The organism is Herbaspirillum hiltneri N3, from assembly GCF_001267925.1.
Lineage (GTDB): Bacteria > Pseudomonadota > Gammaproteobacteria > Burkholderiales > Burkholderiaceae_D > Herbaspirillum > Herbaspirillum hiltneri.
In genome coordinates this window covers 2235888-2349841 of record NZ_CP011409.1, presented here as the reverse complement: position 1 = coordinate 2349841, position 113954 = coordinate 2235888, and the positions used below count along the sequence as shown (strand labels likewise).

The following is a 113954-nucleotide window of genomic DNA, read 5'->3' as shown; positions in this document are numbered from 1 at the left end:
AGGGCAATCCGGCAATGCAGGGTGCAAGACCTTGCTGATTTCCGGCCGCTGCTTGAGCCACGCGGCCACTTTGCGCGCGGCCGCGTCGTGCGCATCGAAACGCAGCCGCATCGACGGCAGGCTGCGCAACACCATATAGACATCGTCCATGCCCACGCCAAAACCCAAGCGCATGTGCGCCAGCTCCATCTTATGATTGAGCTCATCATCGCGCGTGATGACGGCGCCCATGAGGACGTCCGAACCACCGGATTGATATTTGGTCAGCGCCTGCATGACGATGTCGACACCATGATCGAAGGCACGGAACGCCAGTCCGGCCGACCAGGTATTGTCCATCGCCACCGGCACGCCGCGAGCACGCGCCGCACTGCAAATGGCCGGCACATCGGACACTTCCATCGACACCGATCCCGGTGCCTCGGTCCAGATCAGGCGGGTGTTGTCCTGAATAAGATCGGCGATGCCGGCGCCGATCAGGGGATCGTAAAAACGTGCGGTAATACCGAAGTCGCGCTCCAGCCAGACGGCCTGGTCACGATTCGGGCCGTAGACGTTGTCGGGCAACAGCACGTCGTCGCCGGTCTTGAGCAATGCCAGGTTGACGAGCGCAATTGCCGCCAGACCGCTTGGCACGATGCGGCAATGGCGCCCGCCTTCGATTTCGGCCAAACGCGCTTCCAGGGTGAATGTGGTCGGCGTGCCGTGCAGCCCGTAGGTGTAGCCGCTCTTTTCTTTCCAGTTGCGCGCCCGCATGGCCGCCACATTCGGAAACAACACCGTCGACGCGTGATGGATGGCAACCGGTAATGCACCGAAATTGTCAGGAGCGACGTACTCGCTGTGAATCAGGCTGGTCTGAGGAGTGTATTTTTCTGCCACGAATAACCTCGAATGAATTCTTGTTGGAGAAACGCCGCACCGCCAGGAAGCATCCTGCTTGCGCCACAGGTTCTCAGGGCGCGCCCACCTTCAGGGAAAACGGTTTGGTGACGGAGCCGTCGAGCGTAGACCAGGTCCCGCTGAGCAGACCGTTTTTGAAGCTGCCTTCCCACTGGCCGGACACGTCCTTGCCGTTATGGGATTCTTCCATCATCAGGTCGTTCTGATCGACTTCGCCGGCCAGCAATATCTGTGCGCTTTGGCCGAAAACAAAATAATTGCCTTCCAGGCCGTCTTCATCCGCCTTGGGCTTCAGGCTGAGCTGGATCCTGGCGTCGCCAAGCGTGCCGCGCAACACCGTCGGCTTGCTCAACACATCTTGCAGACTGCCTGGCAGCGCCGCAGGGGGCGCCGTTGCCGCCGTTGCAGCTGCGCCTGCGACGGCTTGCTGTGCATGGGTGAACATGGTGAAAACGGACAGAACAAACGCCAGCAATAGCCTTGCAACCCCTGCCGTCATTGCGCCGCCGCCCACAAATCGTGCGCGTCGGCAGCAGTGACGACGACATCGACGAACTCGCCGACCACGAGTTTTTTATGCGGTTCGAACGGCGGCTTGACGTAGACCACGCCGTCGATTTCAGGCGCATCGGCGGAGGAGCGTCCGATGCCGCCGCTACGATCCACCTCGTCGATCAGTACACGCAAGGTTTTCCCGACTTTGGCTTGCAGGCGCTTCTTGGAAATCTCTTCCTGCAGTTGCATGACGCGTCCCCGGCGCTCTTCGCGGAGCTCTTCCGGCACCGGGTTGTCGAGCAGATTTGCGGTCGCGCCTTCCACGGGGGAATAGGCAAAGCAGCCCAGGCGATCGATTTCGGCTTCCTTGAGGAAGTCGAGCAGGTATTCGAACTCGGCTTCGGTTTCGCCTGGGAAACCGGCGATGAAAGTCGAGCGGATGGTCAGGTCGGGGCACATCTTGCGCCAGGCCTGGATGCGTTCAATGTTCTTCTCGCCGCTGGCCGGACGTTTCATGCGCTTGAGCACGTCGGGATGGGCATGCTGCAGCGGCACGTCGAGGTACGGCAGCACATGGCCCTGCGCCATGAACGGGATGATCTGGTCCACGTGCGGATACGGGTAGACGTAATGCAGGCGCACCCAGGCGCCATAACGGCTGGCCAGTTCGCCGAGCGCCTCAACCAGTTGCGTCATGTGTGTCTTGACCGGCTTGCCATTCCAGAATCCCATGCGGAATTTGACGTCAACGCCATAGGCGCTGGTGTCTTGCGAAATGACCAGCAATTCCTTGACTCCGGCCTTGAACAGGTTTTCGGCTTCCAGCATGACGTCCGCAATCGGGCGCGACACCAGGTCGCCACGCATGGAAGGGATGATGCAGAAGCTGCAGCGATGGTTGCAGCCTTCGGAAATCTTGAGATAAGCAAAATGCTTGGGTGTCAGCTTCACGCCTTGCGCCGGCACCAGATCGAGGAACGGCGCATGCGGCTTGGGCAAATGCTTGTGCACCGCCAGCATGACTTCGCCGACCGCGTGCGGGCCGGTGACCTCAAGCACCTTGGGATGGATTTTCTGGATCAGGTCGTCGCCGTCGCCGTCCTTCTTGGCGCCAAGGCAACCGGTGACGATGACTTTGCCGTTTTCGCTCAGCGCCTCGCCGATCGCATCCAGCGACTCTTGCACGGCGGCATCAATGAAGCCGCAGGTATTGACGATGACCAGATCGGCGCCATCATAGGACTTGGCGGTATCGTAACCTTCGGCGCGCAATTGCGTGAGGATTTGTTCGGAGTCCACCAGCGCCTTGGGGCAGCCGAGTGAAACGAAGCCGACCTTGGGGGCTACCTGGGGAACGACGGGAGAAGCATTGGACATGACGGATGGGCTAAAAAGCGTGGTTCAGAAGGAAGCCGCTATTGTACCCTTTGGCTGGCGGGGCAGCCGTAAGAACCTGTTCACGCTCTTACGGCCCCTCGCCTTGTCGGAATGACTATTTTTTTGTCGGATCGGTAGGAACGAACGGGAAAGTCCCGAACATGTTCTTGGTCTGGCTCTGCATTTGCTCCTGCATCTGGACGAACAGGCTCTTGCTCTGTTCGATATAGTTGCTCATCATGCCTTGCATCATCGGGCCCTGGACGTTCATGAACTGCGCCCACATTTCCGGACTGAACGGCTTGCCTTCATAGAACCCCTTGGAGTTTTCCGTCAGCTTGTTCTGGATGTCGATAAACGCCTGGATGTTCTTTTCCAGGTAAGAGCCCATCATGCCCTGCATGGCATGACCGTAGTAGCGAATGATCTGCGACAACGCCGCGCTGGAGAACATCGGCGCACCGTGCGACTCTTCTTCCAGGATGATTTGCAGCAGAATACTGCGCGTCAGATCGTCGCCGTTCTTGGCGTCGACGACAGCAAACTCCTCGTTGTCGAGGACCAGTTGCTTGACGTCGGTCAAGGTAATGTAAGAACTTGTTTGTGTATCGTACAGGCGGCGATTGGGATATTTTTTGATTAAACGCTCGCCTGAGTTTTTTGCACTTGTCATCTGAAATTCCAGTCTGTTTTCAGCTATATAAGCGGACCCATATTTTTAGGTTGAAGTCGGTCCGCTGGCGTAACGCATTATAGGCGGGAAACCACGCATACATACAAGTATGAAGTTTCCGTTAAAACAAGTCGGAAAACCGGAAATGCATCCCGATTTCCCGACCGATGCTTACCCCATATGCAAGCCGCCGTTCAGCGAAAAGTCGGAACCGGTGGCATAACCACCTTCGTTCGAAGCAATCCAGGCGATGATCGAGGCAATTTCTTCCGGCTCAGCCAAGCGCTTGACCGGGATGCCGGCGACGATTTTCTCCAGCACTTCAGGACGAATTGCGCGCACCATGTCGGTGCCGACGTAGCCCGGCGACACGGTATTGACCGTCACGCCCTTGGTGGCGACTTCCTGCGCCAGCGCCATGGTGAAACCGTGAATGCCGGCTTTGGCGGTCGAATAGTTGGTCTGGCCGAACTGTCCCTTTTGACCGTTGACGGACGAAATATTGATGATGCGTCCCCAGTTGCGGTCCACCATGCCCTCGATGACCTGTTTGGTCACGTTGAACAGCGAATTCAGGTTGGTGTCGATGACGGCGTCCCAGTCGGATTTGCTCATCTTGCGGAACTGCCCGTCACGGGTGATGCCGGCATTGTTGACCAGCACGTCGACCTCGCCGATCTCCGCCCTCACCTTGTCAAACGCCGCCTTGGTCGAGTCCCAGTCGGCGACGTTGCCTTCCGACGCGTGGACGTCGAAACCCTGCTCGCGCATGGAAGCCAGCCATTTGTCCTTGCGGGTGGAGTTGGGGCCGCAACCGGCGACGACCGTGAAGCCGTCTTTGGCCAGACGTGCGCAAATCGGGGTACCGATGCCCCCCATGCCGCCGGTCACATATGCGATACGTTTTACCATGGTCCTGCCTCCTATTTGTGTCGGGTGGATAAGTTCCGGGGATGACGATGACTGCTATCTCACATCGCTGTGTACGCCGGCATCTTTATGAAACCGCATCCCGTTCTTGCTGCTTGCTGCTTTACTGCCTGGTTGATCTTCGCAGACCTTGTTGGTCGTATAGACCTTATTCGGCCCTGACTTTGACGTACCTTCCCGGCGCCGGCTCAATCGCTTTATATTTGGCGCTGCCGGCCTTCTTCGGCGCGGCAACCTGCTTGCCGGCATGCCTGGAAAGAAAATCCGACCATTCCGTCCACCAGCTGCCGGGATGTTCCACCGCGCCGGCAAACCATGCTTCGGGATCGGCCCCGATCTTGTCGTTGGTCCAGTAACTGCGCTTCTTTTTCGCAGGCGGGTTGATCACCCCGGCGATGTGTCCGGAAGCACCCAGCACGAAGCGGTTGTTGCCCGGCTTCCTGGCATTGAGGATCGATGTCGACGCATACGCCGAGGCCCATGGCACGATGTGATCTTCCCGCGAAGCGTAGATGAACGCAGGCATGTTGAGCTTGTAGAGATCGATCTTCTCGCCCGCGATGGTCAGCTTGCCCGGTTCCTTGAGCGCGTTCTCCAGATACATGTGACGCAGGTAATAGCAGAACATCGGGCCCGGCAAATTGGTGCTGTCGGCATTCCAGTAAAGCAGATCGAATGCTTGCGGCGTCTCGCCTTTGAGATAGTTCGACTCCACGTAATTCCAGAGCAGGTCGTTCGGCCGCAGGCTCGAAAACGCCGAGGCGAAATCGCGCCCCGCCATCAGCCCGCTTTTGCCGATCATCTGCTCGCGCATGCCGATCTGGACATCGTCGATATAGACATCGATGGCGCCGGTGTCGAGGAAATTCAGGAACGCCGTCAGCAGTGTCAGGCTGGCTACCGGGTCTTCGCCACGTGCAGCCAGAACCGCCAGCGCGCAGGAAAGAATGGTGCCGCCGACGCAGAAGCCGAGCGCGTTGATCTTGTCTTGTCCGGAAATTTCCTGCACCACATGGATCGCCCTGACTACGGCGTCGTCGACGTATTGATCCCAGGTCGCGGTCTCCATCGAGGCATCGGCGTTGCGCCAGGAAACCAGAAAAACCGTATTGCCCTGCTCTACCGTATAACGCACCAGCGAGTTCTGCGGCTGCAGGTCAAGGATGTAAAACTTGTTGATGCAAGGCGGCACGATCAGCAGCGGACGCGCATGCACCGTCTTGGTCAGCGGTGCATATTGGATCAATTGGAACAGTTCGTTTTCGAACACCACCGAACCCGCAGTCGTGGCGACGTCCTTGCCGACTTCAAAGGCGGTTTCGTCGGTTTGCGAGACGCGGCCCTTTTGCAAGTCCGCGAACAATTGCGCGATGCCGCGGGTGAGGCTTTCACCGTGCGTCTCGATAATCTTTTGCTGCGCTTCGGGATTGGTCGCCAGGAAGTTCGCCGGGGACAGCGCGTCGATCATTTGCTGCACTGCAAAACGAAGTTTCTGCTTGACCTTGTCGGTCGATTGGACCGCGTCAACCATCGACGTCAGAAAGCGTGCGTTGAGCTGGTAAGCCGCCGCATGAAAGGCAAAAAACGGATTGGATTGCCATGCCGGTGCAGACATGCGGCGATCGGTGACAGCGGGAATCTGCGAGCTGATTGCTGTCTGCCACAGGCTCGCGAATTGATCCGCATAATCCCGCTGCAATCGGGCCACGTCGGCAGGATCAAGCTTGGCGCCGAGGTCGCCCAGCTGCTTCTGGATCGACTGCACGTCTAGCTGGCCGGCAGCGGGCATTTGCAATGTCTGCCACGTCTGCCACGTCTTGGGATCAGATAACTGGTTTAGCCATGCTGAAACAACGGGAGGAACGCTGTGCGGGTTCTGCGTATTCATGCTCGCTTCTACAATTTTCGCGTATTGTTACGGTTTGTCGCTCAGTCTGTAAACCAGAAATCACAATGTACATCGTCGCAATCGCATGGTTATATGTCGTCTTCATGATGTCGATTACCGAACAGTCGGTCACTGCAGGAATCATGACGTTTTTCCTGTACGGCGTATTTCCCTTGACAATTGTTTTATACCTGATGGGTACACCGCAACGCAAGCGGAATCGTCAAATCAGGGAAAAATCGAAAGCGGCGCATGAGGCAGGACAACGCCCGGCAAACGAGGCGGCGCCCGAGCAAAAAAACGAGCCCTGACACCCAACGAGAAGTGCGCCGCCATGTCTGCTTGAGGCGCGAGAATTACACGGCGGCTCCAAACCGCCAATAGAAGAAATACGAAAATTGCAGATCGTGCTCAGACATCCTTGACCGGCACACGGCTGCATGGCGCATTCACCGCATGCAGCGCAAGGCGTTCCCGCAGCGCCTCTTCAATGCCGTTGCAGCGCCAGCGCGGGGCGACGTAAATGACGACGATATTCATCCTGCCGTTCTCGCGCGCATCTCCATTTTCCACATCGAGCGCACCGACGATTTCATGCCCCGCTCTGGCGTAAATGCGCATGCCGTCCGCGCGCATTTCGACGTCGAACTGCATGCCCGTCATCGCCACAGATGCGAACTCAGGTGCAAGCCCAGCAGCAGCAAGCCGATGAAGAAGCAGCGGCGAAACAACGTCGCCGAAATCTTCCCGCGCATCCACTGCCCGATGAACATTCCACCGAGCGCCGGCAACAGGGCCATTACCGAAATCGCCGCGCCTTCCATTTGCAGCGCACCGCCTTGCGCGAGTCCGATTGCCATCGCGATGGTCGACACCGTGAACGACAGACCCAGCGCCTGGATGAGTTCATCCTTTTCCAGGTTGAGCGCCTGCAAATACGGCACCGCAGGAATCACGAATACCGCCGTCGCAGCAGTGACCAATCCTGTGATCAGACCGATCAGCGGCGACCATGTTTTCTCCCGGCCGGCACTGACGGAAAACCTGATCGCTGCCAGTCCCAACACGGCATACGCGACCAGCGCCACGCCCAGAAAAACAGTCGCGCGCCCACTCGCATCTGGAGCCATAAAATTGGCGCCCAGCAAAGTGCCGGCAACGATGCCCAACAACATCAGCCAGAGCCGGCGCAACAACCACAGGAAGCGCCCACCGGCCAGCAACTGCCAGACGTTGGTCACCAGCGACGGCACAATCAACAACGCAGCCGCCTGCAATGGCGGCATGAACAAACCTAACAGCCCCACCGCCACGGTGGGCAGGCCGAGCCCGACCACGCCCTTGACGAAACCCGCCAACAGAAAGATTGCGGCGACGGCCGACAATAGCGTGATATGGCTGGCACTAAGAGACAAACTGGTCGGCATGGCGGCTCCCGGGATTCGTTCAACAATGCACCGAGTCTGCCAGCTATCGTCATGCGAGAAAATCTGGAATACACTGAGCCAGCCTTCGGCGCCAGCGAAGGCTGCCCGTCAACTCCATCTGCAACCATGACCACACGTCTTGACCTGAGCGACCTGCGGCTCTTCCTGCATGTCGCGGAAACCGGCAGCATCACCGCCGGCGCCGGCCGTTCGCATCTCGCGCTGGCCTCTGCCAGTGCGCGCATCCGCAGCATGGAGGACGCCCTCGGTGTCGCCTTGCTGCTGCGCGAGCGACGCGGAGTCCAGCTGACCGAAGCCGGACGCGCCCTGTTGCACCATGCCCGCACCGTGCACCAGCAAATGGACCGGATGCGCGACGAACTCAGCGAGTACGCGCACGGCCTTAAGGGCCACATCCGCCTGCTCGGCAATACCGCCGCCATCAGCGAATTCCTGCCCGATGCGCTGGGTGCCTTCCTGGCGAAAAATCCCTATATCGACATCGACCTGGAAGAACGGCTCAGCCACGAAATCGTGCAGGCCATCGTCGACGGCGTCGCCGACATCGGCATCGTCGCCGACTCGGTACCGACCGGTTCGCTGGAGACCATCTCCTTCCGTCAGGACCGGCTGGTCGCGGTGCTGCCGCGCAAGCACGCGCTGGCGCGCCGCAAGGCGCTGCAATTTGCGGAACTCATGGACAAGAACTTTATTGGACTGAGCAATGGCAGCGCACTGCAGGAGCACCTGGCCGGCCACGCGCTGCGCGCCGGAAAACGCCTGCAATACCGCGTCAGGCTGCGTAGCTTCGACGGCATCTGCCGGATGGTGGAGCGCGACGTCGGCATCGCCGTGATTCCCGAAACAGCCGCCCTGCGCTGCAAGAAAAACATGGAGATCAATTGCATCCCGCTCAGCGACCCGTGGGCGAAGCGGCAACTGCTGATATGCGTGAGAAGCCGCGAGGAATTGCCGGGACACACCCGGCAGCTATTGGAGCAATTGACCGAATTGAAATAGCAGGACGGCGCCGCCTACCTGAGCCAGATCAGGGAAGCCATGCGGCCGGTCTGCTTGTCGCGCCGATAGGAATAGAACCGTGAGTCGCTCACGGTGCACAATCCGCCGCCGGCAACACGCGACACGCCGGCTTGCGCCAGCCGCCGGCGCGCCAGCTGGTAGATATCCGCCAGGTACTTGCCTTCGCGTCCGGCGATGGCAGCGAACGCGGAACGACTTGCGACGTCGTGTGCGGCGAATGCTTCCAGCACGTCCTGACCGACTTCAAATTGCTGCGGCCCGATCGCCGGTCCCAGCCAGGCGATGATCTCGCCGGCGCCGCGACCGCGCATAGCGGCCACTGTCTTTTCCAGCACGCCGCCGGCCAGTCCGCGCCAACCCGCATGCGCCGCGCCGACGACGCTGCCGGAAGCGTCGCATAACAATACCGGCAGGCAATCCGCTGTCATCATGACGCAGACGGCACCGGCTTCGGTGGCGATGCAGGCGTCGGCATCGGGCGCGCCCCGCACCTGCGCAGCATCGGCGACATTGACGCCATGCACCTGCGTCAGCCAGGCAGGTTCGGCCGGCAAAATACTGCGCAGCAAAGCGCGATTGCGCTGCACGTGCGTGAGATCGTCCTGTACGTGCACGCCCAGATTCAGGCCGCCGCCGCCATGCCCGTCGTCATACGCGCCGCGGCTGACGCCGCCGCTGCGCAATGTCGACAACGCGCCGACGTTGGCGGGGATATCGGTCCAGTCGGGAATCAGCAGTTCCATGCAGGCGCAGTCCTTCAGTCTTCGAGTGCGGTCAGCACTTTCACGTCGATGCCGGCGCGTTCCAGCAACTCGGTGAAATCCGCGGGCAAGCCCACCTCCCATTCGACTTGCTTGCCGGTGGTCGGATGAATCAGGCCGAGTTTCCAGGCCTGCAACGCCTGGCGCGGGAAGAAGGTCATCAGATGCGACTTGCCGTACAAGGCATCGCCGACCAGCGCAAAACCGAGCGACTGCATATGGACGCGGATCTGATGGGTACGCCCCGTTTCCAGCTGGCAACGCATCAGGCTCACGGCGCGCCCGTCGAGCGCTCCGACGGCGGCGCGACGATAGTGCGTGACGGCCGGCTTGGCCGTTATGCTTTCGGATACCGCCATCTTGATGCGGTCGCGCGGATGGCGCGCCATCGGCGCATCAACCGTGCCGGACAGCTGCGGCATGCCCCAGACCAGCGCCAGATATTGGCGTTTGACCGTGCGCGCCTGCAACTGGCGCACCAGGTCGGTCTGCGCCGCCAGCGTCTTGGCTACGACCATGAGGCCGCTGGTGTCCTTGTCCAGGCGATGGACAATGCCTGCGCGCGGTACACCGGCCAGGGCCGGACAATGATGTAACAGACCGTTGAGAAGCGTACCCGACCAGTTGCCGGCGGCCGGGTGGACCACCAGTCCCGCCGGCTTGTCGATCACCATGATGGCCTTGTCTTCATGGATGATGCGCAAGTCCATCGGCTCCGGCTGGAAGGCGTTGTCTTCCGGCGCGGCCTGCGGCGTGATGACGACGAGTTCGTCGCCCAGCACCGTCATTTTGGTGCGGGCGGGGTTGCCGTCGACGGTCACGTGGCCGCCTTCTATCCATTGCTGGATGCGGCTGCGCGAGTATTGCGGCACCAGTCCCGACAAGACTTTGTCGAGCCGGACGCCACAGGCGTCGTCGGTCAGTTTCAGAGTTATGGGTTCTGCACCATCGGTAAATTCCTCGACGACTTCATCGAGCGAATCATCTCCCTCGGGTATTTCAACGGGTTCGGTTGCAAATGCTTTAACAACCTTAGGGGGAGTGGTACGTGACATCAGCTATAATCAGTGGATTGAAATTTCTTGTTTCTTTGCACCCGCTCAAACTGCTCATACGTCATGCAAAAAATCTTATTGAAGTTGCTTACCGTCGCATTCATCCTTTCATTGTCAGCATGCGGCTTGTTGCCGGAACAAAAAGACGAGACGATAGGCTGGTCTGCGTCCAAATTATACTCGGAAGCCAAGGATGAGCTGACTGCCGGCGGTTATGAGAAGTCCATCAAGTATTTCGAAAAGCTTGAATCGCGCTATCCATTCGGCACCTACGCGCAACAGGCGCAGATGGATATCGCCTACGCGTACTACCGCCTGAACGACCAGCCGCAAGGCTTGGCTGCGGTAGACCGCTTCATCAAGCTGCACCCGAATCATCCCAACGTCGACTACATGTATTACCTGCGCGGCCTGATCAATTTCAATGACCGCACCAGCATCTTCGACACCTTCACCGACCAGGACAACACCGAGCGCGATCCCAAGGCAGTGCGCGATGCCTTCGATTCGTTCAAGCTGCTGGCCGAGCGCTTCCCGGACAGCACCTACACGCCGGATGCCCTGCTGCGGATGAAATACCTGGTCAATTCGATGGCCCAATACGATGTCCACGTGGCCAATTACTACTACCGCCGTGGCGCCTATGTATCGGCAGTCAACCGCGCCCAGGCTGCGGTGAAGGAATATCCTGACGCGCCGGCCGTCGAAGAAGCCTTGTTCATCATGATGCGCGCGTACGAGGCGATGGGCCAGAAACAGCTGCGCGACGACACCGAACGCGTCATCCAGGCCACCTACCCGAACAGCCCTTACTATCATGGCGGCCCCAAGTCCAAGGACAAGCCCTGGTGGAAAATCTGGTAAGCGCAGCGTCACCGTACTCATGAAAAAGCCCCGCAATGCGGGGCTTTTTCATTGTGTGGACAGTCCTCCGGGCGCCTATTCAGCCACGCGCCTACGGAACACCCACGAGGTGTCACTAGATACCGATTCGTCAAAGGCGTAGCCGTCGAGATCGAAGTTCTTCAGCTTTTCCGGCTGGTTCACTCCCTTCAGCGCGGCGTAGCGCGCCATCAGCCCTCGCGCGCGCTTGGCGTAGAAAGAGATGATCTTGTACTTGCCGCCCTTCCAGTCTTCGAACACGGGCGAAATCACCTTGGCCTCAAGCACCTTGGTCTTGACCACTTTGAAATACTCTTCCGACGCCAGGTTCACCAGCACCTTGGCCTTGTGCCCCGCCAGCTCGGCATTGAGCGCCTTGGTGACGTCTTCGCCCCAGAACGCATACAAGTCCTTGCCACGCGGATTCGGCAGCCGTGTCCCCATTTCCAGGCGGTAAGGCTGCATCAGATCCAAGGGACGCAAGGCGCCGTACAGGCCCGAGAGGATGCGCACATGCGACTGCACGTAATCCAGTTGCTTGACGGAAAGTGAAGCCGCATCCAGGCCCTCATAGACGTCGCCGTTGAAAGCCAGCACGGCCTGCTTGCTGTTCTTGCTGGTGAACTTGCGCGACCACGCAGCAAACCGGTCGGCGTTGAGTGTCGCCAGTTGGTCGGAAATTCCCATCAGTGTCGCGATCTGCGCCGGCGACTTCTGCTTCAGGACGTCGATCAGCTCTGCGGAGCGGGCAATGAAATCGGGCTTGGTGTGGATGTCGGTTGTTGCGGGAGTGTCGTAGTCGAGGGATTTGGCGGGCGATAAAACAATCAGCATAGAGGGTCCTGTTAACTTTTTCGACATCATACCGAAAGCGTCGAAACCCGTCTGCCGGAACCCCTTCGTTGACGCCAAGGCAAGTAGCCGTTACCCATCCAATCCGGTGTTGCTAATCCGCCAAAGCCAAAACTATTTTTCCCGCGCCCTAAACTTCTTCATAGAATGGCCGTTCATGTCATACCTGGTATGCGGCACCGAACGATAACAATCCAAGCCCTCGCAGATCCTGAATTTGCACCAAAAAGTAGTGAACATTGCATTGCCACGGCCCGGCACGCTCGGCCCGAGCCGTCACATCCACTGACAGGGAGGCTGTATGAAATGGTTCTATGATTTGCGAATTTCCAGGAAACTGCTGATTTCCTTCATCCTGGTGCTGGCGCTGACCAGCGCGCTCGGCGCCTTCGCCATCGTCCAGCTCGGCAAGGTCAACCAGGCCTCGACCGACATCGCCGGCAACTGGCTGCCCAGCGTCAGAACCTCGCTGGAGCTGAAGGTCATCCTGGTGCGCATCCGCTCCGTCCAGCTGCAGCACGTGCTCTCTTCCACCGAAGAAGATTTTGTCGCCAACGAAAAGCTGCTCGACGAGATGGTGCCGGCCATGAAGAAGAAACTCGCCGACTATGAAAAACTGATCGACACCGACATTGAAAAAGCCGTCTACCCCCAGCTTGTAAAAAACTTCGATGCCTTCCTGGGGCTGCAAAAAAAGATCCTCGACCTCTCGCGCCAGAACAAGAATGAGGAAGCGCGCGCCGTCATCATGAAGGAAGCCACGCCGATCTACCTGGCGATGTTCGCCAACACCGACAAACTCGTCGCCGCCAACCAGGAAGGCGCGGATCTCGCCGACAAGTCAGCCGAAGCCACCTACGCCTCTTCGCGCATCATGATCGTCGCCATGCTGTCGGCCTGCATCGTGCTCGGCATGCTCATGGCGATGTGGGTCGCGCGCATCGTCTCCAACCCGCTGCGCCTTGCGGTGGACGTGGCGCAGCGCGTCGCCGACGGCGACCTGACCGCCGACATCCGGCCGTCCAGCAAGGACGAGACCGGGCAACTGATGACCTCGCTCAAGGCCATGAACGACAGCTTGTTCAAGATCGTCAGCCAGGTGCGCCAGGGCACCGACACCATCGCCACCGCCTCCAACGAAATCGCCGTCGGCAACCTCGATTTGTCCAGCCGCACCGAGCAGCAGGCCAGCTCGCTGGAAGAAACCGCCTCGTCCATGGAAGAGCTCACCTCCACCGTCAAGCAAAACGCCGACAACGCCCGCCAGGCAAACCAGCTGGCGGTATCCGCGTCGGAAGTCGCGATTCAAGGCGGCACCGTCGTGGAACAAGTGGTCGACACCATGGGTTCGATCAACGATTCGTCGAAGAAAATCGTCGACATCATCAGCGTGATCGACGGCATTGCTTTCCAGACCAATATCCTGGCGCTGAACGCCGCCGTGGAAGCGGCCCGCGCCGGCGAGCAGGGCCGCGGCTTCGCGGTCGTCGCCAGCGAAGTGCGCAGCCTGGCGCAGCGCTCGGCCTCCGCCGCCAAAGAAATCAAGGCGCTCATCGACGACTCGGTTGAAAAAGTCGACACCGGCAGCAAGCTCGTCGCGCAAGCCGGCGCGACCATGACGGAAGTGGTCAGCAGCGTCAAACGCGTCACCGACATCGTCGGCGAAATCACCGCCGCCAGCCAGGAGCAAAGCGCCGGCATCGAAGAGGTCAACCAGGCCATCACGCAGATGGACGAAGTCACCCAGCAGAACGCCGCCCTGGTCGAAGAAGCCGCCGCCGCTGCGCAGTCTCTGCAGGACCAGGCCGCGAAACTGGCGGAAGTGGTCAGCGTCTTCAAGCTCGATAGTGCGCAGGCGAGGACCGTGCCTGCTGCCGCAGTTGCTGTCCCTGCACGCCGTGCTCCGCCGGTGGTCGCAAAGCCGGCCGTACCAGCCCTGCCGCCGCAGCAAAAATCGTCCGCCCCGGCGCCCCGCCAGATCAAGCAGGCCACCGCCGACGACGGCAACGAATGGGAGCAGTTCTGAACCTTGCCGTCGCGCGGGAACAACTGCCGGCAGGCAAAGCCGCGTCATGAGGACGCGGCTTTTTTATGCGGGAGAGCTGCTTGCAAGCCACACAACAACCCGGCAAAAAAATGGGCAGCGCTTCCTTTCCATGCGAGCAGATACCGCCCACATGGATTAGTATCTGGGATATGGAACACCGCAGGATAACGACATCGTCCACGCCCCGGCAGAAGCAACAGCGAGCGGTCGGCGGCAAGCAGGACGGGAGCGCCGCCTGCACGATTCAACACCACCAGGAGGACATATGAAACGCGACAAAGCTCTGATGGCTGACATCCTCAAAACACTGTCTACTTTCGGCACCAGCTACGGCGACATCGAGAAGATCCAGACCAATCTGACCATCCAGGACAACACCCCGCCCGAGCTGATCCAGCATCATCTGCGGCTGCTGCATGATCGCGGCCTCGTCGCCGTCGACATCCACCAGTTCTGGCGCCTTACCGACCAGGGCTACGACGTCGTCGAAAGCGGCAACAACCTGGCTGATACCACGCTCCCGGACGCTCCCCAGAAAGCACGCGGTTTTGACAATTAGCACCATCACTTCCCCCGGCGGCGCATCGCCTGCCGCCGCGCCGCGCCGACTCGTTCTCGACACCAACGTCTGCCTTGACCTGTTCGTCTTTCGCGATCCGCGCTGGGCGCTGTTGCTGCGCGCCATGCGCGAGCGCCGCGTCGAGGCCGTCACGCGCGAAGACTGCCGCATGGAATGGCTGGTCGTGCTCAATTATCCGCACCTGCCGCTCAAGGAAGAAGACAAGCCGGCCATCCGCGCCGAATTCGACAGCCTGATCACCTGCCTGCCCAAGGCCGCCGTCAACACGTTCGGCCTGCCGGTCTGCACCGATCCGGACGACCAGAAATTCCTCGAACTGGCGCTGCAATCGGAAGCCGGCGTGCTGATCACCAAGGACAAGGCCCTGCTCAAGCTGGCCAGGAAGACCGCGCGCAAGAACATGTTCGCCATCATGACGCCGCAAGGCTGGCACGCCTCCGTGGCGGAAGAAATCATGGCATAACGCCATGCCAACCGCCGCGCCGGTGCATCATCGCCGCCGATTTGCACCAAGCGAGTGCCGACGCCGGAAATCCGGCTAAAATGCTTTCTTTCCGCTTTCTTCCAGATTCATTTCCATGAGCCAGCCAGCCAACATCGTCTCCAAACTGCCCCGGGTCGGCACCACCATCTTCACCGTCATGTCCGCGCTCGCGAGCGAAAAAGGTGCGGTCAATCTGGGCCAGGGATTTCCCGATTTCGATTGCGATCCGGCCTTGGTCGACGCAGTAACGCACGCCATGAAAACCGGCCTGAATCAATACCCGCCGATGGCCGGCGTGCCGCTGTTGCGCGAAGCGATTGCACAAAAGATCAGGACGCTGCACGGCCACGCCTACGACGCGCTCAGCGAAATCACCGTCACCGCCGGCGCCACGCAAGGCATCCTGACCTCGATCCTGTGCGCAGTGCATGCCGGCGACGAAGTGATCGTGATCGAACCGGCCTACGACTGCTATGTACCCGCCATCGAACTGGCCGGCGGCATTCCGGTATTCGTCCAGATGACCGTCAGCAGTGACGGCTACAGCGTGCCGTGGGACAAAGTCAGCGCCGCCGTCACGAGCAAGACGCGCCTGATCATGGTCAACACGCCGCACAACCCGACCGGCTCCATCCTCAAGAAAGCCGACGTCAATGCGCTGGCCGACATCGTGCGCGGCACCGACATCCTGATCCTGTCCGACGAAGTCTACGAACACATGGTCTACGACGGCCAGGCACATGAATCGCTGTGCCGCCATCCAGAACTGGCGCCGCGCACCTTCATCAACTCCAGCTTCGGCAAGACCTACCACGTCACCGGCTGGAAAATCGGCTTCGTCGCTGCGCCTGCCGCGCTCACCGCAGAATTCCGCAAGGTGCATCAGTTCAACGTCTTCACCGTCAACACGCCGGTGCAATACGGCATCGCCGAGTACATGAAGAATCCGGCGCCCTACGTCGAACTGCCCGCCTTCTACCAGCGCAAGCGTGATCTGTTCCGCGACGGCCTGAAGAACACCCGCTTCAAATTGCTGCCGTCCGACGGCACCTACTTCCAGTGCGTTGAATACGGTGCGATCTCGGATTTGTCCGAAGCGGAATTCTCCAAATGGCTGACGACGGAAATCGGCGTCGCCGCGATCCCCGTCTCGGCGTTTTACAACACGCCCAAGGAGTCGGGGATCGTGCGCTTCTGCTTCGCCAAGAAGGACGAAACGCTGCGCCTGGCGCTGGATCGCCTGGCCAGTCTGTAAGAACCTGTTCACGATCCGTAGCGAGAAACCATCATCTGGTGGTGGTGCGCGTCAACCACAACAACATCCATCCATGACAGCCGAACTCAAAGCAAGCCGCAACGACGCCACTCTGATCCTCACCTTCGCCAATCCCGGCCGGCGCAATGCCGTCGACAGCAATGTCCTGGCGGCGGCGATCGAGACGTTGTCAAAGGCGGAGCGCGACGATTCCGTGCGTGCACTGGTGCTGACCGGCGCCGAACGTGATTTTTGTGGTGGCATTGAAGCAGGCAAGGATCTCTCGACGCAGATCGCCGCACTGGAAACTCTGCAAAATCTGATCGAGACGCTGCGCAGCTTTCCCAAGCCGGTGATCGCCGCCATCGAAGGCATCGCGCTTGATGCCGGCTTTTCGCTGGCGCTGGGTTGCGACCTGATCGTGGCGGGACAGAATGCCGCGTTCGGTATTTCCCCTTCACAGGTCGGTACCTGGGCCGTCGGCGGCGCCGGCTGGTTCCTGCCCAAATCGCTGCCTCCGCAATGGGTCGCCGAAATCCTGCTGGACGCCGCTCCGTTGCCGGCAGCGCGGCTGCATGGCGCCGGCATCGTCAACCGCCTGACGCCGGACGGCACCGCGCTGGACAAGGCATTGGCGTGGGGCGAGCAATTGGCGGCGACTCCGCCTGCCGCCTTTGAACAGTTCAAAACATTGCTCGCCAGCGCGTCCGCCAGTACATTGACGGAATATTTTTCGCTGGAAAGACACGCACTGCTGACCAGGCGTCCCGGCGCAATCTGATCCGGCGGCGGCAACGCGCCGCTGCCGGCAACGCGTCTCGCTTTTTCGCCATGGCTGCATTGTCTTCATCACATCAGGAGAACATGCAAGGCAATCAAACGGACACTCGCGGCAATGACGGCGCTACGGCGGCGCTGACGCTCGCGACCATTCACAGCGACGCCGAGCTGATGGCGCTGACGCCCGAATGGGAGGCCTTGTGTGCCGCCCTGCCGCTGCAGCATCCGTTTGCCGGACCCGACTGGAATCTCCATTGGTGGCGCCATCTCCGCGCCCGCCGCCTGCTGATCCATGACCGCCTGCATACTTTCGTGCTGCGCGACGCCTGCGGCAAGCTCGTGGCGGTGGCGCCGATGATGATCAGCGTACGTCCCGGCCTCGGCGCCTTCGGCGTCAAGGTGCTGCAATTCTTCGGCGCCGATCCCAACATTACCGAGGTACGCGGCCTGATCTGCCATCCCGACCATAGCGACGCTGCGCTCGCCGCGCTGCAAACCTATCTGCTCGCGCACCGGCATTTGTGGGACTGGATCGAGTGGCAAGGACTGTCGCCGGATCAAGCCCGGCAACTGTCTTCCCCCGGCATTGCGCAGCCGACGGCGCGCGTGATGTGCTACCGGCCTTTGCCGTCCGATTGGGATACGCTCAAAGGCAGCTTGTCGCGCAACATGAAGGAAGCGATCCGCAAATGTTTCAATTCCCTGCGCCGTGACGGCTTGCAGCACACCTTCGAAGTGGTCGGGCGCCCTGTCGATGTCGCCGCAGCGCTGTCCGACTTTTATCGCCTGCACGCCTTGCGCGCAGGCCGTGACGAGGGCGTACCGCATGCCGACACCTTTCGCTCCCGCAAGAGCCGCGTGTTCTTTTCGGAACACGCCATGATGCTGGCGCGCGAAGACCGGCTGCGCATATTCCGCTTGCGCATCGGCGGCAAGGTTGCCGCCACGCGCATCGGCTTCGTCCTGGACGATCAGCTGTATCTTTATTACTCGGGCTACGATCCGCGCTGGAGCGCCTACAGCATCATGACCACGCTGGTCATTGAAACCATGCGCTGGGCCATCGCGCAAGGTTTTCGCAGCGTCAATTTATCCACCGGGCGCGACCGCTCCAAGCTGCGCTGGCAACCGCAGGAAAAGGTCCTGCACAACGCCATCCAGATCTCGCCCCGCACCCGTTCCGCCCTGCTGTTCAACGCCTACACACGGCTGCGCAGTTATCCGCTCATGCATCATTTCTCGCGCAAAAAATAGGTCCCCGGGACGAGCCGGAAAATGCCTCGTCCTCTGCGCGTTTGCAAGGCTTGGGCTACACTAGCCCGGCACTTCTCCTGACGACTCCAGAGGAGATCCGCTCTCCCCTTACGATTATTTTTCATCACCATTTCGCCCCATAAGGAAGATCATGATTGACGTATACAGCTGGGCCACGCCGAACGGCCACAAGGTCCACATCATGCTAGAAGAACTTGGCCTGGACTATCGCACGCACGCAATTGATATCGGCGCCGGCGACCAGTTCACCGATGAGTTTCTGAAGATTTCGCCGAACAACAAAATCCCCGCGATTGTCGATTCGGACGGTCCGGACGGCCAACCAATGTCGCTGTTCGAATCAGGCGCGATCCTGATTTACCTGGCCGGTAAAACCGGCAAGCTGCTCGGCGCCACCGACCGCGAAAAATACAACGTGCTGCAATGGGTGATGTTCCAGATGGGCGGCCTCGGCCCCATGCTCGGGCAGGCTCACCATTTCCGCATCTATGCGCCGGAAAAGATCGAGTACGCCGTCAATCGCTACTCCAATGAAGCCAAGCGCCTGTACGGCGTGCTCGACAAGCAATTGTCCAGGACCGCTTATCTGGCCGGCGACGCCTACACCATTGCCGACATCGCCAGCTTCCCCTGGACGCGCTCGTGGAAGAATCAAGGCATCGAATTGAGCGAGTATCCCAACGTGCAGCGCTGGTTCGACGCCATCAGCGAACGTCCTGCCGTGCAACGCGGCGTCACCGTGCTGGCCGACAAGCGCAAGGCGCTGACCGATGACAAGGCGCGCGATATCCTGTTCGGCAATTCGCAATACAAGAAGCGCTGACCCATCTGTCGCATCCTTCGCCGGGCGGCCACTCGCGCTGCCCGGCAATCCCCTTTCCATCTTCGATTTCATCATTTCCAGGCCTGATCTTGACCTGGTCTTGGCCTGGTCTTGGCCTAGTTCTTTCAGACGTTTTTGGCTCTTTTTACCGGCCGCTTGCGCTCCTACACTTGTGACATCAACCACAAGGAAAGATGATGAGCGAAACGATATTTCTGGCCGGTGCAACCGGCGCCGTCGGCACCGTGCTGATTCCGTTGCTGCGCGATGCCGGTTACACGGTCTACGGCGGCACGCGCCACCAGGCTCGCGCCAGCGCCTTGCGCGAGCTGGGTGCAATTCCGGTACTGGCCGACGTGTTCGACGCCGACACTCTCAAGTCGGAACTGGTGCGCATAGCGCCGTCCGTCATCATTCATCAATTGACCGACCTGCCTCGCGTACCTGATCCGCAGGCGCTGACGCAAGCGGCCGCCGGCAATGCGCGTGTGCGCAGTGAAGGCACGCGCAACCTGGTCGCCGCCCCGCCGGCGCCACGCGCCTGATCGCCCAAAGCATCGCCTGGGCTTATGCGCCCGGCGACAAACCTTATCTGGAAGAGCACCCGCTGGACATCGATGCTGAAGGCCTGCGCCGCGTCAGCGTCGGCGGTGTGATCGCGCTGGAAACCCAGGTGTTGCAAACGTCCGGATTGCAAGGAACCGTGCTGCGCTACGGCCAGCTGTACGGTCCCGGCACCTGGTCGGCCGAGCCGCAAGGGTCCAGCCCGGTCCATGTCGCTGCTGCCGCACACGCCGCCTTGCTGGCCCTGCAAAGCAATGCCACGGGCGTGTTCAATATCACGGAAGACAACACCGAAGCGAGCAATCAGAAAGCCCGGCGCGTGCTCGGCTGGAGTCCGGCCTTCCGTTCCCCGCATGGTGTCCAATCGTGAATGTGCCGCTGCCTGCTCTGCCAACGCGCCGCCATGGCTATCGTCTCTTCCTGCTCGCTGCCGTCGGCACCCTGCTGCTGACACAATCGCCGGTACCCAGGGCGGCCGGCCGCTGGATCGCAGATATCTGCGTCGGCGCCGGCGCTGATGTCCTGCCATTCACCAGCGCAGCGTTGGCGGTGGGTGCCGGAGGCACGGCGAATCCGGCGGCAGCAGCTCCCGCAACCAGCGTCAAAGTGATTTCCTGCGAACCGCTACCCAACGCGCCTGGCAAGTCGATCACGACGATGATGGTGGATTTCCCGCCGCTGGCTTTTTCCGCGCCGCATCGGCATCCGGGATCGGTAACGGCGATCGTGATGGAGGGAACGGTGCGTTCGCAGATGGAAGGCGGCCCCGTCGTCAACTACCAGAAAGGCCAGACCTGGATGGAGGCGCCGTACGAATTGCATGCACTGGCAGGCAATCCCGATCCGGTCAAACCGGCACAATTGCTGGCGATCTTCGTGACCGACAGCAACTGCGGGCCGCTGGTGATTCCCGAACCGCCGCTGCAGAACTGAGGCGTTGCGCGATCAGTAGCGGCGCACGATGAACTCGGCGACGCATACCGGTTTGTCGGCGTCCTCGCGTTCCATGGTGATTTCCCATACCACTTGCGCACCGCCCGGAATCTCTTCCACCGACTGCAGCACGATGCGTCCGCGCACCCTGCTGCCGACCGGCAGCGGCGCCGGGAAACGCACCCTGTTGAGGCCGTAGTTGAGCAGCATCTTGACGTTGCCCATGGAGATGCTCTGGCCCATGATTTTCGGCAGCAGACCCAGCGTCAGGAACCCATGCGCGACAGTGCCGCCGAACGGCAATTCGCGCTTGCTGCGCTCGACGTCGACGTGGATCCACTGATGATCGCCGGTGGCGTCGGCGAACAGGTTGACCTGCTCCTGCGTGACTTCGATCCAGTCGCTGACCGCCACTTCCTGGCCGGCCAATTCGTGCAGTGCTTCAATGCTTGCTATTTCGCGCATACCTGTCCTTGATGATTTCCGTTCGGAAGGATCGTAAAAAAGCGCCGGATGATCGCTCAGCCGGCGCCGTGTCTGCTGCATTTTTCCTTATACCGCGCTGACGTCCAGCACCGCTTCGGTAGCGGCGATCACGTCTTCCTTGGTCACGCCGCTGGCCAGCTCGATCAGCTTCAGGCCGCTCGGCGTCACATCGATCACGCCCAGATCGGTGATGATGCGATTGACCACGCCCACGCCCGTCAGCGGCAGGTTGCATTGCTTCAGGATCTTTTGCGAGATGCTGCCGTCCTTGCCCTTGGCGACATGTTCCATCAGCACCACCACGCGGCCGACGCCGGCAACCAGGTCCATCGCGCCGCCCATGCCCTTGACCATCTTGCCCGGAATCATCCAGTTGGCCAGATCGCCCTGCTGCGAGACCTGCATCGCACCCAGAATCGCGATGTTGATCTTGCCGCCGCGGATCATGCCGAAGGAGTCCGCCGACGAGAAGAAGGACGAGCCGGGGATGGTCGTCACCGTTTGCTTGCCGGCGTTGATCAGGTCGGCGTCGACCTTGTCTTCGGCCGGGAACGGGCCGATGCCGAGCAGGCCGTTTTCCGATTGCAGCCAGACTTCAATGTCCTTGGGGACGTGATTGGCAACCAGCGTCGGCAAGCCGATGCCGAGGTTGACGTAAAAACCGTCCTGCAATTCCTTGGCTGCGCGCGCAGCCATTTCGTCTCTGGTCCATGCCATGATTATTTCTCCTTATTTCGACACGGTGCGTTGTTCGATCCGCTTTTCCGGCGTGGCGTTGACCACGATGCGGTGCACGAAGATGCCGGCGGTATGGATCTGGTCCGGGTCGAGCTCGCCGATGTCCACCAGTTCCTCGACTTCGACGATGGTGATCTTGCCGGCCATGGCGACGTTGGGGTTGAAGTTGCGCGCGGTCTTGTTGAAAATCAGGTTGCCGGCACGGTCGGCCTTCTGCGCCTTGACCAGCGAGATGTCGGCTACCAGCGAGCGTTCCATGACGTACCGGGCGCCGTCGAACTCGCGGATTTCCTTGCCTTCGGCCACCAGCGTGCCCACGCCGGTCTTGGTGAAGAACGCCGGGATGCCGGCGCCGCCGGCGCGCAGCTTCTCGGCCAGCGTACCTTGCGGGGTGAATTCGAGCTCCAGTTCGCCGGCCAGGTATTGGCGTTCGAATTCCTTGTTTTCACCAACGTAGGAGGCGATCATTTTCTTGATCTGGCGGGTGTTGAGCAGCTGGCCCAGGCCGAAACCGTCGACGCCGGCGTTGTTGGAAATCGCCGTGAGGTTCTGTACGCCGGAGTCGCGCAGCGCGGCAATCAGTGCCTCAGGAATGCCGCACAGGCCGAAGCCACCGACGGCGATCGTCTGGCCGTCCTTGACGATGCCGGATAACGCGCTGGACGCGTCGGGATAGACTTTATTCATGCTGTCGCCTCTCTTTTCTGTTGTCTTCAGTTGCCTTCTGTTGCTTTCTGTTGCCGATGCCGCCAAAACTTGCCGGCTCATTCTAATCCATCCCCATGACAGCAGCTTGACGCCGCCGCCGGGCAGAACTTTTAAACAGGCATGGCTTTATTGTCGTTGAGATCAAGCCAACCCTTGATGATGCGGAAAGCTTTCCAGATCCACGCCAGCGACCAGATCAGCACCGCCAGCGGAATACCAACCAAGGTCATCCAGATCACACCGCCGGCAAACATCCAGAACAGATACCACCAGAACGAACGAATCTGCCAACGATGGTGGCTGTAGACGAAGGTGTCGGCAGCGTCGCCGCGCTTGATGTAGTTCACGATCAGCGGCAGCCACGACAGCATGCCCAGCGACAGCACCAGGCTAAGCCCGTGGAAGATGTACAGCCACCACGCCAGGTCCTTGGCCGATTGCAGCCTGGCATCGAACACCAGTTCCTGATTTCCCTGAGTTGTCGTATCCATGCTTTTCTCCTGTTGCTGACGATTAAGCCACTATATTCAAGATGCCGTCGAGCCCGACAAAGTTCAATGCCACGCTCGCCTGCGCGCGCACAACGGGTTTTGCGCGGAACGCCACCGAGAGGCCGCTCACGCCCATCATCTTCAGATCGTTGGCACCGTCGCCCATGACGATGGCTTGCGACGTCGGCACTCCCAGTTCGGCGCAGACGCGTTCTACGGTCAGTCGCTTTTCCTCGGCGTTGACGATGCCGCCAAGCACTTTCCCGGTCAGCTTGCCGTCGACGATCTCCAGTTCATTGGAATGTGTGTAGTCAAGACCGAGGCGGGTCTTCATGCGATCGGTAAAGAAGGTAAAGCCACCCGACACCAGCAGCGTCTTAATGCCCACAGCCTGAATCGCCTGCAGCATCTTTTCTGCGCCCAGGGACAATTCCAGGCGCTCATCGTAGACGCGCTGCAAAGCACCGGCATCAAGCCCTTTGAGCAAGGCGACGCGGCGCGTCAGGCTTTCGTTGAATTCGATCTCGCCGCGCATGGCGGCTTCCGTGATTTCCGACACTTGAGGCTTCAGTCCCTGCATGTCGGCGATCTCGTCGATGCATTCAATCGTGATCAGCGTCGAATCCATGTCCATCGCCACCAGCTTGAAATCCTTGAGCGTGCGGCCTGCTTCGATGAAAGCGTAGTCAACTTGCCGCGCCAGGCAGACGGCGTCGATTTGCGTCTTGAGTGCCGCGCTGGGGATAACGCCCTCGCAACGCCAGGCATGCGCGTTGATATCCACCACGCGCTGCGGCTGCGCCAGCGCGATGATGGCATCGACGTCGTCGCGATTGGTATTAAGTCCTTGCAAGATCAGATTCATGTTGCGTCTTCTTCGTATTTTAAAAATGGGTCAGCCGACCAGCGAGCGCATGGTCGCCTTGATTTGCATCACGCGCGCGTTGAGGTCGGGCATGTTGGCGGTGATGCGCAACTTGTCCTGGCCGTTCAGTTTGATGTGGCGATTCTTCTGGATCAGTTCAATGATGCGCATGGCGTCGACCGGTGGATTCGGCACGAATTGCAGCAACGCCGATTCGGCGTGCGCGTCGATCTTGATGATGCCGAGCGGCTTGGCGGCAATGCGCAGGCGATGCGTTTCGACCAGCGCCTTGGCGACTTCCGGCAACTTGCCGAAGCGGTCGATCAACTCCTCCTGCAAGGCATCGATGGTGTCTTGCGAGGTGCAGTTGGCGAAGCGCTTGTACAGCGACAAGCGTTCGTGCACGTCGCCGCAATAGTCGTTGGGCAGCAAAGCCGGCACGTGCAGATTGATCTCCGTGGTGCTGGCCAGCGGCGCCGCCAGGTCCGGCTCGCGGCCGTCCTTGAGCGCGCGTACCGCTTCGCTGAGCATGTCGGAATACATCTGAAAACCGATCTCGTGCATCTCGCCGGACTGGCTGTCGCCGAGCACTTCGCCGGCGCCGCGGATTTCGAGGTCGTGCATGGCAAGGTAGAAGCCGCTGCCGAGTTCCTCCATCTGCTGGATCGCCTCCAGGCGGCGCTGCGCCTGTTTGGTCAGGCCCTTGACGTCATTGACCAGCAAATAGGCGTAGGCCTGGTGATGCGAACGGCCGACGCGGCCGCGCAACTGATGCAACTGCGCCAGGCCGAACTTGTCGGCGCGATGCATGATGATGGTGTTGGCAGTCGGCACGTCGATACCGGTCTCGATGATGGTCGTGCACAGCAGGATGTTGGAACGCTGCGCGACGAAATCGCGCATGACCTTTTCCAGGTCGCGCTCATGCATCTGGCCGTGTGCGATGACCACGCGCGCTTCCGGTAACAGCGCTTCGAGCATGGCCTTGCGGTTCTCGATGGTATCGACTTCATTGTGCAGGAAGTAGACCTGGCCGCCGCGCTTGAGCTCGCGCAGACAGGCTTCGCGGATGGTGGACTCGCCTTCGGCGCGCACAAAGGTCTTGATCGCCAGGCGCTTTTGCGGCGCGGTGGCGATGATCGAGAAATCGCGCAAGCCTTCCAGCGCCATGCCCAGCGTGCGCGGGATCGGCGTGGCGGTCAGCGTGAGCACGTCGACCTCGGCACGCAGCGACTTGAGCGCTTCCTTCTGGCGCACGCCGAAGCGATGTTCTTCGTCGATGATGACCAGCCCCAGGCGCGAGAACTTGACGTCGTCGGACAGCAATTTGTGGGTGCCGATGATGATGTCGAGCGTACCGTCCGCCATACCCTTGATGGCTTGCGTGACTTCCTTGCCGGTGCGGAAACGCGACAGCTCGGCGATGCGCACCGGCCAGTTGGCGAAGCGGTCAGCGAAGGTCTGCGCATGCTGCTCGGCGAGCAAAGTGGTCGGCGCCAGGATGGCGACCTGCTTGCCGCCCATGACGGCGACGAAGGCGGCGCGCAGGGCCACTTCGGTCTTGCCGAAACCGACGTCGCCGCAGATCAGTCGATCCATCGGCTTGCCGCTGGTCATGTCGCCGATGACGGCATTGATGGCGGCGGCCTGGTCGGGCGTTTCTTCAAAGCCGAAACTCTCGGCGAAGGTCTCGTAGTCGCGGGCGGAGTACTGGAAGGCGTGGCCTTGGCGCAGCGCCCGGCGCGCATACAGATTGAGCAGTTCGGCGGCGGTATCGCGGATTTGCTGCGCGGCCTTGCGCTTGGCTTTTTCCCACTGGCCGGAACCGAGCGAATGCAGCGGTGCATCTTCCGGAGAGGCGCCCGAATAGCGCGCGATCACATGCAGTTGTGAGACCGGCACGTAGAGCTTGGTTTCCTTCGCGTATTCCAGATGCAGGAATTCTGTCTCGCCCTCGCCCAGATCCATGCTGAGCAAACCCATGTAACGGCCGATGCCATGGTTGGCATGCACCACCGGATCGCCGATCTTGAGCTCGGACAGATCGCGCACCATGTGCTCGACTTGGGTGACGTTTTCCTGTTTCTTGCGGCCGACGCGGCGCCCGGAACCGGCGTACAGCTCGGTCTCGGTAATGAAGGCGACCTGCTCCTGCTCCAGCTCGAAGCCGGCATGCAGCGGCGCAACGCCCAGCATCAGCGGTTCGGTGTTACCGAGGAAGCTGTCGTAGCCGTCGCACAGCGCGGGATGCAGGTCGTATTCGGCAAAGTATTGCTGCAATGTCTCGCGGCGGCCGTTGGACTCGGCGCACAGCATGACGCGCTTGCCGGTCTTGAGCAGGTAGCCGCGCAGGTTGGTCAGCGGATCGTCGATACGGCGGTTCACGGCGACATTGGGAATCGCTGCCGACAAGGCGGATGGCGCGTCGTCGGTTTGCAATACCCAGCGGCCGTAGGGCTTGACCAGCGTGAAGAAATCTTCGTCGGTGAGGAACACCTGTTCCGGCGCCAGCACGGGACGTTCGCGGTCGGCCTTGAGGAAATTGTGGCGCGACCGCGTGTCGCTCCAGAAGCGCTTGATGGCCTGGTCGATATCGCCGACCGTGGCGAACATGCCGTCCTCCGGCAGGTAGCGGAACAGCGTGGCAGTCTCTTCAAAAAACAGCGGCAAGTAATATTCGATGCCGGCCGAGGCGATGCCGTTGCCGATGTCCTTGTAGATCGCCGACCGTGAGGGATCGCCTTCGAACACTTCGCGCCAGCGGCTGCGGAAGGAGGTGCGCGAAGCTTCATCCATCGGGAATTCCCGGCCCGGCAGCAACCGCACTTCGCGCACCGGATAAAGCGAGCGCTGGGTATCGGCGTCGAAGGTGCGGATGGTTTCGATGGTGTCGCCGAACAGGTCAAGGCGATACGGCAGCGCCGAGCCCATCGGGAAAATGTCGATCAGGCCGCCGCGCACTGAATACTCGCCGGGCGACATGACTTGCGTGACGTGGGTGTAGCCGGCCAGCGTCAGCTGCGACTTCAGGCGCGCCTCATCGAGTTTCTCGCCCTGCTTGAAGAAGAAAGTGTAAGCCGCGAGGAAACCCGGCGGGGCCATGCGCAGCAAGGCGGTGGTCGCCGGCACGATCAGCACGTCGCACTGGCCGTTCTGCACTTCATACAAGGTGGCCAGGCGTTCCGAGACAAGATCCTGGTGCGGCGAGAAGGCGTCGTAAGGCAGCGTTTCCCAATCGGGCAGCAGGTGGCAGCGCAGCGCACTTTCACCTTCGCCGCCTTCGACCCGGCGCTGGAACCACGGGATTTCCGCCAGCAGGCGCTGGGCGTCGGTGGCGTTGGCCACGACCACGGTCAGCATGCGCTTGTCGGCTTTCAGGGCAATCGCGGCTTGCGCCAGCAAATAGGCGTCGGCGGAGCCATGCGGCGCCGGAGGAACGAAGCGCGCACCAGGCTTGGGAAGGGATTTTTTCAGGTCAAAAGACATTGGCTGGATCGGGAGGCGCTCGGGAGCGCGCAAAATACTGCGAAAGAAGCCAAATTTGGCTTTAGAATTCAGCCTCACATTATAAACGAAGCCCTCTGCTGGCAAGGCTGCGCCCCAAGGCGCCGCACGCAGGCATTTCCTGCGCTCTTGCCGTCATGGCGCCCCGGTATGACCGCTTCCGCATCGTCACCTCAGGCCCGACATTTTGCACTGATTCCCGCAGCCGGCGTCGGCGCGCGCGTGGGCGGCGCCATCCCCAAGCAATACCTGCCGCTGGCCGGCAAGCCGATGCTGCAATATGCGCTCGACACCTTCGCCGCCAGCACCGCCATCGCTCACACTTTCCTCGTGGTCAGCGCCGGCGACGGCTACATCGATGATTTCCTGGCGACGCAGCCGCAGCTGGCGGGCAAGCTGACGGTGCTGCGCAACGGCGGCGCCACGCGCCAGGACAGCGTGCTCAATGGCTTGCAGGCGATCGGCGCGCAGCTCGGGGGCGACGACTGGGTACTGGTGCATGATGCGGCGCGCCCGGGACTGACTGCGCAGCTGCTGGATCGCCTCATCGCCGCGTTGCATGACGATGAAGTCGGCGGCCTGCTGGCGCTGCCGGTGGTGGACACGCTCAAGCGCAGCGGCGGCGCGCCGGCGCAACGCGCGGAGGCGACCGTCCCGCGCGATGCGCTGTGGGCGGCGCAGACGCCGCAGATGTTCCGCTACGGTTTGCTGAAGCGGGCGCTGGAACAGGCGCATGCGCAAAACCGCGTCGGCGACATTACCGACGATGCCAGCGCCGTCGAGATGCTGGGACTGCAGCCGAAGCTGGTTGAAGGCAGCCCGCGCAATTTCAAGGTGACGCTGGCGCACGATGTCGCGCTGGCCGAACTCTTCCTGAAGACGTAAGGATATAAAGGATATATAGCATGGCGTTTCACCCTCCTCCATTCCGCATCGGCCAGGGCTACGATTGCCACGCGCTGGTGACCGGCCGCAAGCTGATCATCGGCGGCGTCGACATTCCGCACAAGACCGGCCTGCTCGGACATTCTGACGCGGATGTGTTGCTGCACGCCATCACCGATGCGATTTTCGGTTCGGCCGGACTGGGCGACATCGGGCGACATTTCCCCGACACCGATCTGCAGTTCAAGGGCGCCGACTCACGCGTGCTGCTGCGCGAAGCGGTCAAGCGCCTGGCCGCCTCCGGTTATGCGATTGGCAACGTCGACGCCACCATCATCGCGCAGGCGCCCAAGATGGCGCCGCATATTCCGGCCATGGTGGCGCATGTGGCGGCCGACCTTGGCATTACTCCTGAGCAAGTAAATATCAAGGCCAAGACCAACGAGAAACTGGGCTACCTGGGGCGAGAAGAAGGCATTGCCGCCGAGGCGGTGGTTTTGGTATACAAACCGACTGCAAATTAAATCATTCTCATAGAGTGAAAAACGCTTGCATTGGCGATTTAATCGGTATAATTAAAGGGTCGTTAAGATTCGAGTTGGTAGTGCGGTATCAGTCTGTCATTCCTCTCTAGGTTTAAACGATAATAACGGGCAAAGCCCACACTAACTTATTTAGGAATTAACATGGCAACTGGTATCGTAAAGTGGTTCAATGACTCGAAGGGCTTCGGCTTCATCACTCCTGACGAAGGCGGCGAAGATCTGTTCGCGCACTTCTCGGCTATCCAATCGAACGGCTTCAAGTCCCTGAAAGAAAACCAACGCGTTTCTTTCGAAGTGACTACTGGTCCTAAGGGCAAGCAAGCTTCGAACATCGTCCCGCAATAATTGCGCAGATAAGCGAATCGATTCGTCGGTTCGCTTCGATGATGAAAAATCCCCGACATGTCGGGGATTTTTTTCGTCTGCAGGGTTGATGAAGGCTCGACATTGGCCCTCCCAAAGCCATGCCTTGCGCCCTGTCCCAATAAAAAACGCCCGGCAATGACCGGGCGTTTTTACGTATGCAGCGGCTACTGCGAAACGACGATCTCAGTGCAGATCGCCGCCTCGCCGGCGCCTCAGATTTCTTCGATCAGATTTCTTCGATCAGATTTCTTCGATCAGATTTCTTCGTACAGCGGCAATGTCAGGAATTCGGCAAACGTCTCCGACGTCGACATGTCTTCGAAGATCTTCGCAGCGCGGTCGTAGGTCGGACCGTTGCCGGCCACTTCCTTGACCTTGGCCAGTTCTTCCGGAATCATCGCGCGCACCATGTCGGCGGTGACCTTGCGGCCATCTTCCAGATTGCCCTTGCTGCTGCGGATCCATTGCCAGACTTGCGCACGGCTGATTTCCGCGGTGGCGGCATCTTCCATCAGGTTGTGGATCGGCACACAGCCATTGCCGGCCAGCCAGGCGCCCAGGTAGTGGATGCCGACGTTGATGTTGTAACGCAGGCCGGCTTCGGTGATTGGCGTTTCCGGCTGGAAGTTGAGCAGGTCCGCTGCCTTGACGTCGACGTCCGGACGTTGCTTCTCGAACTGGTTCGGCTTGTCGCCCAGCACCGCCACGAACTCCTTCATCGAAGGCTCGACCAGGCCCGGGTGAGCAACCCAGCCGCCATCGTAGCCGTCGGTCGCATCGCGACGCTTGTCGTTGATGATGCCCTGCATGGCGATGGCGTTCTTTTCCGGATCGTTCTTGATCGGGATCAGTGCGCTCATGCCGCCGATGGCCGGCGCGCCGCGCTTGTGACAGGTCTTCAGCAGCAGCAATGCATACGAACGCATGAACGGCGCGGTCATCGTGACCTTGGCGCGGTCGGCCAGGCAGAAGTCCTTGTCGTTCTTGAATTTCTTGATGCAGGAGAAGATGTAATCCCAGCGGCCGGCATTCAGACCGGAGCTGTGTTCGCGCAGTTCGTACAGGATTTCTTCCATTTCAAAAGCGGCGGTGATCGTTTCGATCAGCACGGTGGCCTTGATGGTGCCTTGCGGCAGGCCGATTTCGTTTTGCGCCATCACGAAGATGTCGTTCCACAGGCGTGCTTCCAGGTGCGACTCCATCTTCGGCAGATAGAAGTAAGGACCGGCGCCGCGCGCCAGTTGCTCCTTGGCGTTATGGAACAGGAACAGCGCGAAGTCGAAGATGCCGCCGGAGATGCGCTTGCCGTCGATGGTGACGTGCTTCTCGTCCAGATGCCAGCCGCGCGGGCGCACCACCAGCGTGGCGATCTTCTCGTTGAGCTTGTAGCTCTTGCCGTTCGATTCCAGCGAAATGGTACGGCGGATGGCGTCGAACAGGTTGATCTGGCCGCTGATCTGATTGTCCCAGACCGGCGAATTCGAATCTTCGAAGTCGGTCATGTAGCTGTCGGCGCCCGAGTTGAAGGCGTTGATGACCATCTTGCGCTCCACCGGGCCGGTGATTTCGACGCGGCGGCATTTCAGTGCTTCAGGAATCGGTGCAATCTTCCAGTCGCCGCTGCGGATGTTCGCAGTCTCCGGCAGGAAGTCGGGACGCTCGCCGGCGTCGAGGCGCTTGACGCGTTCCACGCGCGCGGCCAGCAATTCCTGGCGGCGCGACTCGAAGGCGCGGCTCAATTTGGCTACCAGCGCGAGCGCGTCAGGCGTCAGGATCTGTTCATAACCGGGCTTGATTTCACCAGAAATCTGCATCCCGGCCGGCAGTGTCAATTGCGTCATGCTGTGCTCCTAAGTAGATAAAAAATCGGATGACAATGTCTTGTCGGATTATATTTTTGTGTACTTAGTATATTTAAACTAAATCCACATGAGTGAAACGTTTTATCACTTTATCTTTGCGTTTTAGTCACAAGTGACGAGATAATGGCTGCGCCGCTTCCAGCCTTCGAGAGTACCGCCATGGACCAGTTCAAGCAAATCTCCACCTTCGTCGATGTCGCCGCCAAAGGCAGCCTGTCGGCCGCCGCCCGCGCCGAGGGCATCGCTCCCGCCATGATCGGCCGCCGGCTGGATGCGCTGGAGGAACGCTTGGGCGTCAAGCTGCTGCAGCGGACCACGCGCAAGATCGTGCTGACCAACGAAGGCGCAGCCTTCCTGGAGGACTGCCAGCGCATCCTGACCGACCTCGAAGACGCCGAATCCTCGGTCTCGGAGCGCAGCGCGCGCGCCAGCGGCAACCTGCTGATCTCGGCCCCGGCCGGCTTCGGCCGCCAGCACGTAGCGCCGCTGGTGCCCTCCTTCCTGACCGAACACCGCGACGTCACGCTCACGCTCAACCTCAACGATCGCATCGTCGACCTGATCGGCGAAGGCGTCGACGTCGCCATCCGCATCGCTGCGCTGACCGATTCCAACCTGATCAGCGTCAAACTGGCCGAGAACCACCGCGTAGTGGTCGCGGCGCCCTCCTATCTGCGCCGCCATGGCATTCCCGAGACGCCTGACGACCTGGCGCGCCACAACTGCCTGGCCATCAGCAGCGAAGGCAGCCAACGCGGCTGGACGCTCAGGCAGCACGGCAAGGTCAGCGTCTACAAGGTCGGCGGGAATATGGTCTGCAACGACGGCGAGGTGCTGCACAACTGGGCGCTCAGCGGCAAGGGCCTGGCCTGGCGCTCCATGTGGGAAGTCGGCGCCGCGCTCGAGTCAGGCGAACTGGTGACGGTGCTGGACAAGTTCGACGCACCGGCGCCGGCGATTTATGCCGTCTTTGCCCAGCGCCGCCATTTGCCGCTGCGGATACGCGCGTTCGTGGATTTTTTGCGGCATACCTATGCCCAGCCGGATTACTGGCGGCATCCGGCCTGAACGGATTCGGCCGTCACCACTTGCCGTAAGTCGCCACGATCCCGCGCAACAAGGCGTCGCGCTCTGCGCCGAGATGGGCGCCGCTGGCATCGCCGGATGCGTCCTTGCCTACCGCCGTATGCACCACCACCAGCCTGAGTGCGGGATCGACGAAGATCGCCTGGCCATACACGCCCAGCAGCGCAAAGCGACGCCGGCTGCCCGGCAGGATCCAGGTCTGCAAACCGTAGCCTGAATATTTGCTGCCGTGATACGACATGCTCCCCGGCCGGAACGCCGCAGGCTGGCGCGCCGGATCGGTCATGTCAAGCAGGTGTTCGCGCTGCACGACGGCGTTGCCGCGCACTTCGCCGTCGGCGGCCATCATCATCCCGAGGCGGGCATAGTCGTACACCGTGGCGTTGAAGCCGCCTTGCGCCACTTCGATGCCGTCGGCAGGATTGAGCATCCATGTGGCCCTGGACCCGGCGCCGACAGGCTGCCAGATTTTCTCGCCGATGTAGTCGCACAGGCTGCGTCCCGTGGCAGCGCGCAAGACCAGCGCCAGCACGCTGGTCTGGGCACCGGCATAGTTGAAACGCTCGCCTTCCGGATCGCTGCGCTCGGTGACGCTGCGTACGGCTTCAAGCATGCCTGCCTTGCGCATGATGCCGTTGAAGCGGGCGCGGTCATCGTGCGCCGAATAGTCTTCGACATATCTGGCGCCGGAAGCCATGCGCAGCAGATTGACGATACGCGTCTCGCCGTAGAGAGAGCCGGCCAGTGCGGGCAGATAGGTTTTCGCGGGGTCGTCGAGGGAGCGAATTTTGCCCTCCTCCAGCGCCTTCATGACACCCAGCGCGACGATGGTCTTGGCCATGGAATTGGACAGCATGCGCATGTCGGGCGTGCGCGCGTAGTTGTAGCGTTCGGCCACGATGCGGCCATCCTTGACCACCACCACGGCCGTGGCGCGCTGGCGCATCATGTAGTCGTCGAGCGTGAAGGTGTCGCCGCGAAAGCGATAGGTGAAGGTGGTGTCGACGGCGTTCTTTTCCAACGCTACGGGATCGGGCGAAGGCGCGAGGACGCAGGAGGGATTGAAGCTGTCCATCGCGCTGAAGGAGCCGACCAGATAACGCTGCTGATAGACTTGGAGAAGATTGCCGGCGACCGGATAACCTGCGGATTTTCCCAGCGCATCCTCATCCGGAGCGGCTGCGGCAATGCCGGTCGCCAGCAGCGACGCAACCAGCAATCCGGTGGTCGCGGCCTTGTTCACGGGCAGTTGGTTACAGACCGGTATGCTTCGCCACAAAGGCTTTGACCTTGGCGGCATCGGCAGACATGACCTCGAAACGCTGTGGCAGCGCTTCGATGTTTTCGAAGCCGGACGGACGGTCCGCATCCCGACCCAGCGCTTCGCGGATGGTCTCGTTGAACTTGGCCGGCAAGGCGGTTTCCAGCACGATCATGGTGACCCCTTCAGCGAGGTTCTCACGCGCCACCTTGATGCCGTCGGCGGTATGCGTGTCGACCGTGATGCCGTAGCTCTTTTCAGCGAAACGGATGATTTCCAGACGGTCGGCGTGCGTCGACTTGCCCGAGGCGAAACCGTAGCGGATGACGCTGGCGAATTCATCGCCGTCGCTGCCGGGCTTGCCGGACAGGTCGAAGCCCCCTGCGGTCTCGACCTTGTGGAACAGCGCCTTGACGCGTGTACTGTCGCGACCGAGCAAATCGTAGATGAAGCGCTCGAAGTTGGACGCCTTGCTGATGTCCATGCTCGGGCTGCTGGTGTGGTAAGTCTCGGCCGACTTGCGCACGCGATACACGCCGGTGCGGAAGAATTCGTCGAGTACGTCGTTCTCGTTGGTGGCGACCACCAGCTTGTCGATCGGCAGGCCCATCATGCGTGCAATGTGGCCGGCGCAGATGTTGCCAAAGTTGCCCGACGGAACCGTGAACGACACCTTCTGCACATTGCTGGTCGTCGCTGCCAGGTAGCCGCGGAAGTAATACACCACCTGTGCCACGACACGCGCCCAATTGATCGAATTGACGGTGCCGATTTTTTGCGCCGCCTTGTAGTCGAGGTCGTTGGAGATTGCCTTGACGATGTCCTGGCAGTCGTCGAACACGCCTTCCACCGCGAGGTTGAAGATGTTCGGATCCTGAAGGCTGAACATTTGTGCGGTCTGGAACGCGCTCATCTTCTTGTGCGGCGACAGCATGAAAACGCGGATGCCCTGCTTGCCGCGCATGGCGTATTCGGCAGCGCTGCCGGTATCGCCCGAGGTGGCGCCGACGATGTTGAGCTCGGCGCCTTTCCTGGCCAGCGCATATTCGAACAGGTTACCCAGCAACTGCATGGCCATGTCCTTGAACGCCAGCGTCGGGCCGTTCGACAGGCCCTGCAGCACCAACTTCTTGCCGTCCTTCTCTTCCAGCGTGCGCAGCGGCGTGATTTGCGCGGCGTCTTCACCGGTGCGCGTGTTGCGATACACGTCGGCGGTATACGTCTTGTCCGCCAGCGCCTTGAGGTCGGCGTCGGGAATGTCGCCGGCAAATTTCTTCAGCACATGATAGGCCAGGTCCGCATAGGACAGCGTGCGCCATTGATCCAGCTCGGCGCCGGTGACCTGCGGATAATTCGCCGGCAGGTACAGGCCGCCGTCCGGCGCCAGGCCGCCCAGCAGGATTTCGGAAAAGGAAGGTGAGGCAGAGTGGCCGCGAGTGGAGACGTATTGCATGGCGTAAAGTAGGAGTGGTCTTGCAGGTTGCACGGAGACCGCCATTATAGCTGGCTCGCGCGCGCAATCCGTGTTTTTGCCTTGCTACAGCATCACATGCGGCTGCGACGCCAGCAAGGTGCGGATCAACTCCGCCTGCCGCTTGGCGCCGGTCTTGGCGAACAAGCTGGCCAGATGGGTGCGCACGGTGTTGCGGCTGATATCGTTCTTCAGCGCATAGGATTCGATGGTTTCATTTTCGAGCAGCGCTTCCGCCAGACGCGTTTCGGCAGGCGTCAGGCGATAGATGGCCTGCAGTTGCGCCGACCGGGAAACGCGCTGGCACGTCATGTCCTGCAGGATCAGCAAGGCAAACGGCCCACCGCACAGGGGATCGAGTGCGGCAGGGATCGTCGCCGGGATCACCGACACCAGCAGCGGCGTCGACTGCTTGCGACGCGCGATGGCGAACCATTGTCCCTGGCGCGGCTCCATCGTGGTCGCCATGCGCAACGCATGCTGGAGCCTTTCGGCGCCGGCCGGTTCGGACACGACCAGCTTGTCGTTGCGCACGGACAGGCCGTCAGCGGCTGCCAGGATGACGTTCGCCTGCGGGTTCAGCGAGACGATGCGTCCCGCAGCGTTGATCCATAGCGTGCCGTAGGGAAGATGCGCGACCACCGATTCGCTGGCCGACTGCTGGCGCTCCAGCGTCTGCATGCGCGCACGCAGCGTGGCCGAGCGGATCAGGTGCGGCGACAGGCTGCGCAGGAAAGCGTATTCGGTCTCTGCGTATTCCTGCGCGCCCAGCGGACGCAGGAAGGCGATTGCCTCAGACTGCGTGGTGCGCTCGCCGATGCGCCCGACCACCATGTGGCGGCCGCCGTATTTGAACAGGAAGTCGTTGTAGATTTCGCTCTTGCGCACGAAGCGTTCGTCGAAACGCTGATGGTCGGCGCGCCACTCGCCGACTTCGCCTGTGGCCAGCCAGCCCAGGCGGTCGTCGACCTGGCTGTAGTAATCCTTGTACTCCAGGTCGCCGGCCTGGTAGTCGCTGTTGCTGACGCAGGAAGCGATCACTTCGCGGCTCTTCATGTCCATGTGGACGTAGTGGCCGGCGATGGCGCCCACCTCGCGGCAGATCATTTCCATGGCGGGAGCGATCCGGCTCAGATCCTGGACCGAGTCGTAAATCAACTCCACCAGCTGGCCGAAGCGCTGTCCTGCATTCCCCGTTGACATAAGCAAACCCCTGAATCGCGTTGTTTTGACGTTCTTTGCCGCGACTTCTATCCCTGCAACCGAGCATAGAACATTTCGCTATCTCATTCAAACGAATGAGGCTTTTTTCGCCGGTGATCTTTAGAATAAATGCAACAAAAAAATGCCTGCCGGCATCTTTCGGCAGCAACTCATATCCTGGGGAGGATAAAAATGGAACAACAAAACAAATCCGTCGCACGAACCATCAAGCGGCTCGGAAAAAACATCGGCGGCAGCGTCTGCCTGATTTCTCTGGTGGCCGGTTGCGCCACGCAAGGCTACGATCGCAAGGCCACCTCGACCGTCGACGCGATGAAGTCCGGCAACGCCGAACTGGCGCTGCAGGCGCTGGAACAGCAGAACCCCGACAAGGACAAGGACCTGCTCTACTTCATGGAAAAGGGCGAACTGCTGCGCATGAAGGGTTCCTACGAAGCCAGCAAGGAAACCTGGCTGGCCGCCGATGAAAAGGTGCGCGGCTGGGAAGACCAGGTCAAGACCGACCCGGCCAAGCTGATGGGCGATATCGGTTCCTTCGTACTCAATGACACCACGCGCCGCTACGACGGTCGCGACTACGAAAAGGTCTTCATCAATCTGCGCCTGGCGCTGGACCATCTGGCCATCGGCGACTGGGATTCGGCGCGCACCGAAATCAAGAAGATGCACGAGCGCGAAGCCATCATCGCCAGCTTCCGCAGCAAGGAACTCGACGCCGCCAAGAGCAGCGCCGAATCGAAGGGCCTGAAGACCACCTCCTTCAAGGAACTCAACGGCTATCCGGTGGAAACGCTGGAAGACCCGGCCGTGCGCGCGCTCAAGAATTCCTACGAATCCGCATTCGCCAACTATCTCGCGGGCTTCGTCTACGAAGGCCTGGGCGAACCGTCGCTGGCGGCCGCAGGCTATCGCAAGGCGATCGAAATGCGTCCCGGCCAGGCTACCCTGGAAGAAGGCCTGAAAGGCCTCGACGGCCGCGTACGCAGCCGTTCGCCGAAGCTGGTCGATACGCTCATCGTGATCGAATCGGGCAGCGCGCCGGCGATCAGTTCCATGACGCTACCGATCATCCTGCCGATTCCGGGTCGCAGCGGCCTGAGCCTGATCGCAACGCCGATCTCGTGGCCGGTGATCCGCGCCGCCGACAATTCGGTGGTGCCGGCCAGCATCACGGTCGACGACAAGCCGGTGCAAGTCACGCTGCTGACCAGCGTCGACCAGATGGCGCGCCGCGCATTGTCGGATGAAATGCCGGGCATCATTGCACGCTCGTCCATCCGCGCCATCACCAAGGGCGTGGCGCAGAAAGCCATTGACGACAACGCCGGCTCGATGGGTGCGTTCGGTTCGCTGCTGAGCATCGCGGCAAAGGCCGGCACGATGCTGGGTGAAGTCGCCGACGAACGCACCTGGCGCACGCTGCCGGGTTTCTTCTCGGTAGCGCGCGTGAAGCTGGCGCCGGGCATGCACAAGATCCTGCTGCCGACCGCCACCGGCCCGCAATTGCGTGAAGTCGGCGTCTCCGGCGCCTATGCCATGGTGTCGCTGCGCACCTCGGGGCCCTCGCTTTATCTGGCGCAGACCCCCTATAATGCCGAGCAGGCGGCTTTGGCGCTGGCAGCGCCGGAAAAACCGATCCCTGCGGCCAGGAATGCCAAGGGTAAAACCACCACAAAGAAGGTGGCGGCGAACAATAGCAAGAATACCGGCGGCGATGCAACAGCAACGGTCAGCGCAGCACCGGCCGAGAAAACCGCAACAGTCGCCGGCAACACGAAGAAAAAAGCCATTGTGCCGGTCTCGGCCAGTGTCACCGCACCGTGAACACACGGGCGCCGAAAACAGGATTAAACAGGGAGTCGATCACATGAACATCAAACACGCATTGCGCGCGGGGGCGCTGGCGTCCGCGCTCGCGCTCGGCATGCAAGCCATGCCGGCTCAGGCCCAAACCATCGCCTCCAAAATCGAGTTGCTTGGCGCTCCGGCGTCGCTGGAATTCACCGGCTTGCGCATGCGCGAGCAAAACGGCCTGCTCAACGTCCAGGCTGAACTCACCAACCGCGACAACCGCCAGCACACGGCTTACTACCGCGTCAAATGGATGGATGAAACCGGTTTCCAGGTGTGGGACGACGAACCGTGGAAACCGCTGCTGGTCAACGGCGAACAAAAGCTGACGCTGCAGATGGTCTCGCCGACCACCAAGGCGCGCGACTTCACGATCCAGTTCAGCGCCACCATCAACAAATCGCTGTCGACCAGCGACGCTCCTTTGATGGGACATTGACACCGCACCGGTCTCCGTCCCCGCTCCGTTTCGCTCATTTACTGATTCACCATTACCGCTTACCACAAGGAATTGCCATGATGCACACCACCGCCCGCTACGCCGGCCTCACTTTGATTTCCGCCCTGCTGTTCGGCTGCGCCCAGACCGGTACGCCGACTGTCGGCAACAATGTCCAGTACGGCGACGCCAAGGCGGTCGAACAGGTGACCAATGAATTTGGTTCGACCGACCTGCAGACCATCGCCGAATCGATGGCGCGTTCGCTGGGCCAATCGGCGGCAGGCTACAAGAGCAAGCCGCTGGTGACCATCGCCGACGTCAAGAACAAGACCAGCGAATATATCGATACCCGCTCGATCACCGACTCGATCCGTGTGCAGTTGCTCAAGGGCGGCACCATGCGCTTCGCCACCGACATCGTCGGCATGCAGAACCAGACCGACGAACTGACCCGCCAGAACAACACCGGCCTGTACAAGAAGTCCGCCACCGCCAAGGTTGGCAAGATGGAAGGCGCGCAATTCCGCATCGAAGGCAACATCACGTCCATCGTCAAGCGCAGCAGCAACACCACGGACGTGTACTACAAGTTCAGCCTGATCATGACCAACATCGAGTCCGGCACCATCGAATGGGCTGACGAGAAGGAAATCCGCAAGACATCCAAGCGTTGATGCGTTGATGCACTGATGCCTGTCCATCAAAAATTGAGAGAGGATTTACCCATGCCGACATCGCCATCCCGGATGTTCAACGCGCTGCTGGCTTCGCTGGCGTTCGCGTTGACACTGACGGCGCCGACGCTTGCGCAGGCGCAGAATCTGCCCAAGATCGCCGTCACCGACTTGTCGTACGAAGAGAAGGTGAAGGAGTATTTCCAATACTTCGAGGCGCGCGAGAAGCACAACAACAGCTATTCCGCCAACGCGCGCGCCAGCGACTCCAACCTGGCGTCTTCGGCCTCGATGTCGGAACGCGCCTCGAGCCGCGGCGAGAGCTCGGTGATCGCCGCCTCCGGCACCATCACCACGATCAGCCGCGGCGAACTGCGCAAGTTCACCGCCGACATCAAGGGCGAACTGCTGAAGTCGGGCTCCTACCGGCTGGTGCAGGGCAAACCCTGGACGCAGCAAAACACCGAGAAGCTGTTCGACATCATCGATCGCATCAAGAAGGGTTACTACCCCGGCGCGGACTACGTGTTGTTCGGCACCATCAACAACATCGACTTCCGCCAGGAAAGCAATCCGGTGCAAGGTTCCAATGCAGTGTCGTTCTCGCTGGCGCTGGAACTGGTGGGCGAATTTTCGCTGATCAATACCCGCACCTATGAGATCAAGGCCGCGTTCTCTGCGATGGGCGAAGGCTCCGACGTGCGTCTGGCCAATGCCGCCGGCACGGTGATTTCGCTCAACAAGAGCAAGGTCATGCAGGAAGTATCGCGCTCCCTGGGCGACGCCGTCGCCGCCGAGATGGAAGCGCAGTTTAATCCTGCCGGCTCCAGCCGCAGCTCGCGCCGCATCGAACGCCAGTCGGAAACGCAGCAAGAACAGAAAACCGTCATCTTCAAATGACCGGTATCCCGGCTGCAACGGGAACAGTTCTGAAACGGCGCGCACGCAATTGCGCGCCGTTTTTTCTTCCGCGGCAGGTTCTCGCCGCTTTCCCCGCCCCACCCTATCGCCCTATCGTTCATCGGCGAAGTGAAATAAAACGTTACCGGGGTTGTAAGCGACTGCCCGGCACGCTATCCTGACAGCCCTGAAGCGTCTGCAGATGCATGCCCCTGCATGATTACCGCCTGTCAACGCATAACATCGCATAGCACCGACGGCGCATGGTTCGCCAGCGCCACTCGATAGAAATGGATACATGATGAAAAAATGGATTTTAATGTTGTCTCTGGTATGTGCCGGTGCAGCGCACGCTGAAAACTGGCGGAACGTCGGTGGTACCGATACGTCCGAGCTCTCGATCGACGTCGATTCCATCAAGGAAAGCAAAGGCATCCGTGAAGCCTGGTCGATGTGGAATTTCAAGGAAGCGCGTTCCAACAACGACACCAGTTTTCCTACGCTGAAATCGTATCGGGATCTGCATCAGTACAATTGCAAAGACGCGTCTCTGAAACTCACACGTGAAATCATCTTCGCTGAAAATGACGGCAAGGGCGACAAGCGCGACCATTCCGATGCGTTGAAGAACATGCCATTCGTCAAACCAAAACCATTGTCCGTGGGAGACGCCATGGTGCAAGTGGTGTGCGGCTACGAAATTCCGAAATAAGTTTGAGTAGCTCACAAAAAAAAAGCGCCATTGGCGCTTTTTTTCGCACGGACACCTGCATCGCCGGATTTGCAACGAAGTTGTCACATTTAAAACTCATGATCCCTCTCGTCTGATTCCTCACCCACACGAAAGGACGATCATGAAACTGCACCAATGGCAGCGTTACGCCGCGTTGTTTTTCTTCTCTTGCTCTTCAGGGCAGCTCCATGCCGCTGATATTTTGCTTACCAACGACGACGGCTATGATCGCGGCAACATTGTCGCTGTCTACGACGCGCTCACGCATGCCGGACATCGCGTTCTGATTGCCGCTCCGGCAACCGATCAAAGCGGACGCGGTGGCGCGCTGACGCTCGGCACCAAAAGCATTCAGCATATTGTCAGTCCGAATAAAGATATCAACGGCGTCGAAGGTGCCCGCGACGACGCCGGCTTGCAACTCGAAACCGGCAGCGGAACGCCCTATACGGCGGTGATTTTCGGTCTCGACATACTTGCGCTTCAACGATGGAAAAAGGCACCGGATCTGGTCATCTCCGGTCCCAACTACGGCAATAATACCGGCGCAGTGACGCAGGCCTCCGGCACCTTCAATGCGGCACTCGCGACATTGAATCGGGGAATTCCTTCCATCGCAGTCAGTACTGCACAGACTGCACCCAAAAGCGCCGGCGGCAGTTTTCCTGAACCGACCACCACAGATCGCGAAGTTGCGGCCTGGCTGACGGCATTCGTGGCACGGTTAGAAACCGGAAAAGCAGCAAGCGGTTCCGAAGCGCTGCTTCCTGCCGGTATCGGCCTTAACATCAATTTCCCGTCATTTTCGGCGGGACAGGCAATGCAGCTTCCTGTGCGGCAAAGCCGGCTCGGCCTGGCATCGGTCGGAGTAGAAATCACCGGCAATCAATCCGGCGCTTATCGATATCAGTTCACCAATGCAGCGAAGGTCGCGCTATCTGCCGGCAGAAAAATTCTCGACACGGCCCCGCTCTCCGAACAAAACCTCATCGATACCGGCGCCATTGCGATCTCCCCTATTCAGGGAACGCCGCAGGCATTCGTGGCGGCTGAAGATTCGGTACGCCAGCGGCTGCCCGCGTTTTTCCAATAAGTACTTGCCGCGCATTGCGTGGCGCGAATCAAAAAAGGGAGCCCGCAGGCTCCCTTTTTTTACGGCATTTTCAACAACAGCTTCAATTCGCCTCAGTTCAACTCTTCCAGGCGAATCTTCATCACACTGCCGACCACCGTCGACAGTGCTTCGATCTTGGCGATGGCGGCCTCGATGTTGCGCTCCTGGGTCTGGTGCGTGAGCATGATGATGTCGGTCTGCTGTTCCCCCTCGGCCGGTTCTTTTTGCAGCATGGCGTCAATGGAAATCGACGAATCCGCCAGGATGCGCGTGACGTCAGCCAGCACGCCCGGCTTGTCGGCCACATGCATGCGCAGGTAGTAGCTGGTGGTGACGTCCTGCATCGGCAGAACCGGCGTGTCGGCCATGGCGTTGGGCTGGAACGCCAGCGATGGTACGCGGTGTTCCGGATCGGCCGTGGCCAGTCGGGTGATGTCGACCAGATCGGCGATCACGGCCGAAGCGGTCGGCTCGGAACCAGCGCCCTTGCCGTAGTAAAGCGTCTCGCCGACGGCATCGCCGCGCACCATGACGGCGTTCATCGCGCCTTCGACGTTGGCGATCAGGCGGCCGGTCGGAATCAGCGTCGGATGCACGCGCAGCTCAATGCCCTTTTCTGTCTGGCGTGTAATGCCCAGCAGCTTGATGCGGTAGCCCAGTTGCTCGGCGTAGCGGATATCGGTGGCTTGCAGCTTGGTGATGCCTTCCACGTGCGCCTTGTCGAACTGCACCGGGATGCCGAAGGCGATCGAGGCCATGATGGTCAGCTTGTGCGCCGCGTCCACGCCTTCGATGTCAAAGGTTGGATCGGCTTCGGCGTAACCGAGGCGTTGCGCTTCTTTCAGCACGACGTCGAAGTCCAGGCCCTTGTCGCGCATCTCGGACAGGATGAAGTTGGTGGTGCCATTGATGATGCCGGCGATCCACTGGATGCGGTTGGCGGTAAGGCCTTCACGCAAGGCCTTGATGATCGGGATGCCGCCGGCAACGGCCGCTTCGAATGCGACCATCACGCCCTTTTCCTGCGCGGCCTTGAAGATCTCGTTGCCGTGCGTGGCGATCAGCGCCTTGTTGGCGGTGACCACATGCTTGCCGTTGGCGATCGCCTTCAGGACCAGGTCCTTGGCGAGACCGTAGCCGCCGATGAGCTCGATGACAATATCGATGTCCGGGTCGTTGACCACCAGATTGGCGTCGTTGACAACCTTGACTTGTCCATTGGTCAGCTCGGTGGCGCGCTCCGTGTTCAGATCGGCCACCATGGTAATTTCAATGCCGCGCCCTGCGCGCCGCGCAATTTCTTCCTGATTGCGCTTCAATACATTGAAAGTACCGGAACCCACGGTGCCGATGCCGAGCAAACCTACTTTGATGGATTTCATATTGTCTTCGTGGTTGATAAAAAAAGCCGTCTGCAGGAATCAAAACGATTGCCGACGGATACTGCGGTAAAACCGGAACTGCCGGCTTGCCCTGCCACGTGCGGAGCAAGCCGATGAATCATGTTTGGTTCAATTGGTACCGTGACGCCGGCGGTAAGCTTCGAGGAAGTGCGCAATGCGGCCCATCGATTCGGTCAGGTCGTCGGTGTTCGGCAGGAACACCACGCGGAAGTGATCCGGCGTCGGGCAGTTGAAGCCGGTGCCCTGGACGATCAGCACCTTCTCTTCGGCCAGCAGCTCGTAGGCGAACTCCTGGTCGTCTTTGATCGGATAGATATCCGGATCAAGGCGCGGGAACATGTACAGCGCCGACTTCGGCTTGACGCAGGTCACGCCCGGGATGTCGGTAAGCAGCTTGTGCGCGAGGTCGCGTTGCTTGGCCAGGCGGCCGCTCGGCGCGACCAGGTCGTTGATGCTCTGGTAGCCGCCCAGAGCGGTCTGGATGGCGTACTGGCCCGGCGCATTGGCGCACAGGCGCATCGACGCCAGCATGTTGAGGCCTTCGATGTAATCCTTGGCGTGCTTCTTCTCGCCGGACACCACCATCCAGCCGGCGCGGTAGCCGCAGGAACGGTAGTTCTTCGACAAGCCGTTGAAGGTGATGAACAGCACGTCGTCGGCCAGCGAGGCCAGCGAGGTATGCGTGTTGCCATCGTACAGGACCTTGTCGTAGATCTCGTCGGCGAAAATGATCAGCTGGTGCTGGCGCGCGACTTCGACCAGCTCCTTGAGCACTTCGGTGGAGTACAGCGCGCCGGTCGGGTTGTTCGGGTTGATGACCACGATCGCCTTGGTGTTGGGCGTGATCTTCTTGCGAATGTCGGCGATGTCCGGTTGCCAGCCCTGCTGCTCGTCGCAGACGTAGTGCACCGGTGTACCGCCCGACAGGCTCACTGCGGCGGTCCACAGCGGATAGTCGGGCGACGGCACCAGCACTTCGTCGCCGGTGTTGAGCAAGGCATTGACGCTCATGACGATCAGCTCGGAGGCGCCGTTGCCGAGATAGATGTCGTCAATGGTGACGCCCTGGATGTTCTTTTGCTGGGTGTAGTGCATGATCGACTTGCGCGGCGCGAACAGGCCCTTGGAGTCGGTATAGCCGGAGGCGTTGCCCATGTTGCGGATCATGTCCTGCACGATTTCATCGGGCGCATCGAAACCGAAGGCGGCCAGGTTGCCGATGTTCAGCTTGATGATCTTGTGGCCTTCTTCTTCCATTTGCCGCGCTTTTTCCAGCACGGGGCCACGGATGTCGTAGCAGACATCCGCCAGTTTTTTCGATTTTTGAATCGGTCGCACGGTACTAATCCTTTGAATGAGCCTGATACGCTTGCTCGGCCTGCCCGGCGGAGCCGCCGGAACCGGCCATTTTGCCGAAAGCCTTCCATTTTATCAATGAATAAAACATAGTCCCGAACCGGAAAACGCTACAATGCAGCACTTTAAGACCTTATTGCCGAAAATAGCCTGGGCGGCCCGACCGCCGGCGGCATTTCGACACTGCGCGCCATGAAGCTCCATTCCACAGAAACCCAGCAATACCAGACCGTTTCGTCCTATGACGACAGCGGTGTCGAACTGAACGCGATCCGCTTCGAGCAGAGCCTGATCGTGCTGCCGGAAACCCCGCCGGCGCCCTGGCCGGTGACCTCGTTCGACGCATTGACCACCGAACATTTCGACCAGATCGACGCCACCCGCCCCGATGTCGTGATCCTCGGCACCGGCGCACGCCAGCGTTTCGTCCATCCGAAACTGACCGCCGTGCTTACTGCGCGCCGCATCGGCGTCGAGTGCATGGATAACCAGGCGGCTTGCCGCACGTACAACATTCTCATGGCAGAGGGCCGTAAAGTGGCGCTGGCATTGATTCTCGAACCAAAATCAGCTTAAGGACCTCGCCGCGATGCGCGACTTGTACAAATCCAAAGCGTTCGTCTGGACGCTGCTCATCTTCTTCCTGCTGATCTGGTTCTACATGCTGGGCGCGCGCACCCTGGTGCCGACCGACGAAGGCCGCTACGCCGAAATGGCGCGCGAAATGGTCGCCACGCAGGATTGGATCACCACCCGCCTGAACGGCATCAAGTATTTCGAAAAGCCGCCGCTGCAAACCTGGATGAACGCCATCACCTTCGAGCTGTTCGGCCTCGGCGAATGGCAGGCGCGGCTGTGGACCGGCCTGTGCGGCCTGTTCGGCATCGGCCTGGTGGCCTATACCGGCCGCCGCGTGTTCAACGCGCGCGTGGCGTTCTATGCCCCGCTGGTGCTGGGTTCGAGCCTCTTCTGGGCCGGTATGGCTCACATCAACACGCTCGACATGGGCCTGGCGGGCATGATGACGCTGAGCATCTGCGCCCTGCTGCTGGCGCAACGCAACGACGCCAATCGGGACGAACAGCGCAACTGGATGCTGCTGTGCTGGGCCGGCATGGCGCTGGCGGTCTTGTCCAAGGGACTGATCGGCATCGTGCTGCCGGGCGCAGTATTGGTGCTGTACACCATTTTTTCGCGCGACTGGGCGATCTGGAAGCGGCTGCACATGATCAAGGGCCTGATTCTGTTCTTCGCCATCACGACACCGTGGTTCGTGCTGGTGTCGCTGAAGAATCCGGAATTCCCGCAATTCTTCTTCATCCACGAACACTTCCAGCGCTTTACCACCAAGATCCACAGCCGCACCGGTCCGTGGTACTACTTCATCCCGATTCTGCTGCTCGGCATCCTGCCATGGCTGGGCGTATTCGTGCAAAGCCTGTTGCACGGACTGCGTGAAGACCAGGGCAACAGCAGCTTCAACAGCCTGACCAACGGCAAGTTCCAGCCGCGCAAGATGCTGCTGGTGTGGTCGGTGTTCATCTTCGTGTTCTTCAGCATTTCCGGCTCCAAGCTGCCGTCCTACATCCTGCCGATTTTCCCGACCCTGGCGCTGCTGATCGCCAGCTACCTGGAACGCGCATCGTTCAAGGCGATCGTCTGGTCGGCCTCGGTGGTTGCCGTGCCTTGCGCCATCGCCATGGCCTTCATCCCGCGCGTGCCTTCGCTGGCCAAGGACGCCTACTCGCTGCCGCTGGTGACCGCTCACGTGCCCTGGATTTATGCGGCGACCATCGTCGCCTTCATCGGCGCGGTGCTGGCGATTCGTTTTGCCCGCTCGCAAAAAGATCTGGCGGTGGTGTTCCTGGCCGCAGCGGCCTTCGTCAGCGGACAATTGCTGATGCTGGGCCACGATCCTCAGGGCCGCTATTCGGCCGGCATCGATTATGTCCCGGCACTGCAGGCCGAACTGACGCCGGAAACGCCGATGTACCTGGTCGGCCGTTACGAGCAGGCCTTGCCCTTCTATCTGCAGCGGACAATGACGCTGGTGCGCCATGCCGATGAAATGGAATTCGGCCTGAAGCAGGAGCCGCAACTGTGGCTGCCGACCATTGACGCCTTCGTCGCGCAATGGGTCACCGACCACACCGCCGGCAAGAAGGACATCGCCATCATGGATCCGACGGTGTACGCCGACCTGAAGCAGCGCGGCGTGCCGATGCGCCTGATCGGCGAGGATCCGCGCCGCGTGATCGTGGCGAACAATCCCGATGCAGCCTCCGGCGCCACAACTGCGGGCGACAAGAACAAGAAAGCGGCGCCATGAACCTCACCACCTTCGGCTTCATCTTCGTCGGCATCTGCCTCAACGCCGTCGCCCAGCTGCTGCTCAAGGCCGGCACCAATGCCGTCGGCGCGATCCACCTGACGGCAGAGAACTGGTTCTCCACCGGCATCAAGCTGGCCACGCAATTGCCGATTATCGGCGGCCTGACCTGCTACGTCATTTCGGTCGGCGTGTGGATCATCGGACTGTCCCGCGTGGACGTGACGATCGCTTATCCGCTGCTGTCGCTGGGCTACATCATCAACGCCGTCGGGGCCTGGTATTTCCTCGGCGAAGTGGTGTCGGCGCAGCGCCTGCTGGCCATCGGCGTAATCATCGTCGGCGTTATTCTGTTGACAAGAAGCTGATTTACAATATGCGGCCTGCGCAAAAGCGACATGATCGCGACGCTGCAGGCCGAATTCACCACTCCAGATTATTGCGAACAATCCATGACTCAGCCATTCCTGCCATTTTCCAAGCCGACCATCGACGAACCCACCATCGCCGCCGTCGCCGACGTGCTGCGTTCCGGCTGGATCACCAGCGGCCCCAAGGTGCAGGCATTTGAGAAGGCTTTGTCCGACTATTTTGACGGCCGCATCGTGCGCACTTTCAACTCCGGCACCTGCACCATGGAAATCGCGCTGCGCATTGCCGGTATCGGCGCCGGCGACGAAGTCATCACGACGCCGATTTCCTGGGTCGCTACCGCCAACGTGATCATCGAAACCGGCGCCACGCCAGTGTTCGCCGACATCGATCCGGTCACCCGCAACATCGACCTGGACAAGCTGGAAGCCGCCATCACGCCCCGCACCAAGGCCGTGATTCCGGTTTACCTGGCTGGCCTGCCGGTGGACATGGACCGCCTGTATGCGATCGCCAAAAAGCATAACCTGCGCGTGATCGAAGATGCAGCCCAGGCGCTCGGCTCGACCTGGAAAGGCAAGCGCATCGGCGCGTTCGGAGACTTCGTCTCGTTCAGTTTCCAGGCCAACAAGAACGTCACCAGCTCCGAGGGCGGTTGCCTGGTTGTCAATAATCCCGATGAGGCGCGCCTGGCGGAAAAATACCGCCTGCAAGGCGTCACCCGCAGCGGCTTCGACGGCCTGGAAGTCGACGTGCTGGGCGGCAAGTTCAACATGACCGACATCGCGGCTGCAATCGGCCTGGGGCAATTTGCCCATATTGACGCGATCACCGACAAGCGCCGCGGACTGGCCAAACACTACTTTGACCTGTTCGGCGCCGACTTCGAGGCTCAAAGCGGCGCCCAGCTGCCTGTTGCCGACTTCGAGAACTCCAACTGGCACATGTTCCAGCTGGTCTTGCCGGAACGCATCACGCGCGCCGCCTTCATGGAAAAGATGATGGAGCGCCAGATCGGCATCGGTTACCACTACCCGCCGATCCACCTGCTCAAGCTGTACCGCGACCGCGGCTTCCGCGAAGGCATGTTCCCGATCGCCGAGCGCGTCGGCCGCCTGATCGTGTCGCTGCCGATGTTTACTGCAATGAGTAAAGAAGATGTCGAACGCGCAGTCGGCGCGGTAAAATCCGTGCTCGCCTGAGTTGACCCGCAATTGCATGTCCGCAAAGCAACTCCGGCGCGCTGATTGCTCGTATCGGCTGCCGGCCGGCGCATGGTATGCGGCTTGCATTGCATGGTTTACAGTAACGCTTTCAGTACAGCAATTTTTCCTTCCAGGCTTTGATGAAACCAGAAATTTCCGTCGTCATTCCCGTCTATAACGAGGAATCCGGCCTCGCCAAGCTGTTCGACCGCCTTTATCCGGCGCTGGACGCTCTCGGCGCGTCCTACGAAATCATTTACGTCAACGACGGCAGCCGCGACAAGTCGGCCGCCATCCTGGCCGACCAGTATCGGCTGCGCCCGGACGTCACCCGCGTGGTGCTCTTCAACGGCAACTACGGCCAGCACATGGCGATCCTGGCAGGATTCGAGGCAACGCGCGGCGACATCGTCATCACGCTCGATGCCGACCTGCAAAATCCGCCGGAAGAAATCGGCAACCTGGTGGCCAAGATCCGCGAAGGCTATGACTACGTCGGCTCGATCCGCCGCCAGCGCCAGGATTCGGCATGGCGCACCTGGGCGTCCAAGGCAATGAACCGCCTGCGTGAAAAGATCACCCATATCAAGATGACCGACCAGGGCAACATGCTGCGCGCCTACGGCCGCAACGTCATCGACCTGATCAACCAGTGCCGCGAGGTCAATACTTTCGTGCCGGCGCTGGCCTACACCTTTGCGCGCAAACCGGCGGAAATCATCGTCGAGCATGAAGAACGCGCAGCCGGCGAATCGAAGTATTCGCTGTACAGCCTGATCCGCCTGAACTTCGACCTGGTCACCGGCTTCTCGCTGGTGCCGCTGCAATTCTTTTCGCTGCTCGGCATCGGCTTGTCGTTCGCTTCGGCGGCACTGTTCATCCTGATGGTGATCCGCCGCTTCATCCTCGGCGCCGAAGTGCAAGGCGTGTTCACGCTGTTCGCGATCACCTTCTTCCTGATCGGCGTCATCCTGTTCGGCATCGGCCTGCTGGGCGAATACATCGGCCGCATCTATCTGCAGGTGCGCGCACGTCCGCGCTATGTGGTCCTGACGGTGCTGGAACAGTCTTACGAGCAGGACAAGCAAAGCTCATGAACGCGGTCGTCTTTGCCTATCACGATGTCGGCGTGCGCTGCCTGAAGGTGCTGCTTGCGCGCGGCGTGCGCGTGGCGCTGGTGGTGACGCACGAAGACAGCGCGACCGAGAACATCTGGTTCAATTCGGTCGCCGGCGTTTGCCGTGAATACGGCATTCCGTACATCACGCCGGAAGATCCGAAGTCGCCGCAATTGTTCACGCAAGTGCAGGCCGCGCAGCCGGATTTCATCTTCAGTTTCTATTACCGCCACATGCTGCCGGTGAACCTGCTGGCCCTGGCCAAGCATGGCGCCTACAACATGCACGGCTCGCTGCTGCCGAAGTACCGCGGCCGCGTGCCGATCAACTGGGCTGTGTTGCACGGCGAGACCGAAACCGGCGCCACCCTGCATGAAATGGCCGCCAAGCCGGATGCCGGCGCCATCGTCGCGCAGACGGCGGTGCCGATCCTGCCGGACGACACCGCCTTCGAAGTGTTCGGCAAGGTGGTGGTTGCCGCCGAGCAAACTCTGTGGCGCGTGCTGCCGCTGATACTGGCCGGACGCACGCCCAAGCTGCCCAACGACCTGTCCAAGGGTAGCTATTTCGGCGGCCGCAAGCCGGAAGACGGTCGTATCGACTGGAAAAAACCGGCCCAGCACGTGCATAATCTGGTCCGGACCGTCGCGCCGCCCTATCCCGGCGCCTTCGAGGAAATCGCAGGTGATAAAATCACGCTGGTGAGAACGCGATTGGTGCCGGCGTCGGCCCGCCCCACGCTTGAGAGGTCGCACGGCGCTCAAGACAAGTTCTTTGAAGGCGGCCGTCTCTACGCGCGTTGCGGCGACGGCAACTATCTGCAAATCCTGGGCATCCAGATCAACGATCAGGACGCCTCTCTTAACAATTATCTGAAATACATGGCTGTCTAAGCCGTCCACATATTATGAAAAAAGTCCTCATTCTCGGCGTCAACGGCTTCATCGGCCATCACTTGTCCAAGCGCATCCTGGAAACCACGGACTGGCACGTCTACGGCATGGACATGATGACCGATCGCATCACCGACATCCTGGACAACGAGGAATACAAGTCGCGCATGCACTTCTTCGAAGGCGACATCACGATCAACAAGGAATGGGTCGAGTACCACGTCAAGAAATGCGACGTGATCCTGCCGCTGGTCGCCATCGCGACACCGTCGACTTACGTCAACAAGCCGCTGCGCGTGTTTGAACTGGACTTCGAAGCCAATCTGCCAATCGTGCGTGCAGCGGCCAAGTACGGCAAGCATCTGGTGTTCCCGTCGACCTCGGAAGTCTATGGCATGTGCCATGACGACGAATTCGATCCTGAAGAATCGGAACTGATCTGCGGCCCGATCAACAAGCCGCGCTGGATTTACTCCTGCTCCAAGCAATTGATGGATCGCGTGATCTGGGGCTACGGCATGGAAGACAACCTGAACTTCACGCTGTTCCGCCCGTTCAACTGGATCGGCGCCGGCCTGGATTCGATCCATACGCCGAAGGAAGGCAGCTCGCGCGTCGTGACCCAGTTCTTCGGTCATATCGTGCGCGGCGAGAACATCTCGCTGGTCGACGGCGGCCAGCAAAAGCGCGCCTTCACCTATATCGACGACGGCATCGATGCGCTGATGAAAATCATCGCCAATGAAGGCGGTATCGCCACCGGCAAGATCTACAACATCGGCAACCCGACCAACAACTACTCGATCAAGGATCTGGCCGACATGATGTTGAAGCTGGCCGCCGAGTATCCGGAATACGCCGATTCGGCCAAGCAGGTCAAACTGGTGGAGACCACATCCGCAGCCTACTACGGCAAGGGTTACCAGGACGTGCAGAACCGCGTGCCGAAGATCACCAACACCTGTGAAGAACTGAACTGGAAGCCGACCTTCACCATGGCCGACACACTGCGCAATATTTTTGACGCGTATCGTGGCCAGGTTGCAGAAGCCCGCGCTCTGGTCGACTGAACCTCGTCGGAACGGACAAGCGAATCCGCCCTCTCCGGGCGGATTTTTTTTCGTGCTTGTTTTCGTGCTTGAACAGCCGTGCGGCATGCAGGCCTGGACACCGGAACAAGCAGGAAAATACGAATGAATCCTCAAAATGGGTTTATTCGCCGCGCCTTTCGTGCCACAATTTGATCATCAGGCAACCGGATCCGCGCACGCTGTCGTCATGACCAGAACATCGCCGCCGACGCCGCCGTGCTCCCCTCAAGAAAGCAAGCAACCTTGCCTCAGATTACTCTCAAAATTGACGCCGACACCTATCGCGGCACCCGCGAAGGCGTTCCCAATCTGGTCCAGCAACTGCTGCGTCATGACGCCAATGCGACCTTCCTGTTTTCGCTCGGTCCCGATCACACCGGCTGGGCGCTCAAGCAGGTATTCCGTCCCGGCTTCTTCAGCAAAGTGTCGCGCACGTCGGTGGTCGAGCATTACGGCATCAAGACGCTGATGTACGGCACGCTGCTGCCGGCGCCGGACATCGGCAAGACCTGTGCAAAGTACATGCGCGCAGTGCGCGACGCCGGCTTCGAATGCGGCATTCACACCTGGGATCACCGCGTTTGGCAGGACCACGTGCGCACGCGCGATGCCGCGTGGACGCGCGAGACCATGCAACGCTCCTATGCGCGTTTCCACGACATTTTCGGCCATACCCCGGTGACGCACGGCGCCGCCGGCTGGCAGATGAACGATTATGCTTTTGCCCAGCTCGACGAGTTCGGCATCGCGTATTCCTCGGATGGCCGCGCGGTTCTCAACGAAGACGGTTCGCTGCTGGATTTCGCTGCCGGCCCGCATCGCCTCTCGTCCGGCGGCAAAACCTTGTCGTGCGTGCAGTTGCCGACCACGCTGCCGACGCTGGACGAGCTGCTCGGCCGCACCATCAACGGCGTTGTCATGGACGCGTCAAATGTCGCCGCTATGCTGTTGCGATTGACAGAACAGCGCCGCGACCATGTCTTTACCTTGCATGCCGAACTTGAAGGGCAGAAACTCGCCCCCATCTTCGAACAATTGCTGCTTGGCTGGCGCGCCCAGGGCTACGATCTTGTGTCGATGGGCGAGTACTACCAGGGCGTGAAGGACGATGTCCTGCCGATTCTTCCCATCGTATGGGGTGAGTTGCCGGGACGTTCCGGCGACATGATCTTGCAGGCGGCATAAGCAACGCACGCAACGTGTGCAAAGTACACGCGCGACATTGCAGAATTCTCGACGACACAACACCAACACTCACCTCGGGACGCTATTTTGACTGACGACACACCATCCATACTGAACAAGGCCGTACCGGAATTTTCCGCTGCGATGACCAGCGGCAAAACCTTCACGCTGTCGGATTGCAAAGGCAAAAACCTGGTGCTGTACTTTTATCCAAAAGACAATACGCCGGGCTGCACGACCGAAGGCATCCAGTTTCGCGAAAGCTATCCGGAATTCCAGAAGTGCAATACTGAAATCTTCGGCATCAGCCGCGACAGCCTGAAGTCGCATGAAGGTTTCAAGGCCAAGCTGGACATGCCCTTTGAACTGATTTCCGATCCGGACGAAACGCTGTGCATCATGTTCGACGTCATGAAAATGAAGAACATGTATGGCAAGAAAGTCCGCGGCGTCGAGCGCAGCACGTTTGTGATTGACGGATCGGGCACATTGGTGAAAGAATGGCGTGGAGTAAAAGTGCCATCGCATGTCGACGAGGTGCTCAGTTTTGTGAAGACAATTGCTTAAGAAACGTTCGTTCGACGATGACAGACGTTTCCCCGAGCGGCAGCAGGATCGATCTCAAGAGTCATGTTGCAGCCGCCAGCCGAAAGATGCGGTCAATTTAGATAAGCCTTTGAATTCAAATAGAAAACCGTTTTTTGGAAGCCGTTTTTGGATCAGGTCCCGAACCTGCCAAAACGGCTTTTTTACTTTGCAAATTTGCACTGTGGATAAAACGCCGGCAACACGCCGCGCCTGTACCGGCGGTACGCGCGGCATTGCCTTGTCCGCAGCCGTCACCTCTTCCACTAATCAAGCCCTCCTTCCTCTTTTCCTGCGTCCGTCGGCGGCGCATGCCTGTACCAAGAAGGGTTTTATTAGCGGCAGTCGTTCGTTGTTGCACCTCCAGCAGTACCTGTACGCTCTGACAAAGCGGCATTTTTCTTCCCTTCACTACCGAGGTTCTGATGCCCCTGCCCAAACTGCCGAGTAAACCAGCTGCCTTATTGGCACCCAAAGATTATCCGAAGGCCGAACGCGGTAAAACCGTCAAACCCCATATCGCATTGGTAGAACCTGCTGCACCGATCGCTGCTCCGGCCGCCAAGGCGACGCCGCAGCCGCAAGCCAGAATCACCGGCAAGAGCCCAGTCGAAAAACCGCGCGCGGCCACACCGAAAGTGCTGGAATCGCGCGCCAAGTCGACCACCAGCCGCATTGCCGACAAGCTCGGCGTGTCGAAGCTGTTCGTACTCGACACCAATGTGCTGATGCATGATCCGACCTCGCTGTTCCGCTTCGAGGAGCATGACATCTATCTGCCGATGATCACGCTGGAAGAACTCGACAACCATAAAAAGGGCATGTCGGAAGTCGCCCGCAATGCACGCCAGATTTCGCGCTCGCTCGATGCGCTGGTCAGCGACATCGCCGAAGATGCCATCGACCTCGGCATCCCGCTGTCCAAGCTGGGCAACAAGGACGCCAAGGGCCGCCTGTTCTTCCAGACCAAGCTGCAGAACGCCAAGCTGCCCGACGGCCTGCCGGAAGGCAAAGCCGACAACCAGATTCTCGGCGTGGTGCGCGCACTCGATCAGCAATATCCGGACCGCCCGGTCGTGCTGGTGTCGAAGGACATCAACATGCGCATCAAGGCGCGCGCCATCGGTTTGCCGGCGGAAGATTACTTCAACGACCACGTGCTGGAAGATACCGACCTGCTGTATTCGGGCATCCAGCAGTTGCCGGACGATTTCTGGACCAAGCATGGCAAGGGCATGGAATCGTGGCAGGAAAACAAGCATGGCACCAGTTACACCTACTATCGTGTGACCGGTCCTCACGTGCCTTCCATGCTGATGAACCAGTTCGTCTTCATCGAACCGAAGAACGGCGAGCCGGCCTTCTACGGCCAGGTCACGCAAATCAACGGCAAGACCGCGGTCCTGCAGACCTTGCGCGACTACGGCCACACCAAGAACAGCGTATGGGGCATTACGGCGCGCAACCGCGAGCAGAACTTCGCCCTGAACCTGCTGATGAATCCGGAGTGCGACTTCGTCACGCTGCTGGGCCAGGCCGGCACCGGCAAGACCCTGCTGGCGTTGGCTGCCGGCCTGGCGCAAGTGCTGGAAACCAAGAACTACAATGAAATCATCGTCACCCGCGTCACCGTACCGGTGGGCGAAGATATCGGTTTCCTGCCCGGTACCGAGGAAGAAAAGATGGGGCCGTGGATGGGCGCCTTCGACGACAACCTGGAAGTGCTGAACAAGTCCGACGGCGACGCCGGCGAATGGGGTCGCGCGGCAACGCAAGACCTGATCCGCTCGCGCATCAAGATCAAGTCGCTGAACTTCATGCGCGGTCGCACCTTCGTCAACAAATTCCTGATCATCGACGAAGCGCAGAACCTGACGCCGAAACAGATGAAAACCCTGGTGACGCGCGCAGGTCCCGGCACCAAGATCGTCTGCCTCGGCAATATCGCGCAGATCGACACGCCATACCTGACGGAAGGTTCGAGCGGCCTGACTTACGTGGTCGATCGCTTCAAAGGTTGGTCGCACAGCGGTCACGTCACGCTGGCGCGCGGAGAACGTTCGCGTTTGGCGGATCATGCCAGCGACGTCCTGTAAGGCAGTATCGGAGAAGTACGCTGCAAATAAAAAAGCCACCGCGAGGTGGCTTTTTTATTGTCCGTCGAGATCGCCCGCTTACAGGATGTGCATGCCGATCCACCAGGCGATCGCAGCGACGAAGGCCGATGCCGGAATCGTGAAGATCCAGGCCCACACGATATTGCCTGCCACGCCCCAGCGCACCGCCGACATCTTGTGCGACGCGCCGACGCCGACGATGGCGCCGGTAATGGTGTGCGTGGTCGAGACCGGCACGCCCAACGCGGTGGCAATGAAGAGCGTGATGGCGCCGCCGGTTTCGGCGCAGAAGCCGCCTACCGGTTTGAGCTTGGTGATCTTCTGGCCCATGGTCTTGACGATGCGCCAGCCGCCGAACAAGGTGCCCAGGCTGATGGCGCAATAGCAGCTGATGATGACCCACATCGGCGGATTGTCCGCTCCGGAATTGCCCGACGCAATCAACAGCATCCAGATGATGCCGATGGTCTTCTGCGCGTCATTGCCGCCATGGCCGAGACTGTACATCGATGCCGACACCAACTGCGCGCGGCGGAACCAGCCGTCGACCTTGCGCGGCGTCGAGCGCACGAAGATCCACGACACCAGCAACATCATGATGGAGCCCAGGATAAAGCCCAGCAACGGCGACAGCACGATGAAGATGACGATCTTGATCAGGCCGGAAGCCACCAGCGAACCGGTGCCGGCCTTGGCCACTGCTGCGCCCACCAGACCACCGATCAGGGCATGCGACGAAGACGACGGAATGCCGTAGTACCAGGTCACCAGATTCCAGAAAATCGCGCCGACCAGCGCGCCGAACACCACCACGTGATCGACCACCGCCGGATCGATAGTGCCCTTGCCCACCGAGGCGGCGACATGCAGCTGGTGAAAAACAAAGACGGCGGCCAGATTGAAGAACGCCGCCATCGCCACGGCTGTCTGCGGACGCAACACGCCGGTGGAAACCACCGTCGCAATTGCATTTGCCGCATCATGGAAACCATTCATGAAATCGAACAGCAGCGCCAGGACGATCAGCAAGGCAAGAATGTGAAAACTAATTTGAACTGTATGCATGGATAAACCGTTGTCTTGAGAAGCGGCGGCAACATCGCGCTGCGACGGCGCCAGTGTCGAGCGCCGGCGCAGTCAATGGCGAAAGTCAGGCGTTTTCGACGATGATGCCTTCAATGATGTTGGCGACGTCTTCGCAGCGATCGGTAACGGTTTCCAGGATTTCGTAGATGGCTTTGAGCTTGATCAGGTTGCGCACGTCCGGCTCATCGCGGAACAGCTTGGACATGGCGGCGCGCATGACATGGTCGGCATCCGACTCGAAGCGGTCGATCTCTTCGCAGATGGCGAGGATCTGGCGCGAGTTGTCCATGTTGTGCAGCAGGCCGACAGCTGCCTTCACCTTCTCTGCACAGGCCAGGCACAGCTCGGCGAGGCGCTTGGCTTCCGGCGTGATGGCTTTGATGTCGTACAGCGAAATGGTCTGCGCGCCATCTTCCAGCAGGTCGAGGATGTCGTCCATGCGGGTGATCAATTGATGGATGTCATCACGGTCCAGCGGCGTAATGAAGGTCTTGTGCAGCAGCTCAATCGTGTTGTGAGTGACTTTGTCCGCCTGCTTTTCCAGGGTCTCGATCGCATGCACGCGAATTTCCAGGTCGTCGAAATTGGTCATCAATGCGACCATTTCCTTGGCGCACTTCACACCCAGCTCCGCGTGCTGGTTGAACAGATCAAAAAACTTGCCCTCGGAGGGCATCAGGCGTCCAAACATGTTCCACTCTCTTATCAATAATTATGCTTCGCTTACACAACATGAGCCGCCCGAGAAGCGGCCTGCATTGTCCACCCAGCCCGGGGCTGAGCGATGAACCACGCAGCGTCAGTCGCCGCCGTAAGGCGACGCCAGACTGCCGACATAGTTGTCGTACTTGGTAAATTGCCCCAGGAAGGCAAGGCGGATGCTGCCGATCGGCCCGTTACGCTGTTTGCCGATGATGATTTCCGCGGTACCTTTGTCAGGTGAATCGGGATTGTAAACTTCGTCGCGATAAATGAACAAGATTACGTCCGCATCCTGCTCGATAGCGCCGGATTCGCGCAAGTCCGACATCACGGGACGCTTGTTGGGGCGCTGCTCCAGCGCGCGGTTCAGCTGCGACAAGGCGATTACCGGGCAATTGAGTTCCTTGGCCAGGCCCTTCAGGCTCCGTGAAATTTCAGAAATTTCAGAGGCCCGGTTTTCGCCGCTGTTGCCGCCGCCGTTGCCTGACATCAGTTGCAGGTAGTCGATGATGATCAGACCAAGCTTGCCGCATTGCCGCGCCAGGCGGCGCGAACGGGCGCGCAATTCAATCGGGCTCAAAGCCGGCGTTTCATCGATGTAAAACTGCGCATCGTTCATCTTCTGGATCGCATGCGTCAGGCGCGGCCAGTCTTCGTCGATCAGACGGCCGGTGCGCAGGCGATGCTGGTCGAGACGGCCGACCGAACCGAGCATACGCATGGCCAGCTGGGCGCCGCCCATTTCCATCGAAAACACCGCAACCGGCAAGCCGCTGTCGATGGCAACGTTTTCACCGATGTTGATGGAAAACGCGGTTTTACCCATGGAAGGACGGCCGGCGACGATGATCAGGTCGCCTGGCTGCAACCCGGAAGTCATCTTGTCGAGGTCGATGAAGCCGGTCGGCACGCCGGTGATGTCGCTGGTGCTGTCGCGGTTGTACAGTTCGTCGATACGCTCCACCACCTGGGTAAGCAGCGGCTGGATCGACAGGAAGCCCTGGGAGCCGCGCGAGCCCTCTTCGGCGATGGCGAAAATTTTTGATTCCGCTTCATCCAGCATCTGCTTGACGTTCTTGCCCTGCGGATGGAAAGCGTCGCCGGAAATCTCGTCGGAGACCGTGATCAGCTTGCGCAGAATGCTGCGGTCGCGCACGATTTCGGCGTAGCGGCGGATATTCGCCGCCGAGGGCGTGTTTTGCGCCAGCGCGTTGAGATAGCTCAGGCCGCCCACCTCTTCGGCCTTGCCGCTGGTGGACATCGCTTCGTAGACCGTGATCACGTCGGCCGGCTTGGTTTCGTTGATCAGCTTGACGATGTGCTGGAAAATGATGCGATGATCGTAGCGATAGAAATCTTCCGCGCTGACGAAGTCGGCGATACGATCCCACGCGGCGTTGTCGAGCAGCAAACCGCCAAGGACGGATTGTTCGGCTTCGATGGAGTGCGGCGGGACGCGCAGGGATTCTAGTTGCGGATCGGGAGATGCGTTCATGGCGCGCATTATACCTGCTAAGAGTAGTCGCTTCAGGTGCGGGGACGAATTAGCCGGCGGTTTTACAACCTGCAGTCGGACTTGCACCGGCCGCGGCATGTCGCCACAGGCCGGTAAAAATAAAAAAGCCAGGCGAACCCGGCTTCTTTATCAAAACAGATGGAACGACTTGGCGTGATGAATTACGCGTGGTCGCCCGCAACAGCAACAGTCACGTCAACCACGACGTCGGTGTGCAGAGCAACCGAAACAGCGTGCTCGCCAACGATCTTCAGAGGACCTTGTGGCAGACGAACTTGCGCCTTTTCGACCGGGAAACCTTGCTTTGTCAGCGCATCAGCGATGTCAAAGTTGGTCACGGAACCGAACAGACGACCGTCAACGCCGGACTTCTGGGTGATCTTGACTGTCAGGCCGGTGAGCTTTTCGCCTTGGGCTTGTGCTGCTGCCAGCTTTTCAGCGGCGGCCTTTTCCAGCTCGGCGCGCTTCGCTTCGAATTCGGCGATGGCGGTTGCTGTGGCGCGGCGCGCCATGCGTTGCGGGATCAGGAAGTTACGTGCGTAACCGTCCTTGACGCGGACGACTTCGCCCAGACCACCGAGATTAACGACTTTTTCCAACAGAATGACTTGCATGTTTTTCTCCTATATCTCGTCGTCAATTACGCGTTGTGCAGATCTGTGTATGGCAGCAACGCGAGGTAGCGTGCGCGCTTGATCGCAGTGTCAACTTGACGCTGATAGTGTGCCTTGGTGCCGGTCAGACGTGCTGGCATGATCTTGCCGTTTTCTTGCACGAAATCCTTCAGGGTGTCGACGTCTTTGTAATCGACTTGCTCAACACCTGCTGCTGTGAAACGGCAGAATTTTTTGCGCTTGAACAGCGGGTTTTGCTGTTGGCGTTTTTGCTTCAACTTGCTTTTATCGAACTTTTTACCGAATGCCATTTTGCGGCTCCTGATATCTAAAAATTGAGTGGTTCTAAACTACAGATTCAAAATCAACGATGTGAAACACGAGGCTTTTGCTGTTGCGATTCCTGCGCGCCATGAAGCCACTGAACTTGAGCATCTCGCCGAGACCGGCCTGATTGAGCCGGCCTGAAATTTCACCTGCAGCGAATGCAGTGATTTCAAACTCGACCAACCTCTTGATGCCTGCTTCCGTCTGTTCCGACTGGTGCTGCAACTTCGCAGTCACTACCGGGATGCCGGCCGGGGTGTAACGTATGACGTCACGCTCGGCGATACTGGCAACAAACTGAAAGTGATTCACGCTCCCTGGTGCTTTTCTATCGCGATATCAGCAATCAGGCCGCTGGTGCTTCTGCGCGATTGCTCTTTGCGGCGTCTTCTTTCTGGACAGCCTTCAGGATTGGCGAAGGACCGGTTTCGGCCTTCTTCAACTTGACTGTCAGATGACGCAACACTGCATCGTTGAACTTGAAGCCGGTTTCGATTTCGGCCAGAGTTTCGCCGTCAACTTCGATATTCAGGCAAACGTAGTGTGCTTTTGCCAGTTTTTGGATTTGGTACGCCAATTGACGACGGCCCCAATCTTCGACACGGTGAATCTTGCCGCCGCGTGCAGTAACGATGCCCTTGTAACGCTCGATCATCGCTGGAACTTGCTCGCTTTGGTCCGGATGGACGATAAATACGATTTCATAATGACGCATGTAGACTCCTTTATGGACTGATTAACAAATCGCCCACCTCGGCGTCAAGACGAGTGTGGGAAGAGGAAAGCCCGCAATCATATAACAGAATGTCAAAAACCTCAATGCTTTCAGGCATTTGCCGTGGGCCCGGGCCCACAAATCAGAAAACGGCCGATGACATGATTTCAATATTGCAGATTGACACTGCTTTATAACTGTATAAAAATACAGACTGTTTATGCAACCAGCATAACTTCCCCCGAAAGCCGACATGCTCAAACTGACCGCTCGCCAGGAACAGATTCTGAATCTGATCAAAGATGCCATCGAAAATACCGGCTTCCCGCCGACGCGGGCAGAGATCGCCAACGAGCTCGGCTTCCGCTCCGCCAACGCCGCCGAAGAACATTTGCAGGCACTGGCGCGCAAAGGCGCCATTGAGATTTCACCAGGCACCTCGCGCGGCATCCGCCTGCGCGATGGATCGGCCGGCAATCCGGGCCGCCAGATGGCCCTGCCGCACCCGGCGCTCATGCAGCTGTCGCTGCCGCTGGTAGGCCGCGTCGCCGCCGGTTCGCCGATCCTGGCGCAAGAACATATCGAAAGCAATTACAACGTCGATCCGGCGCTGTTCTCGGCCAAACCGGACTATTTGCTGAAAGTGCGCGGCATGTCGATGCGCGATGCGGGCATACTGGACGGCGACTTGCTGGCGGTGAAAAAGGCCGATCAGGCGCGCAACGGGCAGATCGTCGTGGCGCGAATAGGCGACGACGTCACCGTCAAGCGCTATCGCAAGACCGGCTCCCTGATTGAACTGCTGCCGGAAAATCCCGACTTCAAGGTGATCAAGGTCTCTTCCGAGGAAGAAAACTTCGCTCTGGAAGGCTTGGCCGTGGGCTTGCTGCGCAGCTGGAACTGATCCCGCCTCGAGCCCCACACAAACTAAAGCCCGCTAAATCGCGGGCTTTTTTTACGTCTGTTTGCCGGATCGAAACCGGAATTGCATCATATGATACGTATAGCTTATTGCGACCGGGCAGCTCAATTCGCATTCGCAGCCCGCTCGTGCAACAGCATAACTATTCAATCCGGTAAGGAATCACAATGTCAACGCGTAGCAGCAACAAGCCCGCCCACAAGAATGCTCAACCCAATGTCAAAGATCTCCTCGCCGTAAGAGAATGCCTGGGCTTGCTGGACGACCACAAGGTCGCCGAAGCGAAAGTATTGTGCGCTCAGGTACTCAAGCGCGCGCCCAATCTGGTCTATGCCAATCATGCCTGGGGTCTGATCGCCATGCATGAGAACGACTATGTCGCCGCAGAGGCTGCCCTGCGTAAAGCAGTAGCTGCAGATCCGACCAATTCGGAATACGTCGCCAATTTGGCCACCTCCGTTCTCAAGCAGGATCGCATCGATGATTCGATCGCGCTGTACGACGAAGCCATCAAGCTCAACACAGACAACAAGGACGCGCGCATCGGCCTGGCCAACGCGCTGCATGAAAAAAACGATCCGGACGCCTCGATTGCCTACTTCGAGGATGCCGTCAAACGCAACCCGGACGCACCAGGCCCGCTGTCCCATCTGGGCAAAGCCCTGATCGATGCCAAGCAATACAAGGAAGCGATCGAGGTTTTGCTCAAAGCGCTGCAGCTGCAGATCAACTTTGCGCCGGCGCACACCAACCTGGGCATCGCCTTCCAGGAAATGGGCATGCTCAAGGATGCCCTTGAATGCCACAAGACCTCGCTGTTGCTGGATCCGACCGACATTTACGCCCAGAACAAGATTGCCGACACGTATATCAAGCAAAAAGACTACGACAAGGCCCACGAGCACTACCAGCGGGTCATCGAATTGGCGCCCAAGGACCCGAACAGCTACGCGAAGCTTGCCTCCAGCCTGTTTTCCACCCAGGACCGCTATGAAGACGCGATGGCGCTGTTCCGCAAGGCACTCGAAGTGGACCCCAAGCATCCGTTGACGCTGAATAACATTGGAGCAACCATGTATGACTATGGCGAAACGGTGTCTTCGCTGCAGTTTTTCCACGATGCGCTGGCGCTCAAGCCCAACTATCTGACCGCCCAGCACAACCTTGCATTAGGGCAATTACTGGCGGGCGATCTGAAGGAAGGCTGGGCAAATCACGAAAGCCGCCTTGAAGTCAAGGAACGCAGCTATGTTTACAAGCTGATTCACAAGCTTTTCGGAATGATCCCGAAATGGGACGGCAAATCTTCGTTGAAGGGCAAATATATCCTGCTGATGCACGAACAAGGCTTCGGCGACAGCATTCAGTTCGTGCGCTACGTCCACTTGCTGCTGGCGCAAGGCGCCCGCGTGGCGCTACACGTCAAGGATCCGCTTGCTCGCCTGTTCCGTAGCGTATCCGACCAAGTGACCCTGGTGCGCGAGACAGATCCGTTGCCCAAGTGCGATTGCGCCTACGTACTGATGAGCTTGCCGCATGCGCTGGGCACAGATAGCGTGGAGGACATTCCCTCCTATCCGTATTATCTGTCAGCCGATCCGCAGGACATCAAGACCTGGAAAGAGAAAATCGACATGCTCGCGGGCAACACCAGCGATTTGCGGGTCGGCTTCGTCTGGGCCGGCAATCCTGAGCACGGCAATGATCGGAAACGTTCGATTCCGCTCGACATCTTTGCCCCGCTATTTAATACGCCTGGCGTGCAGTTCTTTTCCATCCAGAAAGGACTTGCCACGCCGGAGTTGGCTAAACTTCCTAAAGAACTGCCTGTATACAATATAGGTGACTCGTTCAACGACTTTGCCGACACTGCGGCGGCAATGGCCAACCTCGACCTGATTATCAGTGTCGACACCTCGGTGGTCCACCTTGCCGGCGCGCTCGGCCGCCCGACTTGGACATTACTGGCCCACACGCCGGACTGGCGCTGGCTGAACGAGCGGGAAGACTCGCCGTGGTATCCGAGCATGCGCCTGTTCCGGCAACAAACCCGCAACGATTGGCCGACTGTCATCAGCAAAGTGGCTTCGGAGCTAGCAACCCTGGCACAAGAAAAGAAAAAAACCGCTGCCTAATCAAAGACTTGCCGCATCACCCCGATGCGGCAAGTCCCTCAAAGTCCCCCGCATCATCCCCCTGCCGCCTTCCCGCGCATCAAAATTGGAACTTTTCCAGGAATACCCACTAAAGTTTTCTTAAATAGCGTCGAAATAAGATTTGCTTGACGTATAGAAGCACGCAGTTTTAGGTCGGACAGCATTGGAAAAATTTTTTTGCGATAAACATTAAACTTTTTCCGATACCGTCCGATATAGCTAACAACAGCGGTTTGAACGCCTGAGGCTTTAGGTAAAAACCAAAGTTAAGCACTGAAACTCGGATTTATCGGCCTCAAATCTTAGGAGAATTAACATGGCATCAGTCATTAATACCAATATTGCGTCGCTTAACACGCAACGCAACCTCAACACGTCGCAATCGTCGTTGAATACTTCGATTCAACGTTTGTCTTCCGGTCTGCGCGTCAACAGCGCAAAGGACGACGCTGCAGGCTTGGCAATTGCCGACCGCATGAATGCTCAGGTCAAAGGCCTGGCAGTTGCGCAACGTAACGCCAACGACGGTATCTCCCTGGCTCAAACCGCTGAAGGCGCACTGAGCACAGTTACCGACAACCTGCAACGTATGCGCGAACTGGCTGTTCAAGCAACCAACGGTTCGAACAGCGCCCAAGACCGTAAAACTCTGAACGACGAATACAAGCAACTGTCGGACGAAGTTTTCCGTGTTCTGAACGGCACAACCTTCAACGGCCAAAACCTGTTCACAGGTATCGGCTCCGGCGCCAGCGCTGGTACAGGTTCCGACTCGGCAAATGTTTCCGCTTCGCTGACACTGACTTTCCAAGTCGGCGCCAACGTTGTTGACAACAAGCTGAACGATCAAATCAGCATCTCGCTGTCCGATCTGTCGAACGACAAGACCATGGCAAACGTCATCGGCACCAGCGCCAAGGGTCTGATCGGTCTGGGCGTGACTACTTCGGTTGACGCAGCTCAAGTGACTTACACTTCGGCCAAGGCAGCTCTGGACAACCTGTTCGCAACAGGTTCGACAATGACAGCAACAGCGCTGGCATCGTCGGCTGTGACTCTGCAAACGACGATCGACTCCGCCAAGCTGGCTTTGGACAAGGCAATTGCCGATCCATCGGCACAAAGCGATGCACAAAAGGCGATCAAGAACCTGGACAACGCGATCAACCTGATCTCGTCCAAGCGTGCAGAGTTCGGTGCAGTTCAGAACCGTTTCAGCGCCGTTATCAGCAACTTGCAGATTTCGAGCGAAAACATCACCGCATCGCGCAGCCGTATCATGGATACCGACTACGCGGCAGAAACTGCAAACCTCACACGTGCGCAAATTCTGCAACAAGCAGGTACGGCGATGCTCTCGCAGGCGAACTCCGCGCCGCAAAGCGTCCTGTCTCTGTTGAAGTAGTCTTAAGAGCCATGTAGGATAATATGCGGAGAATATGTAAATATTCTCCGCATATTCCTTGATGAAGGAGTAAAAACATGTCGATTTCCCCGCTTAATATCACAGCTGCAGGCGATTCCGGTTCGTACACGCCGGTGCAGCCGTCCAACACCAAACCAGATCCAGTGGTATCGACAGTTGCGCCTGCTGCAACCCCGCAAGCACAACGTTCGACCGAAAGCGATGTGGCCGACGCCGTTGATAAATTGAATGACTTTGCCAGCAAGAATGCATCGGATCTCAATTTTTCGCGCGATCAGGAAACCGGCAAAACGATTGTGAAAGTCATCGATAAGGCAACCGATGCCGTCATTCGCCAGATTCCAAGCGAAGAAGCTGTCGCTATCGCAAAGTCGATTGACAAGATGCAAGGTTTGCTGATCAATCACAAGGCGTAAGTCTGCTACGAACTGTTGGAGCATTTTGAATATTCATGCGCAAGGGCAATATTTGCGCATGGTATATTTCGCCCCGGTAGTTCATAACAGATTTTTATTTTTCTGTTGCATGTCATCAGAACCCCATCAAGAGTTGACACTCGATTGATGTGAAGCCAGCCAGCTTTATCACTCTTGTCTGATTTCAGCATCGCATTTTGCGCTCAGCGCATAGATTTCAGGAGATAGCATGGCCACCTCTACCGGGACAATCTCGACCTCGGCAGGTCCCCTCGACGTAGCGACCCTCGTTTCCAAACTGATGGGCGCCGAGGCCAAAGTCCTTGATCCGCTCACCTCGCAAGCCAGCAGCTATAACAGCCTGATTTCCGCCTACGGAAATCTGAAAAATGCGGTTTCCACCTATCAAAGCGCCCTGAAGGGCCTGACGGCTGCAAGTTTTGCTGCGCAAAAGTCCAGCGTATCCAATAGCGGCACCGGCACACCGCTGACGACCGATCCGTTCACGGCCGACGTCAACACCGACGATTCCACCAAGGTATTGGCGCAAAAGATCCAGTCTGCCGGCTACCCGAGCTCACAACAGTTTACTGCCGGCGACTCCGTCGCGATCAAGATCGGCACCAACCCGCCGACTTTCGTCACTTTGCAGGCAAATGCCACCCTGGCGGGCGTTCGCGATGCGATCAATGCCTCCAAGGCAGGCGTCACCGCCAGCATCGTGACGGACGGCACGGGCGACCACCTGGTCATGGAATCGAACACTGCCGGCACCGCGAATACCATCAAGGTTCAGGCAAACAACAGCCTCGCCGGACTGGCATACGATCCGTCTAGCTCGACGCCGAGCACAGTGACCCAGATTCAGGCTCCGCGCGATGCAACCGCAGCGGCTTCCGGCACCTATTCCGTGTCGGTATCGCAACTGGCTCAGGCGCAAAAAATTACTTCGACCGGTTTTGCCGCTGGCTACTCGTTCGACACGGGTATTCTGGCGATCAAGACCGGCACCGGCTCGACCGCAATCATCAAGCCGGCAACCAACACGCTGGCCGGCGTACGCGACGCCATCAATGCGAGCGATGCCGGTGTCAGTGCGACCATCGTCAGCGACGGCACTGCGGCCCATCTGGTTCTGACGGCCAAGGACAGCGGCTCCGCCAATTCGATCCGGGTCTCCGGCACCGGCAGCTATGCGGCGCTGACCTTTGACCCGAGCGGCAAGTATTCGTCGCCAGGCGTCGCCACTGGCCAGACTTATGACGCAGGCACAGGCGGGTTGACGCTGAAAGTCGGCAATACGACCACCAATGTCGCCTTGTCCGGCGCGGGCAAGACCTTGCAGGATGTGCGCGATGCGATCAATACCGCCAACGCAGGCGTCACCGCCAGCATCACCAATGACGGCACGCAAGACCACCTGGTCCTGACACCCTCCGGCAGCGGCGCGACCAGCCCCGTTTCGTTGACGGGCACCGGCGACTTCGTCAACCTGTCCGGCAGCACCATGGGACAACTGCAAGCTGCGCAGGATGCAAAGCTGAGCATCGACGGCACCACCGTCACCAGCGCGTCGAACACGGTCAAGGACGCCATTTCGGGCGTGACGCTGAACCTGACCAAGGTCACCACTGCAGCCGACAACTTCTCGCTGACCATCTCCAACGATACGACCGGCGTGACCAGCACGGCGACCACTTTCGTCTCCGCGTACAACGCGCTCGCCAAGTCGATCGCCGATCTCACCAAACAGACGCCTGCAACCACGCTCGGCCAGGCAGGCACTTCGTCGCCGCTGGCAAGCGAATCGTCGGTGCAAAGCATCTTGACCCAGTTGCGCAGCGCCCTTCTGGGCAACGTTCCTGGCGGCAGCGGGATCAGTTCGCTGACCGACATCGGCATCGGCTTCCAGAAGGACGGCACGCTGGCGCTGGATGCGACCAAATTATCGACTGCGACGACCAAGAATTTCGCCGGCATTGCCAATTTGTTCACATCGACTGCGACGACCAACGCCGATGGCACGACGACCGGAACCAATGGTATTTTGACCAATGTGCAAAAATTGGTCGACGGATTCCTCGCCGATGGCGGTATTATTGACACCAAGACCAAGGGATTGCAGGCCAGCCTGAAGATCAACACTGATCGCCAGAGCGTCATCAACACCCGCTTGAGCAATATGCAGGATCAATACACCAACCAGTTCAACGCGTTGAACCTGACGCTGGCCAGCATGGCGGCGACGCAGAGCTACCTGACGCAGCAATTGGCCAACCTGCCCAAAGCCGGCGGTTAAGCGTTAAGCGAACACAGGAGAGGATAATGTTCGGAACCATGCAACGAGGCGCAAACGCCTATGCGAATATCGGTGTCGAAACCGGCGTTATCGCAGCGAGTCCGCACAAGCTGATCACCATGCTGTTTGATGGCGCCCTAGTGGCGATCGCGATGGGCCAGAAGTACATGAAAGCCGGCGACATCAAGAACAAGGGCGAGTCGATCACCAAGGCAATCCTGATCATCGAGAGCGGCTTGCGCGCCAGTCTGAACAAGAACGTCGGTGGCGAGATCGCCATGAATCTCGACGCCCTGTACGAATACATGGGGCGCCGCCTGCTCTCGGCAAATATTGAAAATTCGCAGGAAACCCTGGACGAAGTGCATGACTTGCTTGACGGGCTGCGTGACGCGTGGGAGCAGATCGCTCCAAGTACTGCAGATAGCTCCCAAGCAGCCGCCTGACAGCAGCACCGACGATACTCCTCACTCACAGTCACCCGAAAGTACACACCATGGACGGTGCAGAAGTCATCTCCCTTTACGAGTCGATTGCCGACCTGACCGACCAGATGCTGGCCGCAGCGCGCAAGGAAGACTGGGCATTGTTGTCCAAGCTGGAAATCGACTGCGCTCACGTTGTCGATTTTCTCAAGCGCAATGAATTGGACGTCGTGCTGAACGACGACCGGCGCGACCGCAAGATCGCCATCCTGAAGAAAATCCTCGAAGACGATCGCGACATTCGCAAGCTCACCGAACCGGGCCTGCAAAAACTGTCCTCGCTGATCCAAAGCACCAGCACTGAACGCAAACTGGCCAACACCTACGGCATGAATCAAAGAGGCTAGCAATGATTCCTCGGGCCGACATCGCCTTGACCGTCCAGCCCGTAGCCGCCGTCGATGCGCCAACGGCAATAGTTTCCGTCGCCGACGCAAAACAGGAAGCCTTCAGCCGTCTCGCGCAAATCGCCAACGGCCAGCAATTGCAGGCCAAGGTTCTCTCGACCTACAACGACGGCACCTATCTCGTCCGTATCGCCAATACTGCGGCGCGCATGGTCCTGCCGACCTCGACGCGCACCGGCGACACGCTGCAGCTGACCATGGTCGGCAAGGATCCTCGCCCTACTTTCCTGCTCACGGAAAGCTCCCGCAGGGAAGATGACGAAAGCACCGAAGTCTCGCTGAGCACTGCCGGCCGGGCGATGGAAAAGGACATGAAGTCGCTCAAGGCGGCTCAGCAAGGCCTGACCAATGTCGTCACGCGCGACAATCAGCTTGACGAGGGCGACGCCAAGAATGCCGCACCGAACCAGCTGGCGCCCGAAAGCACCAAAACTTCACTCAGCAGCGCCGGCAAACTGGTCGACGCCCTGCTCCATGCCTCCGAAGAAAGCGACCTTCCCAGCGCCATCAAACCCGGCAGCCCGCTGGTTGCCAATCCGACCAGCAATACCCCGCAACTGGCAAACGCCCTGCGCGACTCGGTTGCATTGAGCGGTGCATTTTACGAATCACATGTGGCCGAATGGGCCGACGGCAAGCGGCCGATGACGGAACTGCTCAAAGAGCCGCAAGCGCAACTGGGGCAGCAGACCCAGGCCGCAGGCGTTTCCAGCCTGCTCAACACCACCGATCCCGCCAATACGCAATTGGGCCAGCTGATCAATCTTCAGCTCAACGCACTGGAACAGCAACGCATCGTCTGGCACGGCGAAGTCTGGCCCGGCCAGCAGATGGAATGGGAAATCAACCGGGACAGCCCCGACCAGCAACAGCAGAACGCCCAGGAAGACGAATTCGCACCGTCATGGCATAGCGTGGTGCGCTTCAATTTCGAACATCTTGGCTCTGTCTCGGCCTCGATACGCCTGATCGGTCAGCAGATCCACATGCAGGTGCGCACCGCCAACGACGTCACCGCTGCGGCGCTGCGCGCCAACGGCAGCATGCTGTCCGACGCCATGGAGGCGGCCGGCTCTTCCCTCGACTCATTGATTGTGAAACGGGATGAACAAGCCTAACCGGCCTTTCCAGAATGCCGTTGCGCTGGCATACAACACCAATCAGGCCGCCCCCAAAGTCGTCGCCAAGGGCAGCGGCCTGATTGCCGAAGCCATTATCGCGCGCGCCAAGGAAAGTGGCGTATTTGTGCACGAATCAAAGGAACTCGTCTCGCTGCTGATGCAGGTTGACCTCGACCAGCAAATTCCTCCCGCACTTTATCGTGCGGTAGCGGAACTTTTGGCCTGGTTGTACCGCATTGAAAATATGCAATTGGATCGCAGTGATGTATGATTAGGGGTTAGATAAATACTGCCCTTTTGGGATATAAGTCTACCCTTCTATCCTTTGATTTGAGACGCATAGACGCAAAGATGGCAAACAACGACGAGATTAAAGACGACAGCCCGTACCGCGTACATTCGCGCCGGGAAATCGTATCCCTGCTGAATAGCATGATGGAACGCAATCAGCTGCTGAGCCTGCTCATCAAGGGCGGCTCAGAATCTATCATTACGTCGATTCTGGACATTGATGAAGACCAGAACAGCGTCGTCATCGATGCGGCGCCAAGCGCCTCGCTCAATCTCAGCATTCTGCAAAGCAATCGCATCGGCTTTGAAGCGCTGTACAACAACATCCGCATCACGTTCAATGTCGATAAGGCGAAGCATTGCGAGTTTCAATCGCGCCCTGCGCTCAAGATTGACATCCCGGAAAGCCTGGTGCGCCTGCAGCGCCGCGAATATTTCCGCATTCCAACACCGATCGCCAAGCCCTTGCGCTGCACCTTTCGCGTGACACAGGAAGACGGCTCGTTCACCACGATTGTCACGCTGCTGAACAACATCAGTGCCGGCGGCGTCGGCCTGACCGATGAAAAGAAGATTCTGGACACCACCGTCGGCCGCGTTTACGAAGACGTCTCGCTCGAAATGACCGACAACACCATCGTGACAGTAAAACTGGTGGTGCGCGATTGCAAGGAGGCCAAGCTGACTTCAGGCAAGACCGTCAATCGTTTCGGCTGCGAGTTCGTCGACCTGCCCCGCGCCGTTCTGGCGGCGGTCCAGCGCTTTATTACCAAGCTGGAACGCGAACAGAACGCCAAAGCATCGGGCATGATGTAGGCACGCCGGCATATATCTATGCCGCAATAAAAAAGAGCTGCCGCGGCAGCTCTTTTTTATTGCGGCCCGGCTGCCAAAGAAGCCGGAGGCGACAGGATCACACCTGCATCGTCATGATGTCGCGATAAGCCGACACCAGCTTGTTGCGCACCTGAAGGCTGGTCTGGAATGAAATACTGGATTTCTGCATGGCGATCATCACGTCCGACAAGTTGATGTTGTCATCGCCCATGGCGAAGGCTTCGGACATCTTCTTGGATTTTTCTTGCGAGGCATTCACTTCATCGAGCGAATTCTTCAGAACACTGGCAAAATCCACCCGGGAGGCTGGCTTTTCGCCGCCGGTGATACTTTCCACCGGAGCAACATTTCCCTGGGCGCGCGCGGCAGCGGCCTTCAGCTGGGACACCATCGCCTCAATCCTGCTAGTATCGATCATACTCGTTGCCACTTTAGCACCTCTTCGAATTCAATCAAGCATCTGCGATCACGCGGCGCAATCACAATTCCCGCTTCTACAACGGCAGATTAGCATGTCATCCCCCGTATTTCGCAACAATAAGCGGGGAAATAGCCATTCTGTTCCAGAGATCAAATTTTCGCTCTGGCAGGACAATCCACACTAAGCAAAAAACCTATATGGGTAGGGAAGCAGTGAAGCAAATCACACATAGCCACAAGCTCGGCAGCACACGCAAGGGGAAATCATGGCGGTAGCAGCCGATGGCACGCTGACCAGCGACAGCAACGCCACAGCCACGGAAGGCGCGACTATGGGCGAGCATTCGCCCCAGGAACCGCCACGCAACGGCGTCGTCCGCTATGCGCAGTCGCCTCAGGGCCGCCGCGTCCTGCTGATGGTCGCCGCAGCAGCGGTCATCGCCTTGATGATCGGTATCTGGATGTGGAGTCAGAAGACCGAATACCGGGTCCTGTTCTCCAACTTCTCCGACCGCGACGGCGGCGCCATCGTTGCATCGCTGCAGCAGATGAATGTCCCGTACAAGTACTCCGAAGGCGGCAGCGCCATTCTGGTTCCGGAAACCATGGTGCACGACGCACGCCTGAAACTGGCGTCGCAAGGCCTGCCCAAGGGCGGCAATGTCGGTTTCGAACTGATGGAAAACCAGAAACTGGGCGTGTCCCAGTTCCTCGAACAAGTCAACTTCCAGCGCGCCCTTGAAGGCGAACTGGCACGCTCCATTCAATCGCTGTCGGCAGTGCAGGCCGCCCGTATCCACCTGGCCTTGCCCAAGGCATCGGTGTTCGTGCGCGACCAGCAAAAGCCGACCGCCTCCGTCATCCTCAGCCTGTACCCTGGCCGCGGCTTGGACGCCCAGCAAGTCAGCGCCATCGTCCACCTGGTCGCCAGCAGCGTTCCGGAGCTGTCGCCCAAGAGCGTGACGATCGTCGACCAGAACGGCAATCTGCTGTCGGACACCACCAAGCAGCCGGCCAACGGCCTTGACCCGACCCAGCTCAAATACGTTCAGGACCTGCAGCAGGACATCATCAAGCGCGTCGAATCGATCATCGCCCCTATCGTCGGCACCGGCAACGTCCGCGCCGAAGCGACTGCCGATGTGGATTTCTCGCGCAGCGAACAAGCCGCCGAAACCTACAAGCCGAACCAGACCGCCGATACCGCAGCCGTCCGCAGCAAACAAAGCAGCGAATCGCAAAACGGCAATTCGAGCACGTCCGGGATCCCCGGTGCCCTGACCAATCAGCCACCGGCCCCGGCCACCGCACCGATCGTCAATCCGCCTGCTGCGGCAGGCGCCCCGGGTGCTACCGGTGCCGCCGCTCCGGCAACCAGCTCCGGCACCTCGCATAAAGACGCCACGATCAATTACGAAGTCGACAAGACCGTACGTTACGTTCAGCAGCCGATGGGCGGCGTCAAGCGCCTGACGGTCGCGGTGGTGGTCAATTACAAGCGCACCGTGGACCAGACCGGCAAGGTCGTCATGAAACCGCTGACCGAAGCCGAGCGCAATCAGATCTCCGACCTGGTCAAGGAAGCAATGGGCTTCAACAAGGATCGCGGCGACTCGCTGAATGTGGTCAACACACAATTCAGCAGCGAGATGGAACCGGAATTGCCATTGTGGAAACAGCCGGACATGATCCAGCTGGCCAAGGAAATCGGCAAATACGTCCTGCTCGCCGCCGTCTTGCTGTACCTCTACTTCGGCGTCCTGCGTCCCATCATCTGGAAGCTGTCCGGCCGCGAAGAACGCGAAGCCAAGGAACGCGCCGAAGCCGAAGCCAAGGCTGCCGCCGAAGCCGCCGCCGCGATGTACGATCCGGACAATCCGGACGCCATCGTCGAGCTGTCGCCCGAAGCTGCAGAGGCCGATGCCCGCTCCGAGTACAAGAAGAATCTCGAATCCGTCAAGCAACTGGCCAAGTCCGATCCGAAACTGGTTGCAAGCATCATTAAGGCATGGGTGAACAATGAGTAACGAAGGCGTTCAAAAAGGTGCCATCCTGATGCTCGCGCTGGGCGAGGACGAGGCCGCCGAGGTCATGAAATATCTCGGCCCCAAGGAAGTCCAGAAGCTGGGCGCGGCCATGACCACATTGAAAAACATCAGCTTCGAGGAAATCAACGGCGTGCTCGACGATTTCCTCGCGCAGACCGGCCAAGCCTCGTCGATCGGCCTCGATTCGGACGAATACATCCGCAGCGTGCTGACCAAGGCGCTGGGCGACGACAAGGCCACCTCCCTGCTCAACCGCATCCTCGGCGGGCGCGATGCCAGCGGCATTGAAAGCCTCAAGTGGATGGATGCGCAATCGGTCGCTGAACTTATTCGCAATGAACACCCTCAGATTATTGCGACGATCCTGGTTCACCTCGAACGCGATCATGCTTGCGATATTCTCAACAATTTCACCGAGCGCCTGCGCAACGATGTCATTTTGCGTATCGCAACCCTGGATGGCGTGCAGCCGACGGCATTGCGCGAACTGAACGACGTGCTGACCAAGCTGCTGACCGGCAACGAAAGCCTGAAGAAGCAGCAAATGGGCGGTATCCGCACTGCTGCGGAAATCCTCAACTTCATGTCCGGCGAGAGCGAGACATCGGTGATGAGCAACCTGCGCGCCTACGACGAAGACATGGCGCAAAAGATCATGGACGAAATGTTCGTGTTCGAAAACATCATCGACATCGATGGCCGCGGCATCCAGCTGCTGCTGCGCGAAGTGCAATCGGAATCGCTCATCGTCGCACTCAAGGGCGCCTCGCAAGCGCTGCGCGACAAGATTTTCGGCAACATGTCGCAACGTGCTGCGGAAATGATGCGGGAAGACCTGGAATCCAAGGGACCTGTGCGCCTGTCGGAAGTCGACGCGCAACAAAAGGCCATCCTGCAGATCGTCCGCCGCCTGGCCGACGAAGGCCAGATCGTGCTCGGCGCGAAGGGCGAAGATGCATTCGTCTAACGCCGCTGCGACCGGCGCATGCTGCCTCCATGGCCGCATGACGCCGATCGCATCCATGGCTCAGCCTTACCGGATCTGAAATGGCTTCAAGAAACAACATCATTCCCAAAGAACAGATGACGCCCTACCAGCGTTGGGAGATGGCGTCCTTCGATGAGCCGCAGGAAGAGATCCCGCCGCCCGAAGAACAGTTCGTGGAAGAGATCCCGCCGCCGCCCGCGCTGACCCTCGAGGAAATCGAGGCCATCCGTGAACAGGCGCGCCAGGAAGGTTATGCCGAAGGCCAGCAACAAGGCTTGCAGGCCGGCCGGGTGGAGGGCTACATGGCCGGTTTGCAGCAAGGCCAGACGGAAGTCAACGAGACCATCCAGCATTTGCGCCAGATCGCCGTGTCGTTCGGCACCGAAGTCTCGCAAACCAGCGAAACCATGGCGCCGGAATTGCTCAACCTCGGTCTCGACATCAGCAAGGCGATGATCAAGACGGCGCTCAGCGTCAAGCCGGAACTGATCCTGCCAACCATCAGCGCCGCCATTCATTCGCTGCCAAGCCTGCAGTTGCCCGCCCTGCTCTATCTGCAACCGGACGACGCCGCGCTGGTGCGCGAACATCTCGGCGAGGAGCTTGGCCAGAACGGCTGGCGCATCGTCGAAGATCCTGAACTGCAACGCGGCGGCTGCCGCATGGAAACCGGCACCAACCAGGTCGACGCTACCGTGCAGACGCGCTGGCGCCGCATCGCCGAATCACTCAGCAAACAGCTCGACTGGCTGGAGTAGCGCCATGCGCGCACCGCTCCCCGTCTCGCTCAACCTGTACAAGGTGCAACGATGAATTCACCGATGCCCTCGCATTTCAGCCGTTGGCAGGCCTATCTGCATAATTGCAGCGGCCTGGTGGCGATGACCGAACCGACGCAGCTTTCCGGGCGCATTACGCGCGTCGCCGGACTCGTCATGGAAGCGGTCGGCCTCAAATTGCCGGTCGGCAGCCCCTGCACAGTCCCTTTGCCGAATGGTACCCTGATCGAAGCAGAAGTCGTCGGTTTCCAGGACGAACGCTTGTTTTTGATGCCGCAGAGCGATGTTGAAGGCATCGTTCCGGGCACCCGCGTCTACCCGGTGGAACCGGTCAAACCGCCGCCGCGCACCGGCCCGATTGCCTATATCCGCCGCAACGACGAACACACGCGCCGCCTGCCGGTCGGCGACGAATTGCTGGGACGCGTGCTCGACGGCGCCGGCCGCCCGCTCGACAACCTCGGACCGCTGCATACGGAAAATTCCGCGCCGCTCAGCGTGCGCGCCGCCAATCCGCTGGGACGCGCCCCCATCGAGGATATCCTCGACGTCGGCGTACGCGCCATCAACAGCATGCTGACCGTCGGACGCGGCCAGCGCATGGGACTGTTTGCGGGTTCCGGCGTCGGCAAGAGCGTCTTGCTCGGCATGATGGCGCGCTACACCAGCGCCGATGTCATCGTGGTCGGTCTGATCGGCGAACGCGGCCGCGAAGTAAAGGAATTCATCGAGCACATTCTCGGCACCGAAGGCATGGCCCGTTCGGTGGTGGTCGCCGCGCCGGCCGATACGCCGCCGCTGATGCGCCTGCAAGGCGCCGCCTACGCGACTGCAATCGCCGAGTACTTTCGCGATCAGGGCAAGAACGTGCTGCTGATCATGGATTCGCTGACCCGCTACGCCATGGCGCAACGCGAAATCGCCCTGGCCATCGGCGAACCGCCGGCCACCAAAGGTTATCCGCCTTCCGTCTTCGCCAAACTGCCGGCGCTGGTCGAACGCGCCGGCAACGGCGATGTCGGCGGCGGCTCGATCACGGCGTTTTACACCGTGCTCACCGAAGGCGACGATCAGCAGGATCCGATCGCCGATGCGGCGCGCGCGATTCTCGACGGCCACATCGTGCTCAACCGGGTGCTGGCCGAAGCCGGGCACTACCCCGCCATCGACATCGAACAATCGATCAGCCGCGCCATGCACAGCATTACCTCCGCTGAACATCAGCGCGACACGCGCCGGCTGAAACAGTTGTACTCCCGTTATCAACGCAACCGCGACCTTATCAGCGTGGGCGCATATTCGGCCGGATCCGACCCCGTTCTGGACCAGGCAATCCAGTTATTGCCGCGTATCGAGGCGTTCTTGCAGCAGGGCATCCCCGAACGCGCGGGTGTTTCCGAGAGCTTGGGGCAACTTACCGCTCTATTCCAGTGATTGAGCGCTTCGCCCCGAAAATATAATCAAAGCTACCATGGCTACGACCACTGCACTCGAAACGCTGATCGAATTGGCGACCAAAGAGACCGACGAAGCGACCAAACGCTTGGGCCGGTCTGTTCGCACGAGCGAAGAGGCGCAGCAGAAACTTGTCATTCTGGAACAATACCGTGACGACTACGCTTTGCGTTTCCAGGAAAGCCTGTCTTCCGGCTTGACGGCGATGAGCTATCGGAATTTTCAGTTGTTCATTGAAAAAATCGACAGCGCCATCACCGGGCAGCAAAATGTGGTGAAAAACGCCCAGCAACGCGTGGCGGAAGCACGGGCGGCATGGCAGGCATGCGAGCGCAAACGAATGTCTTATGACACACTGGCGACGCGCGCGAAACAAACGGCGCAATTGCGCGAAACACGACGGGATCAGAAGCAGACGGATGAACAAGCGTCGCGGATCACGTTTTACAAACGGTAGTCTAGGAACTGGCGGAAACGATGAAAACACAATTGCCGATCTTGAACGTCGCGAACCTGCAGAACTCCGCTCGTCCCGCCACCCAAGCCGACTCTTTCACGGCCGACGTTCCTTTCAACCAGGTGTTGAACAAGGAAGTCAGCAACCGCAACGCCGAAAACCAAAGCAAGCCGAACGAGGCCGCCAAGGATACTTCGCCGGAACCAGTCAAAGCCGCGCCTGCGCCGGCCGCCTCGACTGCGCCGAAGTCGGATGCCGACAAGGCCGCCTCCTCCGACGACAAGAAGGCCGACGATCAGGCTGAGGACGACGCCAGCGCCGCTACCGACGCCGCCTCCGCACAGCAGATGCTGGCGCTGGTTGCCAACATGGGCCAGATGATCGTCCAGCCGCTTTCCAAGAAAACCACTGACCAGGATATGGATGCCCTGGCCGGCCAGAAAGGCAAGAAACCGATCGGCCAGATCGGCGCCGACGCGAAGATGGATTTGCCGCTGGCGGATGCGCAGGGCGAGGACAAGGGCAAGGCGAAGAACAACCCGCTCGACCTCGCCGCATTGCAGGACAGCGAAAAAGACGCAGCCGACGGCAAGTCCGCGCTGCCGACACGCGCCACTACCGAAAAGAGCCAGGCCGAATCTCCGGTTTCCGCCAAATCCTTCCAGGCCGATTTGCAGGAATCCGCCACTGCGGCACGCAACGCCAAGGTCACGCCGGAAGTCAACGTCAAACCGATCGAAACACCGGTGCAGCCAACCGCCGCCACCGTCATCCCGGCCCTGCAGCAGGCAATGTCCCTGAGCCAGCAAGCCGCCATGAGCGGCCAGGCAGTGCAACGCCTGACGCCGGCTGTCGGCAGCCAGGGATGGGATCAGGCTGTCGGCCAGAAGGTACTGTGGATGGCCAACGGCGGCCTGCAAAGCGCCTCGCTGACGCTGAACCCGCCGGATCTGGGCCCGTTGCAGGTCGTTCTGCACGTCAACAACCAGCAAGCCGATGCGACCTTCATCACCGCCCAGCCCGAAGTCAAGCAGGCGCTCGAAGCAGCCATGCCGAAGCTGCGCGAAATGATGGACCAGGCCGGCATCCAGCTGGGCCAGGCCACCGTCAACACCGGCACGCCAAATCAGCAACAAGGCGCGAACCAGCAGCAACAGGCGCGCAGCAGCAGCGGCGACATGTCGAACTTCGGCGGCCGTGACAACGAACCAGACGTCAATGTAGCCGTCGTGCCCCGCCCCATCGCTCGCGGCGGACAAGGCCTCGTGGATACATTTGCATAAGTCGGACAGCATTCAATAAAAACAGGTGTTCAGCCGGCAGTATCAATATCGGCAGTTTCTTGCCGATAGTATTGTGATGTGCTCAACGGACACGCACGAAAGGGAAAATTAGATGGCAACAAAAGCAGCAAAACCGGCAGCCAAGGGGGCGGACGCTGCAGAGGCAGCACCGGCGAAGTCGAAGAAAATGCTCTTCATCATCATCGGTGCGGTGTTGGTGCTGGCAATCGGCGGCGGCGCGGCCTTCATGCTGATGGGCGGCAAATCCAAGAAAGCCGACGAGGAACACGCCGAAGAAAAGTCTTCCTCGAAGGTGCCTGTATTCGTCGTCATCGAACCGTTCGTGGTGAATCTGCAGCAGGAAACCGGTGACCAGTTCCTGCAAGTCGCATTGACGCTGCAAGTGCCGAACGCCGAAACTGCTGAAAGCATCAAGGTCTTCATGCCGCAGGTGCGCAGCCGTCTGCTGATGGTCCTGTCGAGCAAGAAGGCTTCTGAACTACTGACCAGCGAAGGTAAACGCAACCTCACCGACGAGATCATCGATCAGTTGGGCGAGCCGTTTGCCGGCGGCGGCAAGGGTCCGTCGATCACCGACGTGTTTTACACTTCTTTCGTCATTCAACAGCAGTAGCATCATGGCAGAACACTTTCTATCGCAGGAAGAAGTCGATGCACTCCTAAGAGGAGTGACGGGGGACGAAGACGAAGAAAAAAGCGTCGAAGAAACCCCCGGGACGGTACGGAACTACAACCTTGCAACGCAAGAGCGTATCGTCCGCGGCCGGATGCCGACGCTCGAAATCATCAACGAACGTTTCGCCCGCCTGTTCCGTATCGGTTTGTTCAACTTCCTGCACCGCACCGCCGAGATTTCGGTCGGACCGGTGAAAGTCTCGAAGTACAGCGAATTCATCCGCAACCTGGTGGTGCCGACCAACCTGAATCTGGTCCACATCAAACCGTTCCGCGGCATCGGCCTGGTGGTCTTCGATCCGCAGTTCGTGTTTCTGCTGGTGGACAACATGTTCGGCGGCGACGGACGCTTCCATACCCGTATCGAAGGCCGTGAATTCACGCCGACCGAGCAGCGCATCATCATGCGCGTGCTCGACATCGTGTTCGAAAACTATTCCAAGTCGTGGGAGCCGATCTACCCGATCGAATTCGAGTACATCCGCTCTGAACTGAATACCCAGTTCGCCAACATCGCCACGCCGAATGAAGTTGTAGTGTCGACGTCGTTCACCATCGAGCTCGGCCCCGTCAGCGGTGAAATTCACATCTGTACACCGTATTCGATGATCGAACCGGTCCGGGACAAGCTCACCAGCAGCATGCAAGGCGAAGCCCTGGAAGTCGACAAACGCTGGATCCGCCTGATGAAGCAGCAGATCCAGACCGCTGAAGTTGAGCTGATTGCCAACTTCGGCACCGCCCGCGTCACATTTACCGATTTGCTGAACATGCAAGTCGGCGACGTCATCCAGCTGCAGACCGCCAATCCGGTCACCGCGCAAGTCGATGGCGTTCCCGTGATGGAGTGCAGCTATGGCAAATTGAATGGTCAATACGCGTTGCGCGTAGAAAAACTGCTGTCCATCACGCAAAACGAAACACCAGAAAGTATTCAAGGAGAGCAGAATGGCTGAAGATAACGTTGACCAAACAGCGGCGGAAGACGATCCGTGGGGCGCTGCGTTGGCCGAACAGACACAAGCGGAAGAAGCGCAGAAACATATTCCTGAAGAAGAAGGCCTGACAACCAAACCGGCTGAAGCGACCATCTTCAAGGATCTCAGCGCATCCGATATACAGACCAATACCCCCAACGACATCGATTTCATCCTCGATATTCCCGTCCAGTTGACGGTGGAACTGGGCCGCACCAAGATCGCCATCAAGAACCTGCTGCAACTGGCGCAAGGTTCGGTGGTGGAGCTCGACGGCATGGCCGGCGAACCGATGGACGTGCTGGTCAACGGCTGCCTGATCGCGCAGGGTGAAGTGGTGGTGGTCAACGACAAGTTCGGTATCCGCCTGACCGACATCATCACGCCGGCAGAGCGCATCCGCAAGCTCAATAGATGAACCGTACCCGCACCGTCCTGACCTGCATCCGCTGCAGCATCGCTCTTGTGCCGGCAGCGCTTGCCGTCGGCGCGGCGCATGCAGCGGAACAACCGGCTGCCCCGGCATTGCCCTCCACTACCGGCAGCGTGTTCACCATGCTGCTGGGGTTGACGGCCGTGCTGGCAATCATGGCCGGCATCGCCTGGCTGTTCAAACGCACCGGCCTGGTCCAGCGCGCACAGGGCAACGCAGTCGCCAAGATCATCGGCGGCGTCAGCGTCGGCACACGCGAGCGCGTGATGGTCATCGAGGTCGCGGACCAATGGATCGTCGTCGGCGTTGCGCCGGGACGCGTCAATACACTGGCTACCATGCCACGCCAGGACCATGTTGCAGCGCCGGCCTCGGCCGCCTCCGCCAACTTTGCCTCCTGGTTGAAAAACACGATCGACAAACGTAATGGCAGCAGTTAGAACCTCTTCCGCAAGCCCTTCCCGCTCCTCTGGCTCTTCTCGCTGGCTGCGGCTGCTGCCGGTGTTCCTGCTCTGTCTGCCGCTTGCCGCGGCGGCACAGCAAGGCTTGCCGGCATTCACGAGCACACCGGCCCCGGGCGGCGGACAGACGTATAACCTCAGCATCCAGACGATGCTGTTGCTCACGTCGCTGTCCTTCATCCCGGCGGCGCTGCTGATGATGACCTGCTTCACCCGCATCGTCATCGTGCTGTCGCTGTTGCGCCAGGCGCTGGGAACGCAATCGACGCCGCCCACGCAGGTGCTGGTCGGCCTGTCGCTGTTCCTGACCCTGTTCGTGATGGGTCCGGTATTCGACAAGATCTACACCGACGCCTACCAGCCGTTCGCCGACAACAAGATTTCCATGATCGACGCGATGGAAAAAGGCGCCGCGCCGCTCAAGGAGTTCATGCTCAAGCAAACGCGCCAGTCCGACCTCGCCCTGTACGTCAAGCTGTCGCATAGCCCCGACCTGCAAGGCCCGGAAGATGTCCCGCTGCGCCTGTTGATCCCGGCATTCATCACCAGCGAACTGAAGACTGCATTCCAGATCAGCTTCGCCATTTTCATTCCTTTCCTGATCATCGACATGGTGGTCGCCAGTATCCTGATGTCGATGGGCATGATGATGATGTCGCCGGCGATCGTTTCCCTGCCGTTCAAGCTGATGCTGTTCGTGCTGGTTGATGGCTGGCAGCTGCTGATCGGTTCGCTGGCAGAAAGTTTTTACTAAGGTCCCGCCATGACACCAGAAAGCGTAATGACCCTCGGCCGCCAAGCCATGGAAGTCACTCTGATGATTGCCGCGCCGATGCTGTTTACCGCGCTGGTGATCGGCCTGATCGTCAGTATTTTTCAAGCCGCCACACAAATCAATGAAGCCACGCTGACCTTCATTCCGAAACTGGTCGGGGTTTTCCTTGCGCTCATCATCGCCGGTCCGTGGATGCTGAGCGTGATGCTCGATTACATGCGCCTGATGTTTACCGGCATTCCTGCCATGGTCCAGTAAGGCATCCAAAGATTGCCGCTTTCGCCGGCAATCGCAACATCATGATCAACGTCACCAGCGCTCAGCTCTATATCTGGATCGCCGCTTTCATCTGGCCGCTGACGCGCATCCTCGGATTGCTGGCTGTCGCGCCGCCATTCGGCAGCGCAAGCGTACCGATGCTGGTGAAGATACTGCTCGGGGTCATGACATCGCTGGTCATCGCTCCCAATGTACCCGTGCCTCCTGCGCTCGATCCGATGTCGATGACGGGGCTACTGATCCTGGTCCAGCAATTCATCATCGGCGCCGCCATGGGGTTTTCCGTCCGCCTGGTTTTTGCCGCTGTTGAAATGGCGGGTGAAATGACCAGCAACACCATGGGTCTCGGCTTCGCCGTTTTCTTCGATCCGCAGTCTCAAGGACGCACCTCCGCCGTCAGCCAGTTGTTTTCGCTGCTGGCCACGCTGGTTTTCCTGAGCATCAACGGTCACTTGCTCCTGGTCGCGGTCATGGCGGACAGCTTCAATACCCTGCCTATCACCGCAACGCCGGTGACGGCGGAAGGCTTTCACTACGTAGCGCTTTCCGGCGCCCGTATCTTCAGCATGGGGCTACAGTTGTCGCTGCCCATGCTGGTGGCCCTGCTGATCACCAACATGGCGCTGGGCATCCTGACACGCGCGGCGCCGGCACTGAACCTGTTCGGCATCGGTTTTCCGATCACCATGGTGGTCGGCTTCCTGCTGATCGCGATCTGTCTTCCCTACATGCTGACACCACTGCAGCACTTCCTCAGCGACACCATCGAAACCGTGCGCATGCTCGGCGGCATGGCGACCATCCCGCCGATACCCAAACGCTGATACACCATCAGCCGCTCCGGAATCAACAGCGAACAGTCGCACGAGACATGCGTCGCGACGGACGCGTCCGCATCGATTGCAAACGGGAATAAACCGAATAACTACTGCGAGGAAGAGAGAGACACCGGGCAAACCTCAGTTCGCCCGGCCGGGAAGGATTACTTCAGGTAGTTCAGCAGCGTCAGGCTGCTGGTGGTGACGAAGGATTTTTGAGCGGCTTGCAGGTAAGTCTGCTGCAGCGACAAGGCGCTGATGTTTGCCGCGAGGTCCGACGGATTGCGGCCCAGCAAGTCGTTAACACTTTGCGTGTACTGCTCCTTGAGTACATCGCCTGTTGCGTTCAGATTGTCGATTTCCGCCTGGCGTGCACCTACCGATGCCGTGGCTGCGCCGACGCTGTTCATCTGCAGGTCGATCGCCGCGCCGAGCTTGTTCAGGCCACGCGTCAATGCCGCCTGGCTACCCGGAATCGGAGTGCGTGCAGCATCCGCTTTGTCCGACAGCAGCTTGGCGTTCGCAGCCTGAGTCAGCATGGTGCCGTAATTCGGATCGGTTGGCAGGGCTGCGTCCACCGCTGCTTGCGCTGTCTTGTATGCCTGGATCGGGAACTGGCCGGAACCGGCCGGATATTCGTATGTATTGGCAGCCTGCGTGTCGGCATTGTTGGCGGCTTCAGTAACCGGAACCTGCAACAGCGTGATCAGGTCCTGCATGTTCTTGAAGGTGTCCTGTCCTGCGCCCTGGAACACCGCCTGGCCGGACACGCTGGTTTCCATGTTGCGTGTCGAATCCACCTGCAACGACTGCTGGCCCTGGTCGCCGTTGTAGACGATGTTACCCATGCTGTCGTAGTCGAACGGCTGCGTCGTGGCCTTGAAACCCGAGAACAGGTAGTTGCCCAGCGCATCAGTGGCATTGGCGAAACCCAGCATCTCTTTCAGGTTGCCTTTGAGCTCGGTCGCCATGTTGGCGCGCTCGTTATTGGAAAATGCCGCGTTGCCGGCCTGGGTGATGTTCGACTTGATCTTGGTCAGCATGGCCGTGACGTTGGTCAACGCCGCATTCACCTGCGACAGCGAGCTGTCGGCATTGTTGCGATTGATCTTGTACTGATCATTGAGCGCCTGCGTCTGCGACAGATCCAGCGCACGTGCAGCCGCGACTGCGTCATCGGATGGCAGCAATACGGTCTGCTGCTGGGTCACTTGCTGGTTCAGCTTCAGGATCGAACCCTGCATGCTGGTCAATTCGGTGTTGCTCAGTTGATAGAGCATGCTTGTGCTAATACGCATTTTGATCTTCCTTAAAACTAGCCGCCGAGCGTGAACAAGACGTTCAGCATGTCGCTGGCAGCCTGAATGATTTTTGCCGCAGCCTGGTAGGCCGTCTGGTTCTTGATCATGTTGGACAATTCCTCATCCTGATTGACGCCGGATTCGGATTGCTGCTCCTGCTGAATCGCGGTCAGACGCGCGTTTTCAGCCTTGTTGGTGACGGTGATCTCATTGGTCTTGTTGCCGATCAGGCTGACCAGTTGCGAATACGATCCCTGGAACGACGTATTGCCGATCGTATTGGCGGTCTGCAGCGCGTTCAAGGCGAGCGCGTTGCGATTGTCGGTCACGCCGTTGGTGTTTGGCGACACGTAGAACTGGTCGCCGTTGGCTGGCTGGCCGGTAATGCTGAAGCTCATGCCGGTCGACGTGGTGTAGCTGTAGCCCGGGCCGAAAGGCAAATTCGGCGGCGTCACCGCAACCGCGTTGCCGCTGGCATCCTTGACCGTCACGGTACCCATCGTCGCCGACCCGATCGCAGGCGACGGCACCAGCGTTCCGGTCGCGCTATCGAAGGTGAAGCTCAATTTGGAACCTGCCGGCAACGACGTCGCGGTGAAGTTCGTATTGATGGTTCCCGACGAAATCGTGGCCGTGCCTGTATTTCCCGGCTTGGGCGAAAACACGTATTTGTCGTTGTTGGCGGGAGTACCGCTCAGCACGAAGCTGACACCGCCGCTGCTGATGGTTGCCCCGGCCGAATAAGGAATCGGCGCACCGGCTGCATACGTGGTGGTTACGCCGGCAGTCGTCGTGACCGTCACACTTGCCGGCGGCGTCAACGCCAGCGAAGTCGTGCCGCTGCTATAGGTGTACGTCTGCGTCGAGTTTGGCACGAACGTCGTCTTGTCGACCGTCGCGGAAGTCACCACGCCGGTACCCGTATTGCCCGTCGTGACCAGGCCCATGTCGGTGATCGCGTTGGTCGAGGTGACGATCGGTGTTCCGGCGGCGATCTTCTGCGTATTGGTAATTGCCACGCTGATACCGTTGGCGCCATTGATGGTCGGCTTGATCAGGAAGCTGTCGTTCGCGGCCATGTTGGTCGAGCCGAAATCAACGCCATCGATCGTGACCGGCATCGTCGCCGATGTCGTCTTGGTGTTGTCCGACAGACGCGTAACCGAATAATTGGTGCCGTCGAAATCCAGACGATAGTCGCTGGTCGTCAACGCCGACGGATTGCTGATTGTCGCTGTGGCGGCTGCCAAGGGGGCCACGGTGTGATTCTTCGTGTTGGCAACCACCGAAGGCACGGGAACATTGAAGAAGTTGGTGCCCAGCGCACCGTTCTGATCCTGCCCCAGTTTGTGCTGCGCATTGAATGCGCTGGCCAGCACAATCGCCACGCGACCCAGCGTGTTCTGCGCAGTGTCCAGCGTTTCGGTGCGGTATTGCAGGATGCCGCCTAGACTGCCGCCGGTGAAGGCGCCGTCGGGCAACAGGATGGTGGCGTTGCTGCTGGTCTTGATCGAGACCTGCAGACGCGTCGGATCGTCGTCCGCCGGCGTTGCCACCAGTTGCGCTACCTGATCGCCCAGTACCAGCGGCTGGCCATTGCCGATGAAAACGCTCAGCGAACCATTGTTTTGCGGCAAGGTGGTGACCTTGACGATCTTGTTCAGATCGGCAATCGCCTGGTCACGCTGATCGAGCAAATCGTTCGGCGCGGCGCCGCCGCCACTGCCCTGCGCCTTGATGATCGCCTGATTCAGTTCCTGGATCTGCGTTGCGTACGAATTGATGGTGCCGATGCTCGATGTGATCTGGGCATTGACGCTGGTGCGACTCTGCGCCATCTGGTCGTTCAGGCTCTGGAAACGCGCAGCCAGCGTCGAACCCGCGGACAGCACGGCCTGACGGGCGGCATCGTTGTTCGGCGTCGACGCCAGATTCTGCATCTTCGTGAAAAAATCCTGCAGCGCTGGCGACAGGCCGGCCGAGGTGTCGGCGACCAGATTGTTCAGTTGGCTGATTTGCGACAGGTAGGAGTCCAGCGAGCTCGCAGTGGTCTGCGACGCCATTACCTGCTTGTTGAGGAAATCGTTATAGACGCGCTTGATTTCGGCAACCTGCGTACCCTGCCCGATAAAGCCATAACCGTAGTTGATACCGCCGGCCGTGCTTTGTACGACTACCTGGCGGTTATAGCCCGGGGTTGTCGCATTGGAAATATTATGGCTGGTCGTGGCCTGCGCCGCCTGAGCTGCGGCCAGTGCACTTTGCCCGATACTGAAGATATTGGTTGCCATGCTATCTGTCTGTTCTTTAACGGAATAACCTAGTGAACGGCATCCTGCAGGGAAACTTTAGGACGTGTTACCAATGATTTTGAGAGTGCGGGAAGCGCCTGGCGTTCCCCGCCGCATATGGAAAAGATCCCGCCCAGGCGGATATCAAGCCGCGCGTCAGGCCGACAGCGACTGGCGGATGATGCGCGATAGCTTTTCCGCATAGTGCGGATCGGTTGCATAGCCTGCGCGTTGCAAGCCGTAAGCGAAACCGTGGGCGTCTTGCGCATTGGCCAACACTTTTTCGTAGCGCGGGTTGCTGCGCAACAGCTTGGCGTAATCCTGAAAGGCTTCCGAATAAGAATCGTAGGCGCGGAATTTCTCCACCTTGCGCTGCGCCACCCCATTGACGTATTCGATGGTGGTCGCATCGACCGTCTTTCCGGTCCAGTTGCCCGTGGCCTTGATGCCAAACAGGTTGTGCGCTGAACTGCCGTCGCGAGCGCGGATTTCTTTCTTGCCCCAACCGGTTTCCAGTGCAGCTTGCGCCAGCATGAACTTGGCCGGGATACCGGTGACGCGGCTGGCTGCTTCGGCGTCGGCCTGCAAACGATTCTGGAAGGCTTCGACGTGCGCCGGACGCTGCTGGCCGCCCTTGCGCTTGCCTTGGGAGGACGCACCGTCATCGGTGGCATTGGCCAGGCCTTGCACCAGACGCGACTTGTCGAGGTCGCTCAGTGTGTTGGCCAGCGGAATATCGAGCGGCAAAGCGGATGCGCCGTCGTCGTCGGCAGGCAATGGCTTGCTCAGGCTGCTGGACAGCTGGCGCACCAGCATGTCAGCAAGACCGACGCCGCGCTGCGCCATGTTCTGGCTCAGCTGCTGGTCGAGCATGCTGGTAAACATCTTGGTCTGCGGGCTGTCGAACATGCCGTCCTGCGGCGTGGCATCGCGCATGCTCTTCAACATCATGTTCAGGAACAAGGCTTCGAACTGCTTGGCCGCGCCCTTGAGCGATTCCGGCGATTGCGTGGCCGCGGCGGAACGCAAGCTGTTGAGACTGTTGGCGTCGGCGGCCAGGCTTTCCGTCGGATTACCCGGTTTGATGTTGTTGATCATGACCTGCCCCAGTTAGATGATTTCGAGCTCGGCGCGCAAGGAGCCGGCAGCCTTCATGGCTTGCAGGATCGCCAGCAGGTCCTGTGGCGTCGCGCCGATGGCGTTGAGCGCCTTGACCACTTCTGCCAGCGAGGCGCCGCCCTTCAGATACATGACCTTGCCGGGTGCGGAGCTGATGGAAATTTGTGCGTTCTGATTGGCGGCAGTCTGGCCGCCGGACAAGGCGCCGGGTTGGCTGATGCTGTTTTCCGCGTTGATCACCACCGACAGATTGCCGTGCGATACCGCGCAGGTATCCAGCGTCACCGCCTGATTCATCACCACCGAACCGGTACGCGCATTCAGGATCACCTTGGCCTGCACGCGCGACGGCGTGACGTCGATATTTTCCAGCGCACCGAGGAACGCCACGCGTTCGCCGCTGCCGAGCGGCGCGCGGATACGAATCACGCGACCGTCCTGCGCCACTGCGGTATCAAAGCCGAAGCGCTTGTTGACAGCTTCCACCACACGGCTGGCGGTGGAAAAGTCGTTGTCGTTGAGTTCCAGGTTGACCATGTCGCCCTGGCCCAGCGCGGACGGCACCGCACGTTCGACGGTGGCGCCGGCGGAGATGCGGCCGACGCTCAGATGATTGATGGTGGTGCTGCTGCCGGCCGCCGAAGCGCCGGCGCCGCCAACCACGATGTTGCCTTGGGCGATCGCGTAGATCTGGCCGTCGGCGCCTTTCAGCGGTGCCATCAGCAGTGTGCCTCCGCGAATGCTCTTGGCGTTACCGATCGAGGACACAGTAACATCCAGCGTCTGTCCCGGCTGAGCAAACGCAGGCAAGGAAGTCGTCACCATCACGGCGGCGACGTTCTTGAGTTGCATGTTGCTGGTCGAGGTGCTGGGCAGATTGACTCCCAGTTGCTGCAGCATGCTGATCACGCTCTGCACCGTAAACGGCGTCTGCGTGGTCTGGTCGCCGCTGCCGTCGAGACCGACGGCCAGGCCGTAGCCCACCAGTTGATTCTGCCGCACGCCCTGAATGCTGGCCAGGTCCTTGAGGCGTTCAGCATGGCTGACGCCCGCGCCAAGCAGGCATGCCGCAGCCACCAGCATCGTTGCCAGGCGGTTGGAGCGGAACAGGGAAAACGAACGGAAATTCATGAAGCCACCTTGGGACTAGAACGGCGACACGCTAAAGAAGAAGCGCGACAAAGAAGACATGAATTCCGCCATATCCACACGTGTATTGGTCCGGTACTCGACCTTGGCGTCGGCCACCAGCGTCGACGACACGGTATTGCCGGTTGCGATGTTGTCGGGGCTGACCGTGCCGGAGAAGCGGACATATTCGACGCCCTTGTCCAGCGCCACCTGCTTCTCGCCGCTGACAACCATATTGCCGTTCGGCATCACCTCGATGACGGTCACGCCGATGGTGCCGGTGAAGTTGTTGCTCGAGCTGATCGCACCCTTGTCTTCAAACTTGTTGGTGCTGCCGCCGCTGCCGGAGAGCTCCTTGATGCTGGTGCCGAACAGCGTCGGCGCAATGGCGCTGGCGCTGCCGGTCTTGCTGCCGGAGCTGCCCGCCGATTTCGCGGCGCTGGTCTTTTCATTGATGATGATGGTCAGGGTGTCGCCCACCAGGCGGGCACGGCGGTCTTCCAGCAGCGGACGATAGGCCGCAGACTGGAAGATGGCGCCGTTGGTCGGCGGCGCATAAGCAGCCGGCTGCGGCTTGGCTGTCAACGGCGTCTTGACGATCGAATCCGGCACCGTTTCGCATCCGGCAAGAGCAATCATCCCTACGATGGCGGCAAGTTTCAGCAGGCTTTTCATGTTTGCCTCATCCCATTTCATCAAAGCATTACTCAACAAATTACAGCTGCGACAGCTTGGCCAGCATCTGGTCGGATGTCGTGATTGCCTTGCTGTTCATTTCGTACGCGCGCTGGGTCTGGATCATGTTGACCATTTCCTCGACCACGTTCACGTTCGAGGTCTCGACATAACCCTGCCACAATGCGCCGGCGCCATTGGTGCCCGGGGTATTCGGTGCAGGCGTGCCGGAGGCGGCAGTTTCCGCATACAGGTTTTCGCCCTTGCTTTCGAGACCGGCCGGATTGATGAACGTGGCGATCTGCAGCGTGCCGATCTGCGTGGTCGCCGTCGATCCGGCCTGCATGATCGAAACGGTGCCGTCGCGGCCGATGGTCAGCTTGGTCATGTTGGCAGGCATCGTGATCGGCGGCTGCACCACGTAGCCGCTCGACGTCACCAGCTGGCCCTGGGCATCCGACTGGAATGAACCGTCGCGCGTGTATTGCGTCGTGCCGTCCGGCATCAGCACCTGGAAGAAACCGGCGCCTTGAATAGCGACGTCCTTGTCATTATTGGTCTGGTTGGTATTGCCTTGCGTATGGATACGCTCGGTCGCCACCGGACGCACACCGGTACCGATTTGCAGGCCTGACGGCAATTGCGTTTGTTGCGACGACTGTGCACCCGGCTGGCGGAGGGTCTGATACATCAGATCCTCGAACACGGCGCGCGAACGCTTGAAGCCGTTGGTGCTGGTGTTGGCGAGGTTATTCGAAATGACGTCCAGTTGCGTTTGTTGCGCATCGAGACCGGTTTTGGCAATCCACAGGGAACGAATCATGTTTTCTCCAGTACCTGAATAGTTGGTTTAGCTTCAGGACAACGACAGAATTTGGTTGGCTTTGTCTGCATCACTCTGGGCGGTTGTCACCACCTTCATGTTCAGGTCGAATTGGCGCGCGAGATTGATCATGTTGACCATGGAATCCACCACGTTGACGTTGCTGCCCTCGAGCGCACCGCCGACGAGGCGGACGTTGGCATCAGGCGGAGCCTGGGTGCCCGCAGTCAGGCGGAACAGGCCGTCGTCGCCGCGCTTGAGCGACTTCTCATCCGGATTGACCATCTTGATGCGACCCAGCACGTTGACCGCATTGGGCGTACCCATGGTCGGGATTGAAGACACCGTACCGTCCGGTGCGATCGCCACGGTGACGTCGGGGGGAATGCTGATCGGACCGCCGTCACCCAGCACACTCAGGCCGGTCTGCGTTTGCAGGATGCCGTTTTCGCTCATCTTGAAGCTGCCGTTGCGGGTATAGGCTTCGCCGCCGTCGGCGGTCTGCACTGCAATCCACCCTTCACCCGCCACGGCGACGTCCAGCGCACGACCGGTGTCTTGTATCGGGCCAAACGCGAAGTTGGTGCCTGCGGTCGAATCGACCACGAAGGTGCGCGTTGCCAGCCCTTCGCCGCCCACCACTGGTACTGCGCGGAAGGTATCGAGCTGGGAACGGAAGCCGGTTGTCGTCGCGTTCGCCAGGTTGTTGCTGGCGGTGGCCTGCTGCTCCATTGTGTGCTTGGCGCCCGACATGGCGGTGTAAATCACACGATCCATAATTACCCCTTTGTGCGCGCGCGGCAGCGATGTCGCGCGCTTCCCCACTTATTTCAAATTGCTTAGCGCAGGCTGACCAGCGTTTGCAGGACGGTATCCTGCACCTTGATGGTCTGCGAGTTTGCCTGATAGACGCGTTGCGCCACGATCATGTTGACCAGTTCAGTGGTCAGGTCGACGTTGGAGTCTTCCACGGCGCGCGCTTGCAGGACGCCGAACTGACCGGTGGTCGGCTTGCCCACCAGCGGCTGGCCGGCGTCCGCAGTAGCGGTGTACAGGTTATTGCCCAGCGGCGACAGGCCGTTCGGGTTGGCGAAGTTGACCAGCAGAACCTGACCCAGCACCTTGGTGTCGTTGTTCGAATAGTTGCCGATGATGGAACCATCCTTGCCGATCGAGAAGCTTGACAGCACGCCGGGCGCTTTACCGTTCTGGTCTTGTGCGACGGGCGTGAAAGCCTGGCCCGTTTGCGTCGTGCCGGTGTAGTCGAAGGCGACGGCTGCAGGGAAGGTGGCGCCGGGCTTCACGAAGGTGCCGTTCAATGTCGCCAGGGCGAACGAGCTGCCCGTTGCACCGGCGGTCAGTACACCAGAGCTGTTGAAGGTCAATGTATCGAGTTTGACCGGAGCGCCGGCGACAGGATAGGTCACACCGTCAATGGTCGCGTAGACATCCCAGTCGGTTGTCGTCGCGGTCGATGTAGTCGCATTCTTGACGTAGTACGTCTGCACGTTGTACGAGTTGCCGAGGCTGTCATACATGGTGACGCCGGTGGTGCTGTTGTAGCTGGCCGCGTTGGTCGGGCTGAACGGCGTCGTTGCAGGAACGATGGCGGTCAGGCGAGAATCCAGGTTCAGCTTGGTGCTGACCAGGGTCGTCGCGGTAGCGGGAATATTCGAGGTGTCGATCTTCAGCGGCACAGGATCACCGCCAGTCACGGTGCCGAGCCAGCCGGTCAGGTACGCGCCCTTTTCGCTCGGATTGATGATGTAGCCGCTTTTATCCAATTGGAACTGACCGTTGCGGGCGTACATCGGCGACTGGTCGGTCAGGCTGCCCTGCATGCGGAAGAAGCCGTCGCCGTTGATGGCGATGTCCAGCGGATTGTTGGTGGTGGTGACGTTACCCTGAGTAAATGCCTGCTGCACGTTCGCGACCGCGACGCCGATGCCGACCGGCGAGTTACCGGAACGGTTCATCGAATTGGCGTACATGTCGGCGAACTGCGCCTGTGCCGATTTGAAACCCACTGTGCTGGCGTTGGCAACGTTGTTGCCGATCACGTCGAGGCTCTTCGATGCCCCTGCCAGACCGCTCAGGCCTTGTTGAAAACTCATTTGATTCTCCTTGTGCTGGAAGCCGTCAGTGGATTTAGAGGATTTGGATAACGTCGGTCGGCTTGATGCTGCCGATATTCGATACATTCAGCTTGACGCCGTCGGCGCCGGTGCTGACGCTGGCAACCGTGCCGAACGACAGCGCGGCGGCGTCCACGGCGGTGCCGCCGCTGGTCGCTGCGACGGTGAAAGTGTATTGACCATCGGCAGCCTTGGTGCCGGCGTCGTTGGTGCCATCCCAGATGACCGGAACAGTGCCTGCAGCCTGGCTGCCCAGATCCATTTGACGTACAACCGCGCCGGTGGTCGCATCACGGATGGTGACCTTGATGCTGTCGGCGTTGGCGCCGAGCTGCACGCCGAACACGGCCTTCTGGGTGGTGGTCTCGGTGCCGTCGGCAGCCTTGGTGGTGTCGGAAGTCAGGGTCAGGTTGTTGCCCGGAGCCAGCACGCTGTGGCCGATCATGTTGGCAGCCTGGAGCGATTGCGAGGTACCCAGGTTGGACATGAGCGAAGCCAGCGTGGTGTTCAGCTGGCTGATGCCCGACACGGTCGACAGCTGCGCCAGCTGAGTGGTCAGCTGCGAGTTGTCCATCGGATTGGTCGGATCCTGGTTCTGCATCTGCACTGTCAGCAGCTTCAGGAAGCGATTCTGGATCGCTTCCGGGCTGTTGTCGTTCAGGCTCGACGTATTGGAATTCGATGTCGACGAGCCATTCACTGCCGACAGCAGATCGTTGGAAACAGTAGTCATGGTTGGGATCTTCCTTATTGACCGATGGTGAGGGTTTTCATCAACATGTTCTTGGCGGTATTCATCGTCTCGACGTTAGTCTGATACGAACGCGAGGCGGAGATCATGTTGACCATCTCCTCCACCGGATTGACGTTGGGCATGGCGACGTAGCCGTTGCTATCGGCCATCGGATGCTTGGGATCGTAGATCAGCTTGGGCGGCGCCTGGTCTTCGACGACCTGGCTGACCTGCACGCCGCTGTTCTCGATATTGCCGAACGGCACCGCCTTGAACACAACCTGCTTGGCCTTGTACGGCTTGCCGTCCGGGCCGGTGGCGCTGTCGGCGTTGGCGATGTTGCTGGCAACCGTATTGAGACGCTGCGATTGCGCGCTCATGGCCGAACCGGCGACGTTGAAAATATTGGAAAGAGACATGATGATCAGCCTGGTTGGATGGCGGCTAGCAGACCCTTGATCTGCGCATTGACGGCGGTGATGCCTGCTTCGTAGCGCACCGCGTTGTCGGTGAACTGGTTGCGTTCGACGTCCATGTCGACGGTGTTGCCGTCCACACTGCTCTGGGTTTCCTTGCGATACAGCAGCGGCGAGCCGCCGATGCCGCTGTCGCCGGCCGCCTTGCCGGCGATGTGCGCCGACGAAGTGCGCGCCAGCTCGACCGGAGGAACAGTGCTCGACTTGCCGGCCATGGCGCCCTGCAGCGTCTTGGCGAAATCGATGTCGCGCGCCTTGTAATTCGGCGTGTCCGCATTGGCGATGTTGGACGCCAGCAATTGCTGGCGCTGGGCGCGCAAATTCAGCGCCGTTTCATTGAATCGCAGATAATCATCCAGTTTTGCAGCCATCTAATCCTCCTGACGTACCCTTCATAAAGCACGCATCATGCCGATAATGGGATTTACACACCATTGGATCATAAGGCTCCCCCTCAAACTCTAATGCCCGAGAAAGAGAGAAAACTATGCCTTGTTCGACCTTTTGACAGAGTCGGCCGCCAGTACTATTGCTGACAGGATGGCGCTGCCTCCGATCACCCGGTTGAAAAGTTGTCGTTATGAAATCATTGTCCAAAGCGCTGTTGTCTTTGCTGCTGTTGCTGCCCGCATTCGGGCTCTCTGCGTTGGCCCAAACCACCGAACCGAACACTCCGCCGCGTCAGGATCTTGGCGCCCTGCAAAAGATTGCAGAACAATTCATGAAAGTCCAGACGACCGGCCTGTCCGGCACCGTCAATATCGCCGTCGAACCGGTCGACAATCGCCTCAATCTCGCCGCCTGCACCTCGCCGCAAGCGTTCATGCCCAACGGCGGTCGCCTGTGGGGCCGCACCACCATCGGCATCAAGTGCATCGCGCCGTCGGCCTGGACGGTGTACGTGCGCGCCACGGTGCAGGTCATCGCCGAGTACATTGTGACTGCGGCGCCGCTGGCGCAAGGCCAGGTCATCGGCCCCAACGACATCACCAAGGTCAAGGGCGACCTCTCCAATTTGCCCAACGGCACCATTACCGACGCGTCGCAGGCCATCGGCCGCACCGCCAACATTTCGCTGGCACTCGGCGCCCCGATACGCCAGGATGCGCTGCGCAGCAACCGCGTGGTGCAGCAAGGCCAGGCAGTGCGCGTAGTGTCCACCGGACCAGGCTTCCAGATTACCACCGAAGCACGTGCGCTCACCAATGGCAGCGAAGGCCAGATGGTGCAAGCCAAAACGCCTGCAGGCCAGGTCGTGAGCGGGATAGCGAAGGCCGGCGGCATCCTCGAGATCAATTACTGACAAGAAACATTTTGCAGGGCGATAAAAGTATTAAAGTTTGCGGAGAAATGGCCGATAATCTAGGCAACAGGCGGGTCACAGAACCCTAACCCAACAAGGATGATGCCGTGAACGTTAATGACGCCCTCAAAACTGGCAAAGGCTTACCGGAAATCGCGCAACCCCAAGCGCGCACCGCGAACAGCAATGCCGGCACCACAACCGCAAAGACAGGCAGCGACGCTTCTACCGCAGCCAATGTCCAGCTGTCTTCGCAATATCAATCGCTGGGCGTGAAGGCCTCCGCTCCCGGCGGTACTTTCGACGCCAAGAAAGTTGCAGAAATCAAGGCTGCCATCGCCAACGGCACCTTCCAGGTTGATCCCGAGAAAGTCGCCAACGGCTTGCTCGACACAGTCAAAGATCTGATCGGTTCACGCAAGGCTTAATGCAATGACAAGTAATCCGCTCCTGCCATCCCATACGCTTTCCGACGAAAAGCAAGTCACGTCGCGTCTGGTGGCCGCGTTGCAGCAAGAGCAGGATTTGCTCAGCGGCAATGGCGATGCGGACAAGATTCCCGACATCATCAACGAGAAGGCCAACATTGTTGCCAGCATGGCCACATTGGCGGATCAACGTCACAAGACGCTCGCCGCACTGGGATTCACTGCCGGCGAGAACGGCATGCAGTCATGGATCGAACAGCACGGTTCGGCCGAAGACAAGCAAGTTTGGGAAGAATTGTTTGCGCTGGCGCAATCCGCGCGCGAACTGAATCGCCTGAACGGCTTGCTGATCGGCAAGCAAATGGCAATCAACCAGAACGCCATGAACATCCTGCAAGGCAAGAGCAACGGCTCCTTCTACGGCCCTGACGGACAGTCCAGCCTGCGCAGCTCCGGCCGCCCTCTCGGCATCGGCTGATTTCCAGGCGCTCCTGAATCAAGAAAGCCCGTTCGCATGAACGGGCTTTTTGCTTTATGGAGCCGGCTTGGGCTGGATGGGCGGAACCGCCGGAACTGTCTTGTCCCCTTGGTCCGCAAACGGCACCTCGGTCGCCTGCTCCGCCAGGCGCGACAAGATCATCACGTCGACGCGGCGATTGCGCAGCCGCCCCTCGGGCGTATCGTTGGAAGCCACCGCCTGGTTCGATCCATGTCCCACCGCCGTCAGCCGCAGCTCGGCGATGCCCTGGTTGCTGAACAGCCGCGCCACCGTGCTGGCCCGCACCGCCGACAACTCCCAGTTGGAAGGAAACACGCTGGTGCTGATCTGCGTATTGTCGGTGTGGCCTTCGATCTGGATGGCATGATCGTCGTTCTTCAGCACGCGCGCGATGGCGATCAGGGTTTCTTCCGATTCCTTGCTGACCTTGGCGTCGCCGGGTGCGAACAGGACGTTGGCGTTGATCTCGACGTTGACGCCCACGCTGGTTTGCGTCACGCGCACCTTGCCCTCTTGCACCAGCGGCGCCAGCACTTGCATGATGTCGCGCGCCATGTCAGTCATGCGCTCTTTTTCACGGCGCAGCGCTTCGTTGCTGCGCGGCTTCTGCAACGTGATCTTGGGCGCAGCGGATTGCTGCGCGCCCTGTCCCCCGGCCTGCACTATGATCGGCGCGGTCGAGACCGGCTCTTTGCCGAAGGCGTTGACCAGCGAATCGGCGAGGATCTTGTATTTGCCTTCGTTGACTTGGGAAATGGCGTACATGACCACAAAAAAAGCGAACAGCAGCGTAATGAAGTCGGCATACGAAACCAGCCAACGTTCGTGGTTCTCGTGCTCTTCTACATGTTTTTTTCGGGCCATGATGAACAGGTGATGTCAGTCGATCATGAAGCAGGGAAATACGACTCGGCGCGCTCCTGGATCACGCGCGGGTTATCGCCGCTGGCGATACCGAACAGACTGTCGGCCACCATCTCGCGCCGGTTCACTTCCGCCGCCAGCAAGTCCTTGAGTTTGTTGGCCACCGGCAGGAAGAACAGGTTGGCCAGGCCGACCCCATAAATCGTCGCCACGAATGCCACCGCGATGCCGCCGCCCAGCTTGGCGGGATCCGACAGATTTTCCATCACGTGGATCAGCCCGAGCACCGCGCCGAGGATACCGATCGTGGGCGAATAGCCGCCGGCGGCTTCCCAGATCTTGAGCGCCTGGCGCTGGCGGGTTTCGTACGCGGTAGTGTCGACGTCAAGGATCTCGAGCAGCTTCGCCGGCGTAATGCCGTCGATCAGCAGGCGCAAGCCTTTCTTGACGAAGGGATCGGTGCTGTCGTTCATGTGTTCTTCAAGATGCAGCAGACCTTCGCGCCGCGAGATGCCGCTCCACACCGTGATGTTGTCGATCAGTGTGCGGTGATTGTGAAGCGGTGGAGAAAATACCCAGGACAGCAGCTTGACGCCGTGAACGAAGTTGTCGAGCCTGGTTTGCAGCAGCACCGCGCCGACGGTGCCGGCGAAGACGATCAGGAAAGCGGTCGGCTGCAGGATCGAACCGGGATGACCGCCTTCGAGCAGCAAGCCCAGCAAGATGCCACCCAACGCCAGCAGTAAGCCTCCTACGCTACTCCAGTCCACGCCTGCTCCCTCAAGGTCGAGCGCATGCGGGCGATGGCCTGGCTGTGCAGCTGGCAAACCCGCGACTCGGAGACGCCCATGACGGCGCCGATTTCCTTCAAGTTCATTTCCTGTTCGTAGTACAGGCCCATCAGAATCTTTTCACGCTCGGGCAAGGCCTTGATCGAATCGATGACGGCCTCGCGGAAACCGCCGTTGATCAGGTTCTGCAAAGGGTCATCGGTATCGCTGGTCTGGTAGCGATCGAGGAAATGCTCGTGGCCGCCGTCGGCGTCATGGAAATCTTCGTAGTAAATCAGTTGATGGCCGCCGCATTCGGTCAGCATGTCCTGGTATTCCAGCAGGCTCATCTTGAGCTGCGTGGCGACTTCGGTCTCCTGCGGCGGACGGCCGAGCTGCTGCAGCAGGACATGGATGGCCTCTTCGATCTTGCGGGTGTTCTGGCGGATGCTGCGCGGCAGCCAGTCGCTGCTGCGCAATTCGTCCAGCATGGCGCCGCGGATACGCTGCACGGCATAGGTTTCAAACTGTGCGCCGTGCGTTTCCTCATAGCGATTGACGGCATCAAGCAGACCGATCATGCCTGCCTGAATCAAGTCGTCCACTTCCACGCTGGGCGGAAGCTTTGCCTTCATCTGATGCGCCAGCTTTTTCACAAGCGCCGCATGCAGCTCGAGCAAACCGTTCTTGGCCGTCTTTCCTTTGACGTTATACATAGAACTCATCTCGTCAATAATGGTGAGTGCGAACTATCATGCAATGCAAGGCGCGTCATACTCCGAGACTTGCTCCATCGGTCGCCATACCGTACGTGCCCTTGGTGAGATTGGATAACGAAAACTGATCCGCCAGGCGCTTGAATGCCAGCGTCGCACCCGCCAATGGAAATGCTTCCAGCACGGTGCGGCCCTGCCCCGATGCGCGACGGATGTGTTCGTCGGCCGGGATAGAACCCATGAAATGCAATTGCGCCGCCAGGTAACGATTGGCGGCCTGCGCCATGTTGGCATACACCATCTGTGCATCCGCGTCCGAACCACCGCTCACGAGGAGGTTGAAAGGACGGCGGCCGAGCTTGTCGCTGAGGCCCTTGAGCAAGACGTACGCCGCCTTGATCGAGGTCGGGCTGGTCGACATGTGCACCACGATTTCGCCCATTTCCATGGCCGGCACCGGCAACAGTTCGTCGTCGTTCAGTTCACCGTTGATGAGGGTGATGTCGGACTCTTCCGTCAGTCCGTCAAAAATCTGCGCCAGCCGGGAGGCTTGCGGATGCGTGGAAGCCGAGACGTTCTTGCGCGACAGCCGCGCCAGCGCAAAACCTTCCGGCACCATGCGCACCGCTTCGTCCAGTTGCCGCTCCTGGCGTGCAACATCGAGCAGCGTCGCCACGGCGACACCGCCGAAACGCGACAAGATCACCGAAGGCGTCATGCAAGCGTCGACCAACAATGCGTTGTGGTCGGCGGCGGCAAGAGAGGCAGCCAGATTGATCAGCATCGCGCCTTTTTCCTCGTCGGGCAGAACCGAGAAGAAAGTGAATACGCGCGGCGTCGGACGCTCCAGCATCCGTCGCAGTCCTTCCGCTTGATCAACGTCATAGCTAGCCAAGGATCACCTCCCGCAGGCTTTTGTCATTCATGGCCGTGGCCGTCGGCCCGACCACGACCGGCAACTCGGCATCCTGGAATTCGAACGGCGCAGTTTCACGCTTCAGTTTAAAGGCGCGGTCGGCCAGATACAACCTGTTGGCAACATGCAAATCTTCCGGCACGCGCTGACCGTTTGCGACGTAATACAGATTCAGTTTCTGACGGATGACAACATCGAGCACATTACCGATGGTGGCTGCTTCGTCGAGCTTGGTAATGATGCAACCCGCCAGGCCGTCGCCCGAATACGCGCTCACGACTTCATTGAGCGTGCCGCCGGTGGCCGTTGCATTGAGGCACAACAGGCGCTTGATGTCGGTGCCTGCGCCGGACAGCATCGCAGCCTGTTCGGCCACCATCTGGTCGCGCTGGCCCATGCCGGCGGTATCGATTAGGACAGTATGTTTGCCGCGCAGTTCGTCGAGGGCGATACGCAAATCGGATTCATCTTTCACCGAGTGCACCATCACGCCGAGAATCTTGCCGTAAATGCGCAGTTGTTCGTAGCCGCCGATACGGTAGCCGTCGGTGGTGATCAACGCCAGCTTGCCCGGGCCGTGGCGCATCACGCAACGCGCCGCCAGTTTCGCGGTCGTGGTCGTTTTGCCAACACCGGTCGGGCCGACCAGCGCGTAGACGCCGCCCTCTTCCAGCAATTCGTTTTCGTTGGCCATGGTCATCAGATTCTTGGCCAGCACCGACTTGACCCAGAACATGGCGTCCTGAGATTTCGGGCTTTGCGGCAGATTCTCGGTGATCAGGCGCGACAGGCTGGCGCTGAAACCGGCGGCCAGCATTTCGCGCATGATCGCGGCCTTGGCCGGTTCGCGCTTTTGCGTGCCGCCCCAGGAGATTTCCGCCAGCTGAGTTTCCAGCACGCCGCGCATGGAGCGGATTTCGGTCATGACGTCGGACAGGATCTCGTCGTAGTCCTTGCCGTCGAACTCAGCCATGACACCGGCCTGTTGCGGACGCGTCGCTGCGGCAGCCTTAGGTCCCGCGGCCACTTGTGCCGGCGTCAGCGCTTGTGCCTGCTGTTCCTTGGCGCTGGCGCGTGCGGCATTGCGCGTACGCCAGACACGGGCATCGGCTTGCGCGGTATTGTGTTCGACCGGCATGGATGCACCGGGCGGTTGCTGCTGCTGTTGTGGTTCAACGCGCGTGCGCGGCACGGCGGCCTGCAGCGATGCAGGCTGGGCAGGCGGTCGGCGCACGGCCGGACGCGGCATGGCATCCTTGGACATGGCCGGCACCACCAGCGACGACATGTCTTCGTTTGCCATGGCCAGGATCTCGACACCGTCGTCGATATTCCGGTTGGAGAGAATGACGGCGTCAGGACCCAGCGCTTCGCGCACCTGGCGCCATGCGTCTCGCGACGACCCTGCTATAAATTTTTTGACGTTCATGCTTGCCCTCCAACTAGGCTGGTAACTTTAATCGTTTTCGAATCAGGAACTTCAGCGTGTGAAAGCACCCGGAGTTGAGGCATTGCGCGTCGCAAGAAGCGCGCCAGCAATGCCCGCAAAGGACCCGGGACCAACAATACCGGGGTTAAACCCAACTGCTCTTGATGACGTGCTGCGTTTTCTGTCTGAGTAATCAGCGTATCTGCCAGACCGGGCTCGATGCCGCCGCCTTCCGGTCCGCTGGCCTGCATCGCCTGCATCAGCAGACGCTCCAGCTTGGTGTCCAGTGTCATGACCGACAGCTCGCTCTCGGTCGGGAAAATCTGTTGCACGATCGCGCGGCCCAGGGCAATGCGCACGATGGCGGTCAGTTCGTTCGGCTCCTGCACGCGCGGCGCATGCTCGGCCAGGGTTTCGATAATAGTCCGCATATCGCGGATATGCACGCCTTCGATGAGCAGGTTTTGCAACACTTTCTGGACCGTGCCCAACGGCAAGGCTTTCGGCACCAGATCTTCGATCAGCTTCGGCGCATCCTTGCCGATGTGATCGAGCAATTGCTGCACTTCCTGGCGCCCCAGCAATTCCGCTGCGTGGATGGTGATCAAATGGTTGAGGTGGGTCGCAATGACGGTGCCGGTATCGACCACGGTGTAGCCCATGGTCTGCGCCATTTCGCGCATGTTGCTTTCGATCCAGACAGCCGGCAGGCCGAACGCAGGGTCGGTGGTCATGAGCCCTGGCAACGGGCCGGTGACCATGCCCGGATTGATCGCCAGGAACTGGCCGAAAGTGGCTTCGCCCTTGCCGATTTCCACGCCCTTCAAGGCGATGCGATAGGCCGACGGCTTGAGTTCGAGGTTGTCGCGGATATGTACCGGCGGCGACAGGAAGCCGACTTCCTGCGCGAATTTCTTGCGGATGCCTTTGATCCGGCGCAGCAGTTCGCCGCCCTGCCCTTTGTCCACCAGCGGGATGAGGCGGTAACCGACTTCCAGACCGAGCGTGTCGACCGGCAAGATGTCCTGCCAGGTGGCTTCCTCGATTTCCTGCGGCGTCGTGACGGGGGCCGGCAATTCGGCGATCGCGCCGGCCTGCTGCTTACGCTGGCTGACGGAATAACCGGCGCCGGCCAGCATGGCGGCAATGATGATGAACGCAACATGCGGCATGCCCGGGATCAGGCCCATGCCGCCGATGATGATGGCGGTCAGGTACAGGACTTCCGGCTTGGCGAACAGCTGGTTGATCAGTTGGCCGCCGACGTCCTGATCGTTGGCGACGCGCGAGACCACCACACCTGCAGCGGTGGAGATGATCAGCGAAGGAATCTGTGCGACCAGGCCGTCACCGATGGCCAGCAGCGTGTAGTTCTTCAATGCCATGTCGAAGGCCAGGTCATGCTGGATCATGCCGACCACGAGACCGCCGACGATGTTGACCACGGTCACGATAATGCCGGCCACGGCATCGCCGCGCACGTACTTGCTGGCGCCGTCCATGGCGCCGTAGAATTCGGCTTCCTGCGCCACTTCCTTGCGGCGGGCGCGGGCTTCCGGCTCGCCGATCATGCCGGCGTTGAGGTCGGCGTCGATCGCCATCTGCTTGCCGGGCATCGCATCGAGAGTGAAGCGTGCACCCACTTCGGCGATACGGCCGGCACCCTTGGTGACGACGGTGAAGTTGATGATCGTCAGAATGATGAAGACGACGATACCGACGGTGTAGTTGCCGCCGATCAGGAAGTGGCCGAAGGCCTCAATCACCTTACCCGCTGCGTCGGGACCGGTATGGCCTTCGGTCAGCACCACGCGGGTGGATGCCACGTTGAGCGACAGGCGCAGCATGGTGCTCACCAGCAGCACCGCCGGGAACGCCACGAAGTCGAGCGGCTTGACGGTGTACAGCGCGGTCAGCAACACGATCACCGACAGCGAAATATTGAAGCTGAACAGGATGTCGAGCGCAAACGCCGGCAGCGGCAGCACCATCATCGCCAGCATCATGACGATCAGGATCGGCGCTGCGAGCGCTTTGGTATGCTTGATCGGCACCCAGGCCGGGAGTTTCATGCTGTTGATGTTCATTGTCCGGCCCTAGCTTGTGCGGCAGCCATGGCGGCCTTGCGTTTGTACAGTGGATCGTCCAGTTCCTTCGGCACCTCGAGCTCGCTCGGCTCGTCCGGACGGACGCCGCCATTGCTGTTGTAGGTGCGCAGCTGGAAGACATAGGCGAGGACTTCAGCGACCGCTGTGTAGAGCGATTCCGGAATCTCGTCGCCGATTTCGGTGTGGTAGTGCAATGCGCGCGCCAGCGGCGGCGCTTCGAGGATCGGTACGTTGTTCTCCGCAGCGATCTTGCGGATGTTGGCGGCCACCGCTTCGGTGCCCTTGGCCACCACCTGCGGCGCCGACATGCCGCCTTCGCTGTACTTCAGCGCCACGGCAAAGTGGGTCGGGTTGGTCACCACGACGTCCGCCGTGGGCACCGACGACATCATGCGGCGGCGTGCGGCGGCACGTTGCAGGGCGCGAATCTTGCCCTTGATCAACGGGTCGCCGTCGGATTCCTTGTGTTCCTGCTTGACTTCCTGGCGCGTCATCTTGAGCTTGCGGGTGTAGTTCCACAGCTGATACGGGACGTCGATCACGGCAATCACGATCAGGGCGCAGACCATCATGATGAAGCAGGTCCACAGCAAATTCGGCATGTGGCTGCTGGCCACCTTGAGCGGCTCGACGCTCAGGTTGAGGACCGCGTCGATATGGCTGCGCATGGCGAACCAGGCGATGACGCCGACCAGGACGGACTTCAGAATGCCCTTGCCCAACTCGACCAGCGAATTGAGCGAGAACAGGTTCATGATGCCCTTCATGGGGTTGAGGCGGTCGAACTTGGGTTCCAGCGAGCTGCCGTTGAACAGCCAGCCGCCCAGAATCAGCGGCGAGGCCACGGCCGCCAGCGTCATCAGGAAAGCGATGGGAATACAGGCGACCGCCACTTCCATGAAATGACCGCTCATGCGTTCGAACAGCAAGGCCGGATCGAAAGCCATTTCACGCTCGAACGTCATGGTGGAGACCATGAAGCGGTTGAGGCTGGTCACGAGCGGGCCGGTAAACATCCACAGGGTGCTGCCGCCGATGAGCAGCATGACGCACGTAGCCATTTCGCGCGAGCGCGGCACGTCGCCCTGCTCACGCGCTTTTTCAATGCGTTTGCTGGTGGGCTGTTCGGTCCGTTCTTGATCGCTATCTTCGGCCACTGCCGTTCCCCCGTATTGCTTCTTTCCGCTTGTAAAGACGGAATTTTGAGACTATCAGGCAGAATTATTGGCGAGGGAGACCTCGAATCATCGCGGGAATAAGGGGCGAAACGCCCCGTATTTCGGAGCAGGAGAAGCGCGCCATATCTGCCTTCAGGGCGTGAAGGCAGACAGGACGGCGGTCTGCGGTGTCGCTGAGCAGTTGTAAAAACCGCTCGAAACAACACCGCAAGCATGCAAACTATCGTTAAAACAACTTAAAAGCCGAGACTTTCCAGCAAATCGTCCACCTGGCTTTGGTTGGCAATCACGTTGTGACCGGTCGGATTGATCTGCGGACCGTTCAGCAGGCCGCTATCTTCGCGCTTGGCTTCCGGCGGCGAATAATCGACCAACAACTGCACCAGCTGGCTTTCGATATCGTGCGCCACTTCGGTCACGCGCTTGATCACCTGCCCGGTCAGGTCCTGGAAGTCCTGGGCCATCATGATGTCGAGCAATTGCTGCTTGGTCAGGCTGACGTTTTCACGTGTTGCACCGAGGTAAGCCTGGGTCTTTTCCGCCAAAGCGCGGTAATCGCTCTCGGAAAACGGCGCGTCCGTGACTGCCTTCCACTCCGCAGCCAGCGTACTTGCACCCTCGCCGATGGCGTCCTGCATCGGGCCGGCGGTTTCGGTCGCGTTCAGCACGCGCTGGGCAGCCTTCTCGGTCATCATCGCCACGTATTCGAGGCGATCGCGCGCGTCCGGCATGTCGCTGGCGGCTTTTTCAAGCAAACGGTCGAAACCGAGTCCGCGCAGATTGTCATGCAAACTGCGCGTCATGTGGCCAATACGCGCCAGGAACTGATCCTGCTGTTCCGCTACCGGTGCGCCCGGCGGCACTGCTCCCTGGGATGCGGTATCCACGTTAGCCTCCGGCCTCCAGCTTTTCGAAGATCTTGCCGAGCTTTTCGTCAAGAGTTGCGGCCGTGAATGGCTTGACCACGTAACCATTGGCGCCGGCTTGCGCGGCGGCAACGATGTTTTCCTTCTTGGCTTCGGCAGTCACCATCAGGACCGGCAACTTCGACAGCGCCGGATCCTTGCGGATTTCCTGCAGCATGGTCAGGCCGTCCATATTTGGCATGTTCCAGTCCGACACCACGAAATCGAACTGGTCGCTGCGCAGTTTTTGCAAACCTTGCACGCCGTCTTCGGCTTCGTCCACATTGGTGTAGCCGAGCTCTTTGAGCAGGTTACGGACAATGCGGCGCATCGTGGAGAAATCGTCTACAACGAGAAACTTGGTATTTGGGCCTGCCATGATTATTACTCCATTGATTCGAAACTATTGTTGACGATAACGACACTAATTCGGCAAAACTTAAGGCCCGACAGCTAACTACCCGTGAAATTTCGTGGATGGCTGAATGGTACTCGAACTACACCCGCAATGCACGGCTGCCGTGCTCGGCCAGGTAACTCAAGACGCGGCCCGGCATGGCCTGCAGCGCCAGCACCTCATGCGCCCCACCCACTGCAATCGCTTCGCGCGGCATGCCGAAGACCACGCACGAGGCTTCGTCCTGGGCAAAATTATAGGCGCCGGCATTGCGCATCTCCAGCATCCCCAGAGCGCCGTCCTTGCCCATGCCGGTCAGGATCACGCCGACCGCGTTCTTGCCGGCGCAGGCCGCTGCCGAATTGAACAGCACGTCGACCGACGGCCGATGGCGGTTGACCGGCGGCCCCTGATCGAGCTGGGTCATGTAGTTGGCGCCGCTGCGCACCAGCTTGAGGTGCGAATGGCCAGGCGCGATGTAGGCGTGGCCAGGCAGGACACGTTCGTTGCCCGCGGCTTCCTTGACCGAAATCTTGCACAGATTGTCGAGGCGTTGCGCGAAGGAGCGCGTGAAGCCTTCCGGCATGTGCTGGGTGATCAGGATGCCCGGACAGTCCGAGGGCATGCGGATCAGGAATTCCTTGATCGCCTCGGTGCCGCCGGTGGAGGCGCCGATGATGATCAGCTTTTCGCTCGACAGCAGCGGATTGCGCATCTGCGGCAGCGGTTCGCCGCCGCTCGCCTTGGCCGCATCCGGATGCGGGATCGCGCGTGGGCGGATACTGGCCTTGGACGCCGCGCGAATCTTGTCGGCAATCATGTCGGTGTATTCCTGCATGCCGCTCTGGATCGAGATCTTCGGTTTGGTGACGAAGTCGACCGCACCCAATTCCAGCGCGCGCAGCGTGATTTCCGAGCCGCGCTCGGTCAGCGACGACACCATCACCACCGGCATCGGCCGCAGGCGCATCAGTTTCTCGAGGAAATCGAGGCCGTCCATGCGCGGCATTTCAACGTCCAGCGTGAGGACGTCAGGGTTGGTCTGCTTGATCAGATCGCGCGCAATGATGGGATCGGGGGCAACGCCCACGACTTCCATGTCAGGCTGGCTGCCGATGATCTCTTTCATGACGCTGCGGATCAATGCCGAGTCGTCGACGATCAATACTTTTATTTTCATACGATCCGTACTTTCCTGAAACTCGCCTCGGCAACACCCGGCAGAGGCGGATAAAAAACTTTGCCGCTTGCAATGCAGACGCTAAAACACCAGCGTCAAAACAAGTCGACTGCGCCGCCCACCGGTTTGGCGACCAGCTTGCTGGCGTAATCCTGTTCGCGATTCACCAGTGTGTTGTTATGCAATTGTTTGAGCTTTTTGACCAGCACCTTGCCGGTGCGGGGGAAGAAATATACCTTACGCGGCCAGATATCGTTAAGATCTTCCGCGACCACGCGAATATTTTCCGCCTTCAGATAATCACGCACGAACTGCGCGTTACGTTCGCCGACGTTGATGGCGATGAAGCCGCGCAGCACGTTGCCGCCGCCGAATACCTTGGCTTCCAGGTTCTCGCGCCGGGCGCCGGCCTTGAGCACGTCATTGATCAGAATTTCCATGGCGTAAGTGCCGTAGCGCATCGATGCCGAAATCGGGCTGTCGCCATCACCGCTGTCGGGCAGCATGAAGTGATTCATGCCGCCGATGCCGGTGACGCGGTCGCGGATGCACGCGGACACGCACGAACCCAGCACCGTGACGATCATCATGTCCTTGTGCGTGAAATAGTATTCGCCCGGCAATATCTTGGCCGCATCGCAATCGAAGGTGCGGTCGTAGTAGACGTTGGAAGCGAATTGATCCTGGCCTTGGCTCATGGCTTATTTCCCCGCCTTGCGTTGCGTTGCGGCTCCAAGCTCGTAGACCGTTTTCCCCTTGAGCTTCAAGGCGTCGGAGACATACAGGAAGTTCTCGGAATGGCCCGCAAACAGCAGCGCATGCGGTTTCATGAGCGGCACGAAGCGAGACAGGATCTTGCTCTGCGTCGGCTTGTCGAAATAGATCATCACGTTGCGGCAGAAGATGACGTCGAACTGCCCGGTCAGGGGCCATCCGTCGGCCAGCAGGTTCAGTTGCTTAAAGGTCACCAGCTTGCGCAATTCCGGACGCACCCGGACGTAGCCTTCCTGGTTGCCCTTGCCGCGCAGGAAGAATTTCTTGATGCGCTCGGGCGAAAGCTTGTCGATGCGTTCAATCGGATAGACGCCGTTGGCGCCGGTGGCCAGCACGTTGGTGTCGATGTCGGTGGCGATGATCTGCGCGGGCGGCGTCAGCGTGCCGTAAGCCTCGCACAGCGTCATGGCGATCGTGTAGGGTTCTTCGCCGGTGGAGGCGGCCGAACACCAGACGGTGGCCGGCTCCTTGAGCGTCTTGACGAAATCGGCAAGGATCGGAAAATGATGCGACTCGCGGAAGAACGACGTCAGGTTGGTGGTCAGCGCATTGGTGAACGCCTCCCACTCGTCGGTGTCGCCACCGCGTTCCAGCATGTCCAGGTATTGCACGAAGGAGGCAATGCCGGTCGCGCGCAGGCGCCGCGCCAGGCGGCTATAGACCATTTCCTGCTTGCTTTCGGCCAACGCAATGCCGGCGCGCTTATAGATAAGATCCCGGACCCTGTCAAAATCGCGATTCGTAAAATCGAACTCTTTGACAGAATCGAGCTTATTCTGCGGAGCAGGTTTCAAGTTGATGTTCCTTTTCTAATCCGGACCTATCGCTTTCTCAGCATTCTCGATAGGTTACCCCCGTTGTCGAATAGTCTATCAACCTGCCCTTCCCGGTCAAGCTGTTCAAGCCGAGATCTGGCGCACCAATCCCTTGCTGTTCTCGGTCTTGACCGTTTGCTTAAGCTGCTTGGCCGCCGGAGCGGCAGCCTGCGCAGGCGCCGCCTCCTGCGCCTGGCTGGAACGGTAGCCGACGCGGAAGCCTCCCCAATGCTTGCCGTTCACGTAAATCGGCACCGAAAGATCGTGCATGACTTCGCCGGTATCGCGTTTATAAGTCTGCAACAGGAAGGGTTTTGTATTCGCCCCGCAACGCTTTCCGGTGCGATCGCTGAAGATGCGCTTGGTGCGATTGTTGACCAGGTCGGTGTCGTAGTCGCCGGTCAGCGGCTTGGAGAATTTCTTGTTGTGCGTGGGGAAATACCCGTTGTTGTCCACCGCACCGGCATACGCCAGTTGCGGCATGGCATCGAGAATCGCTTCCTGCACATCCGGCAGCACGCGATCCGTGAAGGCGTCGAATTGCGTGGTGTGCTTGGGCGGATTGGTATTGGGCAGCGGTTTATAAGTGCGGTCGAACAAGGCGCCTTCGCTGATCCGGCCGGCGCTGATAGCCTCCTCAAACAGCTTGCCGATGCGCTTGGCGGCGGCCGTTGCGACTTTCTGGATGTCGTCGTGCTGGGTCTTGGCGTTGCTGGCGGCGATGGCGTCATAGACCAGTTCGGCGCGTTCCGACAAGGCCATGGCGGACGCCGCCACGCGCGGCAACTCGATGTCGGTCGCCAGCATGCCGTCGCGGATTTTGAGGATTGCTTCGGCAATGCGGTGGGTGGTTTCGACGTGCTCGCGGGAGGCGCGTGCGATCTGTTGGATCTCCTCTTCCGAAATGCCGGCGGAGCGCTCGATGTTGCCGAGGAAACCGTGCACGCGCTCGACATTCTGCGACGCCTCCAGCACCTTGGTGCTCAGGGCCTGCATGCCGCCGGAAGCCCGCTCGGCTTCTTCGGTAATCGAGCGCACCATTGCGCCGATGTCGTCGGTGGCTTCCTTGGTGCGCTGGGCGAGTTGCCGGACTTCGCCTGCCACCACCGCAAACCCGCGACCGTGTTCGCCGGCGCGTGCCGCTTCGATGGCGGCATTCAGCGCCAGCAAGTTGGTGCGTGCGGCGATTTCGCTGATGACTTCGGTGATGCCGTGGATGCGCTTGGATTTTTCCTGCAGCGCCGACATCATCGCCGACGCATTTTGCGCGTCGGTGCGCGCCTTGCCGATTTGCTCCAGTCCAAGGTCCACCTCCGCGCGGCCGGCCACGCTTTCGGCGCGCACGTCGGCGGCCACTTTGGAGGCGCGTTCGGCATTGGCCGCGATCTGTTCGGTGGTGCTTGCGTTCTGCTCCGAACCGGTGACGATGCCGTTTGCAGCCTGCACGTCCTGCGCGATCTTGTTCTTGATGGAGTCGACGAAATAGGAAGTCTCGGCGGCGCCGATCATGATGTGATCAATCTCGCTGCCGATCTTGTCGACGAAGCCGCCGCCCTGGTCCGACTCGCCGCGCCGCGCCAGGCGCGACAGACGCGACAAAATCACCGCCGCCGCCGTCGCAATCACTGCCAGCCACAACGGCGACAGCGGCACGGCCAGCGCGCCGAGACCGGCGAAAATGCCGGCGCCGACGGCGATGGGAACAACGACCTGAATCAGCACGTCCAGCGAGCGCGACAGCGCCCTGCTTTTCCTCTCGAACATACAGCAGTCTCCTTACGAGTTGCCGTCATGCCTGGTCTTGGTCTCATTGGCATGCACGGATGTCATCCGAACAACTTTTATCAGGAAGAAAATCTGAATACGCCGCGCCGTCCGCTATCCATTGTTCTGATTCGAGCAAATCGGCGCGCAGCCTTCCCCTATTTTTGACCCAGCTTACAAGGGATAACTTACGCGTAACTTATACGGAACCGTTTGGTGAGCATTCTCAAGGAACAGCGTTCAAAGGAATGCATAGGAAATGTATACTGCCCCGGCCGTACCCGCAGGTAGGCACAGCAGAGTGTCGTTCGGGGGAGATAGGGAAAGGTCGCCGCCGCCCGCCGGTCATGCCGGGGCGGCGGGATGAGGCATGGATGTTACTTGGGACGAACGCTGATGTGCTCATCCAGCGCGCGCTGCGCCAGCTCAAGCGATTTGAGCGCAGCCTGCCAGGGCTCATAGTCGGCCATCGTCAACCATTCGGCGCCCGGATTCTTCTTCCACTCTTCCAGCTTCTCATTCAATAACTCGTACTCGCAAAGCTGCGCTTCCAGCAGTGCCTCAATCTGCAGCCTCAGTTCATCGGCGCGCAATTTCCATGTATCAGGTGTTTCCATGTGGATCTCCATAAAGTCGCAGAATCCTAGCATGAAAAGCGCAGCACTCCGAAGCGGAAAAGATATGCCGCCACCGAAGCAGGCAAATGCGCGGGCGCGCTATACTCACCCGACGATATGCGCCTGGACGCGATAAGGCATATACGGGGAAACAGATAATCTTGCGACCGCAATGCCGGGGCGAAAACGGGAAGGGGAAAACACCGATGCAGGTAAAAAAGCCGATTGGCGCGACACGGTTTTGCGTCGCCGCACTGATCTTTGCCGCCGGCACAATCGTCTGCGGCAGCGCGCATGCCGCCACCGGCTACTACCTCGTGTCCGTCTACAGTGCCGAAAACCAGCTCTCCGTCGACTACAAATACTGGAACGCCAAGAAGCACGACAGCGCGCCGTTCGGCTCGCCCGAAATCGGCATCGGTTACGGCGTCACTTCGCAGTGGTACACCGAAGTCTATGGCGTCTACACGCAGACCGCCGCGCAAGGAACACGCTTCGGCAGCCTCAACTGGCAAAACGATTTCTTGCTGACGCAGGGCCAATACTGGTTCGACCTGGCCATTCACACCAACGTCGAGCAATACGCACGGGGTGACGGCTACGGCCTGGAATGGGGGCCGGTTTTCCAGACGGAAATTTGGCGCACCCAATTCAACGCCAACCTATTCCTGCAACGCGATTACCGCACCAGCCAGAGCAACGCCACCCAACTGGCATATCAATGGCAGGTCCGTCAACACTGGAAACCGCTGCTCAACTTCGGCCTGCAAGGCTTCGGCGAACTCGGCCGCTGGGACAATTGGAACAGCAAAGCCGACCAGTCGCATCGTATCGGCCCCGCGCTGTTCGGCACCTGGTACCTGCCCAACGCGCACAAGGTCCTGTATGAAACGGCCTACCTCATCGGCAAGAACGGCGGCCGTCCGGCCAAGAGCTTTACGATGCGGGTGCAGTACGCGTTCTAAAGTCAATGCTCCCTTGGCTGACTGCAAGGCTGCAGATGCTTTTCTGATTTTCGATTTTTGATTTCCGAGGGTGGAAAGCAAAACAGCACTGAACCGGCGATGCCGATTCAGTGCTGTTTTTCCTTACGGATTGCTCCGCGAGGTTTGATTCTATTGGTCGGGACGGAGTGATTCGAACACTCGACCCCTTGCACCCCATGCAAGTACGCTACCAGGCTGCGCTACGCCCCGACGAGCCGACAATTATAGCAGAGTGGGATTTGTTTTGTCTCTGCCAACATTGATCGCGATGATTATAGCGAGACCGCCGTGGTCTGATCCTTGTCATCCTTGTTTTTCTTGTCCTGCAGGCCCGGATCCTTCAGTTGCAGATTCTGCGCGCGCAACTTCTCGCGGATCAGGCGGAAGGCATCGACATCCAGCATCGGCGAAGCACTCGGCTGGCGCTTCTTTGCCTTCCTGCTGTCAGGACTTGCCGGCGCAGGGATTTCGCTGCTGCCCGCCGCGGCTTGGGCGAGCCGGCTATTTTCTTCGATCAGCCTCACCGCAGCAGCCGAAAGCGTGATCTTGTCGATCTGTACGGATGGCGCAGCGGCTGCAGTTGCCGTACTTGCAACCACAGGCGCAGCGTTTTCTGTCCTGGTCCCGACCGCATCGCTCGCATACGCGGATTGCGGCAGATTGCCGTTTGCGCCGATCAACATGACGTGCTCCCGCTGATTATTGTGATCCTCAGGTAACGGCCGCCGTCGCAACATCTTTAATACACGCCCCGCTATCAGGCGATATCACGTACCTCAAGCGCATCCACGCGATCCGGATAGAAGGCGACGTAATCCTTGATCGCCGCCACGGCAGCATACGGATCCTCGTAACTCCAGACCGCGTTGACCGAGCGTTCGCCGCCGATCGGGATGCTGTAGTACGAGCACTCGCCTTTGTAAGGACAATAGGTCTGATGATCGGTACGCTCCAGCAGGCTCTGGTCGACGTCTGCACGGGGAATGTAGTACACCGGCGGATAACTCGCCTCCTTCAAGGCGAGTGCCGCACGTGTATCGGCAATGGTGCGGCCGGCCAGCGAGACGACCACGCGGGCCGCAGTCGGCGTGATGGTGATGGGATGATCCGGTCCGGGGACCTTGACTGGTTTTGCGCTCATGGGATAACTCCTTGTTGAGACGACAACACGATCAACATGATCGCGCCTCGCGTGATGATAGGAGAGACGCCGGTACGACTGGTTCCGCATTCGGCATCACGACTTCACCAATGAAAAAAGCCCGCGAGTTTCAGCTCACGGGCTTTCTTTCGATTACTTGCTCAGTATTTCGTCGAGCTTCTTGTTGCCCATGCCGAAGCTGGCAATCGCAAGCAGACCCAGCAGGCCCAGCGCGCTACCCAGCCACAGCGTCGATGGAATACCCATCGCATCGACCACCACCCCGCCGACGAAAGAACCGACGGCGATGGCGACCTGCACGATGCTGACGAACAGCGCCGAACCGGCTTCCGGCAAATCCGGCGACGACAGCTGCAGCCAGATGCTCAGGCACAGGGGAATCGCACCGAAGGCGACGCCCCAGGCGATTACCATCGCGGTCACGCCGAGTTGCGACGCGTGCACCAGCGGCATGGCGAACAAGGCCACCATCAGCAACGCCACCACGCCGAACAACGAGGCCTGCAGATGACGCGTGACGAAGGCGGAAATCACCAGGTTGGACACGAAGCCGACGAAGCCGAACGCCAGCAGCACCGACGTGATCAGCGTCAGGCTGAAGCCGTTCTGCCCCAGGAAAGGCGCGATATAGGTGTACGACGAAAAATGCGCACCGAACACCAGCGCCACCATCAGCAAACTCTTGCGCGGATTGCGGCGGCTCACCAGCGTAGTCAGATCGCGGAAGCGGATCGCCGCCTTCGACGGCAGCGACGGCAACAGCAAAGTTTGCGCCGCCAATGCCAGCGCAGCCAGAATGCCGGTCGCGATGAACGATGCGCGCCACGACGACAGGCCGCTAATGAAGGTGCCGAGCGGCACGCCGATAACGGTCGCGAACGTCACTCCGCTAAGGATCATCGCCGTTGCCTTGGCCGCATGTTCCTGCCGCACCAGACGACCGGCAGTCGCCAGCGCCAGCGTCCAGAAGCCGCCCAGAGCCGCTCCCAATAGCGCACGGCCGAGCAGCATGACGCCGAACGACGGCGCAAAGGCCGACACCAGGTTCGATGCCAGCAACAGTACCGATAGCATCAGCAAGATGAAGCGGCGGTTGATGCGCCCCGCCCCAAGCATCAGACCCGGCGCCGAAATGGCCGCGACCACACCCGGCGTCGTCACCATCAGGCCGGCGGTTCCCGGCGATACGCCGAGGTCATGCGCGATCTGCGGCAACAGGCCGACCGGCAAGAACTCGGTCGTGACGAAAGCAAACGCGCCGGTCGCCACTGCAACTACCGACAACCACGAACGCAAAGGCGAGGCCGCGTTTTCCGCCGCGCTGAGCGGGTCGTGCGAGACCTCGACCGGCGCGTTATTCACCGCGATATTCTTTTCCATTAAAA

118 protein-coding genes, 1 tRNA gene and 1 pseudogene (1 of these 120 only partly in view) are annotated in these 113954 nt (G+C 59.7%); 60 read left to right on the top strand and 60 right to left on the bottom strand.

All coding sequences use genetic code 11. The annotated features are described in order from the left end of the window. From F506_RS10715 to phaC, 6 genes are all read right to left on the bottom strand, one after another. A protein-coding gene (locus tag F506_RS10715; RefSeq protein WP_053197334.1) for a cystathionine beta-lyase crosses the window boundary here: on the bottom strand, positions 1-882 show its 5' portion. The gene continues 297 nt to the left of window position 1, outside the view; only the first 882 of its 1179 coding nucleotides appear in the window; it begins with the start codon at positions 880-882; its stop codon lies beyond the left edge, outside the window. 73 nt (positions 883-955) lie between these two features. Continuing rightward, the gene (locus tag F506_RS10710; RefSeq protein ID WP_053201472.1) at positions 956-1402 is read right to left on the bottom strand and encodes a hypothetical protein; all 447 of its coding nucleotides are present in this window, start codon (positions 1400-1402) and stop codon (positions 956-958) included. After that, the gene (gene rimO / locus F506_RS10705; protein WP_053197333.1) at positions 1399-2775 is read right to left on the bottom strand and encodes a 30S ribosomal protein S12 methylthiotransferase RimO; all 1377 of its coding nucleotides are present in this window, start codon (positions 2773-2775) and stop codon (positions 1399-1401) included. Before rimO ends, F506_RS10710 begins: the two co-directional genes overlap by 4 nt. Before the next feature lie 115 nt (positions 2776-2890). Then, positions 2891-3448, bottom strand: a complete 558-nt coding sequence (gene phaR, locus F506_RS10700; RefSeq protein WP_053197331.1) for a polyhydroxyalkanoate synthesis repressor PhaR — start codon at positions 3446-3448, stop codon at positions 2891-2893. A gap of 171 nt (positions 3449-3619) precedes the next feature. Beyond that, positions 3620-4360 carry a 3-ketoacyl-ACP reductase gene (locus tag F506_RS10695; RefSeq protein WP_053197329.1) on the bottom strand — a complete coding sequence of 247 codons (741 nt, stop codon included), beginning with the start codon at positions 4358-4360 and terminating at the stop codon, positions 3620-3622. Positions 4361-4526: 166 nt separating this feature from the next. Beyond that, positions 4527-6167, bottom strand: coding sequence for a class I poly(R)-hydroxyalkanoic acid synthase (gene phaC / locus F506_RS10690; RefSeq protein ID WP_407638233.1), 1641 nt, complete (start codon positions 6165-6167; stop codon positions 4527-4529). A gap of 164 nt (positions 6168-6331) precedes the next feature. Between phaC and F506_RS10685 the strand changes: the two genes are divergently transcribed. Further along, complete coding sequence (locus tag F506_RS10685; protein ID WP_053197322.1) at positions 6332-6577, top strand: hypothetical protein; 246 nt, start codon at positions 6332-6334, stop codon at positions 6575-6577. Between the two features lie 100 nt (positions 6578-6677). Here F506_RS10685 and F506_RS10680 read toward each other — a convergent pair whose 3' ends face one another. After that, complete coding sequence (locus tag F506_RS10680; protein WP_144424038.1) at positions 6678-6920, bottom strand: hypothetical protein; 243 nt, start codon at positions 6918-6920, stop codon at positions 6678-6680. 5 nt (positions 6921-6925) lie between these two features. Then, on the bottom strand, positions 6926-7693 hold the full coding sequence (locus tag F506_RS10675; protein WP_053197318.1) for a sulfite exporter TauE/SafE family protein: 768 nt from the start codon (positions 7691-7693) through the stop codon (positions 6926-6928). A 126-nt stretch (positions 7694-7819) separates the two neighbouring features. Between F506_RS10675 and F506_RS10670 the strand changes: the two genes are divergently transcribed. Next, positions 7820-8713: a LysR substrate-binding domain-containing protein gene (locus F506_RS10670; protein WP_053197315.1), complete on the top strand. Its 894-nt coding sequence runs from the start codon at positions 7820-7822 to the stop codon at positions 8711-8713. Positions 8714-8727: 14 nt separating this feature from the next. Here the strand turns inward: F506_RS10670 and pgeF are convergent, their stop codons facing one another. After that, positions 8728-9477, bottom strand: coding sequence for a peptidoglycan editing factor PgeF (gene pgeF / locus F506_RS10665; RefSeq protein WP_053197313.1), 750 nt, complete (start codon positions 9475-9477; stop codon positions 8728-8730). Positions 9478-9491: 14 nt separating this feature from the next. Further along, a complete protein-coding gene (locus tag F506_RS10660) occupies positions 9492-10550 on the bottom strand; it encodes an RluA family pseudouridine synthase (protein WP_053197311.1) in 1059 nt (352 codons plus the stop codon). Between the two features lie 63 nt (positions 10551-10613). Here F506_RS10660 and F506_RS10655 point away from each other — a divergent pair, with 63 nt between their 5' ends. Then, positions 10614-11414, top strand: coding sequence for an outer membrane protein assembly factor BamD (locus F506_RS10655; RefSeq protein WP_053197310.1), 801 nt, complete (start codon positions 10614-10616; stop codon positions 11412-11414). Between the two features lie 75 nt (positions 11415-11489). On the opposite strand, the gene yaaA is transcribed toward F506_RS10655, so the two are convergent. After that, entirely contained in the window at positions 11490-12266 is a 777-nt protein-coding gene (gene yaaA, locus F506_RS10650; RefSeq protein WP_053197307.1) for a peroxide stress protein YaaA, read from the bottom strand. Positions 12267-12585: 319 nt separating this feature from the next. Between yaaA and F506_RS10645 the strand changes: the two genes are divergently transcribed. From F506_RS10645 to F506_RS23645, 9 genes and pseudogenes are all read left to right on the top strand, one after another. Next, entirely contained in the window at positions 12586-14310 is a 1725-nt protein-coding gene (locus F506_RS10645; protein ID WP_053197305.1) for a methyl-accepting chemotaxis protein, read from the top strand. Positions 14311-14596: 286 nt separating this feature from the next. Then, on the top strand, positions 14597-14890 hold the full coding sequence (locus F506_RS10635) for a hypothetical protein (RefSeq protein WP_053197295.1): 294 nt from the start codon (positions 14597-14599) through the stop codon (positions 14888-14890). Continuing rightward, on the top strand, positions 14880-15374 hold the full coding sequence (locus F506_RS10630) for a putative toxin-antitoxin system toxin component, PIN family (RefSeq protein WP_053197293.1): 495 nt from the start codon (positions 14880-14882) through the stop codon (positions 15372-15374). Before F506_RS10635 ends, F506_RS10630 begins: the two co-directional genes overlap by 11 nt. Positions 15375-15489: 115 nt before the next feature. Further along, positions 15490-16650 (top strand): pyridoxal phosphate-dependent aminotransferase, encoded by a 1161-nt coding sequence (locus F506_RS10625; RefSeq protein ID WP_053197292.1) that lies wholly within the window; start codon positions 15490-15492, stop codon positions 16648-16650. Positions 16651-16723: 73 nt separating this feature from the next. After that, on the top strand, positions 16724-17431 hold the full coding sequence (locus tag F506_RS10620) for an enoyl-CoA hydratase-related protein (RefSeq protein WP_053197290.1): 708 nt from the start codon (positions 16724-16726) through the stop codon (positions 17429-17431). A gap of 83 nt (positions 17432-17514) precedes the next feature. Continuing rightward, the gene (locus tag F506_RS10615; protein WP_053197288.1) at positions 17515-18684 is read left to right on the top strand and encodes a GNAT family N-acetyltransferase; all 1170 of its coding nucleotides are present in this window, start codon (positions 17515-17517) and stop codon (positions 18682-18684) included. A 151-nt stretch (positions 18685-18835) separates the two neighbouring features. Further along, a complete protein-coding gene (locus F506_RS10610) occupies positions 18836-19528 on the top strand; it encodes a glutathione binding-like protein (protein ID WP_053197286.1) in 693 nt (230 codons plus the stop codon). 197 nt (positions 19529-19725) lie between these two features. Next, positions 19726-20462: pseudogene (locus F506_RS10605) on the top strand (NAD-dependent epimerase/dehydratase family protein). Further along, a complete protein-coding gene (locus F506_RS23645; RefSeq protein ID WP_053197284.1) occupies positions 20459-21025 on the top strand; it encodes a cupin domain-containing protein in 567 nt (188 codons plus the stop codon). The pseudogene F506_RS10605 and the gene F506_RS23645 overlap by 4 nt, the downstream one beginning before the upstream one ends. Before the next feature lie 12 nt (positions 21026-21037). Here the strand turns inward: F506_RS23645 and F506_RS10595 are convergent, their stop codons facing one another. The 6 genes from F506_RS10595 to mfd all read right to left on the bottom strand — a co-directional run bounded on the left by F506_RS10595 (position 21038) and on the right by mfd (position 27799). Beyond that, positions 21038-21490, bottom strand: a complete 453-nt coding sequence (locus F506_RS10595) for a MaoC family dehydratase (protein WP_053197282.1) — start codon at positions 21488-21490, stop codon at positions 21038-21040. Positions 21491-21577: 87 nt separating this feature from the next. Next, on the bottom strand, positions 21578-22228 hold the full coding sequence (locus tag F506_RS10590; RefSeq protein ID WP_053197280.1) for a 3-oxoacid CoA-transferase subunit B: 651 nt from the start codon (positions 22226-22228) through the stop codon (positions 21578-21580). Between the two features lie 12 nt (positions 22229-22240). Next, entirely contained in the window at positions 22241-22936 is a 696-nt protein-coding gene (locus F506_RS10585; RefSeq protein WP_053197277.1) for a CoA transferase subunit A, read from the bottom strand. A 131-nt stretch (positions 22937-23067) separates the two neighbouring features. Next, a complete protein-coding gene (locus F506_RS10580; protein ID WP_053197275.1) occupies positions 23068-23448 on the bottom strand; it encodes a DUF4870 family protein in 381 nt (126 codons plus the stop codon). A 22-nt stretch (positions 23449-23470) separates the two neighbouring features. Beyond that, a complete protein-coding gene (gene serB, locus F506_RS10575; protein WP_053197273.1) occupies positions 23471-24313 on the bottom strand; it encodes a phosphoserine phosphatase SerB in 843 nt (280 codons plus the stop codon). 30 nt (positions 24314-24343) lie between these two features. After that, positions 24344-27799, bottom strand: coding sequence for a transcription-repair coupling factor (mfd, locus tag F506_RS10570; RefSeq protein WP_053197270.1), 3456 nt, complete (start codon positions 27797-27799; stop codon positions 24344-24346). Between the two features lie 168 nt (positions 27800-27967). On the opposite strand from mfd, the gene ispD reads away from it, so the two are divergent. The 3 genes from ispD (at position 27968) to F506_RS10555 (ending at position 29592) form a co-directional block, all read left to right on the top strand. Beyond that, on the top strand, positions 27968-28702 hold the full coding sequence (gene ispD, locus F506_RS10565; protein ID WP_053197268.1) for a 2-C-methyl-D-erythritol 4-phosphate cytidylyltransferase: 735 nt from the start codon (positions 27968-27970) through the stop codon (positions 28700-28702). A 20-nt stretch (positions 28703-28722) separates the two neighbouring features. Beyond that, on the top strand, positions 28723-29226 hold the full coding sequence (gene ispF / locus F506_RS10560) for a 2-C-methyl-D-erythritol 2,4-cyclodiphosphate synthase (RefSeq protein WP_053197266.1): 504 nt from the start codon (positions 28723-28725) through the stop codon (positions 29224-29226). Positions 29227-29388: 162 nt separating this feature from the next. After that, the gene (locus F506_RS10555; protein ID WP_053197264.1) at positions 29389-29592 is read left to right on the top strand and encodes a cold-shock protein; all 204 of its coding nucleotides are present in this window, start codon (positions 29389-29391) and stop codon (positions 29590-29592) included. 275 nt (positions 29593-29867) lie between these two features. Here the strand turns inward: F506_RS10555 and aceB are convergent, their stop codons facing one another. Next, positions 29868-31454: a malate synthase A gene (aceB, locus tag F506_RS10550; RefSeq protein WP_053197262.1), complete on the bottom strand. Its 1587-nt coding sequence runs from the start codon at positions 31452-31454 to the stop codon at positions 29868-29870. A gap of 180 nt (positions 31455-31634) precedes the next feature. On the opposite strand from aceB, the gene F506_RS10545 reads away from it, so the two are divergent. After that, positions 31635-32543 carry a LysR family transcriptional regulator gene (locus F506_RS10545; protein ID WP_053201470.1) on the top strand — a complete coding sequence of 303 codons (909 nt, stop codon included), beginning with the start codon at positions 31635-31637 and terminating at the stop codon, positions 32541-32543. A gap of 13 nt (positions 32544-32556) precedes the next feature. On the opposite strand, the gene F506_RS10540 is transcribed toward F506_RS10545, so the two are convergent. The 3 genes from F506_RS10540 to F506_RS10530 all read right to left on the bottom strand — a co-directional run bounded on the left by F506_RS10540 (position 32557) and on the right by F506_RS10530 (position 36496). After that, positions 32557-33804 (bottom strand): serine hydrolase domain-containing protein, encoded by a 1248-nt coding sequence (locus F506_RS10540; protein WP_235471477.1) that lies wholly within the window; start codon positions 33802-33804, stop codon positions 32557-32559. A 10-nt stretch (positions 33805-33814) separates the two neighbouring features. Further along, complete coding sequence (thrC, locus tag F506_RS10535; RefSeq protein ID WP_053197260.1) at positions 33815-35275, bottom strand: threonine synthase; 1461 nt, start codon at positions 35273-35275, stop codon at positions 33815-33817. Between the two features lie 84 nt (positions 35276-35359). After that, entirely contained in the window at positions 35360-36496 is a 1137-nt protein-coding gene (locus tag F506_RS10530; RefSeq protein ID WP_053197259.1) for a helix-turn-helix transcriptional regulator, read from the bottom strand. Positions 36497-36688: 192 nt separating this feature from the next. Here F506_RS10530 and F506_RS10525 point away from each other — a divergent pair, with 192 nt between their 5' ends. From F506_RS10525 to F506_RS10500, 6 genes are all read left to right on the top strand, one after another. Next, positions 36689-38341 carry a COG3014 family protein gene (locus tag F506_RS10525; protein ID WP_053197257.1) on the top strand — a complete coding sequence of 551 codons (1653 nt, stop codon included), beginning with the start codon at positions 36689-36691 and terminating at the stop codon, positions 38339-38341. 43 nt (positions 38342-38384) lie between these two features. Then, positions 38385-38807 (top strand): YcfL family protein, encoded by a 423-nt coding sequence (locus tag F506_RS10520; RefSeq protein ID WP_053197254.1) that lies wholly within the window; start codon positions 38385-38387, stop codon positions 38805-38807. A 77-nt stretch (positions 38808-38884) separates the two neighbouring features. Then, positions 38885-39484: a penicillin-binding protein activator LpoB gene (gene lpoB / locus F506_RS10515; protein WP_016833898.1), complete on the top strand. Its 600-nt coding sequence runs from the start codon at positions 38885-38887 to the stop codon at positions 39482-39484. A 51-nt stretch (positions 39485-39535) separates the two neighbouring features. Continuing rightward, the gene (locus F506_RS10510; RefSeq protein ID WP_158443128.1) at positions 39536-40384 is read left to right on the top strand and encodes a penicillin-binding protein activator LpoB; all 849 of its coding nucleotides are present in this window, start codon (positions 39536-39538) and stop codon (positions 40382-40384) included. 298 nt (positions 40385-40682) lie between these two features. Next, positions 40683-41096 (top strand): surface-adhesin E family protein, encoded by a 414-nt coding sequence (locus F506_RS10505; RefSeq protein WP_053197250.1) that lies wholly within the window; start codon positions 40683-40685, stop codon positions 41094-41096. A 142-nt stretch (positions 41097-41238) separates the two neighbouring features. Continuing rightward, entirely contained in the window at positions 41239-42210 is a 972-nt protein-coding gene (locus F506_RS10500) for a 5'/3'-nucleotidase SurE (RefSeq protein WP_053197248.1), read from the top strand. A 92-nt stretch (positions 42211-42302) separates the two neighbouring features. Here the strand turns inward: F506_RS10500 and F506_RS10495 are convergent, their stop codons facing one another. Further along, positions 42303-43613, bottom strand: coding sequence for a homoserine dehydrogenase (locus tag F506_RS10495; protein ID WP_053197246.1), 1311 nt, complete (start codon positions 43611-43613; stop codon positions 42303-42305). 129 nt (positions 43614-43742) lie between these two features. Then, positions 43743-44972, bottom strand: coding sequence for a pyridoxal phosphate-dependent aminotransferase (locus F506_RS10490; protein ID WP_053197244.1), 1230 nt, complete (start codon positions 44970-44972; stop codon positions 43743-43745). Between the two features lie 210 nt (positions 44973-45182). On the opposite strand from F506_RS10490, the gene F506_RS10485 reads away from it, so the two are divergent. The 11 genes from F506_RS10485 (at position 45183) to F506_RS10440 (ending at position 55864) form a co-directional block, all read left to right on the top strand. Further along, complete coding sequence (locus tag F506_RS10485; RefSeq protein ID WP_053197242.1) at positions 45183-45566, top strand: Mth938-like domain-containing protein; 384 nt, start codon at positions 45183-45185, stop codon at positions 45564-45566. A 13-nt stretch (positions 45567-45579) separates the two neighbouring features. After that, positions 45580-47319, top strand: coding sequence for a glycosyltransferase family 39 protein (locus tag F506_RS10480; protein ID WP_053197240.1), 1740 nt, complete (start codon positions 45580-45582; stop codon positions 47317-47319). After that, on the top strand, positions 47316-47687 hold the full coding sequence (locus tag F506_RS10475) for an EamA family transporter (protein ID WP_053197238.1): 372 nt from the start codon (positions 47316-47318) through the stop codon (positions 47685-47687). Before F506_RS10480 ends, F506_RS10475 begins: the two co-directional genes overlap by 4 nt. Positions 47688-47771: 84 nt before the next feature. Further along, positions 47772-48893, top strand: a complete 1122-nt coding sequence (locus F506_RS10470; RefSeq protein ID WP_053201466.1) for a DegT/DnrJ/EryC1/StrS family aminotransferase — start codon at positions 47772-47774, stop codon at positions 48891-48893. A 143-nt stretch (positions 48894-49036) separates the two neighbouring features. Beyond that, complete coding sequence (locus tag F506_RS10465; protein WP_053197236.1) at positions 49037-49993, top strand: glycosyltransferase; 957 nt, start codon at positions 49037-49039, stop codon at positions 49991-49993. After that, a complete protein-coding gene (locus F506_RS10460; RefSeq protein ID WP_053197235.1) occupies positions 49990-50907 on the top strand; it encodes a formyltransferase in 918 nt (305 codons plus the stop codon). The genes F506_RS10465 and F506_RS10460 overlap by 4 nt, the downstream gene beginning before the upstream one ends. 14 nt (positions 50908-50921) lie before the next feature. Beyond that, positions 50922-51977 (top strand): bifunctional UDP-4-keto-pentose/UDP-xylose synthase, encoded by a 1056-nt coding sequence (locus F506_RS10455; RefSeq protein ID WP_053197234.1) that lies wholly within the window; start codon positions 50922-50924, stop codon positions 51975-51977. A gap of 264 nt (positions 51978-52241) precedes the next feature. Next, entirely contained in the window at positions 52242-53183 is a 942-nt protein-coding gene (locus tag F506_RS10450) for a polysaccharide deacetylase family protein (RefSeq protein WP_053197233.1), read from the top strand. Between the two features lie 87 nt (positions 53184-53270). Further along, a complete protein-coding gene (locus F506_RS10445; protein ID WP_268762603.1) occupies positions 53271-53750 on the top strand; it encodes a peroxiredoxin in 480 nt (159 codons plus the stop codon). Next, positions 53743-54219: a hypothetical protein gene (locus tag F506_RS23405; protein WP_158443127.1), complete on the top strand. Its 477-nt coding sequence runs from the start codon at positions 53743-53745 to the stop codon at positions 54217-54219. Before F506_RS10445 ends, F506_RS23405 begins: the two co-directional genes overlap by 8 nt. Next, positions 54194-55864: a PhoH family protein gene (locus tag F506_RS10440; RefSeq protein WP_053197231.1), complete on the top strand. Its 1671-nt coding sequence runs from the start codon at positions 54194-54196 to the stop codon at positions 55862-55864. The genes F506_RS23405 and F506_RS10440 overlap by 26 nt, the downstream gene beginning before the upstream one ends. A gap of 78 nt (positions 55865-55942) precedes the next feature. Here F506_RS10440 and F506_RS10435 read toward each other — a convergent pair whose 3' ends face one another. The 7 genes from F506_RS10435 to rpsF all read right to left on the bottom strand — a co-directional run bounded on the left by F506_RS10435 (position 55943) and on the right by rpsF (position 60845). Next, positions 55943-56950 (bottom strand): inorganic phosphate transporter, encoded by a 1008-nt coding sequence (locus F506_RS10435; RefSeq protein ID WP_053197229.1) that lies wholly within the window; start codon positions 56948-56950, stop codon positions 55943-55945. Between the two features lie 85 nt (positions 56951-57035). Beyond that, on the bottom strand, positions 57036-57662 hold the full coding sequence (locus F506_RS10430; protein ID WP_053197227.1) for a DUF47 domain-containing protein: 627 nt from the start codon (positions 57660-57662) through the stop codon (positions 57036-57038). Between the two features lie 108 nt (positions 57663-57770). After that, complete coding sequence (locus F506_RS10425; RefSeq protein WP_053197224.1) at positions 57771-59177, bottom strand: replicative DNA helicase; 1407 nt, start codon at positions 59175-59177, stop codon at positions 57771-57773. Between the two features lie 173 nt (positions 59178-59350). After that, positions 59351-59803: a 50S ribosomal protein L9 gene (rplI, locus tag F506_RS10420; protein ID WP_053197222.1), complete on the bottom strand. Its 453-nt coding sequence runs from the start codon at positions 59801-59803 to the stop codon at positions 59351-59353. A 26-nt stretch (positions 59804-59829) separates the two neighbouring features. Beyond that, positions 59830-60114 carry a 30S ribosomal protein S18 gene (rpsR, locus tag F506_RS10415; protein WP_007882558.1) on the bottom strand — a complete coding sequence of 95 codons (285 nt, stop codon included), beginning with the start codon at positions 60112-60114 and terminating at the stop codon, positions 59830-59832. Between the two features lie 34 nt (positions 60115-60148). Next, on the bottom strand, positions 60149-60442 hold the full coding sequence (gene priB / locus F506_RS10410; protein WP_053197220.1) for a primosomal replication protein N: 294 nt from the start codon (positions 60440-60442) through the stop codon (positions 60149-60151). Between the two features lie 34 nt (positions 60443-60476). Continuing rightward, entirely contained in the window at positions 60477-60845 is a 369-nt protein-coding gene (rpsF, locus tag F506_RS10405) for a 30S ribosomal protein S6 (RefSeq protein WP_053197218.1), read from the bottom strand. Positions 60846-61098: 253 nt separating this feature from the next. On the opposite strand from rpsF, the gene lexA reads away from it, so the two are divergent. From lexA to F506_RS10355, 10 genes are all read left to right on the top strand, one after another. Continuing rightward, complete coding sequence (lexA, locus tag F506_RS10400) at positions 61099-61749, top strand: transcriptional repressor LexA (RefSeq protein WP_053197216.1); 651 nt, start codon at positions 61099-61101, stop codon at positions 61747-61749. Positions 61750-61934: 185 nt separating this feature from the next. Beyond that, positions 61935-63902, top strand: coding sequence for a tetratricopeptide repeat protein (locus F506_RS10395; RefSeq protein WP_053197215.1), 1968 nt, complete (start codon positions 61935-61937; stop codon positions 63900-63902). Between the two features lie 337 nt (positions 63903-64239). Further along, positions 64240-65328, top strand: a complete 1089-nt coding sequence (locus tag F506_RS10390) for a flagellin N-terminal helical domain-containing protein (RefSeq protein ID WP_053197213.1) — start codon at positions 64240-64242, stop codon at positions 65326-65328. Between the two features lie 77 nt (positions 65329-65405). Further along, a complete protein-coding gene (locus F506_RS10385; protein ID WP_053197212.1) occupies positions 65406-65765 on the top strand; it encodes a flagellar protein FlaG in 360 nt (119 codons plus the stop codon). 229 nt (positions 65766-65994) lie between these two features. Beyond that, on the top strand, positions 65995-68064 hold the full coding sequence (gene fliD, locus F506_RS10380; RefSeq protein ID WP_053197210.1) for a flagellar filament capping protein FliD: 2070 nt from the start codon (positions 65995-65997) through the stop codon (positions 68062-68064). Between the two features lie 26 nt (positions 68065-68090). Next, positions 68091-68510, top strand: coding sequence for a flagellar export chaperone FliS (fliS, locus tag F506_RS10375; protein WP_053197208.1), 420 nt, complete (start codon positions 68091-68093; stop codon positions 68508-68510). A 50-nt stretch (positions 68511-68560) separates the two neighbouring features. Continuing rightward, entirely contained in the window at positions 68561-68896 is a 336-nt protein-coding gene (locus tag F506_RS10370) for a flagellar protein FliT (RefSeq protein ID WP_053197206.1), read from the top strand. 2 nt (positions 68897-68898) lie between these two features. After that, a complete protein-coding gene (fliK, locus tag F506_RS10365; protein ID WP_053197204.1) occupies positions 68899-70074 on the top strand; it encodes a flagellar hook-length control protein FliK in 1176 nt (391 codons plus the stop codon). After that, complete coding sequence (locus tag F506_RS10360; RefSeq protein WP_053197202.1) at positions 70061-70348, top strand: EscU/YscU/HrcU family type III secretion system export apparatus switch protein; 288 nt, start codon at positions 70061-70063, stop codon at positions 70346-70348. The genes fliK and F506_RS10360 overlap by 14 nt, the downstream gene beginning before the upstream one ends. Before the next feature lie 80 nt (positions 70349-70428). Then, positions 70429-71184 carry a flagellar brake protein gene (locus F506_RS10355; RefSeq protein ID WP_053197200.1) on the top strand — a complete coding sequence of 252 codons (756 nt, stop codon included), beginning with the start codon at positions 70429-70431 and terminating at the stop codon, positions 71182-71184. A gap of 97 nt (positions 71185-71281) precedes the next feature. Here F506_RS10355 and fliE read toward each other — a convergent pair whose 3' ends face one another. After that, entirely contained in the window at positions 71282-71623 is a 342-nt protein-coding gene (fliE, locus tag F506_RS10350; protein WP_083457743.1) for a flagellar hook-basal body complex protein FliE, read from the bottom strand. Between the two features lie 268 nt (positions 71624-71891). Here fliE and fliF point away from each other — a divergent pair, with 268 nt between their 5' ends. The 13 genes from fliF to fliR all read left to right on the top strand — a co-directional run bounded on the left by fliF (position 71892) and on the right by fliR (position 83080). Beyond that, a complete protein-coding gene (fliF, locus tag F506_RS10345; RefSeq protein ID WP_053197196.1) occupies positions 71892-73652 on the top strand; it encodes a flagellar basal-body MS-ring/collar protein FliF in 1761 nt (586 codons plus the stop codon). Next, complete coding sequence (gene fliG / locus F506_RS10340; RefSeq protein ID WP_053197194.1) at positions 73645-74640, top strand: flagellar motor switch protein FliG; 996 nt, start codon at positions 73645-73647, stop codon at positions 74638-74640. The genes fliF and fliG overlap by 8 nt, the downstream gene beginning before the upstream one ends. Before the next feature lie 80 nt (positions 74641-74720). Continuing rightward, a complete protein-coding gene (gene fliH / locus F506_RS10335) occupies positions 74721-75419 on the top strand; it encodes a flagellar assembly protein FliH (RefSeq protein WP_053197192.1) in 699 nt (232 codons plus the stop codon). 51 nt (positions 75420-75470) lie between these two features. Beyond that, entirely contained in the window at positions 75471-76874 is a 1404-nt protein-coding gene (gene fliI / locus F506_RS10330; RefSeq protein ID WP_053197190.1) for a flagellar protein export ATPase FliI, read from the top strand. A gap of 37 nt (positions 76875-76911) precedes the next feature. Continuing rightward, on the top strand, positions 76912-77352 hold the full coding sequence (gene fliJ, locus F506_RS10325) for a flagellar export protein FliJ (RefSeq protein WP_053197188.1): 441 nt from the start codon (positions 76912-76914) through the stop codon (positions 77350-77352). Positions 77353-77372: 20 nt separating this feature from the next. Further along, the gene (locus F506_RS10320; RefSeq protein ID WP_053197187.1) at positions 77373-78635 is read left to right on the top strand and encodes a flagellar hook-length control protein FliK; all 1263 of its coding nucleotides are present in this window, start codon (positions 77373-77375) and stop codon (positions 78633-78635) included. A 112-nt stretch (positions 78636-78747) separates the two neighbouring features. After that, a complete protein-coding gene (gene fliL / locus F506_RS10315; RefSeq protein ID WP_053197184.1) occupies positions 78748-79269 on the top strand; it encodes a flagellar basal body-associated protein FliL in 522 nt (173 codons plus the stop codon). Positions 79270-79273: 4 nt separating this feature from the next. Then, on the top strand, positions 79274-80287 hold the full coding sequence (fliM, locus tag F506_RS10310) for a flagellar motor switch protein FliM (protein ID WP_053197181.1): 1014 nt from the start codon (positions 79274-79276) through the stop codon (positions 80285-80287). Continuing rightward, positions 80280-80726, top strand: a complete 447-nt coding sequence (gene fliN / locus F506_RS10305) for a flagellar motor switch protein FliN (protein ID WP_053197179.1) — start codon at positions 80280-80282, stop codon at positions 80724-80726. Before fliM ends, fliN begins: the two co-directional genes overlap by 8 nt. Beyond that, the gene (gene fliO / locus F506_RS10300) at positions 80723-81181 is read left to right on the top strand and encodes a flagellar biosynthetic protein FliO (RefSeq protein ID WP_200907726.1); all 459 of its coding nucleotides are present in this window, start codon (positions 80723-80725) and stop codon (positions 81179-81181) included. The genes fliN and fliO overlap by 4 nt, the downstream gene beginning before the upstream one ends. After that, the gene (fliP, locus tag F506_RS10295) at positions 81168-81956 is read left to right on the top strand and encodes a flagellar type III secretion system pore protein FliP (RefSeq protein ID WP_235471474.1); all 789 of its coding nucleotides are present in this window, start codon (positions 81168-81170) and stop codon (positions 81954-81956) included. The genes fliO and fliP overlap by 14 nt, the downstream gene beginning before the upstream one ends. A 9-nt stretch (positions 81957-81965) precedes the next feature. Beyond that, entirely contained in the window at positions 81966-82235 is a 270-nt protein-coding gene (gene fliQ / locus F506_RS10290) for a flagellar biosynthesis protein FliQ (RefSeq protein WP_029363372.1), read from the top strand. A gap of 41 nt (positions 82236-82276) precedes the next feature. Next, complete coding sequence (gene fliR / locus F506_RS10285; RefSeq protein WP_053197177.1) at positions 82277-83080, top strand: flagellar biosynthetic protein FliR; 804 nt, start codon at positions 82277-82279, stop codon at positions 83078-83080. A 158-nt stretch (positions 83081-83238) separates the two neighbouring features. Here fliR and flgL read toward each other — a convergent pair whose 3' ends face one another. The 11 genes from flgL to flgB form a co-directional block, all read right to left on the bottom strand. Next, on the bottom strand, positions 83239-84372 hold the full coding sequence (flgL, locus tag F506_RS10280) for a flagellar hook-associated protein FlgL (protein ID WP_053197175.1): 1134 nt from the start codon (positions 84370-84372) through the stop codon (positions 83239-83241). A gap of 17 nt (positions 84373-84389) precedes the next feature. After that, positions 84390-86666, bottom strand: a complete 2277-nt coding sequence (gene flgK, locus F506_RS10275) for a flagellar hook-associated protein FlgK (protein ID WP_053197174.1) — start codon at positions 86664-86666, stop codon at positions 84390-84392. A 156-nt stretch (positions 86667-86822) separates the two neighbouring features. Continuing rightward, entirely contained in the window at positions 86823-87764 is a 942-nt protein-coding gene (gene flgJ / locus F506_RS10270) for a flagellar assembly peptidoglycan hydrolase FlgJ (RefSeq protein ID WP_053197170.1), read from the bottom strand. 12 nt (positions 87765-87776) lie between these two features. Continuing rightward, positions 87777-88916: a flagellar basal body P-ring protein FlgI gene (locus F506_RS10265; protein ID WP_053197168.1), complete on the bottom strand. Its 1140-nt coding sequence runs from the start codon at positions 88914-88916 to the stop codon at positions 87777-87779. Between the two features lie 15 nt (positions 88917-88931). Further along, entirely contained in the window at positions 88932-89591 is a 660-nt protein-coding gene (locus tag F506_RS10260) for a flagellar basal body L-ring protein FlgH (protein ID WP_053197166.1), read from the bottom strand. Positions 89592-89631: 40 nt separating this feature from the next. Continuing rightward, positions 89632-90414, bottom strand: a complete 783-nt coding sequence (flgG, locus tag F506_RS10255; RefSeq protein WP_053197164.1) for a flagellar basal-body rod protein FlgG — start codon at positions 90412-90414, stop codon at positions 89632-89634. A gap of 33 nt (positions 90415-90447) precedes the next feature. Further along, positions 90448-91191 carry a flagellar basal-body rod protein FlgF gene (gene flgF, locus F506_RS10250; RefSeq protein WP_053197162.1) on the bottom strand — a complete coding sequence of 248 codons (744 nt, stop codon included), beginning with the start codon at positions 91189-91191 and terminating at the stop codon, positions 90448-90450. 62 nt (positions 91192-91253) lie between these two features. Further along, the gene (gene flgE / locus F506_RS10245; RefSeq protein WP_053197161.1) at positions 91254-92528 is read right to left on the bottom strand and encodes a flagellar hook protein FlgE; all 1275 of its coding nucleotides are present in this window, start codon (positions 92526-92528) and stop codon (positions 91254-91256) included. Positions 92529-92562: 34 nt separating this feature from the next. Next, the gene (locus tag F506_RS10240; protein ID WP_053197159.1) at positions 92563-93282 is read right to left on the bottom strand and encodes a flagellar hook assembly protein FlgD; all 720 of its coding nucleotides are present in this window, start codon (positions 93280-93282) and stop codon (positions 92563-92565) included. Between the two features lie 14 nt (positions 93283-93296). Further along, the gene (gene flgC, locus F506_RS10235) at positions 93297-93701 is read right to left on the bottom strand and encodes a flagellar basal body rod protein FlgC (protein WP_053197157.1); all 405 of its coding nucleotides are present in this window, start codon (positions 93699-93701) and stop codon (positions 93297-93299) included. A 5-nt stretch (positions 93702-93706) separates the two neighbouring features. Beyond that, positions 93707-94129, bottom strand: a complete 423-nt coding sequence (gene flgB / locus F506_RS10230) for a flagellar basal body rod protein FlgB (RefSeq protein ID WP_053197155.1) — start codon at positions 94127-94129, stop codon at positions 93707-93709. A 209-nt stretch (positions 94130-94338) separates the two neighbouring features. Here flgB and flgA point away from each other — a divergent pair, with 209 nt between their 5' ends. The 3 genes from flgA (at position 94339) to F506_RS10215 (ending at position 95967) form a co-directional block, all read left to right on the top strand. Further along, positions 94339-95061 (top strand): flagellar basal body P-ring formation chaperone FlgA, encoded by a 723-nt coding sequence (gene flgA, locus F506_RS10225; RefSeq protein WP_053197152.1) that lies wholly within the window; start codon positions 94339-94341, stop codon positions 95059-95061. A 107-nt stretch (positions 95062-95168) separates the two neighbouring features. Further along, positions 95169-95489: a flagellar biosynthesis anti-sigma factor FlgM gene (gene flgM / locus F506_RS10220; protein ID WP_053197151.1), complete on the top strand. Its 321-nt coding sequence runs from the start codon at positions 95169-95171 to the stop codon at positions 95487-95489. Between the two features lie 4 nt (positions 95490-95493). Beyond that, positions 95494-95967 carry a flagella synthesis protein FlgN gene (locus tag F506_RS10215; protein WP_053197149.1) on the top strand — a complete coding sequence of 158 codons (474 nt, stop codon included), beginning with the start codon at positions 95494-95496 and terminating at the stop codon, positions 95965-95967. Positions 95968-96021: 54 nt separating this feature from the next. Here F506_RS10215 and motD read toward each other — a convergent pair whose 3' ends face one another. From motD to F506_RS10145, 14 genes are all read right to left on the bottom strand, one after another. Next, a complete protein-coding gene (gene motD, locus F506_RS10210) occupies positions 96022-96852 on the bottom strand; it encodes a flagellar motor protein MotD (protein WP_053197147.1) in 831 nt (276 codons plus the stop codon). 23 nt (positions 96853-96875) lie between these two features. Beyond that, on the bottom strand, positions 96876-97622 hold the full coding sequence (locus F506_RS10205; RefSeq protein ID WP_053197145.1) for a flagellar motor protein: 747 nt from the start codon (positions 97620-97622) through the stop codon (positions 96876-96878). Beyond that, positions 97604-98338, bottom strand: coding sequence for an RNA polymerase sigma factor FliA (locus F506_RS10200; protein ID WP_053197142.1), 735 nt, complete (start codon positions 98336-98338; stop codon positions 97604-97606). Before F506_RS10200 ends, F506_RS10205 begins: the two co-directional genes overlap by 19 nt. 55 nt (positions 98339-98393) lie before the next feature. Further along, positions 98394-99191, bottom strand: coding sequence for a MinD/ParA family ATP-binding protein (locus tag F506_RS10195; protein WP_053197140.1), 798 nt, complete (start codon positions 99189-99191; stop codon positions 98394-98396). Between the two features lie 34 nt (positions 99192-99225). Then, positions 99226-100683, bottom strand: a complete 1458-nt coding sequence (flhF, locus tag F506_RS10190; RefSeq protein ID WP_053197138.1) for a flagellar biosynthesis protein FlhF — start codon at positions 100681-100683, stop codon at positions 99226-99228. Continuing rightward, on the bottom strand, positions 100680-102770 hold the full coding sequence (gene flhA / locus F506_RS10185) for a flagellar biosynthesis protein FlhA (RefSeq protein ID WP_053197136.1): 2091 nt from the start codon (positions 102768-102770) through the stop codon (positions 100680-100682). The genes flhF and flhA overlap by 4 nt, the downstream gene beginning before the upstream one ends. Beyond that, positions 102767-103948, bottom strand: coding sequence for a flagellar biosynthesis protein FlhB (gene flhB / locus F506_RS10180; RefSeq protein ID WP_053197134.1), 1182 nt, complete (start codon positions 103946-103948; stop codon positions 102767-102769). The genes flhA and flhB overlap by 4 nt, the downstream gene beginning before the upstream one ends. 257 nt (positions 103949-104205) lie before the next feature. Beyond that, complete coding sequence (gene cheZ, locus F506_RS10175) at positions 104206-104856, bottom strand: protein phosphatase CheZ (protein WP_053197132.1); 651 nt, start codon at positions 104854-104856, stop codon at positions 104206-104208. A gap of 1 nt (position 104857) precedes the next feature. Beyond that, positions 104858-105253 (bottom strand): chemotaxis response regulator CheY, encoded by a 396-nt coding sequence (cheY, locus tag F506_RS10170; RefSeq protein ID WP_053197130.1) that lies wholly within the window; start codon positions 105251-105253, stop codon positions 104858-104860. Positions 105254-105371: 118 nt separating this feature from the next. Then, positions 105372-106451: a protein-glutamate methylesterase/protein-glutamine glutaminase gene (locus tag F506_RS10165; protein ID WP_053197127.1), complete on the bottom strand. Its 1080-nt coding sequence runs from the start codon at positions 106449-106451 to the stop codon at positions 105372-105374. 95 nt (positions 106452-106546) lie between these two features. Further along, positions 106547-107149 carry a chemoreceptor glutamine deamidase CheD gene (cheD, locus tag F506_RS10160; RefSeq protein WP_053197125.1) on the bottom strand — a complete coding sequence of 201 codons (603 nt, stop codon included), beginning with the start codon at positions 107147-107149 and terminating at the stop codon, positions 106547-106549. A 3-nt stretch (positions 107150-107152) separates the two neighbouring features. Beyond that, positions 107153-108019, bottom strand: coding sequence for a CheR family methyltransferase (locus F506_RS10155; protein ID WP_053197124.1), 867 nt, complete (start codon positions 108017-108019; stop codon positions 107153-107155). A 105-nt stretch (positions 108020-108124) separates the two neighbouring features. Then, the gene (locus F506_RS10150; RefSeq protein ID WP_053197122.1) at positions 108125-109804 is read right to left on the bottom strand and encodes a methyl-accepting chemotaxis protein; all 1680 of its coding nucleotides are present in this window, start codon (positions 109802-109804) and stop codon (positions 108125-108127) included. 377 nt (positions 109805-110181) lie between these two features. Next, on the bottom strand, positions 110182-110421 hold the full coding sequence (locus F506_RS10145) for a hypothetical protein (protein WP_053197120.1): 240 nt from the start codon (positions 110419-110421) through the stop codon (positions 110182-110184). 206 nt (positions 110422-110627) lie between these two features. Between F506_RS10145 and F506_RS10140 the strand changes: the two genes are divergently transcribed. After that, a complete protein-coding gene (locus tag F506_RS10140; RefSeq protein WP_053197118.1) occupies positions 110628-111386 on the top strand; it encodes a hypothetical protein in 759 nt (252 codons plus the stop codon). A 154-nt stretch (positions 111387-111540) separates the two neighbouring features. Here the strand turns inward: F506_RS10140 and F506_RS10135 are convergent. From F506_RS10135 to F506_RS10120, 4 genes are all read right to left on the bottom strand, one after another. Beyond that, positions 111541-111617: transfer RNA gene (locus F506_RS10135), tRNA-Pro, on the bottom strand. A gap of 62 nt (positions 111618-111679) precedes the next feature. After that, on the bottom strand, positions 111680-112090 hold the full coding sequence (locus F506_RS10130) for a hypothetical protein (protein WP_053197116.1): 411 nt from the start codon (positions 112088-112090) through the stop codon (positions 111680-111682). Between the two features lie 74 nt (positions 112091-112164). Further along, positions 112165-112548, bottom strand: coding sequence for a DUF427 domain-containing protein (locus F506_RS10125; RefSeq protein ID WP_053197114.1), 384 nt, complete (start codon positions 112546-112548; stop codon positions 112165-112167). A gap of 153 nt (positions 112549-112701) precedes the next feature. After that, positions 112702-113949, bottom strand: a complete 1248-nt coding sequence (locus F506_RS10120; protein WP_053197112.1) for an MFS transporter — start codon at positions 113947-113949, stop codon at positions 112702-112704. Positions 113950-113954: the final 5 nt, after the last annotated feature.

Coding starts and splice junctions, on each gene's coding strand:
- F506_RS10710 (WP_053201472.1), bottom strand. CDS start 1,402: ATGACGGCAGGGGTTGCAAGGCTATTGCTGGCGTTTGTTCTGTCCGTT.
- rimO (WP_053197333.1), bottom strand. CDS start 2,775: ATGTCCAATGCTTCTCCCGTCGTTCCCCAGGTAGCCCCCAAGGTCGGC.
- phaR (WP_053197331.1), bottom strand. CDS start 3,448: ATGACAAGTGCAAAAAACTCAGGCGAGCGTTTAATCAAAAAATATCCC.
- F506_RS10695 (WP_053197329.1), bottom strand. CDS start 4,360: ATGGTAAAACGTATCGCATATGTGACCGGCGGCATGGGGGGCATCGGT.
- phaC (WP_407638233.1), bottom strand. CDS start 6,167: ATGCCCGCTGCCGGCCAGCTAGACGTGCAGTCGATCCAGAAGCAGCTG.
- F506_RS10685 (WP_053197322.1), top strand. CDS start 6,332: ATGTACATCGTCGCAATCGCATGGTTATATGTCGTCTTCATGATGTCG.
- F506_RS10680 (WP_144424038.1), bottom strand. CDS start 6,920: ATGCAGTTCGACGTCGAAATGCGCGCGGACGGCATGCGCATTTACGCC.
- F506_RS10675 (WP_053197318.1), bottom strand. CDS start 7,693: ATGCCGACCAGTTTGTCTCTTAGTGCCAGCCATATCACGCTATTGTCG.
- F506_RS10670 (WP_053197315.1), top strand. CDS start 7,820: ATGACCACACGTCTTGACCTGAGCGACCTGCGGCTCTTCCTGCATGTC.
- pgeF (WP_053197313.1), bottom strand. CDS start 9,477: ATGGAACTGCTGATTCCCGACTGGACCGATATCCCCGCCAACGTCGGC.
- F506_RS10660 (WP_053197311.1), bottom strand. CDS start 10,550: ATGTCACGTACCACTCCCCCTAAGGTTGTTAAAGCATTTGCAACCGAA.
- F506_RS10655 (WP_053197310.1), top strand. CDS start 10,614: ATGCAAAAAATCTTATTGAAGTTGCTTACCGTCGCATTCATCCTTTCA.
- yaaA (WP_053197307.1), bottom strand. CDS start 12,266: ATGCTGATTGTTTTATCGCCCGCCAAATCCCTCGACTACGACACTCCC.
- F506_RS10645 (WP_053197305.1), top strand. CDS start 12,586: ATGAAATGGTTCTATGATTTGCGAATTTCCAGGAAACTGCTGATTTCC.
- F506_RS10635 (WP_053197295.1), top strand. CDS start 14,597: ATGAAACGCGACAAAGCTCTGATGGCTGACATCCTCAAAACACTGTCT.
- F506_RS10625 (WP_053197292.1), top strand. CDS start 15,490: ATGAGCCAGCCAGCCAACATCGTCTCCAAACTGCCCCGGGTCGGCACC.
- F506_RS10620 (WP_053197290.1), top strand. CDS start 16,724: ATGACAGCCGAACTCAAAGCAAGCCGCAACGACGCCACTCTGATCCTC.
- F506_RS10615 (WP_053197288.1), top strand. CDS start 17,515: ATGCAAGGCAATCAAACGGACACTCGCGGCAATGACGGCGCTACGGCG.
- F506_RS10610 (WP_053197286.1), top strand. CDS start 18,836: ATGATTGACGTATACAGCTGGGCCACGCCGAACGGCCACAAGGTCCAC.
- F506_RS10595 (WP_053197282.1), bottom strand. CDS start 21,490: ATGCGCGAAATAGCAAGCATTGAAGCACTGCACGAATTGGCCGGCCAG.
- F506_RS10590 (WP_053197280.1), bottom strand. CDS start 22,228: ATGGCATGGACCAGAGACGAAATGGCTGCGCGCGCAGCCAAGGAATTG.
- F506_RS10585 (WP_053197277.1), bottom strand. CDS start 22,936: ATGAATAAAGTCTATCCCGACGCGTCCAGCGCGTTATCCGGCATCGTC.
- F506_RS10580 (WP_053197275.1), bottom strand. CDS start 23,448: ATGGATACGACAACTCAGGGAAATCAGGAACTGGTGTTCGATGCCAGG.
- serB (WP_053197273.1), bottom strand. CDS start 24,313: ATGAATCTGATCTTGCAAGGACTTAATACCAATCGCGACGACGTCGAT.
- mfd (WP_053197270.1), bottom strand. CDS start 27,799: ATGTCTTTTGACCTGAAAAAATCCCTTCCCAAGCCTGGTGCGCGCTTC.
- ispD (WP_053197268.1), top strand. CDS start 27,968: ATGACCGCTTCCGCATCGTCACCTCAGGCCCGACATTTTGCACTGATT.
- ispF (WP_053197266.1), top strand. CDS start 28,723: ATGGCGTTTCACCCTCCTCCATTCCGCATCGGCCAGGGCTACGATTGC.
- F506_RS10555 (WP_053197264.1), top strand. CDS start 29,389: ATGGCAACTGGTATCGTAAAGTGGTTCAATGACTCGAAGGGCTTCGGC.
- aceB (WP_053197262.1), bottom strand. CDS start 31,454: ATGACGCAATTGACACTGCCGGCCGGGATGCAGATTTCTGGTGAAATC.
- F506_RS10545 (WP_053201470.1), top strand. CDS start 31,635: ATGGACCAGTTCAAGCAAATCTCCACCTTCGTCGATGTCGCCGCCAAA.
- thrC (WP_053197260.1), bottom strand. CDS start 35,275: ATGCAATACGTCTCCACTCGCGGCCACTCTGCCTCACCTTCCTTTTCC.
- F506_RS10530 (WP_053197259.1), bottom strand. CDS start 36,496: ATGTCAACGGGGAATGCAGGACAGCGCTTCGGCCAGCTGGTGGAGTTG.
- F506_RS10525 (WP_053197257.1), top strand. CDS start 36,689: ATGGAACAACAAAACAAATCCGTCGCACGAACCATCAAGCGGCTCGGA.
- F506_RS10520 (WP_053197254.1), top strand. CDS start 38,385: ATGAACATCAAACACGCATTGCGCGCGGGGGCGCTGGCGTCCGCGCTC.
- lpoB (WP_016833898.1), top strand. CDS start 38,885: ATGATGCACACCACCGCCCGCTACGCCGGCCTCACTTTGATTTCCGCC.
- F506_RS10510 (WP_158443128.1), top strand. CDS start 39,536: ATGCCGACATCGCCATCCCGGATGTTCAACGCGCTGCTGGCTTCGCTG.
- F506_RS10505 (WP_053197250.1), top strand. CDS start 40,683: ATGATGAAAAAATGGATTTTAATGTTGTCTCTGGTATGTGCCGGTGCA.
- F506_RS10500 (WP_053197248.1), top strand. CDS start 41,239: ATGAAACTGCACCAATGGCAGCGTTACGCCGCGTTGTTTTTCTTCTCT.
- F506_RS10495 (WP_053197246.1), bottom strand. CDS start 43,613: ATGAAATCCATCAAAGTAGGTTTGCTCGGCATCGGCACCGTGGGTTCC.
- F506_RS10485 (WP_053197242.1), top strand. CDS start 45,183: ATGAAGCTCCATTCCACAGAAACCCAGCAATACCAGACCGTTTCGTCC.
- F506_RS10480 (WP_053197240.1), top strand. CDS start 45,580: ATGCGCGACTTGTACAAATCCAAAGCGTTCGTCTGGACGCTGCTCATC.
- F506_RS10475 (WP_053197238.1), top strand. CDS start 47,316: ATGAACCTCACCACCTTCGGCTTCATCTTCGTCGGCATCTGCCTCAAC.
- F506_RS10470 (WP_053201466.1), top strand. CDS start 47,772: ATGACTCAGCCATTCCTGCCATTTTCCAAGCCGACCATCGACGAACCC.
- F506_RS10465 (WP_053197236.1), top strand. CDS start 49,037: ATGAAACCAGAAATTTCCGTCGTCATTCCCGTCTATAACGAGGAATCC.
- F506_RS10460 (WP_053197235.1), top strand. CDS start 49,990: ATGAACGCGGTCGTCTTTGCCTATCACGATGTCGGCGTGCGCTGCCTG.
- F506_RS10455 (WP_053197234.1), top strand. CDS start 50,922: ATGAAAAAAGTCCTCATTCTCGGCGTCAACGGCTTCATCGGCCATCAC.
- F506_RS10440 (WP_053197231.1), top strand. CDS start 54,194: ATGCCCCTGCCCAAACTGCCGAGTAAACCAGCTGCCTTATTGGCACCC.
- F506_RS10435 (WP_053197229.1), bottom strand. CDS start 56,950: ATGCATACAGTTCAAATTAGTTTTCACATTCTTGCCTTGCTGATCGTC.
- F506_RS10430 (WP_053197227.1), bottom strand. CDS start 57,662: ATGTTTGGACGCCTGATGCCCTCCGAGGGCAAGTTTTTTGATCTGTTC.
- F506_RS10425 (WP_053197224.1), bottom strand. CDS start 59,177: ATGCGCGCCATGAACGCATCTCCCGATCCGCAACTAGAATCCCTGCGC.
- rplI (WP_053197222.1), bottom strand. CDS start 59,803: ATGCAAGTCATTCTGTTGGAAAAAGTCGTTAATCTCGGTGGTCTGGGC.
- rpsR (WP_007882558.1), bottom strand. CDS start 60,114: ATGGCATTCGGTAAAAAGTTCGATAAAAGCAAGTTGAAGCAAAAACGC.
- rpsF (WP_053197218.1), bottom strand. CDS start 60,845: ATGCGTCATTATGAAATCGTATTTATCGTCCATCCGGACCAAAGCGAG.
- lexA (WP_053197216.1), top strand. CDS start 61,099: ATGCTCAAACTGACCGCTCGCCAGGAACAGATTCTGAATCTGATCAAA.
- F506_RS10395 (WP_053197215.1), top strand. CDS start 61,935: ATGTCAACGCGTAGCAGCAACAAGCCCGCCCACAAGAATGCTCAACCC.
- F506_RS10390 (WP_053197213.1), top strand. CDS start 64,240: ATGGCATCAGTCATTAATACCAATATTGCGTCGCTTAACACGCAACGC.
- F506_RS10385 (WP_053197212.1), top strand. CDS start 65,406: ATGTCGATTTCCCCGCTTAATATCACAGCTGCAGGCGATTCCGGTTCG.
- fliD (WP_053197210.1), top strand. CDS start 65,995: ATGGCCACCTCTACCGGGACAATCTCGACCTCGGCAGGTCCCCTCGAC.
- fliS (WP_053197208.1), top strand. CDS start 68,091: ATGTTCGGAACCATGCAACGAGGCGCAAACGCCTATGCGAATATCGGT.
- F506_RS10370 (WP_053197206.1), top strand. CDS start 68,561: ATGGACGGTGCAGAAGTCATCTCCCTTTACGAGTCGATTGCCGACCTG.
- fliK (WP_053197204.1), top strand. CDS start 68,899: ATGATTCCTCGGGCCGACATCGCCTTGACCGTCCAGCCCGTAGCCGCC.
- F506_RS10360 (WP_053197202.1), top strand. CDS start 70,061: ATGAACAAGCCTAACCGGCCTTTCCAGAATGCCGTTGCGCTGGCATAC.
- F506_RS10355 (WP_053197200.1), top strand. CDS start 70,429: ATGGCAAACAACGACGAGATTAAAGACGACAGCCCGTACCGCGTACAT.
- fliE (WP_083457743.1), bottom strand. CDS start 71,623: ATGATCGATACTAGCAGGATTGAGGCGATGGTGTCCCAGCTGAAGGCC.
- fliF (WP_053197196.1), top strand. CDS start 71,892: ATGGCGGTAGCAGCCGATGGCACGCTGACCAGCGACAGCAACGCCACA.
- fliG (WP_053197194.1), top strand. CDS start 73,645: ATGAGTAACGAAGGCGTTCAAAAAGGTGCCATCCTGATGCTCGCGCTG.
- fliH (WP_053197192.1), top strand. CDS start 74,721: ATGGCTTCAAGAAACAACATCATTCCCAAAGAACAGATGACGCCCTAC.
- fliI (WP_053197190.1), top strand. CDS start 75,471: ATGAATTCACCGATGCCCTCGCATTTCAGCCGTTGGCAGGCCTATCTG.
- fliJ (WP_053197188.1), top strand. CDS start 76,912: ATGGCTACGACCACTGCACTCGAAACGCTGATCGAATTGGCGACCAAA.
- F506_RS10320 (WP_053197187.1), top strand. CDS start 77,373: ATGAAAACACAATTGCCGATCTTGAACGTCGCGAACCTGCAGAACTCC.
- fliL (WP_053197184.1), top strand. CDS start 78,748: ATGGCAACAAAAGCAGCAAAACCGGCAGCCAAGGGGGCGGACGCTGCA.
- fliM (WP_053197181.1), top strand. CDS start 79,274: ATGGCAGAACACTTTCTATCGCAGGAAGAAGTCGATGCACTCCTAAGA.
- fliN (WP_053197179.1), top strand. CDS start 80,280: ATGGCTGAAGATAACGTTGACCAAACAGCGGCGGAAGACGATCCGTGG.
- fliO (WP_200907726.1), top strand. CDS start 80,723: ATGAACCGTACCCGCACCGTCCTGACCTGCATCCGCTGCAGCATCGCT.
- fliP (WP_235471474.1), top strand. CDS start 81,168: ATGGCAGCAGTTAGAACCTCTTCCGCAAGCCCTTCCCGCTCCTCTGGC.
- fliQ (WP_029363372.1), top strand. CDS start 81,966: ATGACACCAGAAAGCGTAATGACCCTCGGCCGCCAAGCCATGGAAGTC.
- fliR (WP_053197177.1), top strand. CDS start 82,277: ATGATCAACGTCACCAGCGCTCAGCTCTATATCTGGATCGCCGCTTTC.
- flgL (WP_053197175.1), bottom strand. CDS start 84,372: ATGCGTATTAGCACAAGCATGCTCTATCAACTGAGCAACACCGAATTG.
- flgK (WP_053197174.1), bottom strand. CDS start 86,666: ATGGCAACCAATATCTTCAGTATCGGGCAAAGTGCACTGGCCGCAGCT.
- flgJ (WP_053197170.1), bottom strand. CDS start 87,764: ATGATCAACAACATCAAACCGGGTAATCCGACGGAAAGCCTGGCCGCC.
- F506_RS10265 (WP_053197168.1), bottom strand. CDS start 88,916: ATGAATTTCCGTTCGTTTTCCCTGTTCCGCTCCAACCGCCTGGCAACG.
- F506_RS10260 (WP_053197166.1), bottom strand. CDS start 89,591: ATGAAAAGCCTGCTGAAACTTGCCGCCATCGTAGGGATGATTGCTCTT.
- flgG (WP_053197164.1), bottom strand. CDS start 90,414: ATGATTCGTTCCCTGTGGATTGCCAAAACCGGTCTCGATGCGCAACAA.
- flgF (WP_053197162.1), bottom strand. CDS start 91,191: ATGGATCGTGTGATTTACACCGCCATGTCGGGCGCCAAGCACACAATG.
- flgE (WP_053197161.1), bottom strand. CDS start 92,528: ATGAGTTTTCAACAAGGCCTGAGCGGTCTGGCAGGGGCATCGAAGAGC.
- F506_RS10240 (WP_053197159.1), bottom strand. CDS start 93,282: ATGACTACTGTTTCCAACGATCTGCTGTCGGCAGTGAATGGCTCGTCG.
- flgC (WP_053197157.1), bottom strand. CDS start 93,701: ATGTCTCTTTCCAATATTTTCAACGTCGCCGGTTCGGCCATGAGCGCG.
- flgB (WP_053197155.1), bottom strand. CDS start 94,129: ATGGCTGCAAAACTGGATGATTATCTGCGATTCAATGAAACGGCGCTG.
- flgA (WP_053197152.1), top strand. CDS start 94,339: ATGAAATCATTGTCCAAAGCGCTGTTGTCTTTGCTGCTGTTGCTGCCC.
- F506_RS10215 (WP_053197149.1), top strand. CDS start 95,494: ATGACAAGTAATCCGCTCCTGCCATCCCATACGCTTTCCGACGAAAAG.
- motD (WP_053197147.1), bottom strand. CDS start 96,852: ATGGCCCGAAAAAAACATGTAGAAGAGCACGAGAACCACGAACGTTGG.
- F506_RS10200 (WP_053197142.1), bottom strand. CDS start 98,338: ATGTATAACGTCAAAGGAAAGACGGCCAAGAACGGTTTGCTCGAGCTG.
- F506_RS10195 (WP_053197140.1), bottom strand. CDS start 99,191: ATGCTGGAGCGTCCGACGCCGCGCGTATTCACTTTCTTCTCGGTTCTG.
- flhF (WP_053197138.1), bottom strand. CDS start 100,683: ATGAACGTCAAAAAATTTATAGCAGGGTCGTCGCGAGACGCATGGCGC.
- flhA (WP_053197136.1), bottom strand. CDS start 102,770: ATGAACATCAACAGCATGAAACTCCCGGCCTGGGTGCCGATCAAGCAT.
- cheY (WP_053197130.1), bottom strand. CDS start 105,253: ATGGCAGGCCCAAATACCAAGTTTCTCGTTGTAGACGATTTCTCCACG.
- F506_RS10165 (WP_053197127.1), bottom strand. CDS start 106,451: ATGAAAATAAAAGTATTGATCGTCGACGACTCGGCATTGATCCGCAGC.
- cheD (WP_053197125.1), bottom strand. CDS start 107,149: ATGAGCCAAGGCCAGGATCAATTCGCTTCCAACGTCTACTACGACCGC.
- F506_RS10150 (WP_053197122.1), bottom strand. CDS start 109,804: ATGTTCGAGAGGAAAAGCAGGGCGCTGTCGCGCTCGCTGGACGTGCTG.
- F506_RS10145 (WP_053197120.1), bottom strand. CDS start 110,421: ATGGAAACACCTGATACATGGAAATTGCGCGCCGATGAACTGAGGCTG.
- F506_RS10140 (WP_053197118.1), top strand. CDS start 110,628: ATGCAGGTAAAAAAGCCGATTGGCGCGACACGGTTTTGCGTCGCCGCA.
- F506_RS10130 (WP_053197116.1), bottom strand. CDS start 112,090: ATGTTGATCGGCGCAAACGGCAATCTGCCGCAATCCGCGTATGCGAGC.
- F506_RS10125 (WP_053197114.1), bottom strand. CDS start 112,548: ATGAGCGCAAAACCAGTCAAGGTCCCCGGACCGGATCATCCCATCACC.
- F506_RS10120 (WP_053197112.1), bottom strand. CDS start 113,949: ATGGAAAAGAATATCGCGGTGAATAACGCGCCGGTCGAGGTCTCGCAC.